The 115343-nt window shown below is 58.6% G+C and carries 100 protein-coding genes and 1 riboswitch (1 of these 101 running past the window's edge); of the genes, 45 read left to right on the forward strand and 55 right to left on the reverse strand.

The genetic code is table 11. The annotated features are described in order from the left end of the window. The 6 genes from ACQZ63_RS19720 to ACQZ63_RS19745 all read left to right on the forward strand — a co-directional run. Positions 1-241 (forward strand): hypothetical protein (locus tag ACQZ63_RS19720; protein WP_448799389.1); only part of this gene is annotated, 241 nt, incomplete at its 5' end. Further along, the gene (locus ACQZ63_RS19725; protein WP_113556184.1) at positions 225-1175 is read left to right on the forward strand and encodes a phosphoribosylaminoimidazolesuccinocarboxamide synthase; all 951 of its coding nucleotides are present in this window, start codon (positions 225-227) and stop codon (positions 1173-1175) included. The genes ACQZ63_RS19720 and ACQZ63_RS19725, both read left to right, overlap by 17 nt. A 2-nt stretch (positions 1176-1177) precedes the next feature. Continuing rightward, entirely contained in the window at positions 1178-1837 is a 660-nt protein-coding gene (locus ACQZ63_RS19730; RefSeq protein ID WP_019566104.1) for a TetR family transcriptional regulator, read from the forward strand. A 198-nt stretch (positions 1838-2035) separates the two neighbouring features. Beyond that, positions 2036-3238, forward strand: coding sequence for an efflux RND transporter periplasmic adaptor subunit (locus ACQZ63_RS19735; protein WP_111796508.1), 1203 nt, complete (start codon positions 2036-2038; stop codon positions 3236-3238). 53 nt (positions 3239-3291) lie between these two features. Next, a complete protein-coding gene (locus tag ACQZ63_RS19740) occupies positions 3292-6381 on the forward strand; it encodes an efflux RND transporter permease subunit (protein ID WP_111782619.1) in 3090 nt (1029 codons plus the stop codon). Between the two features lie 149 nt (positions 6382-6530). After that, positions 6531-7973: an efflux transporter outer membrane subunit gene (locus ACQZ63_RS19745; RefSeq protein ID WP_065703449.1), complete on the forward strand. Its 1443-nt coding sequence runs from the start codon at positions 6531-6533 to the stop codon at positions 7971-7973. Between the two features lie 112 nt (positions 7974-8085). Here the strand turns inward: ACQZ63_RS19745 and efp are convergent, their stop codons facing one another. Further along, complete coding sequence (gene efp, locus ACQZ63_RS19750) at positions 8086-8655, reverse strand: elongation factor P (protein WP_003516849.1); 570 nt, start codon at positions 8653-8655, stop codon at positions 8086-8088. 250 nt (positions 8656-8905) lie between these two features. Here efp and epmA point away from each other — a divergent pair, with 250 nt between their 5' ends. The 3 genes from epmA to ACQZ63_RS19765 all read left to right on the forward strand — a co-directional run bounded on the left by epmA (position 8906) and on the right by ACQZ63_RS19765 (position 11598). After that, positions 8906-9970, forward strand: a complete 1065-nt coding sequence (gene epmA / locus ACQZ63_RS19755; RefSeq protein WP_113291877.1) for an EF-P lysine aminoacylase EpmA — start codon at positions 8906-8908, stop codon at positions 9968-9970. Next, on the forward strand, positions 9967-11031 hold the full coding sequence (locus ACQZ63_RS19760) for a lysine-2,3-aminomutase-like protein (RefSeq protein ID WP_113291876.1): 1065 nt from the start codon (positions 9967-9969) through the stop codon (positions 11029-11031). The genes epmA and ACQZ63_RS19760 overlap by 4 nt, the downstream gene beginning before the upstream one ends. Before the next feature lie 378 nt (positions 11032-11409). Beyond that, positions 11410-11598, forward strand: a complete 189-nt coding sequence (locus ACQZ63_RS19765) for a hypothetical protein (RefSeq protein WP_003516843.1) — start codon at positions 11410-11412, stop codon at positions 11596-11598. 309 nt (positions 11599-11907) lie between these two features. Here ACQZ63_RS19765 and ACQZ63_RS19770 read toward each other — a convergent pair whose 3' ends face one another. Beyond that, complete coding sequence (locus tag ACQZ63_RS19770) at positions 11908-12144, reverse strand: Lrp/AsnC ligand binding domain-containing protein (RefSeq protein ID WP_003516842.1); 237 nt, start codon at positions 12142-12144, stop codon at positions 11908-11910. A 101-nt stretch (positions 12145-12245) separates the two neighbouring features. Then, positions 12246-13163, reverse strand: a complete 918-nt coding sequence (locus ACQZ63_RS19775; protein ID WP_113556183.1) for a LysR family transcriptional regulator — start codon at positions 13161-13163, stop codon at positions 12246-12248. Between the two features lie 130 nt (positions 13164-13293). Between ACQZ63_RS19775 and ACQZ63_RS19780 the strand changes: the two genes are divergently transcribed. The 4 genes from ACQZ63_RS19780 to modC all read left to right on the forward strand — a co-directional run bounded on the left by ACQZ63_RS19780 (position 13294) and on the right by modC (position 17336). Further along, positions 13294-14577 carry an NAD(P)/FAD-dependent oxidoreductase gene (locus tag ACQZ63_RS19780; RefSeq protein WP_113556182.1) on the forward strand — a complete coding sequence of 428 codons (1284 nt, stop codon included), beginning with the start codon at positions 13294-13296 and terminating at the stop codon, positions 14575-14577. 130 nt (positions 14578-14707) lie between these two features. Further along, entirely contained in the window at positions 14708-15499 is a 792-nt protein-coding gene (gene modA / locus ACQZ63_RS19785; RefSeq protein ID WP_113556181.1) for a molybdate ABC transporter substrate-binding protein, read from the forward strand. 56 nt (positions 15500-15555) lie between these two features. After that, positions 15556-16263 (forward strand): molybdate ABC transporter permease subunit, encoded by a 708-nt coding sequence (gene modB, locus ACQZ63_RS19790; RefSeq protein WP_113556180.1) that lies wholly within the window; start codon positions 15556-15558, stop codon positions 16261-16263. After that, positions 16260-17336, forward strand: coding sequence for a molybdenum ABC transporter ATP-binding protein (modC, locus tag ACQZ63_RS19795; RefSeq protein ID WP_113157560.1), 1077 nt, complete (start codon positions 16260-16262; stop codon positions 17334-17336). Before modB ends, modC begins: the two co-directional genes overlap by 4 nt. On the opposite strand, the gene ACQZ63_RS19800 is transcribed toward modC, so the two are convergent. From ACQZ63_RS19800 to thiC, 6 genes are all read right to left on the reverse strand, one after another. Next, on the reverse strand, positions 17305-17703 hold the full coding sequence (locus ACQZ63_RS19800) for a winged helix-turn-helix domain-containing protein (protein WP_013636838.1): 399 nt from the start codon (positions 17701-17703) through the stop codon (positions 17305-17307). The two genes, modC and ACQZ63_RS19800, sit on opposite strands and share 32 nt — an antisense overlap. Before the next feature lie 3 nt (positions 17704-17706). After that, entirely contained in the window at positions 17707-18711 is a 1005-nt protein-coding gene (locus tag ACQZ63_RS19805) for a P1 family peptidase (RefSeq protein ID WP_113556179.1), read from the reverse strand. Positions 18712-18772: 61 nt separating this feature from the next. Next, entirely contained in the window at positions 18773-19546 is a 774-nt protein-coding gene (locus tag ACQZ63_RS19810; protein WP_003516825.1) for a thiazole synthase, read from the reverse strand. 4 nt (positions 19547-19550) lie between these two features. Next, a complete protein-coding gene (gene thiS, locus ACQZ63_RS19815; protein WP_003516823.1) occupies positions 19551-19748 on the reverse strand; it encodes a sulfur carrier protein ThiS in 198 nt (65 codons plus the stop codon). Beyond that, on the reverse strand, positions 19717-20721 hold the full coding sequence (gene thiO / locus ACQZ63_RS19820) for a glycine oxidase ThiO (RefSeq protein ID WP_113556178.1): 1005 nt from the start codon (positions 20719-20721) through the stop codon (positions 19717-19719). Before thiO ends, thiS begins: the two co-directional genes overlap by 32 nt. Before the next feature lies 1 nt (position 20722). Next, entirely contained in the window at positions 20723-22546 is a 1824-nt protein-coding gene (thiC, locus tag ACQZ63_RS19825) for a phosphomethylpyrimidine synthase ThiC (RefSeq protein ID WP_113556193.1), read from the reverse strand. 94 nt (positions 22547-22640) lie between these two features. Next, positions 22641-22752: riboswitch (TPP riboswitch) on the reverse strand. 180 nt (positions 22753-22932) lie between these two features. Here thiC and ACQZ63_RS19830 point away from each other — a divergent pair. The 5 genes from ACQZ63_RS19830 to ACQZ63_RS19850 are packed head-to-tail and all read left to right on the forward strand — an operon-like array spanning position 22933 to position 28721. Next, positions 22933-23184, forward strand: coding sequence for an acyl carrier protein (locus ACQZ63_RS19830; RefSeq protein ID WP_003492279.1), 252 nt, complete (start codon positions 22933-22935; stop codon positions 23182-23184). Next, entirely contained in the window at positions 23184-24365 is a 1182-nt protein-coding gene (locus tag ACQZ63_RS19835; RefSeq protein WP_113556177.1) for an acyl-CoA dehydrogenase family protein, read from the forward strand. The genes ACQZ63_RS19830 and ACQZ63_RS19835 overlap by 1 nt, the downstream gene beginning before the upstream one ends. Before the next feature lie 4 nt (positions 24366-24369). Then, positions 24370-25278 carry an amino acid--[acyl-carrier-protein] ligase gene (locus tag ACQZ63_RS19840; protein WP_013636844.1) on the forward strand — a complete coding sequence of 303 codons (909 nt, stop codon included), beginning with the start codon at positions 24370-24372 and terminating at the stop codon, positions 25276-25278. Positions 25279-25284: 6 nt separating this feature from the next. Continuing rightward, on the forward strand, positions 25285-26268 hold the full coding sequence (locus ACQZ63_RS19845) for a DUF1839 family protein (protein ID WP_113556176.1): 984 nt from the start codon (positions 25285-25287) through the stop codon (positions 26266-26268). Further along, complete coding sequence (locus tag ACQZ63_RS19850) at positions 26265-28721, forward strand: glycoside hydrolase family 2 protein (RefSeq protein ID WP_113556175.1); 2457 nt, start codon at positions 26265-26267, stop codon at positions 28719-28721. The genes ACQZ63_RS19845 and ACQZ63_RS19850 overlap by 4 nt, the downstream gene beginning before the upstream one ends. Here ACQZ63_RS19850 and ACQZ63_RS19855 read toward each other — a convergent pair. Next, positions 28692-30509, reverse strand: coding sequence for a serine aminopeptidase domain-containing protein (locus ACQZ63_RS19855; RefSeq protein ID WP_113556174.1), 1818 nt, complete (start codon positions 30507-30509; stop codon positions 28692-28694). The two genes, ACQZ63_RS19850 and ACQZ63_RS19855, sit on opposite strands and share 30 nt — an antisense overlap. Positions 30510-30855: 346 nt before the next feature. On the opposite strand from ACQZ63_RS19855, the gene ACQZ63_RS19860 reads away from it, so the two are divergent. From ACQZ63_RS19860 to ACQZ63_RS19875, 4 genes are all read left to right on the forward strand, one after another. Next, on the forward strand, positions 30856-33573 hold the full coding sequence (locus tag ACQZ63_RS19860; protein ID WP_003516808.1) for an ABC transporter ATP-binding protein: 2718 nt from the start codon (positions 30856-30858) through the stop codon (positions 33571-33573). A gap of 43 nt (positions 33574-33616) precedes the next feature. Beyond that, the gene (locus ACQZ63_RS19865) at positions 33617-34072 is read left to right on the forward strand and encodes a cyclic nucleotide-binding domain-containing protein (protein ID WP_003516807.1); all 456 of its coding nucleotides are present in this window, start codon (positions 33617-33619) and stop codon (positions 34070-34072) included. Between the two features lie 188 nt (positions 34073-34260). Then, positions 34261-35121: an MBL fold metallo-hydrolase gene (locus tag ACQZ63_RS19870; RefSeq protein WP_019566087.1), complete on the forward strand. Its 861-nt coding sequence runs from the start codon at positions 34261-34263 to the stop codon at positions 35119-35121. Between the two features lie 209 nt (positions 35122-35330). Beyond that, positions 35331-37025 carry an adenylate/guanylate cyclase domain-containing protein gene (locus tag ACQZ63_RS19875; protein WP_003516805.1) on the forward strand — a complete coding sequence of 565 codons (1695 nt, stop codon included), beginning with the start codon at positions 35331-35333 and terminating at the stop codon, positions 37023-37025. A 37-nt stretch (positions 37026-37062) separates the two neighbouring features. Here the strand turns inward: ACQZ63_RS19875 and ACQZ63_RS19880 are convergent, their stop codons facing one another. After that, entirely contained in the window at positions 37063-37545 is a 483-nt protein-coding gene (locus tag ACQZ63_RS19880) for a class I SAM-dependent methyltransferase (protein ID WP_448799390.1), read from the reverse strand. Between the two features lie 79 nt (positions 37546-37624). Continuing rightward, on the reverse strand, positions 37625-38965 hold the full coding sequence (locus ACQZ63_RS19885) for a nucleotide sugar dehydrogenase (RefSeq protein ID WP_162763650.1): 1341 nt from the start codon (positions 38963-38965) through the stop codon (positions 37625-37627). A gap of 127 nt (positions 38966-39092) precedes the next feature. Here ACQZ63_RS19885 and ACQZ63_RS19890 point away from each other — a divergent pair, with 127 nt between their 5' ends. Together ACQZ63_RS19890 and ACQZ63_RS19895 are read left to right on the forward strand one after the other, a co-directional pair. Next, positions 39093-40190 (forward strand): glycosyltransferase family 4 protein, encoded by a 1098-nt coding sequence (locus ACQZ63_RS19890; protein WP_111796525.1) that lies wholly within the window; start codon positions 39093-39095, stop codon positions 40188-40190. Beyond that, entirely contained in the window at positions 40187-40930 is a 744-nt protein-coding gene (locus ACQZ63_RS19895; RefSeq protein WP_113556173.1) for a polysaccharide deacetylase family protein, read from the forward strand. The genes ACQZ63_RS19890 and ACQZ63_RS19895 overlap by 4 nt, the downstream gene beginning before the upstream one ends. Here ACQZ63_RS19895 and ACQZ63_RS19900 read toward each other — a convergent pair. Beyond that, positions 40922-41884, reverse strand: a complete 963-nt coding sequence (locus ACQZ63_RS19900) for a glycosyltransferase (protein WP_162763649.1) — start codon at positions 41882-41884, stop codon at positions 40922-40924. The two genes, ACQZ63_RS19895 and ACQZ63_RS19900, sit on opposite strands and share 9 nt — an antisense overlap. A gap of 213 nt (positions 41885-42097) precedes the next feature. Here ACQZ63_RS19900 and ACQZ63_RS19905 point away from each other — a divergent pair, with 213 nt between their 5' ends. From ACQZ63_RS19905 to ACQZ63_RS19935, 7 genes are all read left to right on the forward strand, one after another. Beyond that, positions 42098-43990 (forward strand): ABC transporter ATP-binding protein, encoded by a 1893-nt coding sequence (locus ACQZ63_RS19905; protein ID WP_065659911.1) that lies wholly within the window; start codon positions 42098-42100, stop codon positions 43988-43990. Continuing rightward, positions 43987-45888 carry an ABC transporter substrate-binding protein gene (locus tag ACQZ63_RS19910; protein ID WP_025594514.1) on the forward strand — a complete coding sequence of 634 codons (1902 nt, stop codon included), beginning with the start codon at positions 43987-43989 and terminating at the stop codon, positions 45886-45888. Before ACQZ63_RS19905 ends, ACQZ63_RS19910 begins: the two co-directional genes overlap by 4 nt. A gap of 1 nt (position 45889) precedes the next feature. Then, on the forward strand, positions 45890-46888 hold the full coding sequence (locus ACQZ63_RS19915) for an ABC transporter permease (RefSeq protein WP_003516797.1): 999 nt from the start codon (positions 45890-45892) through the stop codon (positions 46886-46888). After that, positions 46885-48060 (forward strand): ABC transporter permease, encoded by a 1176-nt coding sequence (locus ACQZ63_RS19920; protein WP_003516796.1) that lies wholly within the window; start codon positions 46885-46887, stop codon positions 48058-48060. The genes ACQZ63_RS19915 and ACQZ63_RS19920 overlap by 4 nt, the downstream gene beginning before the upstream one ends. Before the next feature lie 72 nt (positions 48061-48132). Further along, positions 48133-49341, forward strand: a complete 1209-nt coding sequence (locus ACQZ63_RS19925) for a glycosyltransferase family protein (protein ID WP_003516795.1) — start codon at positions 48133-48135, stop codon at positions 49339-49341. Positions 49342-49384: 43 nt separating this feature from the next. Continuing rightward, on the forward strand, positions 49385-50632 hold the full coding sequence (locus ACQZ63_RS19930; protein ID WP_065663009.1) for a glycosyltransferase family 4 protein: 1248 nt from the start codon (positions 49385-49387) through the stop codon (positions 50630-50632). Next, the gene (locus ACQZ63_RS19935) at positions 50629-51780 is read left to right on the forward strand and encodes a glycosyltransferase family protein (protein WP_113556172.1); all 1152 of its coding nucleotides are present in this window, start codon (positions 50629-50631) and stop codon (positions 51778-51780) included. Before ACQZ63_RS19930 ends, ACQZ63_RS19935 begins: the two co-directional genes overlap by 4 nt. On the opposite strand, the gene ACQZ63_RS19940 is transcribed toward ACQZ63_RS19935, so the two are convergent. The 6 genes from ACQZ63_RS19940 to ACQZ63_RS19965 form a co-directional block, all read right to left on the reverse strand. Then, a complete protein-coding gene (locus ACQZ63_RS19940; protein WP_065663008.1) occupies positions 51746-52486 on the reverse strand; it encodes a copper homeostasis protein CutC in 741 nt (246 codons plus the stop codon). The genes ACQZ63_RS19935 and ACQZ63_RS19940 overlap by 35 nt on opposite strands. A 79-nt stretch (positions 52487-52565) precedes the next feature. After that, positions 52566-53771 (reverse strand): MFS transporter, encoded by a 1206-nt coding sequence (locus ACQZ63_RS19945; protein ID WP_097100908.1) that lies wholly within the window; start codon positions 53769-53771, stop codon positions 52566-52568. A gap of 63 nt (positions 53772-53834) precedes the next feature. Further along, positions 53835-55268, reverse strand: coding sequence for a M81 family metallopeptidase (locus ACQZ63_RS19950; protein WP_113556171.1), 1434 nt, complete (start codon positions 55266-55268; stop codon positions 53835-53837). A gap of 12 nt (positions 55269-55280) precedes the next feature. Continuing rightward, a complete protein-coding gene (locus tag ACQZ63_RS19955; protein WP_111790507.1) occupies positions 55281-57200 on the reverse strand; it encodes a beta-N-acetylhexosaminidase in 1920 nt (639 codons plus the stop codon). 42 nt (positions 57201-57242) lie between these two features. Continuing rightward, a complete protein-coding gene (locus tag ACQZ63_RS19960) occupies positions 57243-58025 on the reverse strand; it encodes an SDR family oxidoreductase (protein WP_113556170.1) in 783 nt (260 codons plus the stop codon). A 115-nt stretch (positions 58026-58140) separates the two neighbouring features. Then, positions 58141-59004, reverse strand: a complete 864-nt coding sequence (locus ACQZ63_RS19965; protein WP_003516783.1) for a MurR/RpiR family transcriptional regulator — start codon at positions 59002-59004, stop codon at positions 58141-58143. Positions 59005-59247: 243 nt separating this feature from the next. On the opposite strand from ACQZ63_RS19965, the gene ACQZ63_RS19970 reads away from it, so the two are divergent. Then, positions 59248-59733, forward strand: a complete 486-nt coding sequence (locus tag ACQZ63_RS19970; RefSeq protein WP_013636865.1) for a hypothetical protein — start codon at positions 59248-59250, stop codon at positions 59731-59733. A gap of 145 nt (positions 59734-59878) precedes the next feature. Here ACQZ63_RS19970 and ACQZ63_RS19975 read toward each other — a convergent pair whose 3' ends face one another. The 5 genes from ACQZ63_RS19975 to ACQZ63_RS19995 form a co-directional block, all read right to left on the reverse strand. Next, entirely contained in the window at positions 59879-60991 is a 1113-nt protein-coding gene (locus ACQZ63_RS19975) for an ABC transporter ATP-binding protein (protein WP_003516776.1), read from the reverse strand. Between the two features lie 185 nt (positions 60992-61176). Next, positions 61177-62409, reverse strand: a complete 1233-nt coding sequence (locus tag ACQZ63_RS19980; protein ID WP_003516773.1) for an extracellular solute-binding protein — start codon at positions 62407-62409, stop codon at positions 61177-61179. A gap of 40 nt (positions 62410-62449) precedes the next feature. Beyond that, complete coding sequence (locus ACQZ63_RS19985) at positions 62450-63307, reverse strand: carbohydrate ABC transporter permease (protein WP_003516772.1); 858 nt, start codon at positions 63305-63307, stop codon at positions 62450-62452. Continuing rightward, positions 63304-64188, reverse strand: a complete 885-nt coding sequence (locus ACQZ63_RS19990) for a carbohydrate ABC transporter permease (protein WP_003516771.1) — start codon at positions 64186-64188, stop codon at positions 63304-63306. The genes ACQZ63_RS19985 and ACQZ63_RS19990 overlap by 4 nt, the downstream gene beginning before the upstream one ends. A 12-nt stretch (positions 64189-64200) precedes the next feature. Beyond that, positions 64201-65382, reverse strand: coding sequence for a Gfo/Idh/MocA family protein (locus tag ACQZ63_RS19995; protein ID WP_003516769.1), 1182 nt, complete (start codon positions 65380-65382; stop codon positions 64201-64203). A 439-nt stretch (positions 65383-65821) separates the two neighbouring features. On the opposite strand from ACQZ63_RS19995, the gene ACQZ63_RS20000 reads away from it, so the two are divergent. The 4 genes from ACQZ63_RS20000 to ACQZ63_RS20015 are packed head-to-tail and all read left to right on the forward strand — an operon-like array spanning position 65822 to position 69719. Beyond that, positions 65822-66577 (forward strand): GntR family transcriptional regulator, encoded by a 756-nt coding sequence (locus tag ACQZ63_RS20000; protein WP_003516768.1) that lies wholly within the window; start codon positions 65822-65824, stop codon positions 66575-66577. 26 nt (positions 66578-66603) lie between these two features. Continuing rightward, positions 66604-67626: an SIS domain-containing protein gene (locus ACQZ63_RS20005; RefSeq protein WP_003516766.1), complete on the forward strand. Its 1023-nt coding sequence runs from the start codon at positions 66604-66606 to the stop codon at positions 67624-67626. Next, positions 67623-68789 carry an N-acetylglucosamine-6-phosphate deacetylase gene (gene nagA / locus ACQZ63_RS20010; protein WP_113556169.1) on the forward strand — a complete coding sequence of 389 codons (1167 nt, stop codon included), beginning with the start codon at positions 67623-67625 and terminating at the stop codon, positions 68787-68789. Before ACQZ63_RS20005 ends, nagA begins: the two co-directional genes overlap by 4 nt. A 3-nt stretch (positions 68790-68792) precedes the next feature. Beyond that, on the forward strand, positions 68793-69719 hold the full coding sequence (locus ACQZ63_RS20015) for an ROK family protein (RefSeq protein WP_113556168.1): 927 nt from the start codon (positions 68793-68795) through the stop codon (positions 69717-69719). A 6-nt stretch (positions 69720-69725) separates the two neighbouring features. Here the strand turns inward: ACQZ63_RS20015 and ACQZ63_RS20020 are convergent, their stop codons facing one another. Further along, positions 69726-70982: an FAD-dependent oxidoreductase gene (locus ACQZ63_RS20020; RefSeq protein WP_113556167.1), complete on the reverse strand. Its 1257-nt coding sequence runs from the start codon at positions 70980-70982 to the stop codon at positions 69726-69728. Between the two features lie 27 nt (positions 70983-71009). Further along, positions 71010-71711: a phosphatase PAP2 family protein gene (locus tag ACQZ63_RS20025; protein ID WP_025594534.1), complete on the reverse strand. Its 702-nt coding sequence runs from the start codon at positions 71709-71711 to the stop codon at positions 71010-71012. Between the two features lie 163 nt (positions 71712-71874). On the opposite strand from ACQZ63_RS20025, the gene dxr reads away from it, so the two are divergent. Continuing rightward, a complete protein-coding gene (gene dxr, locus ACQZ63_RS20030) occupies positions 71875-73068 on the forward strand; it encodes a 1-deoxy-D-xylulose-5-phosphate reductoisomerase (protein WP_065659921.1) in 1194 nt (397 codons plus the stop codon). A gap of 35 nt (positions 73069-73103) precedes the next feature. Here dxr and hemA read toward each other — a convergent pair whose 3' ends face one another. After that, entirely contained in the window at positions 73104-74321 is a 1218-nt protein-coding gene (hemA, locus tag ACQZ63_RS20035; protein ID WP_003516756.1) for a 5-aminolevulinate synthase, read from the reverse strand. Between the two features lie 371 nt (positions 74322-74692). Between hemA and ACQZ63_RS20040 the strand changes: the two genes are divergently transcribed. The 5 genes from ACQZ63_RS20040 to ACQZ63_RS20060 all read left to right on the forward strand — a co-directional run bounded on the left by ACQZ63_RS20040 (position 74693) and on the right by ACQZ63_RS20060 (position 84040). Next, complete coding sequence (locus tag ACQZ63_RS20040; RefSeq protein WP_003492347.1) at positions 74693-74944, forward strand: YMGG-like glycine zipper-containing protein; 252 nt, start codon at positions 74693-74695, stop codon at positions 74942-74944. A gap of 175 nt (positions 74945-75119) precedes the next feature. Then, positions 75120-77045: an autotransporter assembly complex protein TamA gene (locus ACQZ63_RS20045; RefSeq protein ID WP_065662997.1), complete on the forward strand. Its 1926-nt coding sequence runs from the start codon at positions 75120-75122 to the stop codon at positions 77043-77045. Between the two features lie 45 nt (positions 77046-77090). Then, a complete protein-coding gene (locus ACQZ63_RS20050; RefSeq protein ID WP_448799391.1) occupies positions 77091-81251 on the forward strand; it encodes a translocation/assembly module TamB domain-containing protein in 4161 nt (1386 codons plus the stop codon). A 167-nt stretch (positions 81252-81418) separates the two neighbouring features. Further along, the gene (locus tag ACQZ63_RS20055; RefSeq protein ID WP_003504949.1) at positions 81419-81895 is read left to right on the forward strand and encodes a chemotaxis protein CheW; all 477 of its coding nucleotides are present in this window, start codon (positions 81419-81421) and stop codon (positions 81893-81895) included. A gap of 408 nt (positions 81896-82303) precedes the next feature. Further along, positions 82304-84040 carry a methyl-accepting chemotaxis protein gene (locus tag ACQZ63_RS20060; RefSeq protein ID WP_162763648.1) on the forward strand — a complete coding sequence of 579 codons (1737 nt, stop codon included), beginning with the start codon at positions 82304-82306 and terminating at the stop codon, positions 84038-84040. A 43-nt stretch (positions 84041-84083) separates the two neighbouring features. Here the strand turns inward: ACQZ63_RS20060 and fdhD are convergent, their stop codons facing one another. The 8 genes from fdhD to ACQZ63_RS20100 all read right to left on the reverse strand — a co-directional run bounded on the left by fdhD (position 84084) and on the right by ACQZ63_RS20100 (position 93140). Then, positions 84084-84899, reverse strand: a complete 816-nt coding sequence (gene fdhD / locus ACQZ63_RS20065) for a formate dehydrogenase accessory sulfurtransferase FdhD (protein ID WP_113556164.1) — start codon at positions 84897-84899, stop codon at positions 84084-84086. Positions 84900-85175: 276 nt separating this feature from the next. After that, the gene (locus ACQZ63_RS20070; RefSeq protein ID WP_003516751.1) at positions 85176-85586 is read right to left on the reverse strand and encodes a F0F1 ATP synthase subunit epsilon; all 411 of its coding nucleotides are present in this window, start codon (positions 85584-85586) and stop codon (positions 85176-85178) included. A gap of 129 nt (positions 85587-85715) precedes the next feature. Next, positions 85716-87170, reverse strand: a complete 1455-nt coding sequence (atpD, locus tag ACQZ63_RS20075; protein WP_003516750.1) for a F0F1 ATP synthase subunit beta — start codon at positions 87168-87170, stop codon at positions 85716-85718. Between the two features lie 23 nt (positions 87171-87193). Beyond that, positions 87194-88072 carry a F0F1 ATP synthase subunit gamma gene (locus ACQZ63_RS20080; protein WP_003516748.1) on the reverse strand — a complete coding sequence of 293 codons (879 nt, stop codon included), beginning with the start codon at positions 88070-88072 and terminating at the stop codon, positions 87194-87196. Positions 88073-88102: 30 nt separating this feature from the next. After that, positions 88103-89632, reverse strand: coding sequence for a F0F1 ATP synthase subunit alpha (gene atpA, locus ACQZ63_RS20085; protein ID WP_003516747.1), 1530 nt, complete (start codon positions 89630-89632; stop codon positions 88103-88105). Continuing rightward, a complete protein-coding gene (locus ACQZ63_RS20090; RefSeq protein ID WP_025594541.1) occupies positions 89632-90198 on the reverse strand; it encodes a F0F1 ATP synthase subunit delta in 567 nt (188 codons plus the stop codon). Before ACQZ63_RS20090 ends, atpA begins: the two co-directional genes overlap by 1 nt. Before the next feature lie 261 nt (positions 90199-90459). Beyond that, on the reverse strand, positions 90460-90846 hold the full coding sequence (locus ACQZ63_RS20095; RefSeq protein ID WP_019566060.1) for an AGROH133_08824 family phage infection protein: 387 nt from the start codon (positions 90844-90846) through the stop codon (positions 90460-90462). 77 nt (positions 90847-90923) lie between these two features. Beyond that, positions 90924-93140, reverse strand: a complete 2217-nt coding sequence (locus tag ACQZ63_RS20100; RefSeq protein ID WP_113556190.1) for a primosomal protein N' — start codon at positions 93138-93140, stop codon at positions 90924-90926. Between the two features lie 144 nt (positions 93141-93284). On the opposite strand from ACQZ63_RS20100, the gene ACQZ63_RS20105 reads away from it, so the two are divergent. Both ACQZ63_RS20105 and ACQZ63_RS20110 read left to right on the forward strand, forming a co-directional pair. After that, complete coding sequence (locus ACQZ63_RS20105; protein WP_113556163.1) at positions 93285-94232, forward strand: tyrosine recombinase XerC; 948 nt, start codon at positions 93285-93287, stop codon at positions 94230-94232. Between the two features lie 80 nt (positions 94233-94312). Next, positions 94313-95407: a TraB/GumN family protein gene (locus tag ACQZ63_RS20110; protein ID WP_013636881.1), complete on the forward strand. Its 1095-nt coding sequence runs from the start codon at positions 94313-94315 to the stop codon at positions 95405-95407. Here the strand turns inward: ACQZ63_RS20110 and ACQZ63_RS20115 are convergent. The 16 genes from ACQZ63_RS20115 to sdhC form a co-directional block, all read right to left on the reverse strand. Next, complete coding sequence (locus ACQZ63_RS20115) at positions 95391-95879, reverse strand: DUF2867 domain-containing protein (protein ID WP_113556162.1); 489 nt, start codon at positions 95877-95879, stop codon at positions 95391-95393. The genes ACQZ63_RS20110 and ACQZ63_RS20115 overlap by 17 nt on opposite strands. A 167-nt stretch (positions 95880-96046) precedes the next feature. Beyond that, a complete protein-coding gene (locus tag ACQZ63_RS20120; protein ID WP_013636883.1) occupies positions 96047-96547 on the reverse strand; it encodes a cytochrome b in 501 nt (166 codons plus the stop codon). Positions 96548-96659: 112 nt separating this feature from the next. Then, positions 96660-98066 carry a dihydrolipoyl dehydrogenase gene (gene lpdA, locus ACQZ63_RS20125; protein ID WP_019566054.1) on the reverse strand — a complete coding sequence of 469 codons (1407 nt, stop codon included), beginning with the start codon at positions 98064-98066 and terminating at the stop codon, positions 96660-96662. Positions 98067-98130: 64 nt separating this feature from the next. Next, positions 98131-98775 carry a LysE family translocator gene (locus ACQZ63_RS20130; protein ID WP_003516732.1) on the reverse strand — a complete coding sequence of 215 codons (645 nt, stop codon included), beginning with the start codon at positions 98773-98775 and terminating at the stop codon, positions 98131-98133. Between the two features lie 14 nt (positions 98776-98789). Then, positions 98790-99203 (reverse strand): MAPEG family protein, encoded by a 414-nt coding sequence (locus tag ACQZ63_RS20135; RefSeq protein WP_111790497.1) that lies wholly within the window; start codon positions 99201-99203, stop codon positions 98790-98792. A 68-nt stretch (positions 99204-99271) separates the two neighbouring features. Beyond that, positions 99272-100504, reverse strand: coding sequence for a 2-oxoglutarate dehydrogenase complex dihydrolipoyllysine-residue succinyltransferase (gene odhB / locus ACQZ63_RS20140; RefSeq protein ID WP_113157537.1), 1233 nt, complete (start codon positions 100502-100504; stop codon positions 99272-99274). Positions 100505-100557: 53 nt separating this feature from the next. Next, on the reverse strand, positions 100558-103554 hold the full coding sequence (locus ACQZ63_RS20145; protein WP_113556161.1) for a 2-oxoglutarate dehydrogenase E1 component: 2997 nt from the start codon (positions 103552-103554) through the stop codon (positions 100558-100560). Between the two features lie 176 nt (positions 103555-103730). Further along, complete coding sequence (gene sucD, locus ACQZ63_RS20150; protein ID WP_003516727.1) at positions 103731-104633, reverse strand: succinate--CoA ligase subunit alpha; 903 nt, start codon at positions 104631-104633, stop codon at positions 103731-103733. 17 nt (positions 104634-104650) lie between these two features. Continuing rightward, positions 104651-105844 (reverse strand): ADP-forming succinate--CoA ligase subunit beta, encoded by a 1194-nt coding sequence (gene sucC, locus ACQZ63_RS20155; RefSeq protein WP_003516725.1) that lies wholly within the window; start codon positions 105842-105844, stop codon positions 104651-104653. Between the two features lie 131 nt (positions 105845-105975). Further along, the gene (mdh, locus tag ACQZ63_RS20160; protein ID WP_003516723.1) at positions 105976-106938 is read right to left on the reverse strand and encodes a malate dehydrogenase; all 963 of its coding nucleotides are present in this window, start codon (positions 106936-106938) and stop codon (positions 105976-105978) included. Positions 106939-107114: 176 nt separating this feature from the next. Then, the gene (gene zapE / locus ACQZ63_RS20165) at positions 107115-108278 is read right to left on the reverse strand and encodes a cell division protein ZapE (RefSeq protein WP_013636887.1); all 1164 of its coding nucleotides are present in this window, start codon (positions 108276-108278) and stop codon (positions 107115-107117) included. 87 nt (positions 108279-108365) lie between these two features. After that, a complete protein-coding gene (locus ACQZ63_RS20170) occupies positions 108366-108908 on the reverse strand; it encodes a protease inhibitor Inh/omp19 family protein (protein WP_003516719.1) in 543 nt (180 codons plus the stop codon). A 205-nt stretch (positions 108909-109113) separates the two neighbouring features. Then, entirely contained in the window at positions 109114-109893 is a 780-nt protein-coding gene (locus tag ACQZ63_RS20175; RefSeq protein WP_003516718.1) for a succinate dehydrogenase iron-sulfur subunit, read from the reverse strand. A 15-nt stretch (positions 109894-109908) separates the two neighbouring features. Continuing rightward, positions 109909-111750, reverse strand: a complete 1842-nt coding sequence (gene sdhA / locus ACQZ63_RS20180; RefSeq protein ID WP_013636888.1) for a succinate dehydrogenase flavoprotein subunit — start codon at positions 111748-111750, stop codon at positions 109909-109911. 7 nt (positions 111751-111757) lie between these two features. Further along, positions 111758-112138, reverse strand: coding sequence for a succinate dehydrogenase, hydrophobic membrane anchor protein (sdhD, locus tag ACQZ63_RS20185; protein WP_003516716.1), 381 nt, complete (start codon positions 112136-112138; stop codon positions 111758-111760). A 14-nt stretch (positions 112139-112152) separates the two neighbouring features. Next, a complete protein-coding gene (sdhC, locus tag ACQZ63_RS20190; RefSeq protein WP_013636889.1) occupies positions 112153-112545 on the reverse strand; it encodes a succinate dehydrogenase, cytochrome b556 subunit in 393 nt (130 codons plus the stop codon). A gap of 306 nt (positions 112546-112851) precedes the next feature. Here sdhC and ACQZ63_RS20195 point away from each other — a divergent pair, with 306 nt between their 5' ends. After that, a complete protein-coding gene (locus tag ACQZ63_RS20195) occupies positions 112852-113220 on the forward strand; it encodes a hypothetical protein (RefSeq protein WP_113556160.1) in 369 nt (122 codons plus the stop codon). Positions 113221-113225: 5 nt separating this feature from the next. On the opposite strand, the gene ACQZ63_RS20200 is transcribed toward ACQZ63_RS20195, so the two are convergent. The 4 genes from ACQZ63_RS20200 to ACQZ63_RS20215 form a co-directional block, all read right to left on the reverse strand. After that, complete coding sequence (locus ACQZ63_RS20200; RefSeq protein ID WP_113556159.1) at positions 113226-113870, reverse strand: class I SAM-dependent methyltransferase; 645 nt, start codon at positions 113868-113870, stop codon at positions 113226-113228. 7 nt (positions 113871-113877) lie between these two features. Next, positions 113878-114321: an EVE domain-containing protein gene (locus ACQZ63_RS20205; protein ID WP_003516712.1), complete on the reverse strand. Its 444-nt coding sequence runs from the start codon at positions 114319-114321 to the stop codon at positions 113878-113880. 6 nt (positions 114322-114327) lie between these two features. Then, entirely contained in the window at positions 114328-114621 is a 294-nt protein-coding gene (locus ACQZ63_RS20210; RefSeq protein ID WP_003516711.1) for a YciI-like protein, read from the reverse strand. A gap of 86 nt (positions 114622-114707) precedes the next feature. Beyond that, a protein-coding gene (locus ACQZ63_RS20215; protein WP_112153892.1) for an NAD(P)H-dependent glycerol-3-phosphate dehydrogenase crosses the window boundary here: on the reverse strand, positions 114708-115343 show its 3' portion. The gene runs 348 nt beyond the window's last position; only the last 636 of its 984 coding nucleotides appear in the window; its start codon lies off the right edge, out of view; the stop codon is at positions 114708-114710.

A 115343-nucleotide genomic window follows, 5' to 3' on the forward strand; every position in this document is an offset into this window, starting at 1 on the left:
TCACCCTCAAACAAGTCAACACACCTATCGTCAAAAAACTGACATTTTTGCTAACCGTATGAAAGTAAAAGATAGTTTCAAGGCGAACCGCAAGGGAGGGCAAGAGGAGCCTCCTGTATGTGCTGACTGGTTCTGTTTCGGGAAACATGCAATAGGAACGGATAAGAGTTTCAGCCAGACTGGGGCGTCCAACGCCCCTTATAGCCTTAAGAATTGGAGAGCCCGTGCGCATTCTCGATGAAGCCGTCATTCCCGAGCTGCCGAATTACTACCGTGGCAAGGTGCGTGAAAATTACGATCTGCCCGACGGCAACCGCATTATCATATCAACCGATCGCCTCAGCGCATTCGACCGCATCCTCACCTGTGTTCCTTATAAGGGGCAGGTATTGACCCAGACGGCACGCTACTGGTTCGAGCAGGCGAAGGATATCTGCCCCAACCACGTGGTCAGCTATCCCGATCCGAATGTCGTCATCGGCAAGAGGCTTGAAATATTGCCGGTCGAAGTGGTGGTTCGCGGTTATCTGGCCGGCACCACCGGCACATCTATCCTGACCCTTTATAAGAAAGGCCAGAGACAGATGTACGGCATGAGCCTGCCGGACGGGATGAAGGACAACCAGATCTTGCCCGAGCCGGTGATCACGCCGACGAGCAAGGCCTTCGATGGTGGTCACGACGAGCCGTTAACGCCGGCCGAGATCGTGGAGAAGAAACTTCTGACGCAGGAGCAATGGGACACGCTTTCCCGTTACGCGCTCGCACTGTTCAAACGCGGACAGGAGATTGCCGCAAAGCAGGGCCTCATCCTCGTCGATACGAAATACGAATTCGGCACCGATGAAAACGGCACGATCATTCTGGCAGACGAAATCCACACGCCTGACAGCAGCCGCTACTGGATGGCTGAAACCTATGAAGAGAGCTTCCGCAACGGCGCACGGCCGGCAAGCTTCGACAAGGATTTCGTGAGAGCCTGGGTTGCCGAACGCTGCGATCCCTATAAGGACGACGTTCCGGAAATTCCGCAGGAACTCGTATTGCAGACGTCAAGGGTATATATTGATGCATACGAACGCATCACCGGACAAAGCTTCGTTCCCGACGATAGCGGCGAGACGCCGCTGGCAAGAGTACGCCGGAACCTGGAGCAATTTTTCCCCGGAGTCTGACCTTGAGCAAAACGATCGAACAGGCGAGAAAGGGTGACAGGAGGAACGACGTTCCTGTCAAGCGCCGGCCTCGCCGTTCCGCCGAAGAGACGCGGCGGGACATTCTTGCCAAAGCCGAAGAACTTTTTCGCGAGCGCGGGTTCAATGCAGTGGCGATTGCCGATATCGCCGCAGCACTCGGCATGTCGCCCGCGAACGTCTTCAAGAACTTCAATTCGAAGAATGCGCTCGTCGATGCCATCGGGTTTGAGCAGATCGGTGCATTCGAGCGGGAAATCCACCCGCTCGATAAAAGTCATGCACCAGTTTCAAGGCTGCGCCATCTCGCCCGCACCCTGATGGAACAACACCATCAGAACCTCAACGACAATCCCTATATATTCGAAATGATCCTGATGACGGCCAAGCAGGACATGAAGTGCGGTGACTATTACAAATCCGTCATCGCAAACCTGGTGGCCGACATTATTCGCGATGGCGTAGATAAGGGAATTTACGCCCCCGCCGACATCCCGCCTCTGGCGGAAACCGTTCTCCACGCACTCGCGAGCGTCATCCATCCCGTCCTCATCGCACGGGAAGATATCGGCAATTTAGCAACACGTTGCGATCAACTGGTTGATTTAATCGAGGCAGGATTGCGCAATCCGCTTGCTAAGTGACGATTCTCAACTTACGTCACCTTCTCGCAATTGCTTGCGAAGCGTGAAAGCCTGCGCTTCTATGCGAATGGCGGTCCGAGCAGATTGAACGAAGAAGGTCCCCATAGGGCCTTCACCCATCGTTCCTGCACCCGGACCAGCATCCGCCGAGCGACACTGCGCTTATAGTTGAATGCGACCGATACGCAGGGAAGAACAATGAGCCGACGTATTTTACCCCTATTTGCTTCTCTGTGCATGACCGCAGTTCTCGCGGGATGCAGCGATGGCGGCGAAAGCAGCCAGACCGCCGGCCAGGGCGCCGCGCGTCCCCCGTCTCCGGTCAGCATCATTGTGATGAAGACGAGCGAATATCCCCTGACCACCGTTCTTCCCGGCCGCGCAAGCGCGTTCCAGACGGCGGAAATCCGCCCGCGCGTCACCGGCATCATCCGCGACATTCCCTTCAAGGAAGGCAGCGAGGTCAAGCAGGGTGACATTCTCTACCAGATTGAAGACAACACCTATCTGGCAGAAGTGGCACAGGCCAAGGCAAGCGTGGCGAAAGCCGAAGCAAGCGTTCCGAGCGCCCAGGCGAACCTTGCCCGCTACGAGCGGCTGGTCAACAGCGGCGCAACGCAGATCGAATATGAAAACGCCAAGGTGACGCTGCTTCAGGCCGAAGCCGACGTGGCCCAGGCCAAGGCTGCGCTGGAAACGGCTGAGATCAATCTCGATCTCACCAAGGTCCGCGCGCCTTTCGATGGCATCACCAGCGCTACCGCTTTCAGCATCGGCAACGTGGTGACGGCAAACCAGACGACGGCTTTGACGACGCTGCGCCGCATCGATCCGATCTACATCGATCTGATGGAATCCAGCATCAATCTTCTGCGTCTGAAAAAGGCGATCTCTTCGGGCCAGCTCGGCGGCGATACCAAGGAAACCGGCATTCACCTGACGCTGGAAGACGGCACCGAATACAAGCATGACGGCAAGATCGACATGTCGGACATGGCGGTGAGCGAAACCACGGGCACCTTCTCCATCCGTGCTCTCTTCGATAACCCGGACGATCTTCTGCTTCCCGGCACCTATGTTCGCGCAACGCTGACCATCGGTAAGGAAACGGGTTTCCGCATCCCGCAGCGCGCAGCGAGCCGGAACGCCAATGGCGAACTGACCGCAAAATTTGTCACCGCGGAAAACAAGGTGGAAACGCGCACCTTCCCGTCCAGCCAGCAGTCGGGCAATGCCTGGCTGGTGACGGAAAACGTCAAGGATGGCGACAAGCTCATCGTTGACGGCTTCCAGTGGATTGCCGACAGCGCGACGGTCGCGCCCGTGGAAGTGACCATCGACGATCGCGGTATCGTCGTTCTGCCGCAGCAAGCTCCGCCTGCCGCCGCCCCCTCGAAATAAACATGAGCACGAAACCCTCGGTCGAAGCTCGTAAAAGGTAAGGCAGGACTGCCATGGCCCATTTCTTTATCAGGCGCCCCGTTTTTGCATGGGTTATCGCCATCGTCATCATGCTGGGCGGCGCTCTGGCAATTGTGACGCTCTCCATCTCGCAATATCCCGATATTGCCCCAACGACAGTCCGCGTCAGCGCAACCTATAACGGCGCTAGCGCGGAGACGGTCGAAAAATCGGTGACGACCATCATTGAGGACGGCATGACCGGCCTCGACGACCTCACCTATATGACCTCGTCTTCCTCGACCGGCAGCGCCGAAGTGACGCTGACCTTCGGCAACAGCATCCTGCCTGACATCGCGCAGGTTCAGGTGCAGAACAAGCTGCAGCTCGTGCAGTCGCAATTGCCCGACACCGTGCAGCAGCGCGGTATTCAGGTCAGCCGCTCCACATCGAGCATTCTGATGGTGGGTGCGCTGATCTCGACGGACGGCAAGCGCAATTCGGCCGATCTCGGCGACGTGTTCTCTTCGCGCGTTGAAGACCAGATCAAGCGCCTTGAAGGCGTGGGCAGCATCAACGTCTTCGGTTCCGAATATGCGATGCGCATCTGGCTCGACCCGTTCAAGCTCAACAAATACCAGCTGACCACGGCTGACGTCACCGGCGCCATCGAAAGCCAGAACACCCAGGTTTCGGTCGGCTCCCTCGGTGCCGTTCCCGCCGTCCAGGGCCAGCAGCTCAATGTGACGGTGACGGCGCAGAGCCAGCTCACCACCGTCGCCGATTTCGAATCGGTCATCTTGAAGGTTGAGAAGGACGGCGCAACCGTTCGCCTGAGCGACGTGGCCCGCATCGAAATCGGCCAGGAAACCTATGGCGGTGATTCCCGCTCCAACGGCCGTCCTTCCGCCGGTTTCGCGGTCAACCTCGCCACGGGCGCCAACGCGCTCGATACTGCAGCACGTGTCAAGTCCGCACTTACCGCCGTTGAGGGCTCGCTGCCTGCGGGCGTCTCGATCGAATATCCCTACGACACGACACCCTTCGTGAAGCTGTCGATCGAGAAAGTGGTGCATACGCTGATCGAGGCGATCATCCTCGTCTTCGTCGTGCTGCTGGTCTTCCTGCAAAACCTGCGCGCCACCTTCATTCCGATGATCGCCGTGCCCGTCGTGCTCCTCGGCACGTTCGGCATCCTCGCAGTCACCGGATATTCTATCAACACGCTGACCATGTTCGCCATGGTTCTGGCGATCGGCCTTCTCGTGGATGACGCCATCGTCGTTGTTGAAAACGTCGAGCGCATCATGTCGGAAGAGGGCCTGTCGCCGGTCGAGGCGACGGAAAAATCGATGGGCGAGATAACCGGCGCCATCATCGGCATCGCGCTCGTCCTGACCGCCGTGTTTATTCCCATGGCCTTCTTTGGCGGATCGACTGGTATCATCTATCGCCAGTTCTCTATCACGATCGTTTCGGCCATGCTGCTTTCGGCGGTGGTCGCCATCGTTCTGACGCCGGCGCTGTGCGCCACAATGCTGAAGCCCATCGACCATACCAAAAAGCAGCGTGGACCGGGTGCCTGGTTCAACCGCGGCTTCGGCAAGACGACGGACGGCTATGTCTCGTCGATCGGCTATCTGCTGAAACGGCCCCTGCGCGTGACGATTCTTTTCCTGATCGTCGTCGGCGGCTGCGCCTGGTTCTTCACCAAACTGCCAAGCTCCTTCCTCCCACAGGAAGATCAGGGCGTGCTGCTGACGATCATCCAGACACCGACCGGTTCGAACATCGAACGCACCAACGAGGTGGTAAAACAGGTCGAAAGCTACTTCCGTGAAAAAGAAGCAGCCAATGTCGAATCGGTTTTCGGCGTGCTTGGATTCAGCTTCAGCGGTTCGGGTCAGAACAACGCGATCGTCTTCACCAAGCTCAAGGACTTTTCCGAGCGAACCGCACCCGATCAACACGCCGCCGCCATTGTGCAGCGGGCAATGGGTACGTTCTTCGGCTTCCGCGATGCACAGGTATTCCCGCTTTTGCCGCCGGCAATTCAGGGCATGGGCACGTCGAGCGGTTTCTCCATGTATCTCGTGGATAGCGGCCGCAACGGCACCGACGCTCTGACCGCAACCTCCAAGGACCTGATTGCGCTTGCAACAAGCAATCCAAAAATCAGCTCTCTGCGAAGCGACAGCCAGGACAACGAAACACAGATGAAGATCATTCTCGATCAGGAAAAGATGGGGGCCATGGGCGTCGATCTTTCCTCCGTGAACCTGATGCTGTCGACGATCTTTGCCGGCCGGGATGTCAACGACTTCACCCTGAACGGTGAGCTCAAGCCGGTCTATGTTCAGGGCGATGCACCCTATCGCATGCAGCCGGACGACCTGAAGTTCTGGTATGCCCGCAACACCAGCGGCGAAATGGTACCTTTCTCCTCCTTCAGCGAGGTGAAGTGGATCAACGCGCCGCCGTCACTGGCACGCTACAACGGTACGGGCGCGATCTCGCTTGAAGGCACCGCCGGCGCAGGCGTTGCTTCCGGCGAAGCCATGGACGAGATGGAACGTCTGACGGCAAGCTTGCCAGGCGGTTACACCGTGGCATGGCAGGGTATCTCCTATCAGGAACGCCTTTCCGGCTCGCAGGCGCCCATGCTGTACGCGCTGTCGGTTCTCATCGTGTTCCTTTGCCTGGCTGCCCTTTATGAAAGCTGGTCGATCCCGTTCTCGGTCATTCTGGCTGTCCCGGTGGGTGTCCTCGGCGCTTTGACTGCGGCCCATTTCTTCGGCCAGACGAACGACGTCTACTTCAAGGTGGGCCTGCTGACGACCATCGGCCTTGCCGCGAAAAACGCGATCCTGATCGTTGAATTCGCCAAGGAGAGGCAGGAGCACGGGTTAAGTCTGGTGGAGGCGGCACTGGAGGCGGCGAAGCTGCGCCTGCGTCCGATCATCATGACGTCGCTCGCCTTCATCCTCGGCGTCGTGCCTCTCGCGATCGCAACCGGAGCGGGTTCTGCCGCGCAAAATGCAATCGGTATCGGGGTGCTGGGTGGTATGCTTTCTGCAACACTGCTCGGAATTTTCTTCGTTCCGTCCTTTTTCGTCATCATTCGTCGCCTTTCAAGGCGTTAACAAAACAAAAATGGGCTGTGCCAACCGTTAATACGCTGCTAGAAATATGGCCGATTTGGCAAACGCACGTTTCTAGGGCATATCGACCGCGCAGCCCATTTGTCAGCAAGCCGCGCTTGGTAAGCCAACCAGAGAATTGGGAAAATTATATGCTGTCTATTCGCGCTACTATTCCCCTGACAATGCTACTGCTTTCGGGCTGCGTTGTCGGACCCGACCACAAGACGCCGGAAATTCAATTGCCGGGAAAGTTCGCGGAAGCCGGAAAAACCAGTAATGGCGACATCAGCAGCGTTGCATGGTGGACGGCCTTTAACGACAACCGCCTGAACGGTTACGTCTCCACCGGCCTTGCGCAGAACCTCACCGTGATGCAGGCAATCGAGCGCATCAATCAGGCGCAGGCCCAGGTGATCGTGGACGGCGCCGGCGGCCTGCCGAGCCTGACTGGCAGTGGCAGCCACACGACCAGCGAGACCAAGGGCAGCTACCGTGACGTTCCCGTCACCAACGTGTCCAACGGCAGCCTTAGCGTTTCCTGGTTCCTCGACCTTTTCGGTCGCTATCGCCGGGCAACGGAAAGCGCCGATGCTTCGCTCGACGCCGCGTACTCCACCGTCGACGTTCAGCGCCTGACGCTGATTTCCTCAGTCGCCGCGGCCTATATCGACGTGCGCTATTATCAGGAGCGCCTGGCGATTGCCCGCCAGAACCTGAGTTCACGCCGCGAAACGCTCGATCTGACGAAGCTGCAGCTCGAAGCGGGTGCGGCCTCGCGTCTCGATGTCGTCCAGTCCGAAGGTCTGGTCAATTCAACGCTGTCGCAGATACCCGGCCTCGAAACCAGCTTCCGCAAGTCAGCCCACCGCATCGCGACCCTGCTCGGCATGCCGGCCTCGTCGCTCATCGCCGAGCTGCAGAAGGGCGCACGCCAGCCTGTTGCGCGCGCAGTTCCCCGCACCGGCATCCCGGCCGACCTGATCCGCAACCGTCCGGACATCCGCGTCGCTGAACGCAATCTCGCCGCTGCGGTCGCCACGATCGGTGTAACCGAGGCACAGCTTTATCCAAGCATCGAGCTTGGTGGCGCGATCACCCCGAGCTACAATTTCCTGAGTGGCGGCGGCAGGGGAACGGCCAATAGCTGGTCCTTCGGTCCGAGCCTCACTCTCCCGATCCTCGATGGTGGCAGACTGCGCGCCAATGTCGACATCGCGAACTCGCAAGCACGCGAGCAATATCTCGTCTGGAAGGCAACCGTTCTCAACGCGGTTGAAGAAGTCGAAAACGCCCTGGCCGCCATCAATCGCGACCAGCGTACCGTCGACGCGCTGAGAAAGACTGTCTCATCCTACCAGGAAGCGCTGCAGCTCTCGACAGCCAGCTATCGTGACGGTGCGTCGTCTCTGCTCGACGTTCTGGATGCCCAGCGGTCGGTCTCCGATGCGCAGGCAAACCTTGCAACGGCGATCCAGACGACCGCGCAGGATTATGTATCGCTCAACGTGGCTCTCGGCGGCGGTTATGCCGTTGGCCAGCCTGTCCCGAAGAAGTCCGCTGGCCCAACCGTGGTCGCTGCAAAGGGCATGTAAGAAACGCCTCAAGGCAAATGAAAAGCCCGCGTCGAGACGCGGGCTTTTTTTGTATTCCAGACACAAAAAAGCACCGGTCGCCCGGTGCTTTTTGTTTAACCTGCCGTCAGGCTCAGTTCTTGGCGCGCTCGACGTAGGAATTGTCTTCCGTCGCGATGACCACGCGGATACCGGCGTCGATGTGCGGCGGCACCATGGTGCGGATGCCGTTGGAAAGAATTGCCGGCTTGTAGGAAGAAGAAGCCGTCTGGCCCTTCACAACCGGTTCCGTTTCGACGATTTCCAGCGTGACGTGGCGCGGCAGTTCGACAGCCAGCGGATTGCCTTCGTGAATGGAAAGAACGCAGGTCATGCCTTCCTGCAGATAGGCCTTCTGGTCGCCCATCGTCTCGACATCGACAACGACCTGATCGTAGTTTGCCGGGTTCATGAAGTGGAAGCCTTCGCCATCTTCATAAAGGAACTGGAAGTTCAGGTCTTCGACGAAAGCACGCTCAACCTGTTCGGTCGTGCGCCAGCGCTCGGAGACCTTCACGCCGTCAACGATGCGGCGCATGTCAACCTGCGTGACCGGCGTGCCCTTGCCCGGGTGAAAGTTCTGCGCGGTGAGAACAACGTAGAGCTTGCCGTCCACGTCGAGAACATTGCCCTTGCGGACGGATGAGGCGATAACCTTGACCATATGACTTCCTTGTAACTCGATGAAATGCGTCGTAAAGGACTGCGCGATAGCACCGGCCCGGCAGACGTTTTGTCTTTTTTCTGGGGCGCAACTACCTTAAATCCGCGCGAATTGCCAGCCTTCTACAGCAATTCGCGGAAGAGTGCCTAGCGGTTTTCCGCCCGGAATTGCTTTAAATGATGCGATCAGGCGTTTTGCGGGCCGTTTATCCGTAACAAGGCCAGCAGGTAAGACGGAAAAGAAAAAAGAGATGGGCTCAAGCAACGAGACAATGTCGCCCTGGTGGACGCCCGACGTCCATGCCGACCGCCGCGCCTTTCTGCTTGGACGCAACGCGATCCAGTCGGAATTTCGCAGCTATTTCGCGCGCGCGGACTTTCTAGAGGTCGACACCGCCACATTGCAGATTTCTCCTGGCAACGAGGCACATCTGCATGCCTTCGCCACCCAGGGACTGACGCCGGCCGGCGACGCCGCTCCGCTCTATCTCCACACCTCGCCCGAATTCGCCTGCAAGAAATTGCTCGCGGCCGGTGAAGAACGCATTTTCTGTTTCGCCCATGTTTATCGAAACCGGGAAAGAGGCCCCCTGCACCACCCAGAATTCACGATGCTGGAATGGTATAGGGTAGGAGAAACCTACGAGATCCTGATGAAGGACAGCGCCAATCTTCTGGCGCTGGCGGCGGAAACCGCCAAAACAAACAATTTCACCTATCGTGGCCGCAGCGTCGATCCGTTCCTCGAACCGGAACGTCTGAGCGTCGCGGAAGCCTTCGATCGCTATGCGGGAATTGATCTTCTGGCGACGATTGACCGAAACGGCGAGACGGATAGCCAGCACCTTGCCGCGAGCCTCACCAATGCCGGAATTCGTGTGGCTAAGGACGACACCTGGGCGGATATGTTCAGCCGCGTTATCGTGGAGCGGGTGGAACCAGAACTGGGCTTCGGCCGCGCCACCATTCTCGATGAATACCCCACAAGCGAGGCTGCGCTTGCCCGCAAATCGCCTGGGGATGCGCGGGTGGCGGAACGGTTCGAGCTTTATGCGTGTGGCGTGGAACTTGCCAATGCCTTTGGCGAATTGACCGACGCTACTGAGCAGAGACGGCGTTTCGAAATGGAGATGGTTGAGAAGCAGCGGGTTTACGGCGAGACCTATCCTTTGGACGAGGATTTTCTGGCGGCGCTGGCGATCATGCCGCCGGCAAGCGGCATAGCACTCGGTTTCGACCGACTAGTGATGCTGGCAACCGGCGCGCCCCGAATCGATCTGGTCATGTGGGCACCCGTCGCGGAATACGGACGATGACAAGGCTTGAAACCATCAAGACACCCGAAGCACTTGTTGAGGCGGGGTTGATCAAGACCGAGGCGCTCGAGGACGTGCGCGCGGTGACGCAGCGTTACGCGTTAGCCATCACAGCGACAATGGCCGATCTGATGGACAGCGGCGATCCGCAGGACCCCATCGCGCGGCAATTCGTGCCGGACCTAGCCGAACTCGTCCACCTTCCCGAAGAACGGGACGATCCGATCGGCGACGGTGCACATAGTCCCGTCCATGGCATCGTCCACCGTTATCCGGACCGGGTGCTTTTGAAGGCGGTGCATGTCTGCCCCGTCTATTGCCGTTTCTGTTTCCGCCGCGAAATGGTCGGGCCGCAAGGCAACGGCATGATGAGCCCGGAAGAGCTGGACGCCGCATTCGACTATATAAAAGCCAACCCGGCCATCTGGGAGGTCATCCTCACCGGCGGCGATCCGCTGGTGCTCTCGGCGCGGCGATTGTCCGACCTGATGACGCGGCTGAAAGACGTACCGCACGTCAAGATCGTTCGCTTCCACACCCGTGTACCGGTCGTCGATCCCGAACGAATCGACGGGCCGCTGATCGAGGCATTGAAGGCTAGCGGCAAAACCACCTATGTGGCCCTGCACGCCAACCACGCACGCGAACTTGGGCAAGCAGCCAGAAGTGCTTGCGCGCGGCTGATCGATGCCGGCATCGCCATGGTCAGCCAGACCGTGCTTTTGAAGGGCATCAACGATGATTCGGCAATTCTCGCCGAACTGATGCGCGCCTTTGTCGAGAACCGTATCAAGCCCTATTACCTGCACCACCCCGACCTTGCGCCCGGCACCAGCCATTTCCGGCTGACGATAGAAGAAGGTCAGCGAATCGTTTCCGCGTTGCGCGGGCATGTCTCCGGTCTTTGCCAGCCGACCTACGTTCTCGACATTCCGGGCGGTCACGGCAAGGCCACGATCGGCCCGAATGCGGCCGAAAAAACCCGCGATGGCTGCTACTCCGTCTCGGACTTCAACGGAAACGATCATATTTACCCGCCGCCTGCATCCGGCGACGATTAAAAAAAGCATAAAAAGCCCGCCGTGTCGGGCTTTTCAAAGCGGCGTCGAACGAAAACAAAAATTTCACATTTCCGCCCCCCTCCTGTCATCATAAAGAAAAATATTCTACCTATAACAATCAGCATTGATTTTAATGGTGGTCTGGATTATCAGTGTGGGACTGGAGAGCAAGTCTCCTGATTCCGGATCAACACCAATACAGGGAGTGTGTCATGTTAAAATATATTCGCATCAACGCAATCCTTGGTCTTGAGTCCTGGAATGCTGGATTTAAATCCACGTGTTCCCGCTGCTGTCGAATGTGACCTGACGGTCTCAATTTTCTGAAAATCAGTTCGACAACATGCTGTGTTAATGAGCCACAGCGGGAGTATACCTATGCAAAAGCAAGTTATTGAATTCGCTGGCGAACCCGTCGGCATCGTCATACCGGACAACGACCGGCTGAAGTTCATCGCGGTGAAGTTCCACGTCCACGACCTGGACGAACAGAAGTTCGACAGCGCCGACGATGTGCGGATTGCAATTCGCAATCTCGTGCGCAGCCGGAACCTGGCCGCGGCCTGATGCGGGAAACCCATCACCCGCTCACGGACCTTTCAAAACCAAAGTGCGCCCAATATCGGATCCAGAATACCGGGTCGATGGCGCGCTTTTCTATTGCCTGACAATCCGTCCACTGGTCTGTCATAAACCACGACGGGGTGTATCAATACGCCCTGCACTAAGTTGAAATAGCTTTTTCAAATCCGGATTGGAGTGCAAAAGCCACGCGCTCCTAGAACTCCCACCTCTCCTCGTTTCTGTGCTTGTCACAGGAAACCAGCCAGCCCAGATCCTAGTGCTGAAAAGACTCTCTCGCCGCCCAGAGGCGCGTCAGAACGCGGTAAAGGTCAGCGTCGTCAACGAGCGGACGATGCCCGGAATGTTGACGATGTTCTGGTTGATGAACTTGCCGATATCCTCTTCCTGTGGAAGATAGATCTTCAGCATCAGATCATATTCGCCGCTGGTGGAATAAAGCTCGGAAACCAGCTCCGTTTTATAGATGGCATCGGCGACATCATAGGTCTTGCCGGGCTCGCATTGAAGCTGGACAAAAATGGGCTTCACGGACATCTCCCGTATTGGAACTTGTGGTGCGTGGCTCTTCGCCATGCGTCATGGCGCACTATTGGCTTAGCCGCGCCGGTCTTGCAAGACCGCCTGCCGGTTTAGGCAGAAAAGTCTCTACCAGCCCCGATCGCGGCCTGAGAAACGATCCAGCTTCGAAAACTTTCAAGCGGAGCGTAACCGGCGCGATCGGGCATGCAGGCGAGATAATAGGCCTCTTCGCTCTCCACCTCGCCGGTAACCGCCGCGACAAGCCGGCCGCTTCGCAACTCCTCCCCGATCATGAAGGACGGAACGAGCGATGCCCCCACCCCGGCGCTCGCCGCCTCGGCAATCGTCGTGAACTGATCGAAAAGCATGCCATGCACATTGTCGAAAACCACATCATGGCTGCGAAACCATTGTTCCCAGGCGTCCGGCCGGGTCGTCATGTGCAGCAGCGGCACATGCAGCAGATCGCCCGGCTGTGAAAGCCCGTAGCGCTCCCTGAAAGCGGGACTGCACACCGGAATGACTGTTTCATGCATCAGAAAAACGAGTTCGGTACCCGGCCAATGCGGCAAACCGAAATGGATCGCCGCATCGACTGTATCGGTACGGAAATCGAACAGCGATGAACGCGTAAGAAGATTGACCGAAACGCCCGGATGTCGGGCAATGAAATCGGGAAGACGCGGCACCAGCCAGCGCGTACCAAAGCTTGGCAAAACACCGAGATTGAGCGTGCCGCCATCCGGATTGGCGCGCAGATTGAGCGACGCGGTCGATATTCGCCGCAGGGCCTCCCGGATTTCCCGCGCATAACCCTCCCCCGCCCGGGTGAGCCGGATTGTCTGCCGCTCGCGCAGAAACAGCGCCACGCCAAGCTGCTCCTCAAGCGCGAGGATCTGCCGGCTGACCGCGCCTTGAGTAAGCCCGAGTTCTCTCGCAGCCGCGGTCACGCTGCCGGTGCGCGAGGCGGCTTCAAAGGCCGCAAGAAGTGAAAGCGACGGTAAGAAGCGCCGAGGTGGCAGAACCATATTCCCTCACGGAATGAACTCTTGACGATATGTCGATATTCAACAGGTGAGGCCGCTTGTAAAGTCTCATAAACAAGGGCTTGTGACTCATACGGAAAACAAATGAACTCGCCCGGAAAATGGTGGAACGATGTATAATGACCCCCGCTCGCACGGCCTCTGGGAAAAGACCGCGCCGCAGCCGCCCGCAACGCCTGCTCTGCAAGGCGAGGCGGTTGCCGATGTGGTGATTGTCGGTGGCGGCTTCACCGGACAATCCGCCGCCCTTCATCTTGCTGAAAAGGGCATGGATGTCGTTCTTCTCGAAGCCAGGGAAATCGGCTTCGGCGGCGCCGGCCGCAATGTCGGTCTCATCAACGGCGGCATGTGGGTCATGCCGAGGGAGTTGCCCGGCGTGCTGGGCGAAACCTATGGGGAACGGCTTCTCAGCCTTCTGGGTGATGCGCCGTTGCTGGTGCGCGAATTGGTGGAAAAACACGCGATTCCCTGCGAGATCGAAAAGAATGGCACATTGCATTGCGCCGTCGGTGAAAAAGGGCTCGCCGAAATTCGCGAGCGCTGCGAACAATGGGCAGCCAGGGGCGCTCCCGTCCGCCTTCTCGATGCCGATGAAACGGCAAGACACACCGGCAGCACCGCCTATTCCGGCGCACTTTTCGATACGCGCGCCGGCACGCTTCAGCCGCTTGCCTATGTTCGTGGTCTGGCTGCCACCGCGCAAAAGGCAGGAGCACGGCTGCACACCGCCAGCCCCGTCGTGTCGACCGAACGCAGCGGCGGAAAATGGGTGGTAAAAACACCGCAGGGATCGGTGACCGCCAACTGGATCGTCGTCGCCACCGAAGCCTACAGCACCGGGCCGTGGCAGATCGTCCGCGACGAACAGACCTACCTGCCCTACTTCAACTTCGCGACCAGACCGCTTAGCGACAATCTGCAAAAGAGTATCCTGCCGAACCGAGAAGGTTGCTGGGATACAAAGGAAATCCTCTCCTCGTTCCGCATGGACAAAGCGGGTCGGCTGGTCTTCGGCAGCGTCGGCGCCTTGCGCAGCACGGGTGCCGCCATTCACCGGGCATGGGCCAAACGATCGCTGAAGCGGCTTTTCCCGCAACTGGGAGAGACGGAATTCGAATGCGAATGGTACGGCCAGATCGGCATGACGGACAATGCCGTGCCGCGTTTCCATAAATTCGCGGAAAATGTCGTCGGTTTTTCCGGTTATAATGGCCGCGGCATCGCGCCCGGTACTGCCTTCGGCAAGGTGATTGCGCAACATATTCTCGGTGATATCGCCGAAAACGACCTGCCTCTTCCCGTGACCGAACCAAAAGCGCAGGCCTTCCGGGCAGTGAAGGAAGCCTATTACGAGGCGGGCGCACAGATTGCCCATTTCGCCGGTGAACGCTTCTGATCAACAGGCCGAAAGCCGCCGGTCGTGGCGGCTTTTTTAAACGGCATCGATATATTCTTGAAAATATAATGATTGCCCTATAGGCCTATCGATATATTCATCAGGATATCTCGAACCGGGGGAACACACCTTGAGACTCTTACGCCGCACCTTCTTCAAAACCATCGCCGCAGCAACATCCTTCTGGGTGGCGGCATCCTTTGCGGTGGTTCCCGCCCATGCCGGCGAAAAAGTCACGGTGTTTGCTGCCGCGAGCATGAAAAACGCACTTGATGCGATCAATGCCGAATGGGCGAAGGAAAGCGGCAATGAAGCGACCGTGTCCTACGCCGCAAGCTCCGCACTTGCCAAACAGATCGAGCAGGGTGCACCGGCGGATATCTTCATTTCCGCCGACCTCGCCTGGATGGATTATGTTGCCGAAAAGAAGCTGATCAACGTCGAAAGCCGCTCCAATCTTCTTGGCAACCGCATCGTTCTCGTCGCCCCGGCCGATAAGGCCAAGCCGGTCGATATCAAAAAGGACTTCGATCTCGCCGGACTGGTGGGCGATGGCCGACTGGCCATGGGCGCGGTCGATTCCGTTCCGGCGGGTAAATACGGCAAGGCTGCGCTGGAAAAGCTCGGCGTCTGGTCATCCGTGGAAAAGAAAGTCGCCGGCGCGGAAAGCGTGCGCGCAGCGCTGCTGCTCGTGTCGCGCGGCGAAGCGCCCTATGGCATCGTCTACCAGACCGATGCGGCCGCCGATCCGGGCGTGAAGATCGTCGGCACCTTCCCGGAAGACAGCCATCCGCCGATCATCTACCCCGTCGCCATTCTCTCGGAAGCAAAATCTCCGGCGGCAAAATCCTATCTGGATTTCCTGAAGTCCGCCAAGGCTACGCCCTTCTTCGAAAAGCAAGGCTTTACCGTTTTGAAATAAACTGCGTTTCGCGGTCCCATCCCGTATGGGACCGCGAGAGATGACGATTGTAGGATATGGCTTTGCATTGGTGGACACTAAGCCCTGAAGAATGGACGGCGATCAGGCTCAGCCTGTGGGTGTCCTCCATCGCCATGTTCGCCAGCCTGCCCTTCGGCATTGCGGTTGCCGTCGCGCTGGCGCGCGGGCGCTTTTGGGGCAAGTCGCTGCTCAATGGCATTGTCCACCTGCCGCTCATTCTGCCGCCCGTCGTCACCGGCTTTCTGCTGCTCATCCTCTTCGGCCGCAAAGGCGCCATCGGCCAGTTTCTAGACAGCTGGTTCGGCATCGTCTTTTCCTTTCGCTGGACGGGGGCGGCGCTCGCATGCGCCGTCATGGCGTTTCCGCTGATGGTGCGCTCCATCCGCCTCTCCATCGAAGCGGTGGACAGCAAGCTGGAAGAGGCGGCCGGAACCCTGGGTGCAAGCCCCCTATGGGTGTTCCTCACCGTCACGCTTCCCCTGATCCTGCCCGGCATCATCGCGGGCATGATCCTCGCTTTCGCCAAGGCCATGGGCGAATTCGGCGCGACCATCACCTTCGTTTCCAATATTCCCGGCGAAACCCAGACGCTGTCCGCCGCCATCTACACTTTCACGCAGGTTCCGGGCGGCGATGCAGGCGCATTGCGGCTGACCATCGTTTCCGTCGTGATTTCCATGTCGGCCTTGCTCGTCTCGGAGTTTCTGGCCCGCATCATCGGCAAACGGGTGAGCATGGAATGACGCTTTCTGTCTCCACCCGCCACCGCCTCGGCTCCTTCGAACTCAACGCGTCATTCACCTCTGATGGCGGCGTTACAGCGCTTTTCGGACGCTCTGGCTCCGGTAAGACGTCGATGATCCGCATCATCGCAGGTCTGCTGCGGCCAGATAGTGGTCAGGTATCGCTTGATGGCGAAGTGCTGGCCGATAGCGGAAAGCGCCTGTTCCTGCCGGCACACAGGCGACATTTTGGTTATGTTTTTCAGGAAGCGCGGCTGTTTCCTCATCTCAGCGTTGCCCAGAACCTGAACTACGGCAAATGGTTCGCTACGGAAAAATCTGAGCGGGCGAATGAAAACCGCATTATCGACATGCTTGGCATCGGCCATCTTCTCCAGCGTCGTCCGAACAAGCTTTCCGGCGGTGAAAAACAACGGGTCGCCATCGGCCGCGCACTCCTGTCATCGCCCAGACTACTGTTGATGGACGAACCTCTCGCCTCACTGGACGAGGAACGAAAGGCCGAGATCATCCCTTATCTGGAACGGCTGCGCGACGAGACGAAAATCCCGATCGTCTATGTCAGCCACTCCATCCAGGAAGTCGCCCGCCTTGCCGACCGCATAGTTGTTATGAAGGACGGCAAGGTGGAGGCACAGGGAAAAGCGGCCGACGTGCTGTCACGGTCGGATTTCAGCGCACATCTTGAGCGACGAGAAGCGGGCAGCATCCTTTCGGGACACATCGAAAGCTTCGATGAAAGGCACGGGCTTGCTGCCGTAAGGCTCTGCTCGTCGCTCCTGCAGGTTCCAGCAAAAGGAGGAACACCCCGCACCCCGGCACGCGTGCTGATACCGGCGCGTGACGTCATGCTTGCCACGGCAAAGCCCGAAGGCCTGAGCGCCCTTAACATCCTCGAAGGCCATATTGCCGGTATCTCCGCCAGCGAAGATGGCATGGTAACCGTTCAGGTGGATTGCGGCGGCGATATTATCCAGTCGCGTATCACCGATCTGTCGCGCGAACGTCTCCAGCTAGAACCCGGGAAACCGGTACATGCGATCATAAAGTCGGCGGCTCTCGATCCGTATTAGTGATGGCGGCATCAGGATTGCGGTTGGCCTCAAGCCAGTCGATATCCTTGCGCAGGGCCTCATTCATCCGCTTTTCCATGCTGCGATACCGTTCAAGCAATTCGGCACCGAATGCGGTCAGCGCGGCCCCACCCCCCTGCTTGCCGCCCCGCTGGGATTCGATCACCGGCTGCCTGAACATATGGTTCAGCGCATCCACAAGCAGCCATGCACGGCGATAGGACATGTCCATCGCTCGGCCGGCGGCCGAGATCGAGCCGGTCTCGACAATCAGCTCCATCAACTCGATCTTACCGTGGCCGAGACGATCTCCGGGCGGAAAATCGATGCGGAGAACGGGCTTCAGTGGCTGATGTATATTGCTCATCGGCTAGAAACCCCGGCCATGAAGATCGTGATAGGCTTTCTGCGCACCGTGCTGCGGCAGAGCCTTCGCCTCGTAAACACCGCGCGCCACTGCGCGCGCCATAACGATGGTAGCGAGATGGCAGAGTTCCGCGAAATGAGCGCCGCCCTCAAGCGGCTTCTCACCGGTCGCAGCCGAAAACATGGTGTCGCCGTCGCTCGGCAGATGGGCGGGCAGCACGGCGCGCGCCAGCCCGTCATGCGCCATGATGGAAAGGCGGTGCGCCTGCGCTTTGGTAAGGACGGCATCGGTGACCACGGCGCCGATGGTCGTCGCGGTGAGGTTGACGCCCTTGAGACGAAGCGCGGTATGATCCGGTTCGAAACGATCAGGAAAACCGCAGTCGCCGAACTCGCCCTGCTCTTCAAAAGGCGCAGACCAGAAATGGCGGCTGGTGCCAACGGTTGCCGAGCCAAGCGCATTGACGGCGACGATGGCCGCCACCTTGTAACCGCCGGAACTGACAGCGCTTGCCGAACCAAGTCCGCCCTTGAAGATGGCGGTGGTCGCCCCCGTTCCCGCGCCGACTGTTCCAAGCCCGAAGGGCTCCGCACGCGCCGCGCTGAAAGCCGCATAGCCCATCTCGCGATAGGGCGAATGCAGCCCCCACTCCTTGTTGCCACCATTCAGCAGATCCATGAGGATCGCCTGCGGCACAATGGGAACACGGGTGGAACCGACTTGCAGGCCACGGCCGATCTCGCGCAGACCGGCCTGAACACCACCCGCCGCATCCAGCCCGAAGGCCGAACCGCCTGAAAGTACGAAGGCATCCACGGTTTCCACCGTCATCGCCGGGTCCAGCAGGCCGGTATCACGACCACCGGGCGCCCCGCCAAGAACCGAACCGGAGGCGATTACGGGTTTTTCGAAAACGATTGCGGTGACGCCGGAGCCGAGTGCAAGATCGGTGACATTGCCGACCAAAATCCCATTGATATCCGTCAGAAGATTATTGCGTGCCGCCATGCCGTTCCCCTTTTCTCCCGGTATCCCGCCGCCACGGGGCACTGTCAACGCAAAAGGTGAATCAGGAAAATACCGCCGTGCCAATCACCGGTGTCGAGGGAATGGCCATATCTCTCGGCTCCAGCGGCCCCGCCACAAAAGCCTGATGCCCTGCCTCAATGGCGCGGGCGAAAGCTTCCGCCATGCCGACCGGGTCACCCGCCCCCGCGACCGCCGTGTTGAGCAGAACGGCATCGTAACCAAGCTCCATCACCGTCACCGCATGTGACGGCCGGCCGATACCGGCATCGACGATCAGCGGCACATCCGGAAAACGCGCCCGCATGGATTTCAGCGCCATCAGATTAAGCGGCCCCATGGCGCTGCCGATCGGCGCGCACCAGGGCATCAGCACCTTGCAACCCGCATCCAGGAGCTTTTCCGCCACGACAAGATCATCAGTCGTATACGGAAAGACTTCGAAACCATCGTCGCAGAGAATTTTCGCCGCTTCGACGAGCGCAAAGACATCAGGCTGCAAGGTGTCGTGATGGCCGATGACCTCCAGCTTGATCCAGTTGGTGTGAAAAACCTCACGCGCCATCTTCGCCGTTAGCACCGCTTCCTTCACGGTATGGCAGCCAGCCGTATTGGGCAGAATGTAACGATCCAGCTCGCGGATCAGCTCAAAAAACTGGCCACCCTTCTTGCCGCCTGCCGTTTCCCGACGCAGCGAAATCGTCAGAATATCCGTGTTGCTGGCCCGCACTGCATCGGCAAGTACGGCGGGAGACGGATAACGCGCCGTGCCGAGCAGGAGGCGCGACGAGACCTCACGGCCATAAAGCGTCAGCATGGCCTCAACCTCCCTGCATCGGCGAAAGGATTTCGACACGGTCGAACGCCTTCAATCGATAATCGGCGCGCTCTTCCGAATGCACCAGATCGCCATTGACCGCCGTCGCCAGCCACTCGCCTTCATAATCGAGGCTGGTGAGTAACCCGGCCAGCGTCTCGGTGGCGAGATCAAGCTCGTCGCCATTCACTAGAAGTTTCATGATCCTGTTCCTTTCCAGAGATATCTTGGCAGACGATTTCAGCCGCCTGCCGCGCCATCGCCGGCGACAGCAGGAAGCCATGCCGGTGGGCGCCGTTGATGAAGACGGTCCGGCCGTCCTGCGTAACTTTCGGCAGATTGTCGGGATAGGCGGGGCGCACGCCCGTTCCGGTCTCGATGATTTCCGCTTCGCCGAAGGCCGGATGTACGGCATAGGCGGCGTTCAGAAACTCCATCATCGAGCGCGCTGAAATGGCTCCGGCATCCTCTGTCTCGATCATGGTCGCCCCCACCATGAAGCGACCCGGCTCACGCGGCACGATGTAAAGCGGAATGCGCGGATGTAAGAGCCGAACGGCGCGCGACAGGGAAACCTCTGACGTGGCTAGATAGAGCATTTCTCCCCGCACGCCGCGAAGATTGGCAATCTCGCCCACCGCCGCAGCGCCGGTGCAATCCACCACCCGATCGAACGGCTGCTCATCCACCGGAATAACCATATGAAACCGCACGCCCAAGCCGCAAAGCCGCGTATGCAGCGATTTGAGTGCAAGGCGCGGATCGAGATGCCCCTCGCCCGGGAAATAAAGCCCGGAGCGGAAACGCCCGGCAAGGTCAGACTCCAGAGCGGCGATTTCACCCTCATCCACCCATCGGTACCTTGCGGTTCTGGATGCGAAACGCGAAAGCTCGGCTTTGTCGCGGGCGGGCGCGACGACCAGCGTGCCGTGTCTGATGACAAGGCCGGGGGTCGCCTCATCCCACCAGTCGAGAGCCGCCTGGCCGAGTGTCAGTACCGCCTCGTCCGCACTTTCACGCTCGCACCAGGGCGCCAGCATTCCGCCCGCATAAAAGGATGCGCCGCGCGAGGCTTCAGCATTGCGCTCCGAAACCTCCACGGTTGCGCCGCGCCGCGCCAGTTCGAAGGCCGCCGTCAGACCGGCGACCCCCGTTCCCTTAACAAGAACACGCATGCTACTGGCCGTCTGCCGGGGTCGCGAGCGGCATGTAAAGCTCGCCACCTTCCTTGAAGCGCGCGGCCATGGCCTCCAGCCCTTCCTTCTGCGCCTCGGCGCGGATGTCGTGGGAAATCCGCATCGAGCAGAATTTCGGCCCGCACATCGAGCAGAAATGCGCGACCTTGTGCGCCTCCTTCGGCAGGGTCTCGTCATGGAAGGAGCGCGCCGTGTCCGGATCCAGCGACAGGTTGAACTGGTCTTCCCAACGGAACTCGAACCTTGCACGCGACAGCGCATCGTCCCGCACCTGTGCCGCCGGATGCCCCTTGGCGAGATCGGCCGCGTGAGCCGCGATCTTGTAGGTGATGACACCGACCTTCACGTCGTTACGATCAGGCAGACCCAGATGTTCCTTCGGCGTGACATAGCAGAGCATCGCCGTGCCAAACCAGCCGATCATCGCTGCCCCGATGCCGGAAGTGATGTGGTCGTAACCGGGGGCGATATCGGTCGTTAGCGGCCCAAGCGTATAAAAGGGCGCCTCACCGCAGGTCTTCAACTGCTTGTCCATGTTCTCCTTGATCTTGTGCATCGGCACATGGCCGGGGCCCTCAATCATGACCTGGCAATCCTTCGCCCATGCGATCTGTGTCAACTCACCGAGCGTCTCCAGCTCGGCAAATTGCGCGGCGTCGTTGGCGTCGGCAATCGAACCGGGCCGCAACCCGTCACCCAGCGAGAAGGAAACATCATAGGCACGGCAGATGTCGCAGATCTCGTCGAAATGCTCGTAGAGGAAGCTTTCCTTGTGATGATGCAGACACCACTTGGCCATAATCGACCCGCCGCGTGAGACGATACCGGTGACACGGTTGACGGTAAGCGGAATGTAATGCAGCCGAACACCGGCATGGATGGTGAAATAATCCACGCCTTGCTCCGCCTGTTCGATCAACGTATCGCGGAACACTTCCCAGTTCAGGTCCTCGGCAATGCCGTTGACCTTCTCCAGCGCCTGATAAAGCGGCACCGTGCCGATCGGTACCGGCGAATTGCGGATGATCCATTCGCGGATATTGTGGATGTTGCGCCCTGTCGAAAGGTCCATGACGGTATCGGCACCCCAGCGGATCGCCCAGACCATCTTCTCCACCTCTTCGGCCATGGAGGAGGTGACGGCGGAATTGCCGATATTGGCGTTGATCTTGACCAGAAAATTACGGCCGATGATCATCGGCTCAAGCTCGGGGTGATTGATGTTGGCCGGGATGATGGCGCGACCCGATGCGACTTCCTGACGGACGAACTCCGGCGTCACATAATCGGGTATCTGCGCACCGAAACTCTCGCCATCACGAGCCAGCTTCTCCTTCGCCGCTTCGCGCCCCAGATTTTCGCGGATGGCGATGAACTCCATTTCCGGCGTGATGATGCCTGCCCGCGCATAGGCAAGCTGCGTTACGGCTTTTCCTTCCGTGGCCCTCAGCGGCTGGTGGCGCACGGCAAATTCAGGCGTCAGCCGCTCGCCAGTGGCAAAGCCGTTATCCTCCGGTTTGACGTGCCGACCGTCGTAAGCCGCGACATCGCCGCGCGCTAAAACCCAGTCGTGACGCAGGCGCGGCAGACCCTTTTCGATCAGAACGTTATGCAATGGATCGGTATAGGGGCCTGAGGAATCATAGACCGTGACCGGCGGTTCTCCCGCCGTCGGGTGGACGGCGATTTCGCGCATCGGCACGCGAATATGCGGATGCAAAATTCCGGTTTTGTGGATTTTCGTGGAGGCGGGATGCGGCCCGGTTGTGACGACAAGCGGGATATTCTTGGCAACGATATTCATCATGAGGCTCCAAAGTTTGACAGTGGAGACCCAGTTCGAGCCGGAATGATGGAAAATACCGACGCGTCGGCAGCGCAAGTTACACGCAATCCGACCTTCGGTCTTTGCACCGTCCCTACGCCAGTATGAACTGGATCAGGTTCAACGGGTCACTGCGCATAAAAGCAGAATCTCAGCCCCTTGACGGGACACCCCTGGTGAATGGACACAAGAGAAAACACCGCCCGACATTTGTCAAGGGTGCTGCTGATGGCTGGCAAAGGTGGACGAACAACAAAAGCGCCGTTAGTGGTAATTAACCTAACGGTTTAGGCGAATATTATCGTTTTCAAATTAACGATAAGCACAAACCATCCTGATGTTAAATTCATGGGAGATAAGTCGGAATGAATGCGACTATTCGTGAAATACTGGCAAAATTCGGCCAGCTTCCTACCCCCGTCGATACGATTGAAAACGAAGCAGATCTTTATGCGGCAGGTCTTTCTTCCTTTGCATCGGTGCAATTGATGCTGGGTATCGAGGAAGCTTTCGATATCGAATTCCCCGACAACCTCTTGAACCGCAAGTCCTTTGCCAGCATCAAGGCCATTGAAGACACCGTTAAGCTCATTCTGGATGGTAAAGAGGCAGCCTGATGAATGTGACCGTTGCGCCGCAGGATGAAACGCTGTCCGCGCGCGCAAGCCGCGTCGCAGCAATTGCCGCCAAACACGCGGACGAGGTGGACGTCACCGGTCGCTTCCCGGAGGAAGCCGTCAAGGCGCTGAGACAAGAGCGCCTTCTCGGCATTCAGGTCCCGTCCTCTCTTGGTGGCGAAGGCGCATCCATACAGCAAATCGCCGATATCTGCGCCCGGCTTGGCCAGGCCTGTTCGGCAACCGCGATGATTTTCGCCATGCACCACATCAAGGCATCGAGCCTTGTGGAACACGGCGAGACAAGCCCATGGCATGCGGGCTTCATGAGCCGCATTGCAAGCGAACAGCTTCTGCTCGCCTCGGCCACGACGGAAGGCGGAATCGGCGGCAATCTGCGCAATTCCATCTGCGCTATCGAGGTCGAAGGAGACATTTGCCGGCTGGAGAAGGACGCCACCGTCATTTCCTACGGCAGCAATGCGGATGCCATCCTCATCACCTCGCGCGCCCACAAGGATGCCGCCCCGGCCGATCAGGTGATGACCGTCTTCCTGAAAGATCAGTACAGGCTCGAGAAGACCCATGTCTGGGACACACTCGGCATGCGTGGCACCTGTTCGGACGGTTTCCTGTTCCGCGGCGAGGCACCGGCGATGCAGATATTCCCAAAACCCTTTGCGGAAATCGCCGCGCAATCCATGCTTGCAAGCTCGCATCTTCTGTGGAGTGCCGTGTGGTATGGCATCGCGTCGGATGCGGTGCTGCGCGCGCAATCCTTCGTCAGGACGGCTGCACGCAAGTCGCCCGGTGTCACACCGCCAGGCGCTATCCACATTGCCGAAATTTCCACCAAATTGCAGGTGGTCAAATCCAACGTCATTGCGGGCGTAAAGGCTTACGAAGACACCAAGAGCGACCCGGACAAGCTGATGTCCATGGCGTTCGCGGTTGCCATGAACAATGTGAAGATTTGTTCTTCGGAAACCATTCTGGAGATCATCGACCAAGCGATGCTGGTCTGCGGCATCATGGGCTACAAGAACGGCACGCCCTACAGCCTTGGTCGACACCTTCGCGACGCGCATTCCGCGCGCCTGATGATTTCCAACGACCGTATTCTCGGCAATTCCGCCAATCTCCTGCTGGTTCACAAGCAGGACACCAGCCTCTTGGGATAAGACCATGGATATGCAAACATCGTTTCTCGATCGACTGTTCGAAGAAGGCCTGCTGATTGAAACGGGTGTCGATGGTCTTTACGGACGCAGCGGCCAGTTCGAGGATGTCATTGCCGCATTCGAACGCCTGATCGACCGCACCGGCGGCCCGGACAGTGCAGAGGCGATCCGCTTTCCGCCCGGCATCAACCGCGCCTATTTCGAAAAGAGCGGTTACATGAAAAGCTTCCCGCAGCTTGCGGGCACGGTGCATTCCTTCTGCGGTTGCGAACTTGACCATGTCAGCCTTCTCAAATCCATGGATGAGGGCGGCGACTGGACAAAGGACCAGAAAGCAACCGATATCGTGCTGACGCCGGCCGCTTGCTACCCTCTTTATCCGACCATCGCCAAGCGCGGCGCATTGCCTTCCGGCGGCGGTCTCTACGACATCCAGTCCTATTGTTTCCGCCATGAACCCTCGAAGGACCCGGCACGTCAGCAGCTTTTCCGCATGCGGGAATATGTGCGCATGGGCACGGAGAGTGATGTGACCGAATTCCGCCAGACATGGATGGATCGCGGCGTGGCGATGATGGAAGCCGTGGGCCTTGAAGTGACCATCGACGTGGCCAACGATCCCTTCTTCGGCCGCGCCGGCAAAATGCTCGCCAACAACCAGCGCGACCAGAACCTGAAATTCGAACTGTTGATTCCCGTCACATCCGCCACCAACCCGACGGCCTGCATGAGCTTCAATTACCATCAGGACGCCTTTGGCCAGAAATGGGGATTGAACCTCGACAATGGTGATGTGGCTCACACTGCCTGCGTCGGTTTCGGCCTTGAGCGCATTGCGCTGGCACTTTTTGCGCATCACGGACTGGATGTAAAAACATGGCCCGAAAAGGCCTTGAAAACACTCTGGGGCTAACCATTCATGCGGCAGATTTTCCCCGGTCTCGATCCCAAAAATTATGTGCAGCACGCGCTTCATTCTTCGGAAAGAATGTGGCCGGAGACCAATTGCTACATCGATTTGTGGATCGAGGTGCTGGCCTCGAAAGGGTTGCCGCCTGAGGCCATGTTCGGCTTCACACTGACGCAGGATTTCGAAGGCGACCAGTTCACCTTCTTCAAAGTGCCGCTGGAAGATCTGGAAGCACTTTATGGCGTTCGCGCCACCGAACTTGCGATCTTCGACCGGGTGGAAAACCATATCGAAGCGCAACTGGAGCGCGGTCGCATCTGCCTGATCGAGATGGACAGCTTCTATATGCCCGATACCCACGGGGTGGGCTACCGGAAGGAACATGGCAAGACCACCATCGCCATCAACCGGCTGGACCTTGCAAACCGGGAACTCGATTATTTTCATAATGCAGGCTTTTTCCACCTGTCGGGCGAAGATTTCGACGGCCTGTTCCAGCATCATCTGACAGAGAGCGAGCCGCCCTTCCTGCCCTATACGGAATTTGCGAAATTTGCAGACAGCAACCCTTCGCCGGCACATATCCGCAAAACGGCCGAACGGCTGCTGAAGTTTCATTTTTCACGGCGACCATCCGACAATCCGGTCAGGTCTTTTGCAGCCGTGTTTCCGGCTCAGGTCGAGAAGGTGGCAGACCGGCCGTTCGGCTTTTTCCACAAATATGCCTTCAATACGCTGCGCCAGCTCGGCGCCAATTTCGAACTGGCGGCGAGCCACCTCGAATGGCTGGACAAGAGCGAATTTGCTGAAGCGAGAGACCACGCGCTGCGCATATCCGAGGTCGCCAAGACCGTGCAGTTCCAGCTAGCTCGCGCCGTCACGCGCCGTAAATTCGACGCGCTCGCCTCGGTGCTCGATCCGGCTGCGGAAGCATGGGATGGTGTGATGGAAGCCCTTGCGGCAAAATTGTCGAACACCAGCGAGGCCGCGTGAGGACTTATCTTCCGCGCGAAAGCGAAAAATTACTAAGCGAAGGCTGGACGCTGACAATGACGTCCGCCAACGCCTGCGAAACGCCCTCGGAAATTCCCGCAACCCTTGAAAGCTTCCACGTATCCGTTCCCGGAACAGTGGCGCAAGCTCTGGAACTGGCCGGAAAATTTGACCGTTTCAATCCGACACCATTGAACGACAAGGATGCCTGGTACCGTCTGACGATGATTTCCGATGTGCGGGAGCGGGCGATCCTGCGCTTCGACGGCCTGTCGACGATTGCAGAAATCTTCCTCAACGGCGAACTGATCGCCGCCAGTCAGAGCATGTTCGAAAGGCTGGAAGTGCCGGTTGAACTGACAGGCGCGGACGAACTATCGATCTGCTTCCGGGCACTTTCGCCAAGGCTCGAAAAAACCGGTCCCCGCGCCCGCTGGCGTCCGCAGATGATGAACACCCAAGGTCTGCGGCTGATCCGCACCACGGCGCTCGGATATATGCCAGGTTGGTGCCCGGAAATCCATGCCGCCGGCCCATGGCGACCCATCAGCCTTATAAGACAGGCAGACGTGCTTTGCACAGTCCGGTCTTCGCTCGACGAAACCGGGACGGGAACGGTCAACATCGCCCTGGAGGTGAACCACAACATTCCATCCGCACGGCTCACCTGCGCTGGTTACAGCACCGATCTTTCCAGAGGTGAAAACGGCGAATTCTTGGGCGAACTCCGGATACCCGATGTCGAGACTTGGTGGCCGCATACCCACGGCAGACCGGCGCTTCATGAAGTCGTTCTGGAACTGGATGGTAAGCAACACAGGCTCGGGCGCACCGGCTTCAGGCGCGTTGAGGTGGATTACGGCGAAGACGGCAACGGTTTCGGCATCCGGATAAACGGGCACCCCGTTTTCTGCCGGGGCGCAGTCTGGACGACCGCCGACATCGTGCGGCTGCCGGGAACAAGACCGGACTATGAGCCTTGGCTTCGAAAAGCTGCCGAGGCCGGTATGAACATGATCCGCGTCGGCGGCACGATGGCCTATGAAACGCCGGAGTTCTTCGCGCTCTGCGATGAACTCGGCATCATGGTTTGGCAGGACGCCATGCTTGCCAATTTTGATTATCCAGCAAAGGATGAGGCGCTCAGCCAGCACGTCGTTACGGAAATCTCGCAGTTCCTCGAGGCGACCGCCCTTTCCCCTTCGCTGACCGTTTTTTGCGGCGGTAGCGAAATGTACCAGCAGGGCGCGATGCTCGGTCTGCCGGAACAGATATGGAAGGGAACCCTCACCGAGACAATTTTGCCCGAAGTCCTGACCGAAAAACGGCCGGATGCGGCCTATGTGGCGAATTCCCCTTCAGGCGGCGCCTTGCCCTTCTTTCCCAATGCCGGAGTTGGTCATTATTACGGTGTGGGCGCCTATTGCCGTCCGCTGGAAGATGCCCGCCGGGCCAATCTCCGCTTTGCTGCAGAGTGCCTGGCCTTCGCCAATATTCCCGAACAGGAAACGCTGGACAGACATCTTCCCGCTCTGGCGGTGCATGATCCGCGCTGGAAGGCGCGCACGCCACGCGATCGCGGCGCTTCCTGGGATTTCGAGGATATTCGCGACCATTATCTGAAACTGCTTTACGACGTTGAGCCGGACGTGCTGCGTCGGGAGGATGGCGGCCTCTATCTCGACATGTCTCGTGCCGTCACTGCCGAGGTCATGGAAGCAACCTTCGCCGAATGGCGTCGCGACGCGTCCCCTTGCCGGGGCGCCCTGGTCTGGACCTTGCAGGATCTCGTTCCCGGCGCTGGCTGGGGTATCATCGATGCCACCGGCAGACCCAAATCCGTCTGGCATGCGCTGAAAAGAGCGTTTCGTCCCATCCAGGTCAGCCTTTCCGATGAAGGCACCAACGGGCTGGACATTCATGTCATCAACGAAACCGGCGACAACCTTGACGCCATGCTGGAACTGACCTGCCTGCGCGATGGCACGCAACCTGTCGTCCATGCCAAACGGCCGCTCACGCTCTCGCCGCGACAGAGCCAGACCATCGCCGCAACCGATTTGTTCGGCGCCTTTTTCGATACGACCTATGCCTATCGCTTCGGCCCGCCCTCCCATGATGTGACGGTAGCCCGGCTCCGCGATGTCGCGACCGGATCTGTCATCGCCGACGCATTCCATTTTCCTCTCGGTCGGAAAAAAGCACTGCACGCCGCCAACCTTCAGGTGGGGGTGAGCGAGGCGAACGGCATCTGGTCGCTCGAGATCGGCACGGACCGGCTGGCGCAATCCGTCCATATCACGGCGCAAGATTACCGCGCCTCGGAAAGCTGGTTCCATCTCGCACCCGGTGAAACCAGAAAAATCGACCTTATCCCGGAGACAGCAACATCCGAAACGCCCCCTTCCGGCGATGTCGTCTCGCTAGGCTCCAGCCGGCGATTTTCCTTTTAGAGCCATCAGCTTCACCGCATCGATGTAGGCTTTTCTGGCCTCAGGCGTTGAAAGATTATGGTCGGCGTCAGGAATAATCGTCAGCGACACATTCCGATAGGCCGACAGGCCCCTGCCATCGGCGTTGAAATAATACCGGAAATGCTCAAGCCCGTCGTCATTGTCACTGTAAAGCAGGCTGATGGACACATCCCTTGTCTTGAGCTTGTCGAAAGCACCGTAGACGGCACGCCCTTCCTCGCTCCCCCGGCGGGAAAGCCTTGCCGTTTTTATCGAAAGCTTCTTGAGCGTCGCCTTGGCGATATTGCGACCAGCGCTCACCACATCGACATCGCCGCTGACGAGACGCTTGAACGTAGCGCCCTGGCGAAAACGCTGGCTGTATTCCCCAAAGGACCGTGGCGGTTTGTGCAGCGCTTCATCGACCGAGCGGCCTTTCCGCCAGTGGAACACAACCGGATTAACCGCAACCACCCCGCTGATCCGGTCATCGGCAAGCGCGCCATTGAAGGCGAGGTAGGCGCCACTGCAGCGCCCAGCAGCAACGACGGGTCCTTTGCCACGCCGACTGAGAAAATCGAGCGCAGCGGCCACGTCGTCATTCTGCGCCGCATCGTAAAGAACCTGATCGGGCGCGTTTTTGACCGGGGGGCTGTCGGCAATATTGGCCGCGTCGAACCGCAGCGAAGCGATACCCTCCCGTGCGAGCAAACGGGCCGTTTGCACGGAAAGCCTGCCCCAACCCGCATGCCGGTCGTAGGCCGCGCCGAGCAGAAGGACCGAGGAGACCGCCACCCGATCGTCAGGCTCGCAAAAAACACCGAAAAGCCGGCCGGCTTCGCCAAATTGCACCGGCTGTTCCAGAAAACCGCGACCGCGCTGCGGAGCGTTGACGATGAAATCCTCCTGCGGACCTGCCGCATCCGTGGTCTGGGTCTTGGACAGGACCCAATCCCGAAGCCGCTTCACCACATCGCCGGGTATTTTCGAGAGTGTAGGACTGGATACGAGATCGTCATATCCCTCAAATTCCGCCTCCCCCACCTCGGCACCAATCGCGGCGAGTTGTTTGGCAAAATCGCTGTCGCTCGCCCGGCCCGGTCTCGACAGCACCAGAATGCTCCGCGCAGGAGCAGTATCCAGCTTTGCAAGATTGACCTTCTTGATAGCATCAGCAACACCCACCGGCATGGCCATGCCTGCAATTGCCCCCGCCTCCGCCATGCGCTGCCCGGGACGAAGACCAAGGCCATCGTCAATCATGGACGACCACATCGCCAGTTCGCGAAGATAGCTCCGACCGGAGACGACGGGCGCCAGAAGCGCCATGGAATCGACGGCCGCCGCATCGGCGAGCGCCTGTATGGCGATCAGACAGCCGAGACCCTGAGCGATGACGACCACCCTGGAACAGCCGGAAAGACGTTTTAGATAATCGAGCGCCGCTCGCGTGTCCGAAAGCCAATCCGCCGCACGGCCGACATCCTCCGGATCGAGCGCATCCCCAGCGCCATGATAGTCGAACCGCAGGCTGGCGACGCCGGCCGCCGCCAGCCGTTCAGCCACAACCCGCTGAAACTTGCGAGTGCATAGTTCCTCCATGCCCCAGGGGCTGACGAAAAGAACCGCATGGTCCTGTTTGACCTCTTTGCGCGCCGGGTGAAAAATACCCGTGCATCCTTGAAAAGAAACCGGATGCGCGATCGACCCATCGGATGCAATGCCCGAGAGCGACAACATGTCAGGGGACGATTCACCGCTTGCACGCTCTGAAATATCTATCGCCATCGACCTTGCAATCACTACGCCTTTGTCGGCTCAACCATTTGCGGGATAACTATACCGGAGCGTCCTAACGTCCTGTTCTACAGTAAAACCAATAACATTAGGGAAGTCTAAAAATGTAGTCGTCTCAATATCGAATGTGGAATGCACGTTACAAAAACAAATATCGGGGATCGTGGGCCAGCCTCGGCACGGGCGCTATTTTGCTCGAAACCGCTTGAATATACTGATAAATAGCGAGTCACATACCTATTTGCAGGAGGGGATCCCGCCACCCGGCAGCCTGACCGTCTTGACACCGCGCAAACCAACACGCCGGGCCCTGCCCGACAGGTCATAGAAGTTTTATATGGAACAAAGCCTTACGCGTTATATCTGGTCGCATACGAAGCGGCAGCAGCTTTTCATTCTGCTGATCGTCGCCCTGTCCATGATCCCCTATTTCCTCGCCTTCGATCTGCCCAAACAGATCGTCAACGGGCCTATTCAGGGAGACGGCTTCGAAGGGGCAAACGCGACACAGCTTTTCATGCATCTCACGGTCGATATTCCCTATTGGGGCACCGTGACGCTCTTCCCCGGGCTCGAACTCAACCGCATGTCGATGCTGATGGCGCTCAGCCTCACCTTCCTTGCGCTTGTCGTCATCAACGGGCTTTTCAAATATTATATCAACACCTTCAAGGGCCGCCTCGGCGAGCGGCTTCTCAGGCGTATCCGTTTCGAACTTATCGATCGGATCCTGCGGTTCCCGCCCACGCATTTCAAGCGGGTCAAGGGTGCTGAAATCTCCAGCATGGTGAAGGACGAGGTCGAGCCGCTGGGCGGATTTACCGGCGACGCCTTTGTGCAGCCGGCGCTTCTGGGCGGTCAGGCGCTCTCGGCACTCTTCTTCATTCTCGTGCAGAATTTCTGGCTGGGTCTGATTGCGGCTTTCATGGCCGCCATCCAGGTCGGCATCATCCCCAAAATGCGCCGTCGCCTCATCGAACTCGGTCGCCAGCGGCAGCTAAGCGCACGCCAGCTTGCCGGGCGCATCGGCGAAATGGTCGACGGCATCGGCACCATCCACGCCTATGACACCTCAAATTTCGAGCGTGCCGATGCCTCGCACCGGCTCGGCGATATCTTCAGAATCCGCTACGATCTCTACCAGTGGAAGTTTCTGGTCAAATTCATCAATAACTTCCTCGCGCAGCTCACCCCTTTCTTCTTTTATGCACTGGGCGGTTATCTCACGCTCAAGGGCAGCCTCGATGTCGGGCAGCTGGTTGCCGTCATCAACGCTTATAAGGAACTGCCAGGACCGCTGAAGGAGCTGATCGACTGGGATCAGGCGCGTCAAGATGTTCAGGTAAAATACGAGCAGGTCTTCGAGCAGTTCGATGCGTCGAACATGATCGATGACAAGGTGCAAAAACTGTCACCGGGAGCAGTCGCGGCAATTGCCGCACCGATCGTCGTCAGCAATCTCACGCTGGAAGACGATAGCGGCAGCCGGCTTCTGGAACAGGCATCGTTGAAGATCGAGGCAGGCGAGGTGATCGCCATCGTCGGTGGATCGGGAGCAGAGGCGCTCGCGGATGCTATCGGCCGCACGCTCTGGCCGACTTCCGGCAAGGTGAGCATCAACGACGTCGACATATTGGAATTGCCTGAATCGCTGACGGGCCGGCGCATCTCCTATGTGTCCTCGGACAGCTATTTTTTCCACGCCAGCCTGAAGGACAATCTGCTTTACGGTCTCAAGCATGCACCGCTTGTCGAAAAGCAATACGAAGGTGCAGCGCTGGAACACCGCAAATGGGAGATCCGCGAAGCCAAGCTTGCGGGCAATCCGACGATCGACATCAACAGCGAATGGATCGACTACGCTTCAAGCCCGGCCGGTGATGGCAAACCGGAAAACCTCATTCAGGCCGTTCTGGCTGTGCTCGACAGCGTGGAACTTTCACAGGATATTCTGGAATTCGCGTTGCGCTCGACGATCGACCCCTTGACCGACCTGCATCTTGCGGCCCGCATTGTGGAACTGCGACATGTCCTGCGCGCCGAACTGGAAAAGGAGAACCTGAGCGGCCTCATCGCTCCGTTTGAGCTGGAGAGCTACAACAGCGAGGCCACCGTGGGCGAGAACCTGTTGTTCGGTACCATGCGCGACTCATCACAGTCGATCAGGACCGTCATAGAAAGCGAATATTTCCGTTCGCTGATGCGCGAAACCGGCCTCGTCAAAACCCTGTTCGAAATGGGGTATACGATTGCCGAAAACATCGTGGAAATCTTCGCCGACCTGCCGGGTGACCACCCCTTCTTCCAGCAGCTCACATTCATGACGCCCGACGATGTTCCGGTCTATCAGCAAATGCTGCAACGTCTTCAGAGCAGGAGTTTCGACGAGGCCAATGAAAGCGAAAGACGCGCGATGCTGCGGCTGAGCTTCTTCTACATTGAGCCCCGGCAGCGTTTCGGCCTGCTGTCACCGGAAATCATGAACCGGATCGTTGAAGTCCGGCACATGTTCCATGAAAACCTGCCGGACAGCCTGAAGAACGTGATCGAAATCTACGATCCGACGAAATACATGAGTGCCACCAGCCTTCTGGACAATATTCTCTTCGGCAAGGTCAGCCATCGTTATACCGACGCATCACGGCGCATCACCCACATCGTGGCCGAGGTCATGCGCAAGCAGGGCGTCTATGAGCGTGTGCTTGCGGTGGGTCTGGATTTCAACCTCGGCGCCGGCGGCAAGCGGCTCGGGCCACTCCAGCGGCAGAAGCTCAATCTCGCAAGGGCGCTGATCCGCAAGTCCGACTATTACGTCTTCAATCGCCCCCTTCCCGGCCTCGATCCGCGGCAACAGGAGGAAATTGTCGAACGGGTCATCACATTCCTGAAACAGAACAATAATAACCCGGCGATCGTGTGGGTTCTGTCGAATGCGACGCTCTCGCGCATGTTCGACCGGGTCATCGTCGTCCATCAGGGCCTTATCAGCGCTGATGGAAGTTACGAGACTCTTGCGCAGGAAAACGGTACATTCAAGGATATGGTCGCAACATAAATCCAAGAAAGTGACCGAGGTGGAACAAGAACAGGGTAAGGCAATGCTTTTCAAAGACGAAATTCAAATGCTGAAACGCGTCCCGTTTTTTTCGGAAATGGAACCGTCGAAGCTCAAACTTCTCGCATTCGCATCCGACCGCGTGTCCTATCACACCGGCGACATGTTGTTCCGGCAGGGAGATGTCGGCGATGCGGCCTACGTCCTTTTGACCGGCAAAGTGGATGTTCTGGTCGATTCTCCGTCGGGCACGTTAAAAGTGGCCGAAATGACCGGTAATGCGATCGTCGGTGAAATCGCCATTCTCTGCGACAGCGTCAGAACCGCAACCGTGCGCGCCTCCACCAACGTGGAAGCCCTGCGTATCGGCAAGGAACAGTTCTTCAAGCTCATGTCCGATTTCCCTGACATTACCATCAAGGTCATGCGCGTTCTTGCCGAACGTCTAACCCAGACGACGACGGAGCTTAGCAAAGCGCGTGCAAACGCGAGAACATGAGCCGCAATTTCTTGCTACCGTGGATGGCGATGTTGGAAAAATAAATGTCGCACCATTGCAATATAAATGAAATGCTGACTGAATAAGGGTAAGGGCGTCCGCCAAAAGAGAGCGGATATAATAATCTGTAGAGACAACGGGCTTCATGGGAGGAAGCGTGCAAGATTCCGTTGTAATCGGGGTGTGTCATGGCGTTCGATTCCGACATAGTAAGTCGGGAAGGTAATAAAGATTTTCGGGTAAAGATCTGGGGTGCGCGGGGAACGCTTCCTGTTTCAGGTGAAAACTTCCGAAAATATGGCGGGAATACCATCTGCATCGAGGTACGATGCGGAGATCATGTTCTTTTGTTCGACGCGGGTTCGGGGTTACACCCTGCTGGTCTGGCGTTGCGGGCGGAAGGTATTACCGACGTCAACCTGTTCTTCTCTCACTGCCATTACGACCACATCGTCGGCTTTCCCTATTTCAAGCCGTTCTACAATAGCTCCAACGATGTCGCCATCTGGTCGGGTCATCTTGCTGGCACCATGACAACGCGGGAAATGCTCAAGGACTTCATGAGCCCGCCATGGTTCCCCGTACCGCTGGAAGTCTGCTGCGCAAAAATGGCAACCCGTGACTTTATGCCGGGCGACGTCCTGGATGTTCATCCGGGCCTCTCGATCCGAACTGGAATGCTCAATCATCCGGGCAACGCCATCGGGTATCGCCTGGACTGGGCGGGAAAGTCATTCGCCATCATCACCGATACGGAACATGAACCGGGCAATATCGACAAGAACGTGCTTGATCTGATCAAGGACGTCGATCTCTTCCTCTACGACGCCATGTTTACCGATGAGGAGATGGGCCTTTATCGCGGTTATGGCCATTCGTCCTGGCAGGAGGCGATCCGCCTTGCCAAACTGGCAGGCGCAAAAAATGTCGGCTTCATCCACCACGCCCCAAGCCGCAGCGACGATGAGCTGGATGACATCGAAAAACAGGCAAAAGCCCAGTTCAGCGGTGCATTCGCGACAATGGACGGCCAGATCATCGACCTCTGATCGCGGTCACCAATCTCGTGTTACTGGCGTGCGTTTGACGCTTTTCTGAAGCCTGATTTGTATCATGCGGCGAACAGACGTTCGAACACGCACAATTGACCATCGCCGGCCCATTGCTCCACGATATTGCCACGAGATACCCTGCATTAAAGACACCAGAGCACACTTAATGATGATTCTGCGCCAAATGACCGCATGATGGGATTTGCATGATCCGTTTCTTTTCGGAGACCAATTTGAGACGCGCCCGGATCTTGTCCGGCCTCATCATTTTTGCCTTTGTATTTTCCCATCTTTTCAACCATTCGCTCGCTCTCATCTCCATCGATACCGCCGAGCGGGCGCGAAAATGGTTCAGCCTGATCTGGCTCAATCCCGTCAGCAGCCTGCTGTTTTATGGGTCGGTTGTGGTGCACGTCTGTCTTGTCCTGCGCTCGCTTTATCAGCGCCGGACATTGCGCATGCCGCTTCGCGAAGCGCTGCAAGCCATACTTGGCCTGTCGATCCCGTTTTTGATCATCAGCCACGCCGTCAATATTCGCGTGTCGCACATGATCTACAACATCGACGTGGGATATTACTCGGTCGTTCGCCGGCTCTGGATCAACAACCCGATGGCCGGCGCGTGGCAAAGCCTCGCATTGATCGTGATCTGGACCCACGGGTGTATCGGCCTGTTTTTCTGGTTGCGTTACCGGGACTGGTATCCCAAAATTGCCGGGATATTCATGACTGTGGCGGTGATGCTGCCTTTGTTGGCGCTTCTGGGCTTCAGCGATGCCGGCCGCTGGCTGGAGGAGGTGGACAGAAAATACTCGCTTCCTCCCGGGCTTGCAGATACCACCGTTCAAAGAGACGACATACCGTTACAACGGGAGATGGAGACGCGTATCCGTTTCGTTACCGACGCAACGGAAGCGATTTTTGTCGGCGCGGTCATGCTGGTGTTCGTCTTGCGCGGCGTGCGCAGCTGGCGACAGAGATCGACGGCTATCGAGATCCGTTATGAGCATGGCGCGCAAGCGCGCGTCCCTGCCGGGCTCAGCATTCTGGAGGCCAGCAGACTCGCGGGCGTACCGCATTATTCCGTATGCGGCGGCAAAGGACGCTGTTCGACCTGCCGGGTCAGGATTGTCGAAAGCAAAGGTCCGCTTCCGCCTCCCGGAGATATCGAACAAACCACTTTGAGGCGCATCCATGCCGATTCAGATGTGCGGCTCGGCTGCCAGTTGCGGCCCACCCAGGATATTGGAATAGCGCTTCTGGTATCACCGCCCCAACAGAGCGACCTGCCAGCGGATGCGCAACCGGCACGGCCGGGCAAGGAAGAGGAGATCGCCATCCTCTTTTGTGATATCCGCAATTTCACCGCGCTTTCCGAGGCGAAACTGCCATATGACGTCGTGTTTCTTCTAAACCGCTACTTCACCATCGTCGGGCAGGCCGTAGAACAGGCCGGAGGACATCTCGACAAATTCATCGGTGATGGCGCCATGGCTCTTTTCGGACTTGGTGACGATGCAGAAAATGCCTGCCGCAACGCCATGAAGGCCGCCGCTATCATATTGCGGGAGCTTTCAATCCTGAATGAGGGACTGGAAAAACAATTTGCCGTCCGGCTGGAAGTGGTGGTAGGCATCCACGCTGGCCCGACGATAGTCGGCGTCATGGGCTATGGCGCAGCGAAAACCCTGACCGCCATCGGCGACACCGTGAATGTGGCGAGCAGGCTGGAATCCAAGGCCAAGGAATTCGGCGCCGCCATTGTCGTTTCCGAACCCGCCATCATTCAGGCGGGACAGGAGATTGCCGATCTGCGAAGCGAAAAAATCGCCATTCGCGGGAGAAACTCGCAAATGAAAGTTTTCCTGCTCTCGAAAGAAGAGAGCGAGCGTTACCTATAAGGCAACCCCGGCGCTCTCTCTGACGGGCCATCCGGCCTCAAATCTTGCGATAGAGAAAATAACGGTCGGTCGGCACGCTTTCCGGCACCGGCAGAGGCTTCAGCATGGGATGATCCAGAGGCAGACCGCTGACCGCAACGCCGCCTTTTGCCAGCATGCCCGCGGCAAGGTCCGGCAGCCATGTCAGGGTAATGGCATCCTTTTCGGGGTAGCCCGTGCCGATATCGGCATGCACCATGGCCGCCTCCACACCGATGAAGGCGGGAGCGGTTTCCGATATTTCACCGATGACGAGATCTTCCTGCGCCGGAACAGACGAGGCGTGTGCGCCCATGGCCCTGTCGAAGGCAACGATACGGCGTTGCGGAAACAGTTCGCGCAAATGATTGAACGTCCGCCCGTTTCCAAGGCCGATTTCCATGATCGCGCCTTCGTCAGGCAGATCAAGATCGGCCTTGACGTGGTTGAGGATATCGCACTGCGCGGTCAACCGGCGAATGAAACTGTCCAATCTGCTCATAGTCCGTCCGTTCATGAATTCCGGGCATTTTCAGTAAAAGCGTATGGCGATGTTGCCGGAAATGCCCGGGAGAAGGCGATCAGGCCTTGATGATGTGTTTTGCGGCGATATCCCGACGTGCGAAGACGTTTCGCGTATCGATGATCAGCGGCGACCATTCGCAAAGAGCGGCATAGTCCACATTGTCGTGATCGGTCGCGACCAGAACAGCGTCAAAGGCGCTGACGGTCTGCTTGTCCCAAGCCACGGATTTCATGCCCATCAGGTGGCTATGTTCCCGGGTTTTCGGGATTTCTGCCACGTGCGGATCATAATAGGCCGCTTCGCCGCCGCGCTCCTGAATAAGTTCTATGAGTTTCAGCGAAGGACTTTCACGAATATCGGGCACATTCTTCTTGTAGGCGAGACCGACCACCAGCACCTTGGAGCGGCTGAGCGCCTTGCCGGAACGGATGTCGAGGGCTTCCGCAACCCGTCCGATGACATGACGCGGCATGCCGGTGTTGATTTCGCCGGCGAGCTCAATGAACCTCGTCGGCAACTCGTACTCTCGCGATTTCCAGGTGAGATAGAAAGGATCGATCGGTATGCAGTGGCCACCAAGACCCGGGCCGGGATAAAACGGCATGAAACCGAACGGCTTGGTTTTCGCCGCGTCGATCACTTCCCAGATGTCGATGCCCATGGCCTCATAGACGACCTTGAGTTCATTGACGAGCGCGATATTGACAGCGCGGAAGACGTTTTCGGTGATTTTCACCGCCTCGGCCGTGGCGTTTGTCGAGACCGGAACGATCTTCTTGACCACTGAGCCGTAGAATGCCGCCATCAGTTTTCCGGCAGCCTCGCCATCGCCTGCAACGACCTTTGGAATGGTCGAGGTCTCGAAGTCGCGATTACCGGGATCTTCCCGCTCGGGCGAAAAACCGATGAAGAAGTCGACGCCGGAGACAAGTCCGGTAGCTTCCAGAATGGTCTTCACAACTCCGTCGGTCGTGCCGGGATAGGTGGTCGATTCCAGCACCACAAGCTGCCCCTTGCGCAGATGCGCGGCAATGTCCCGGCAGGTCTTTTCGACATAGGAGAGGTCCGGCTCGCGATATTTCGTCAGGGGCGTCGGCACGCAAATGGCAATCACATCGCATTCAGCCAGTCTGGAAAAATCAGACGTTGCGATGAAGCCATCATCGCGCCTGACGCTTGCCAGCACCTCGTCCGAAACCGCCTCGATATAGCTGCGGCCGGCATCGATCGCGACCATTTTACCGGGATCGATATCGAAACCGACGACCTTGAAACCGGCCTTGGCGATCGTGATGGCTAGCGGCAGACCGACATAGCCAAGGCCGATCACCGCCGCTTTGGCGCTCTTGTTTTCGATGCTGGAAAGCAGGTTCTGGGAAACGACTGGGGAAGTCAAAGCGTGTCACGCTCCGCGCATGTGCAAAAGATGCTTTTCAGTTGGGCAAGAATGGTCAGGCTGTCAAGGCTCTGCCCTCTCAAATTCCGGTTGACGCCAGAGCCATGGGCGACGCACAACCATCCGGATGAGGATCGCTTTTTATTCACCGCTCAAATCGCCCAACCATCCCGTTCCCTCCGGAGACCGGCTGATGGCCCGCCTGCTGATGCAGGCGATGGCGATGGGCGGCCACGATGTTTCCGTCGCTTCCGAGCTGCGCAGCTTTCTCAAACAGGCTGACGATCCGGCGCGGTCCTTGCTTGCCGATGCGGCGACGCACGAAATCGAGACCATCACGGAGCGCTGGCAGCGGGAAGGCGCGCCGGATCTGTGGTTTTGTTATCACCCCTATTACAAGGCCCCGGACTTGCTCGGGCCGGAAATAAGCAGACGTTTCGGTATTGCCTACGTCACCGCCGAGGCCTCCTATTCCCCCAAGCGCAATGGCATGGGCTGGCAGGCGGTTCAGGACGAGTTACTGGCCGCATTGAACGCTGCCGCCATCAATATCTGCTTCACCGCGCGTGATCGCGACGGGCTTGTCCGCGCCTCTCCCGCACTCCGCTCGGCGATGTTGGCGCCCTTTATCGATGCCAGTAATTTTCTTGAAATTGCTCCGCGCCCCACACCGGGAAAACTCATCACCGTCGCCATGATGCGGGCGGGCGACAAGTTCGACAGCTATCGCGCGCTTCGCGAAGCGCTTGCGCTGTTGCCTCAGGACTTGAAGTGGACATTGGATATCATCGGCGACGGGCCGGAACGCGCTGCCGTACAAGCCATGTTTAGCTCTTTCCCCGATCGCCGTCTTGTCTGGCACGGAGAAAAAAACGCAAACGAAATCGCAGAACTTCTTTCAAAAGCATCGGTTTACGTCTGGCCGGGGCATGGCGAAGCCTACGGTCTCGCATATCTCGAGGCACAGGCTGCGGGCCTGCCGGTTATCGCCGAAGCGGTGGCCGGCGTCCCCGAAGTGGTAAAATCCGGAACCACCGGATTACTGACACCGGAAAATGATACAGCCGTCTATGCTGGAGCAATCGAAACTCTGCTCGGCGATGACAAGCGGCGGGAGGACTTGGCAAGGGCAGCCCGCCAATTCGTAAAAAATGAACGATCTCTGGAAAACGCCGCAAGAGAACTGAACGATATCCTGTTGCGAGCAAAGGCACGAACATCATGAGTCTGGAAACACTCGTAGCGGCACTGGATGAATGTGGACGACGCGGCATAACCGCCGATCTCTGGCTCAGGGACGACGATGCGGTGGAACCGACACCGGCGCTCGACACGCTGCTCGATCTTTGCAGCAGCTTTTCCGCGCCGGTCACGCTTGCGGTTATCCCCGAGATGACGACGGACAAGCTCGCGCAGCACCTGGATACGACTGACATTGCCCATGTCGCCGTGCATGGCTGGTCCCATACGAACTATGCCACAGAGAAAGAAAAGAAACAGGAACTCGGATCACACCGTTACCTGTCCATCGTTCTCGACGAATTGCAATCCGGGCTGGAAAAACTGCACGATCTGCATGGCAGGCGTTTCGTGCCTATGCTCGTTCCGCCGTGGAACCGCATAGATGCCAATGTGGTGCAGGGACTGGCAGACCTCGGATATCGAGCGCTTTCGGTTTTCGGCCCGGAGAAAGACGCCGTGCCACCTTGCCTGAACACCCATGTCGACGTGATTGACTGGCACGGCAGCCGCGGTGGGCGCGAAGACGACATCCTTTTCGCCGAGACCGCCGCCCGCATCCTGCAGACTGCGGAGCACGGCGGCACGACCGGCATCCTCACCCATCATCTCGTGCATGATGACAACGTCTGGCGTTTTCTGAAACGGCTGTTCGAAATTACCGGCAAACATCCTGCCGCGCGCTGGCGTTCCTCGGCGGAACTCATCAACCAGATATCACCATGACTTCCAGGCAATCAGCAAACCACCCGTCTTGGTGGCAAGTTCGCGCCTGACAGCTTCGACCTCCTGCAACGCGGCGCGATCGGCAAGAGAAGCGGCAACAAACCCCGCTGGCGCAAGGCTGATGCTCCCAGCCCGAGCGATAACGGTAAAGATCAGCGGACCCGTCGACCACCAGGCTGGCGCACGCGGCATTTCCTCAAGAATCCTCGGAAACGCCTCCAGCATCCTGCGGAAGACCGGATGGCCAGCAGGTGTCGCAATGAAAGAGTTGGCAAGAAGCATGCTGCCCTGCCCGGTATCGCGCGGTGTTTCTTCATCAAACGCCGTCAGCCCTACCATTGGCAGGAAAGCATCGAAACTCGCATCATCCCGCGCCGGATACCAGTCGCAATCAAGATAGATGCCACCAAAACGCTCCAGCACGACATAGCGGGCCACATCGACAGCGCCGGGATAATCGCCATCTTCCAGCATCGTCCTGAAGACGTCATTCGAAAACACGCCTTCCCGCTCAAGATCGGCCTCCCGCCAGAGGTGATATTCGTAACCATGCGAGGCGGCATGGGCGGCCCAGGCCTTGACCGATACGGGCGGGGCCTTGTCTCCGATCCAAATCTGGTGGATGCGCCTGGGCACGTCCTCCCTGCTTTTCAGATTGATAGCGCGGTGCTCCTCCGGGGAAAAATGCGCATATTTTGCAAGCACCTGCGGCGGCGGAACCAGCGTGTATTGATAGCCGATCCTCGCGACCACATCGCCTTCAGCCTTGGCAAGACGCAGCCGTGCCGCATGCAGCCTGCGCGGCAGACCGAGCACTGTCCGCTCACCCATCAGGTGCCCGTCCTTTACTGCAACCAGCGATAAGAGAAGCGCATGCGCTTCCGCATATTGTCCTTGGTTTTGCAACTGCCGGGCTCTATCCAGCTGGGCATCGTAATATTTCTTGTCGGACATGGATCCTCACCCGGGAACGTTCGTTAACATATCGCCAAACACAAGCCATCAGGCAAGCCATTGCAATTTGGAAGCCGGCTTTGAATTTGCTAAACAATTCGATGTTTCAGAGGCATAGACAGACAACAAACCCTACGATAACGTGCCTTTAAGCCCTCCTGAGCAAATTGTCACAAGACAACGATAAAGAGAGACGGCAAGGAACCCTTTAGCATGAGCGCAGGCGCAGATTTGCTCCGTATTGAAAATCTGCGGGTCTCGTTTTCTCTTATGGGTGGCACGATTGACGCCGTGAGGGGTGCCAGCCTTCGCATTCTTCCGGGAAAAGTGACCGCGCTTGTCGGAGAATCCGGCTCCGGAAAATCCGTCATCGGCCAGACCATCATGGGCATCCACCCCAAGACGGCGCGCGTGAACGGCCGCGTGCTGTTTACCGATCCCGCAAATGCCGCAGCCGGCCCCGTCGATCTGCTGCAACTGCCGAAGGACGGCCGGGACATCCGTGCTATACGCGGAAATCGCATCGGGCTGATTTTTCAGGAACCCATGACGTCTTTTTCGCCGTTGCATACGATCGGCAACCAGATTGACGAAGCGCTGAGAATCCACAGCATCCTGTCGCCGGCCGAGCGAGCGGAAAAAATGTATGAGACGCTCGACCTTGTAGGGTTTTCCAACCCGAAGAAGGTCGTGAACATGTATCCCTTCGAATTGTCGGGCGGCATGCGCCAGCGCGCCATGATCGCCATGGCACTGATCTGTCGCCCCGCGCTTCTGATCGCCGACGAACCGACGACGGCTCTTGATGTAACCATACAGGCGCAAATCCTCAAACTCCTGCGCGATCTCCAGAGCCGGCTGAACATGAGCATGCTGCTCATCACCCACGATCTCGGCGTGGTGGCAAACATCGCCGACGAGGTTGCCGTGATCTATCAGGGCGAGATCATGGAAGCCGGAACGGTCGACGATATTTTCAAGGCACCGAGCCACCCCTATCTCAAGGGCCTGATGGCCGCCGTGCCGCATTTCGACATGAAGCCGGGTGAGAGGCTGAAGGCGCTTCGTGAGATCACCGTCGACCACGAAAGCCTTGTCGGCAAGAAGACCGCCGCAGTGAACAAGACACCCGGCCCGCTCTTGACCGTGGAGAATATCAGCAAGACCTTCACGACCCGGAAGTCAAGCTGGTTCAGCCGCCGCGATGCCAATGCCACCAAGGCGGTCAACAGCGTCAGTTTTGAAATCCGCCGGGGAGAATGCCTTGGCCTCGTCGGCGAAAGCGGCAGCGGCAAGACAACCGTCAGCAAAATCCTCATGCGCGCCGTTCGCCCGGATGAAGGCTCCGTGACATTTCACCGGCCGCAGGGCGATATCGACGTCCTCAATGCTAGGGACGGCGATCTAAAGGAACTGCGGTCGAAGATACAGATGGTCTTCCAGGACCCGATCTCATCGCTTTCACCGCGCATGACCGTGCGCAATATTTTGAGCGAGCCGCTTGAAATCCATGGACGGGGCGATGCGAAATACCGCGCGGAAAAAGTCCGTAATCTCGTCAAGGCAATCGGCCTTGGAGAAAGCGCGCTGAACCGTTATCCGCACAGTTTCTCAGGCGGCCAGAGGCAGCGTATCGGCATTGCCAGAGCCCTAGCGTTGGGTCCCGAACTGCTGATCTGCGACGAACCCGTTTCTGCCCTAGATGTCTCGGTGCAGGCGCAAATCCTCAACCTGCTCAAGGATTTGCAGAAGGACCTCGGACTTACCTACCTCTTCATCTCGCACAATCTGGCAGTGGTGGATTACATGGCGGACCGCGTGGCGGTGATGTGCGAGGGCCGCATCGTCGAGCTGGCGCCGCGGGAAATCATGATGCGCTCTCCGGTTCACCCCTATACAAAATCGTTGCTGGCGGCCGTGCCTTTTCCCGATCTCGACCGTCCGCTCGATTTCCGCACCATCGGCAAGATCAGCGCGACGGGCAAGTTCGACTGGGGCAAGCAATTCCGCGACGAGGGTGACGGCGAAATGATCTCTGCCGATCTTGGCGATGGCCATTTCGTTCTCGCAAATGGCAATGCCGACATCAGGGAGCTTCGCTCGTGATTACGCGCCGCACCACCCTTGCCTTGATGGCCTCCGTCTTTTTGCCGACCTATGCGCGCGCTGCCTATACCGACCCCGCCTACTTCAAGGAAAAGCGGGAAAAAGGTGAGCTGCCTGATATTGCCGAGCGCTTGCCGAAAAACCCGCGCGTCATCGATATGAAGGCGCTTGGCCGGGAGCCCGGAAAACACGGCGGTTCCGTACGCATGCTGATCGGCGGCCAGCGCGATATCCGGCTTATGCCCATCAGCAACTATGCCCGCCTGGTTGGTTACGACGAAAAATTCGAGCTTCATCCCGACATTCTGGAAAGCTACGACGTTCAGGACGAACGCATCTTCACCTTCAAGCTGCGAGAAGGCCACAAATGGTCCGACGGCAGCGATTTAACCTCCGAGGATTTCCGCTATTTCTGGGAGGATGTCGCTCTCAACAAGGAAATTCACAAAGGCGGCCCGCCAATCGAACTGCTGGTCAACAACAATCCTCCCCAGATCGAAGTCATCGACCGGCTGACGGTGCGCTATACCTGGGAAGGTCCGAACCCCGATTTTCTGGCAAAGCTCGCAGCAGCATCGCCCGCGCGGCTTTTCCTGCCCGCCGCCTATATGAAGCAGTTCCACATCAAATATCAGACCGCGGAAAACCTCGCCAAGCTCATCAAGAAGAACAAGGCGGATGACTGGAGCGGGCTGCATATCAAGATGTCGCGGCAGGTCCGTCCGGAAAATCCCGCTCTGCCGACGCTGGACGCCTGGCGCAATACGACTTCGCCACCGGCCGAACAGTTCGTTTTCGAACGCAATCCCTATTATCACCGTGTCGACGAAAACGGCCTGCAACTGCCCTATCTCGACCGGTTCCTGCTGAATGTCACCTCCTCCGACATCATCTCGGCCAAGACGGCGTCCGGTGACAGCGATCTGCAATATTTCGGCCTCGATTTCGCCGACTACACCTTCCTGAAGGATGCCGAAAAACGCTTTCCTCTGAAGGTGAACCTCTACAAGCGCTCTCAAGGGTCGCGCATTGCGCTTCTGCCCAATCTGAACTGCGCCGATCCGGTATGGCGGAGCTGCTTCCAGGACGTGCGCGTGCGCCGCGCAATGTCGCTCGCTATAAACCGGCACGAAATCAACATGGTCTGCTTTTACGGGCTGGCCAAGGAAAGCGCCGACACCGTCTTGCCGGAAAGCCCGCTTTACCGACCGGAATTTGCCGAGGCCTGGAGTGCCTTCGACCGGGCGATGGCCAACAGGCTGCTTGACGAAGCGGGTCTCGATAAGCGCGATAGCGCCGGTAACCGGCTTCTGCCGGACGGCCGTCCAGCCTATATCATCGTCGAGACCACAGGCGAAAGCACGCTCGAAACCGACGTGATGGAACTGGTCACGGACCACTGGCGGCATATCGGCATTGCGGTTTCGGTCCGCCCGACCCAGCGCGATGTCTTCCGCAAGCGCGCCATGGGCGGCGAGGTGCTGATGTCGGTGTGGATGGGCATGGACAATGGCGTGCCGACCCCCGACATGCTGCCTTCGGGCCTTGCGCCCACCGGCGACGACCAGTTGCAATGGCCGGTCTGGGGCATCCACTATCTGTCCGGCGGGCGCGAGGGCAAGGAGCCTGACCTGCCGGAAGCAGCGCATCTGCTCGATCTCCTGAAAAAATGGCGCCGAAGCGTCACCGAGGAAGAGCGCGAGGCAATCTGGCTGGAAATGCTTGGTATCTACACGCAGCAGGTATTTTCCATCGGCATCGTCAACGGCGCGCTGCAACCCGTCGTCCATGTCAAACGCATGCGAAACGTGCCGGAAAAGGCGCTTTTCGGCTTTGAACCCACATCGTATCTCGGCATCTACATGCCGGATGCCTTCTGGTATGACGGAGACGCCTGATATGCTGCGGTATATTCTCAAGCGCATCCTCGTCATGATCCCCACGCTGATCCTGATCTCGATGCTGGTCTTCACCATCATCGAATTGCCGCCGGGCGATTATTTCGAAAGCTACGTCGCCGAACTGCGCGCCATGGGCGAGACCGCAAACCTTGCCGAAATCGAGGAGTTGCGCGTCCGCTATGGCTTCGACCAGCCGGCGCCGATCCGTTACTTCCGCTGGGCAACCGGCATGCTGGTCGGCGATTTCGGTTATTCTTTCGAATATCAGCTGCCGGTAAACGAGGTTGTGGGAGACCGTCTGTGGTTGACGGTTCTGGTGTCCTTCGTCACCATCATCGTCACCTGGATTCTTGCCTTCCCGATCGGCATCTACTCCGCCACGCACAAATATAGCTGGGGCGACTACGGCCTGACATTCCTCGGTCTGCTTGGCATCGCCATCCCCAACTTCATGCTGGCGCTGATCCTGATGTATTTCGCCAATATCTGGTTCGGCATCTCCATCGGCCATCTGATGGATCGGGAATATCTGAACCAGGCGATGAGCTGGCCAAAGTTCAAATCGATTCTCGAACATATCTGGATACCCGTCCTCATCATCGGAACGGCGGGCACGGCCGGCATGATCCGCCGCCTGCGCGCCAACCTCTTGGACGAGTTGCAGAAACAATATGTCGTAACCGCCCGCGCCAAGGGGCTTCACCCTTTCAAAGTGCTGATCAAATACCCGCTGCGCATGGCGCTGAACTTCTTCATCTCGGACATCGGCTCGATCCTGCCCGCCATCATATCAGGCGCGGAAATCACTGCAGTCGTGCTGTCACTCGAAACAACCGGTCCGATGCTCATCCGGGCGCTGCAAAGCCAGGACATGTACCTGGCCGGCTCCTTCCTGATGTTCCTTGCTTTCCTCACGGTGATCGGCGTTCTTGTGTCGGATATCGCCCTTGCCATACTTGACCCGAGAATCCGCTTCGGAGGTGGTAACGTCAAATGACTTCATCCATCCCGACATCCGGCGAAGCACTGCCCCACTACGTTTCGACGGCGCCGTTCGACCCGTCGCTCATCGAACCCAATACGTCCGGAATGGCGGCCTTCAGCAAGGCGTCGCAGCTGCGGCTCATGTGGTGGCAGTTCCGCCAGCACAAGATCGCCGTCTGGTCCGGCGCCTTTCTGGTGGTGCTTTATCTTTCGATCCTGATCAGCGAGTTCCTCGCGCCTTACAATCTTCACACCCGCAATATCGAGCATATCTACGCCCCACCCCAGGCCATTCACCTTTTCAATGACGGAAAATTTGTCGGGCCTTTCGTCTATGGTCGGGAAATGACGCTCGACATGGACAATCTGCGGCGCGTCTACCGGGATGTGCCGACGGATATCCAGCCGCTGCGATTCTTCTGCAAGGGCGATACCTATCATTTCTGGGGCATGATCGAGGCTAGAACCCACCTCGTATGTCCGGCCGAAGGTGGTGAAATGTTCCTGCTCGGCACCGACCGGCTTGGACGAGACGTGCTGTCGCGAATCATCTACGGCGCGCGCATCTCTCTGACGATCGGCCTTCTCGGTGTCGCCATGAGCTTCGTTCTCGGCATTGTGATCGGCGGACTTGCAGGTTATCGCGGCGGCACTTTCGATCTCATCGTCCAGCGTATCATCGAAGTCCTGCAATCCATTCCGAGCATTCCGCTGTGGCTCGCACTCGCAGCAATCATGCCGGTGACCTGGAGTCCGATCCTCGTCTATCTTGGCATCACAATCATTCTAGGCATGCTAGACTGGACGGGACTGGCGCGCGCCGTGCGCTCCAAATTGCTGGCATTGCGCGAGGAAGACTATGTTTTGGCTGCACAACTGATGGGCGCCGGCACACCGCGCATCATCGGCAGGCACCTTATCCCCGGCTTCATGTCACATCTGATCGCCTCGGCGACGCTGACGATACCGGGCATGATTCTCGGCGAAACCGCGCTGAGCTTCCTTGGTCTCGGCCTCAGGCCGCCGATCACAAGTTGGGGAATTCTGCTCACGGAGGCGCGCAGCGTCAGCGTCATTGCGCTATATCCGTGGCTTCTCATCCCGACGATTCCGGTTGTTCTCGTCATTCTGGCCTTTAATTTCTTCGGTGACGGACTACGTGATGCTGCGGATCCCTTCAGATAAAATGGAACACGCCTTGATAAACTGCTCTTCCGCCATCGCCTTTTTTGGGAAAGGCAAAAAGAGGTGTGGCCGATGACCTCCCGTCTGAACGACGCACGCATCCTCATGTACAGCCACGATTCCTTCGGCCTCGGACATCTGCGGCGCTGTCGCACGATCGCTCACGCGCTGGTGGAGGATTATCGCGGCCTCAACGTGCTTATCATTTCGGGTGCGACTATCGCCGGCGCCTTTGATTATCGCGCTCGTGTCGATTTCGTGAAAATCCCGAGCGTCATCAAGCTGCGCAACGGCGAATACACCTCCATGGACCGGCATATCGATCTTCAGGAAACACTGAAGATGCGCCGCTCCATCATCTATCACACTGCCGAAAGCTTCCAGCCGGATATCTTCATCGTCGACAAGGAGCCCATGGGTCTTCGTGGCGAGGTGGAGGAAACGCTTGCGTATCTCAAGGGACAGGGAACCAAGCTTGTCATCGGCCTCCGTGACGTCATGGATGCACCGCAACTGCTTGAGGCGGAGTGGAAGCGCAATGACGTGATGACCAAGATCGGCAAGTTCTATGACCACGTCTGGATTTATGGCCCGCCGGATTTCCACGACCCCTTGACGGGGCTCGACGTTCCCCAGACCGTTCGCGACAAGATGGATTTCGTCGGCTTCCTGCAACGCTCCAAAACGCAGGCGGAAACCGTGGCGCACCGGCCGGAGGGCGACTATCTTCTCATCACCACTGGCGGCGGCGGTGACGGCAGCGAATTGATCGATGACGTCATCAATGCCTACCGTCATGATAGCGAACTGACGCACAAGGCGCTCGTGGTGCTCGGCCCTTACATGCCGGCAGACCAGCGCCAGCGATTCATGAGCAGTGTTGCCGATATTCCGTACATCGAGATCATCGAATTCGACAACCGCATGGAAGACCTCGTTGCCGGCGCTCAGGCCGTCGTGTCGATGGGCGGCTACAACACCGTCTGCGAGATATTGTCGTTCGACAAGCCTGCCCTCGTCGTGCCGCGCACGGTGCCGAGGGAGGAGCAGCTTATCCGCGCAAGCCGCGCGTCGGAGCTCGGCCTTTTCGACATGCTTTTACCTGAGGATGCCGAGAATCCGGCAAAAATGGCGGCAGCTCTTAAAGCGCTGCCGAATCGCGCGCCGCCTTCCGTCAATTCGCAGGACCTGAAGCTCGATGGTCTGGAAAACATTTCGAAACGGATAGCCGAATGGCTGCCGCCCGAGGGCGACAAGGTGCCAATAACGCTGACGGCGTGACCGGCTCCCCGACAACCACCGCTTCAAAAGAGACACGCGCAACGTGACCGACACAAAAAAAATCGTGGTGCTCCTCAAGGGCTATCCGCGCCTGTCCGAGACTTTCATTGCCCAGGAACTTCTGGGGCTTGAAAAGGCTGGCCTTACGCTGGAACTCATGTCCATGCGCCGCCCGACGGATAAAAAACGCCACCCCGTTCACGATGAAATCCGCGCACCCGTGACCTACCTGCCGGAATATCTGCATGACGAGCCCATCCGCGTGCTGAAGGCCCTGTGGGCATGCCGCAAAAAGCCAGGCTTCACCAAGGCGCTGCGTCGGTTTTTCAGCGATCTGCCGCATGATCTCAGCCGCAACCGCTTCCGCCGTTTCGGGCAGGCGGCCGTGCTGGCGCACGAATGGCCTGTAGATGCCGGGTGGCTGCATGTCCACTTCATCCACACACCCGCCTCGGTCGCCGCCTATACACATCTTATCACCGGCACGCCTTGGACGATTTCGGCCCACGCCAAGGATATCTGGACCTCCAGCGACCGGGACCTTGCCGCAAAGCTGGAAAGTGCCCGCTGGGCCGTGACCTGCACCGCAAGCGGCTTTCAGCATCTTCGCACCCTTTCCGGCGTCAAGCAGAATGTGCATTTGAGCTATCACGGTCTCGATCTCACCCGCTTCCCGCATTTCGACACGCCGCGTCCGCAAAGAGATGGATCGGACGCTCATGATCCGGTCAGGATTTTGAGTGTTGGACGGGCCGTCAAGAAAAAGGGCATCGATATTCTGTTGCAGGCTTTGGCCTCGCTTCCACAGGACATCCATTGGCGTTTCACCCATATCGGTGGCGGCGACGAACTTGCCGGGTTGAAAAAACTCGCCGACGAGCTTGGCATCGCCGACAGGATCGTCTGGACCGGCGCCATGGACCAGAAACAGGTGCTGGAGAATTACCGCGAGGCCGACCTCTTCGCCCTTGCCTGCCGCATCACCAGCGATGGTGACCGAGACGGTCTTCCCAATGTGCTGGTCGAGGCCGCCAGCCAGGCACTGACCTGCATTTCCACCAATATATCAGGCATTCCGGAATTCTTCGTGGACGGTGAAAACGGCCTGCTGACGGAGCCCGAAAATCCGGTTGCCTTCGCCGAGGCTCTGCGCACGGCGATTACCGATCCACAATTGCGTGAGCGTCTGGGTAGTGCGGCGGAAAACCGTGTGCGAACCGCCTTCGACAACCGCACCAGCATTGCCGAGTTGAAGACGCTGTTCGAAACCGAGTGGGAAAAAACGCCATGACCGATACGGAAAAGCGCCCTTCCGTTTTCTTCTACGTCCAGCACCTTCTGGGCATCGGCCATATCGCCCGCGCCAGCCGCGTTGCCAATGCCCTTCAGGCAGATGGTTTCGATGTCGTTCTGGTGACAGGTGGCACCCCGGTTCCCGGCTTTCCGGGCGAAGGCATCCGCCATGTCGAATTGCCGCCGATCGCCGTCAGCGACGGCAGCTTTTCCGGCCTTGTCGATAGTTCCGGCAAACCGGTCGATGACGACTTCAAGAAGCTTCGAACGGATATGCTGATCGGCGCCTATCACGGCGCAAAGCCGGATATCGTCATCATAGAGGCCTTCCCCTTCGGCCGCAGGCAGGTGCGTTTCGAATTGCTGCCGCTTCTGCACGAGATCGAGGACAGTGAACCACGCCCGCTCGTCATGACGTCGCTGCGCGATATTCTGCAGGAAAAAACCAAACCCGGCCGGGACGAAGAAACCGTGTCGCTGGTGAAGAAACATTTCGACGCGGTGCTGGTCCACGGAGATCCGGATTTCGTCCGGCTGGAGGAGACCTTTCCCCTTGCCGGCGAAATCAGCCAGCGCGTTGTCTATACCGGCCTCGTCGCGCCGCTGCCACCGCCGGAACCGGCGGAAAAATTCGATATCGTCGTTTCCGCTGGCGGAGGTGCCGTTGGTGCAGCCCTTATCCGGGCCGCACTTGAGGCATCGCCTCTGCTGGAAGAGATCAAAAGCTGGTGCCTCATAACCGGCCCCAACATGCCGCAGGCAGATTTCGATGCGATCTCGGCGCAGGCGCCCGAAAATGTGTCCATCTTCCGCTTCCGCAAGGATTTCGCAAGCCTGCTTGCCGGCGCGCGGCTTTCGGTTTCGCAGGCCGGTTACAACACCGTCTGCGATATTCTACAGGCAAAATGCCGCTCGCTTCTGATCCCGTTTGCGGCCGATGGCGAAACGGAACAGAGCGCCCGCGCCGAACGGCTGGCGCGGCTGGGGCTGGCACAGGTTCTGGAAGAGAAGGATATCTCTGCGCAATCCATGGCCGATGCCATCAGGGCGGCATTGGCCCTGCCGGGACCGGACGTGATCCACCTCGATCTCGATGGCGCCGCAGGAACGGCTAGAGCTTTGCGCCGCCTTTTTGATGAGCGGTGAGGATCGCCTTTAACTCTCGAACGGCCTCTTCATCCGTGCCCTTGCGCCCCGCGCCGGTGAAACCGAGTTTCGCCACCCGGCTTTCCGGATCGTAAAACGGAATGGCGGAACAGGATGCGTGGATCTCCGTAATGGGAAAGCGGTCCAGCAATGTCTGCACGACTGGTGGACGCACCCCGGCCCCCGGCATGATGACAATCCGCCCGGCGGCAAGCTCGGATAATCGCGCCAAGGTCTCGATGCCCTCAAGCGCCGAACGCGCCCCCCCGGAGGTCAGAATTCTCGGGAAACCCAGCGCGATAGCGGCCTCCAAAGCTTCATCCATGTCGGGAACGACGTCGATCGCCCGGTGCAGCGTCATATCGAGCCCGTCGGCGTGGCGGCACAGCTCTTCGAGCAGGGGAATATCGAGCGAGCCATCGCCAAGCGAGGCACCGAGCACCACGCCGGAAAGCCCCGCCGCGCGCGCCGCATCGATATCGCGTTTCATCACATCGGCTTCGTCGCGCGTGAACACAAAATCCCCGGCGCGCGGCCTGATCATCACGCTCACCGGCAGGGCGTAGGCCGCCGCCCGGTGCATGAAACCCGCAGATGGCGTCACACCGCCACCGGACAATGCCGCGCAAAGTTCTATTCGGTCGGCACCACCCCTGACCGCCGCTTCCAGACCGGCCACGTCGTCCACGCAAATCTCGAGAATCATCGTAACCTCTTTCTTTTGAATGTGCCGTGTTTTCGCGCCAGCTTATCCGAAAACCGCCCACACTTTTCGGTCCGACGCTCTACCTGCGGCGGCCCTTCCCATCAAGCGCGTAGAGCATGTAAACGCCGCCGAGACCCACAACCGCTCCCAGGATTGAAGTGCCTGAATAGCTCGTGACGAGCGTGCCGACGGCAAAAATCAGCGCACCCAAACCCGCGCCGAGGAAGATGTTGACGGCAATCAGCGAGCTTCCAAGCCCCGGCCGATCCGCAATCAGTTCCTGCAGATAGGTGATCGGGATACTAATGATGGCGGCTGCGCCGAGCGCGCTGATCAAGGTCTGCGCGTAGATATGCCAAGGTGCCGTCGCGAGCCCCTGCAGGATGAGGTAGATGGCATAAAGCCCCGCTCCCGCCGCAAGGGTCAGCGTTTGCGGCACCTTCTTTTCGATCCAGCCCCACAGCAGAATGAAGACGATTTCCAGCGCGGCAACGATGCCAGCGACGATACCGATATCCGCGACCGTTCCCTTTGCCTGACCCGTTATGATGAGCGAGCGGATGGAATCATTGAGATGCAGCATCGAGCAGATGAGCGCAATGGCGATGATCCGCAGCAGCACCCGTCGCTCCCCGATTTCCGCAAGTGAAGCGCGGACACCGAAGCGTGCCTGCGTGTTCACCGATGCCGGCGTCGCCGTGCGCGGCAGGCAGAAAGCGACAAGCAGAAAGCAGATAAGCGCGCAAATGCCTGAGAACAGGAAAGCCATCAGCATATTGCCGGAGTTTACCAGAAAAATACCGACGATGCCCGGCACCAGCACCCATGAAAGCGAAATCGTGGCCCGCATGATCGAATTCACGGCGATCATGTCGCCCGTCGAAAGATTGCGGGCATCGGCGCGCACATGCGCGAAAATCAGAGAGTTCATTGCCCCGAAAATCGGCAGGAGCAGCAGCTTCGCGGTCACGAAGGCGGTGGCATTACCAACGAGATAAACCAGCAGATAGCCGCTGACGCCGAAAAGCGCGATCAGCAACATGGGTTTGCGATATTCGCCGAGCCGGTCTGCAACGATGCCCATCAGCACGCTGGCGCTGACATTGATGATGGCGGCAAACAGCATCAGCAGGGAATAGACGGTGTTGCTGAGCCCGATTTCGCGAATGCCGATCACCGCCTGATAGGGGGCGGTGGCGGCATTCGAAAATCCGAAGAACAGGATGGCGAGCGCCCCGATGCGGATCGACGGATTGTTGAAAACGATGGAAAGAGCCGACGGCATGAAGGTTCGCCTGAGATGATCCGGCACGGCCGGATCGCTGAATGAAATGCTATCGAACCGCTGTCATCGCCAGCGGGCCGAAAGGATGGGTTTCGGGATATAGTTGAAATGCGATTTCCATGGGTAAAAATCGCCATCCCGGCGGCGATTGGGGAGGTTTTCGATATCCTGATTGATAACCCCCTCCGTCAACGCCATGAGATTGGGATTGGCGATGGGCGCAAGCTCCGGCGAAAGATAACCTGACTTGACGACCAGCAGCCTTACCGCCTTCGGATCGAAGCCCAGACGGGTGAAATCCGCGATCATGTGATAGGGCCTGCGCCTTGCAGCCAGAATGACGGTAATGCCATCGATGACGACGACCGCCTGCCGCTGATCGGAAGCACCTGGATCGTCCAGTTTCAGGACCTTGGCTTCGACGGTGATGGAAGGGCTTTCGGGATCGAGACTGCCGCCGATCTTCAGGGAAAGCGCCGCGCCCTCGCCCGCCGCAAAACAGGCCTCGACCGCCGGCCTGTCGGTGATGCCGCCGATCAACGCGCCCTGCCAATTGCGCGCAATCAACGCCGCCAGAACATCGGCGCGATCGCCCACCCCGCCACCGGTCGGATTGTCGCCGGAATCCGCAAGAATGATCGGCCCGGTTGTTGTTTTTTCCGCAATATCCATGATGACCTCGAGCGGTTCGGTCACGGGACCGAAACGGAAATCCTGTCGGGCATTCCAGTAGGATTGCGCAATCTCCGAGGCGACCGCCTGCGCGGCATCTTTGTCCGTCCCGGTCACGACAGCGCAGGCCGTCGCCCTTGGTTCATCGGCCCAGACGTAGCCGATCATGAAATTCGCATCCCAAATGCCGGGCCGCGCGTCGTAGTCCGGCAAGACGGCATAGAGGCTTTTGGCCGGTTCATCTTCCGTGGAGGTTTTTTCACCCGGCAGTAGAACGGGGATTTTCGCCCATGCCACACCGGGCTTCTCGCCCGTTTTCAGAGCCTTGATGAGCATAGTCCACGCCCGCACCATCGTCTCGCGCACATCGATATGCGGCGCAGTTCGGTAGCCGGCGAAAATATCCAATTGGTCGATGATCGACTGGCTGACATTGCCGTGCAGGTCGTAGCTGGCGGAAATGATCACATCCGGTCCAACTACGGCGCGGGCGCTGGAAATCCAGTCCCCTTCCGCATCGTCCATTCCCTCGACATTCATCGCGCCATGCATGGCGAGATAAAGCCCGTCGAGCGGCAGGCAAGCCTTGAGACGCTCCAAGAATTCCTGCTTGAACACATCATAGGCCGCGCGCGACACGGGACCACCCGGCACCGCCCGCGCATGCAGAAGCGGCAACACCTCCGCCCCGCCTTCACCGAGGAAATTGAAATATTCGGCTTCCAGCAACTCCGCCCCGCGAAAGACGCGAAAATCTTCCTGACGCATCAGCACCGGCGAATAGGTGCTGCATTCGGTATGAATTCCACCAACGGCAATACGCATCTCGCCTTCCTCTCAATAGACCGGGCTCAAGCGGACGATGGCGGAGAAACGCAGCCAGTCCTTCTGCGCTTTCGGCGTCCACGCCGCCTCGGCAATGGCGGGCAGTCTCGGGAAAACCAGATGGTTGAAATAGGCGCGATTGAGGAAATGTTCGGACCAGATGCAGGCCTGAACGCCTTTCATTCGCTCCTTCAATTCCTCGGGGAACTCACCGACTGCCTCGTAAGCATATGTATGCGACGGCGGAACGGTGCCGGCCCAGCTTGCGCCCGGCTCCTGCCAGGCTTCATCCTGCACCATGTCAAGATAATAGGCCTGTCCCGGCGTCATCACGACGTCATAGCCCTGCTTTGCAAGCTCCAGGCCAACTTCCGGCTTCTGCCAGGCCATCAGCAATGTTCCCGAGGGATCGACGCCGCCGCCGTGCGAAACTTCGTCCCAGCCGGCAAGCTGGCGGCCGCGCTCATGCAGCATCCCCTGAATACGTTTCATGAAATAGGACTGAATGCCGAAGGTGCCGTCGAGGCCTTCCTTTTCCATCAACGACTTGGCAAGCGGCGAGGCAAGCCAGGAGCCATCTGCTACCTCGTCGCCGCCGATATGGATCAGCCGCGAGGGGAAAAGCTCCACCATCTCGTCGAATATCTTGCCAAGGAATTCATAGGTCGGCTCGATGGCGGGATTGAGCGCATTGTTGGGATAGCCCTGTACGGAGCGATAGCTGTCCGGCGCTTCCTGCCCATCCGTCAGCTCCGGATAGGCAACGAGAGCCGCCGTGCTGTGGCCGGGAATATCGACCTCCGGCACGATTTCGATGTTCAGTGCCGCCGCATGCGCGACGACCATGCGAACATCATCCTGCGTGTAATAACCGGAAACCGGCTCAGCCCCATTGCCGAGCTGCGGCAGAAGCGGCGCATCCGGGCCGCGCGTCGCGCCGACTGTCGTCAGCAGCGGGTAAGCCTTGATTTCGAGACGCCAAGCTTCGTCATCCGTCAGGTGCCAATGGAACCGGTTCATGCGCAGCCATGCAAGAATGTCGATCAGCCGCACGACATCACCGGTCGGATAGAATTGTCGCGAGACATCCAGATGGCAACCGCGCCAGCTGTAACGCGGCGCATCGGCGATGGTGCCGGAAACCGGGAAACGGAATTTGGTATCGGTGCGCGCGCCGTGCAGCAATTGCGCGAGCACAGTCAGGCCGTATTGCAGACCTGCAGCGGCCGAATATTCCACGACGACGGCGTCATCAGAGAAAGACAGGCGATAACCTTCAGCTTCCAGACCGCTATGTTGCTTGAAACGAAGCGGTTTGCCCTCATGAACAGGCGCGAGGCTGAAAGGCACGTGACCAACGGCAAAAAGCCTGCGGAACAGCGACGAAACAGTTTCCACCGCAAGCACTTCTTCCTTGCCTGCCTCTTCCGTCGGGAAGAGTGCGACGGGAAAGTCTTCGCCCGGCGCGGCATCGATTTCCGCAGGCCAGGGCTGGATGGCGAAGGGCAGATCGAGCTTTCCTTCAGGAAGCAGGGCTGGCGCCGGCTCGCTATGGCGCCCGTCAAGCATCAGGTCAGCGACATCAACCGCGCGATGTGTGCCGTCGGCAAGGCTGATATAGGCGGATTTCGCACCGTCTGTGCGATGGCGGGCAGGCCTGAGCAGGCCGTCAACGGTGAAACGCCACGATTTCCCGGCTTCGAGCACGAAACCCGTTGGCGGCGCAAATTCATGGAAATTGGCATTGCGGCGCAGATAGACGGCATTGCCGCAAACGGGCTTGTCGATGGTCCGCGTCAGCGACGTATAGACGATCCGGAAATCCTTCACCGGCTCGCTGGAAAGATTGAACAGGGTGAAGGTGAAGCCACCCGATGCGGAATCTTCGAGCGGATGCCATGAGTTTTCGAGACGAAATTGTGCGAGCGCCATGATTCTCCCCTTTATTGTGCTTCAAGCCCGAGAGGACTTCGGTCAGTAGTGTTCGGATTGTGAGAAAGTGCGGGCGAGCGGCGCCTGCCCTGCCGTCAGGCCGCAATCCACCGGCAGGCACACGCCGCTGATGGCCGCTGCCTGTGGCCCGGCTAGAAAAGCGACGGCGTTGGCGACATCCTCAGGCCTCACGATGCGCTGCAACGGATACCAGTGCTTCGCTTCCTCGAAGACCTGAGGATTGACTGCCGCCCGCGCTTCCCAAGCCTGCGTGCGCACGGTTCCTGGAGCAACAGCATTGGAACGAACGCCGAATTTTCCGTATTCGACAGCGATCAGCTTCGTCAGATGGATCAAGCCTGCCTTTGCCGCGCTATAGGCGGGATGGCCGAACACAGCCATGCCGTTGACGGAGGTGATATTGATGACAGACCCTTGCGTGCGCTTAAGCGCGTCCTCGAAAGCCCTGAAGCAGAGAAACGGTGCTTCCAAGTTAAGGGCATTGTCCTTGCGCCATATCTCTGCGGTCGTGTCGTGCAGGCTGACGGCCCTTGCAGCACCAGCATTGTTGACGAGGGTCGCGACATCACCCAGCTCCGCAACCTCCAAGGCCAGCCTTGCAAGATCCTGCGGATCGGTGACGTCGCAGGTTCTCGAAACGAAGGCGGAACCGGAAAGCAGGGAAATCGCATTGGAAAGGGCGTCGGGATCGATATCCACCAACACCACCTTCGCGTGGCTTTCAGAAAGCGCCGCGGCAATTGCCCGGCCGATGTCGCCCGCCGCGCCCGTTACGACGGCGACCTGGTCTTTCCTGTCCTGCATGTCATGCTACTCCTTCGAGGCTTTCCAGAGCGGGTTTTGAGGTCAAGCCGCTCTACATCTTTGTTTTTATGCATTTTCCGGGCGTGAAACCGCTACGCGGCTCACTGGAAATGCTCTAGTCACCCAGCAATTGCCGGTCGTCCGGATCACGATGCTCCACAAGCTGCTGCTTGATGTGCCGCAGGGTCACCATCGACCGCTGCCGGTGGTGATAGGCAGCTAGCGTCGCCAGAACATCAACCGCCGCCAGATAGGCATAACGCGATGATGTTGGGCGGAAGATATTGTTTCCCTCAGGCACGTTGACGGCCACCACCATATCGGCGGCCAAGGCGACGGGCGTATCGCTCTGGGTCAGCGCGATGGTGGTGACCCCCATTTCCCGCGCCAGCCTGAAGCACTTCACCAATTCCATGTTGCGGCCGGAAAAGGAGGATCCGATGATGACGTCTTCCTTCCGCGCAGCGGCAGTCATCATCAATTGCATGCTGTGATCGGCGCTGGTCGAAACGCGCAGGCCAAGGCGAAACAGCCGGTTCTGGATTTCCGATGCGATCATCGAGGAATTACCACCGGCTCCAAACGCGTAGATCATGCCGCTATTGGCAATCCGGACGGCCGCTTCGTCGGCGAGGGCGGGATCGAGCGTCTTGTGCAGCAGGAAAAGCGCCTCCTGCGCCTTGGCAAGCACTTCTTCGGCGACGTCCGACGGGCCCGTGCTGGTCGGTTCCGAGGTGAGGTAGCGGATGCCGACATAAGCGGTCTTGGCAAGGCTGACCTTGAAATCCGAAAAGCTCTGGCAACCCAGACGGCGGCAGAACCGCGTCACAGTTGGCGGGGAAACCTCGGCGCGGGCGGCAAGCTCGATGATCGATGCATTGACCGCAAACTCGAAGTCCGAAACCAGGATATCGGCGATCCGCCGCTCCGATTGCGAGAACTGTCCCCTGTCGTCTTGAATCTTTGCGAAAATATCCATGCTCACCGGTCTCCGTTCCGCCAAAACTTAAGGCTTGGCCCCGTTTCCGATGCACCCTAATCCGAGACGCCCGTCAACCGTACACACCCATGAATCGACCATGTTTCGCCCCGTTGACGACACGCCGGACACCTTTGATTTGAAAATTATTTTCTCTGTTGATTGCGAGATGAGCATATGCCAACAATATTCGCCAGAGAAATATCCAAATCTTGAAAATAATTTCAACAACGGACCTGAATCATGCGCGACCCATTCAAAAACCCTTTTCCCGAAACAGACGTCGCCCGCCACTCCATCTGGGACATGCTGGTAACGCGGGATATCGACGCCTTCCTCACTGCCGACTGGTCGAAAGTCGCGGATGATTTCGTAAAGGACGGCTTTCTCGGCATCAACGCCAACCGGGATGCAAACCCGGACAACTGGCGCCTGTCCTTCCCCTCGCTTGACGCCTATCGCGACGAATGGCTGCGACAGGCGCAGGATTTCCAGACCCAGCAATTCGCTGAAGACCCGCGCAATGCGATCTTCACCACCACCACGCTGGAAGAAATCGAAGTGGAAGGTGAGACCGCGCTGGTTCGCAAGAAGTTCGACGGCGGGCTTCGCAAGGCCGACGGCAGCTTCGACGTCATGAAATGGCAGACGCTCTATTATTGCCGACTGCATGAGGGCCGCTGGAAAATCAGCGGTTTCACCGGATACATGCCCAATCCCATGCCGTGATCCAGCGGACCTGCCAGACCGTTTTGAACGCCGGGCCGAAAGCCCGGCGTTGCTTTTTCGTCTGGAAGACGAAGACCGCTGAAAACCGATAGCGTCGCAGAAAACCGGGCATGGCGAGACAGATTTCATGGCCCGGTTCCCGCCTTTATTGTATCAGTTTGAGGACAGAAAGATCGACACGCCGTTCGAGCGATGTGCCGCTTTCATCAAACAGATGGCAATCCGACGCCTTGATACCGGTGACGATGGTTTCATCGACGACAACAGGCGCAGAACCGGAAAGAAGCGCGCAATAATTTTCACCCGTGGGCGCGACGCCATAAGCGATCGTATTCACACCCAGCCGCTCGATAACGCTGGGCGCGACCTTGATATTCAGGTCGGCCGTTTCGAGACCGGTGTGTTCCGGGCGAATGCCGAGCGTCAGTTGCGTGCCTTCAAGACCGGCGCGCGGCTCCACCGGCACGGTGATTGTCTGGCCCTCATACTCCACGGTCACACCATCGGCGCTGACGGATTTGCAGGTGACCTTCAGGAAATTCATTTTCGGATTGCCGATGAAACCGGCGACGAACAGGTTTGCGGGCTTGTGGTAAAGTTCCAGCGGCGCCCCGACCTGGGAGATTTCGCCCGCATTCAGCACCACGATGCGGTCGGCCATGGTCATGGCTTCCACCTGGTCATGCGTCACGTAGATCATCGTCGCCTTCAGCGTCCGATGCAGATTGGTGAGCTCGATACGCATGTCGGCGCGAAGTGCGGCGTCAAGGTTGGAAAGCGGCTCGTCGAACAGGAAGATCTTCGGCTCGCGAACGATGGCGCGGCCGATCGCTACACGCTGGCGCTGGCCGCCGGACAACATGCCGGGACGCTGCTGCAGGCGCTGGTCGAGTTGCAGGATCTTGGCGACGGCCTCGACCTTTTCCTTGATCTTGCCCTCTTCCATCTTTTCGACGCGGAGGGGAAAAGCGATGTTTTCAAAAACCGTCATATGCGGATAGAGCGCATAGGACTGGAACACCATGGCGATGCCGCGTCTAACCGGCGGCAAGTCATTGACCTTCACGCCGTTGATAACGATGTCGCCGGCGGAAATATCCTCAAGGCCGGCGATCATGCGCAGCAATGTGGATTTACCGCATCCCGAGGGGCCGACAAAAACGACGAACTCGCCATCCCTGATGTCGAGCTGAACGCCCTTGATGACTTCGAAATGTCCATAGTTCTTGCGGACGTTGTTGAGATAAAGCTGACCCAAAACTTGCCTCTCCCGTCACCAGCCGACATCAGGCTGCGTTCAGAGACGTTCCGCGACACGGGAAAATCGCGCCTTATCGGAACCGTTAAAACACACGAGAAGCTCCTGCCGTCATAGCGGCGGGTATTCTCGCAACGAATTATGAGGTTGCGGGCGACCTGCGCCCGCAACCGTATAAATGTGGATTACTTGTACTGCTCGAGAGCGGCAGATGCCTTCTTTGCGGCATCTTCCGGTGTCGCCTTGCCGGTAACGACAGACTGCACCATCTCAATCATCGTGTCCTGGAAGCCCTTGTAGTCAGTGAAGAGCGGCTCGGGACCGCCATAGGCGATACCGTCGATCAGGGGCTTCCAGAAGGGGTCCTTGGCGATGAACTCATCAACCTTCGGCGACGGACGAAGCGGGGTCAGGCCAGCGCCGCCCTGCAGTTCGTATTCGCCCTGCGGGCCGGGAGAAGTGATGAACTTGGCGAATTCGGTCGCCTTTTCTTCGACACCGGTTCCCTTGAAGATCGCGAGGCTGTCGGTGATGAGCAGCGTGCCGGGACCCTTGGCTTCAGGGCCGAGCGGCAGGGTTGCGATACCCCAGTTGATCTTGGTTTCCTGCAGGCGGGTTGCAGCACCCGATCCCGCCTGGATCATGCCAACCTTGCCATCGAGGAAGATGGCGCGGATTTCGTTCTGCTCGTAGGCCGTCGGACCTTCGACGGAGTAAGGCGTGATGTCCTTGTAGGCCTTCAGAGCTGCAAGAACCTGCGGGCTGTCGACGGTGATCTTGTCGCCGTCGATGACCTTGCCGTTATTGGTGTAAACCCAGTGCATGAACTGGTGCATGGTGTTGTCGAAGGTCTTTGCGGGCAGGCCATAACCGGCGACGCCGGTCTTTTCCTTGATCTGCTTGGCAAAGGCGATCTCTTCAGCCCAGGTCTTCGGCGGCACTTCCGGATCGAGACCGGCCTGCTTGAAGAGGTCCTTGTTCCAATAGAGCGCCTTGGTCGAGAAGGCGACGGGCACGCCCCACTGCGTATCCTCGAAGGTAACCGTGTCGACGATGTTAGGATAATAGGTCTTCTTTTCGTCTTCGGTCATCGGCACCGGAACGATGAGGTCGTTCTGTGCGAACTGCTTCAGCGTGCGCGAACCGACATAGGCCATGGCGACCGGAGTGCCGGCGGCTGCGAGAGTCGTTGCCTTGTCCTGGCACTGCGCCCAGCCGACGACTTCCGGAACGACCTTCCAGCCGGCATTCTTGCCTTCCCATTCCTTGATGTATTTTTCATGGATGGGGTCCATCTTGTCGCCGCAATAGATCCAGCTGATCTCCTTGTCGGCGGCGTGTGCCGCCACCGTGCCAAGGGCAGTGGAACCGGCAAATGCGAAGGCGCAAAGCGCCAATCCGTAATGTTTCAGTGCCATAGATAGTCTCCCGTTTTCTGGTGGTCGTTCCTATTGTTGATTATTTCACCGCGCCTGCGGTAAGCCCGCTGACGAGATAGCGTTGCATGAAGAAGATGACGACCATGGCCGGCGCAATGCCGACGAAGCTGGCCGCCATCAACTCATTCCAGACGACTTCCTGACGACCGAAATAGGCAAACAGGCCGATGGGCAGCGGCATATATTCGGTCTTGGAATTGAAGGTGAGCGCGAAGATGAACTGCTGCGCATAAGCACCGATGAAGGTGGTGATGGAGACGACGGCGATGCCAGGCATAGCAAGCGGCAGGATCACCCGGCGGAAGGTATAGAAATAGCTCGCGCCGTCCACATAGGCCGCCTCTTCCAGTTCGCGCGGAATACGCAGCATGTAGGTTCGTAAAAGCCAGATGGCAGTGGGGATCAAAAAGGCGGCGCCGGGAATGATCATCGCCAGATAGGTGTTCAGCACGCCCATATTGCGCATCAGCCGGTAAAGCGGGATCAGAAGCACCGCACCGGAGAACATGTTGATCGCCAGAAACGCGCCGAGCAATTGTCCGCGACCGCGAAACTGGAACCGCGCGAAAGCATAGGACGCCGGCACCACCAGAAGCAGAACGATGATCGTCGATATCGTCGAGATAAAGAAGGAGTTGAAGACGTAGCGGGCAAAGCCGGGAACGCTGACCCACATGGTCCGATAAGCTTCGAAGGAGCCGTTTTCTGGCCAAAACTTATACGGTGACGAAAAAAGCAGGCTGAGCGGTTTCAGCGAAACCAGAAACCCTTCGACAAACGGCGCCAGCACGAAGGTCAGGAATACGGCGATGCCGCAATAAATCCCGACGATCTCATACCATCTGTAACGGTTGATCATCGCATTTTTGTCGGTCATCGGCTGGTCTCCTGCGAGATACGGCTGGTGATGCGGAAGTAGAAGTAGGTGAATATGGACAGGAAGATGCAGATCAGCACTGCACGCGCTGCGCCCTCACCGTATTTGTAGGAACCGATTGCCGTCTTGTAGGTGTCGATGATCATGGTCGTCGTCTGGCCCGTCGGTCCGCCCTGTGTCAGGATCCAGATGATGTCGAAGGAATTGAAGGTCGAAATCAGCGAGATCATCGACATGGTAATCATGGCCGGCAGCATCAGCGGCAACGTGATGCGGCGGAAGCGGTAGGTGCGGCTGGCGCCGTCGGTCCAGGCTGCCTCGTAAAGATCCTGCGGAATGGCCTGAATTGCCGCCAGCAGATAAAGCGTCACCATCGGCACGCCGATCCATACGTCGGTGATGATGGTCGCCCAGAAAGCCGTGCTGCCATAGGCGAGGAAGGCGACTGGACCGTCCACCAGGCCAAGGTTCTGGAGAACACCGGAAATCATGCCGAACTGGCCGTTATACATCCAGCCCCACATGAAGATGCCGATAGCCATCGGCACGATCCATGGCGGCATCGTCAGGATGCGAAACAGGGCCCGACCGGGAACGGCCGAATTCAGCAACACCGCACCGAAGGTGCCGATGATCATCTTTATCGAGACGGAAAAGAACGTCCAGATAAAGGTCCGCGTGATGACCCCGGCGAAAGTCTCGTTGAAGATCTTCTCGTAATTGATGAAACCCACCCAGTTCGTCGTCTTTTTCAACGACGCGTCCGTGAAGGACAGGATGAAGGTATCGACGAGCGGATAAGCAACAATAACAGTGATGTATAAAAGCGCCGGCAAAAGAAGAAGCCAGGCAAAGATGACCGCGCTGCGTTTCGCATCCATCGCAGCGCCCCCTTAAGCCGATTTCACGGCGGGCGACTTCAACTGCCCGTGGAGTGCCAGATCATATTCCTCCCACACCGGCTTGAGATCGACCACCTTGCGGCCATGGCGCGCCTCGTCCATGGCGAGCGCCAGAATACCGGCCTCGATCGCATCGAGCGCGGAAACCGGCAGGGGCGTCCCCTTGACGACATGGTTGATCACGTCCTCGGCCATCTGCTCATCAGCGCCATAATGCTGGGAGAGCACGGTTGCCGCCGAATAGGTCTTGGCAACGGTCTTTTCGTTGGTGCGGGCATTGTGCACGTTCAGGAAGCCGCGCACGAAATCGCCCTCGGCCATGCCCTTGGCGCCGATGACGCAGAAACGGCGGAAATCGTCGGGAACGTTCAGATTGGTATGGAAGGCGAGCGATGCGCCATTTTCATATTCGACGATCGCGGTCTGGTAGTCGATGATATCGCCGTCGCTGTCGAAAACCTTGTCGGAACCCATCCAGCCGCTCGGCTTGCGATGGTAGACTTCCATGTCGTTGATGCCGTCATTTTGCGGAGCATTTGCAGGCGTGAAGCTCTTGCGCCCGCCAAAGCTCGACACGAAACGCGGCCGGGCACCCACCACGCCATTATAGAGATCGAGGTCGTGGCAGCATTTTTCCAGCATGAAGGAGCCGGAATAGTTCTCGTAACGCCGCCAGTCGCGCATGAAGAACGCGCCATGATAGGGCGGGATATGTTCCGAAGCCTCGATGGAGACGACGTCACCCAGCTTGCCTTCGGCCTGCGCGGCGCGCAGATCGCGGTAAAGCGGCGAGTAACGCAGGACCAGACCGACCAGCAGCCGCTCATGTCCATGCTTGTTGAGCAACCGGGCGAGTTCGAGGCTTTCCTCGATGCTGACGACGATGGGTTTTTCCGAGAAGATGGTGCAACCGGCTTCAAGCCCGATGCGGATATGCTCCAGATGCATATGGTTCGGTGAGCCGATCATCAAAAGGTCGAATGTCTCGCCGGCAATCAGCGCCTCGGGGCTGTCATAGGCCTTGCCAGCCGAAATGCCCTTTTCCTCAAGACCCGGCAGACCGGCCGGGGCAGGATCGACATAACCGACGATCTCGAAATCCTTGTCGATCTCGTGAAAAACGTAGCCCAGATAACCGAGACGGAATCCGAGTCCGATAATTCCCACCTTCATGAACTTTGTTCCCTGTTCATTCGTAATTCATTTTCGCAGAGGCAACCATTTCTGTGCTGGTTATCCTGATATCTGCGATAATTTTCCGCCACGATGAAATTAATTTTCATAACGGTCAAGTTAAATTCGATCTCGCAAATCCTAGTGAGGACCGGAGACCGATTTCCCCAGCGGAGACAGGCGCAAGATAGAGCGCCGTCAGCCACTGATACAAAAACAATACCAAAAAAATGCCAATCGTCTATAGCAATTCCAATTGCCGGAAATTTTTTTTGGTTAATGCAGAAATTTCAAGCAAGAGGCCTTATTATTCGGCAAATGATCGAAAAAACCACCGATTAATCGTACAAATCCACTAATGGTTCTATTTTGGTATTGCCGATTGTGACGCATATGGTATAGCCGGAATTCGCCACATCGATTGTGACAGAGGTTATGGATGAACGGGGCAGCGCTTAATCTGGACGACCTGCAATCGGGAGGCGGCGGCCCGCTTTACCTGAAACTGCGTCAGACGATTGAAGACGCCATCAATGGCGGCCGCCTCAAACATGGCGATGCCCTGCCGCCCGAGCGCGACATTGCCGAAAGCGCCTGCGTCAGCCGCGTCACGGTGCGCAAGGCTGTGGACGATCTCGTTCGCGACGGACTTCTCGTGCGCAGGCATGGGTCGGGCACCTTTGTCGTCAAACCGATCACCCGTATGCAGCAGCCGTTGACCAAGCTTACCTCGTTTACAGAGGATATGCGCCGCCGGGGAATGGTGGCGAGCACGCGCTGGCTTGAAAGAGGCCTGTTTTACCCGACCGGTGACGAGATGATGGCTCTCGGCCTTTCCCAATCCGCCATGGTTGCCCGGTTGACGCGACTGCGCCTTGCCAACGACCAGCCGATCGCACTCGAAGTCACGAGCCTGCCGGGCGATATTCTGCCGGACCCACAGCTGGTGGAAAACTCGCTTTATCAGGAGCTTGCGAAAAGCGATATTCGCCCCGTCCGCGCCATCCAGCGCATCTCTGCGCGCAACCTTACGGATGAGGAAACGATGCTGCTTGGGGTTCCCCCCGGGTCTGCTGCACTTTCCGTCCAGCGCATGGCCTATCTCGAAAGCGGCCGCCTCATGGAAATATCGCGCGCCCTTTATCGCAGCGACGCCTACGACCTCGTCGCCGAACTGACGATGACCTCCGACTGAAACACATCGACCAAGGACAGAAAACGATGACAACCCTGATGCGCCAGGAAATCAACGAGATTCCCGATGCCGTCGCCCGTCTGCTGGACAATACTAGTGCCGACTTCCGGCAGGCCGGAGACAAGCTGAAAGCCCGTGACCCGGCCGTTATCGTCACCATTGCGCGCGGATCGTCCGATCACGCCGCGCATTTCCTGAAATATGCGATCGAGTTACAGACGGGGCTTCCGGTCGCCTCGCTCGGCCCTTCGCTCGCCTCGATCTACCAGACGAAACTGCGGCTGGAACGGGCTGCGGCCTTCGCCGTATCGCAATCGGGCAAAAGCCCTGACATCGTCGCTTTGGCGGAAAGTGCCCGCAAGGGCGGAGCGCTTACCTTCTCCCTCGTGAACACCCTGCCCTCCCCCCTTGGAGACGCAGCCAATCACGCCATCGACATCCAGGCGGGACCGGAAAAGGCAGTTGCCGCAACCAAGTCCTTCGTCAACTCCATTGTCGCCGGTTTGGCCATCCTTGCCGAATGGACGGAAGACAGCCTGCTCGCGAAGGCCGTCAGCACCCTGCCGCAGAATTTCGCCAAGGCGATCGCACTTGACTGGAGCCATATTGGCGAGGCTGTGAAGGGTGAGGATTCACTTTATATGCTGGGCCGCGGCCCCGCCCTTGCGATTGCCGCGGAAGCCGCGCTGAAATGCAAGGAAACCTGCGAGCTGCACGCGGAAGCCTATTCGTCGGCAGAAGTCATGCACGGCCCGGTTTCGCTGGTCGCACCGAAATTTCCGGTAATCGCCTTTGCCGCGCGCGACCGCGCCGAGACCTCCGTTACGGATATTGCCGCAAGCCTTGCCCACAAAGGCGCCAATGTTTTCGTCACATCTGCCAAGGGTAGCCCGGCCAAGCCCTTGCCCTTCGTGGAAACCAACCATCCCCTGACCGATGCATTGCTGCTTATCGCACCGTTTTACGGCTTCATCGAGCAATTGTCGCGCGCAAGAGGCTTCAACCCGGATGCTCCCGTGGCATTGAAGAAGGTGACTGAAACCCAATGAGCGGCATAAAGGCATTTGTCGGCGCCCGCATTTTCGATGGCGCCGAATGGCATGATGACAAGGTGCTCCTGATCCGCGAAGGGCGCGTTGCCGCTGTCCTGGACAGCGTGCCTGCCGACGCCGAAGTGATCGATACAGATGGGCTGTTGATCGCGCCGGGCTTCATCGACCTTCAGATCAATGGCGGTGGCGGCGTCATGTTCAACAACCAGCCGGATGTGGCTGGCATTGCCCGCATCTGCTCCGCCCACGCCCAGTTCGGCACGACGGCTTTGATGGTGACGCTCATCACCGACCGGTCGGACGTGACGTTCAGGGCGGCGCAGGCGGGGATTGCCGCGGGCAAGGAGCATGTGCCCGGTTTCCTCGGCCTGCATTTCGAGGGGCCGCATCTTTCTGTCGCGCGCAAGGGCACGCATGATCCGGCGTTGATCCGCAAGATGGAGACGGACGACCTCGCGGTCCTGACCGGCTGCAAGGCGGAACTCCCCTTCGTGCTGACAACTATTGCCCCGGAAAATGTTACTGTCGAGCAGGTTGCAGCACTCAGCGACGCCGGCATCGTCGTCAGCCTCGGCCATACCGACACCGGTCTCGATGTTGCGACGGCCTATGCTGATGCAGGCGCATCCATGGTAACGCATCTCTTCAATGCCATGAGCCCGCTTGGCCACCGCGAGCCGGGGCTGGTCGGGGCCGCACTTTCGAACGGCAAGTTGCATTGCGGGCTTATAGCCGACGGATTCCATGTCGATCCGGCCGCAATCGGCATTGCGCTGCGCGCCAAGAATGGCCCGGCCCGCATCTTCCTTGTCACCGACGCCATGTCCACCATCGGCACGGATGATGACGGTTTCGAACTGAACGGCCGGCGCGTCTATCGCAACGGTGGACGGCTAACATTGGCCGACGGCACGCTGGCGGGAGCGGATATAGACATGCTCTCCTGCATCCGCTTCATGCGTGAGAAGATGGAAATGCCGCTGGAAGAAGCTTTGCGAATGGCATCCGCCTATCCGGCGCAGGCAATCGGCGCCTCCGGCAAGGGAAAACTCCTGCCCGGTTTCGATGCTGATTTCGTGATGCTGACACCAGACCTCCAGATGCATTCAACATGGATTAGCGGAGAAAAAATCTACGATGCCACACATTCCGGAGTCTAAACCATGATCGTTTGTTTCGATATCGGCGGAACGACCATCAAGGGCGCGATTGCCCATGCCCCGGACGATATTCGCCCCGTACCGCGTATACCAACGCCCAAAACCAGCTTCGAAGACTTCGCTGCCGGCTTGAAATCCGTCATCGACAACAGCGGCGGCACACCCGACTGCGTATCACTGTCGATCGCGGGCGTCATCGATCTTGATACGGGAAAGGCGACAGTCGCCAATATTCCCAGCATTCACCGCAGAACGTTAAAAGACGATCTGGAAAAAGCCCTGGACCTTCCCGTTATCGTTTCGAACGATGCGGATTGTTTCGTGATCGCCGAATCGGAAATCGGCTCCGGACAAGGACATCGCGTCGTCTTCGGCGTTATCCTTGGAACAGGTGTCGGCGGCGGGCTGGTGATTGACGGCAAGCTCATCAACAGCGACGGCGGCTTTGCCGGCGAATGGGGACATGGGCCAGTGGCCGCGACATTGGCCGGCAATCCACCGGTATCGCTGCCGCGATTCGAATGCGGTTGCGGCCTCACCGGCTGTGTCGACGCGATCGGCAGCGCGCGCGGCATGGAAAAGCTGCATCTGCATCTTCACGGGCAGGATATGACCAGTGAGGATATTATTGCCGCCTGGCAGGCAGGCGATGCGCAAGCCGCAAGAACCATCGATGTACTCATCGATATTCTCGCCTCGCCGCTGGCGATGGTGATCAATGTCACCGGCGCAACCATCGTGCCCGTCGGCGGCGGGCTTTCGAATTCAAGGGAACTCGTGACAGCTCTGGACGAAGCCGTCAGGGGCCGCATTCTCAGGCGCTTCGACAGGCCGCTCGTCGTGCCCGCCATTTGCCGGATCGAGCCGGGGCTGATTGGTTCCGCCGTTATCGGGCTGAAATATGCGAAGGAAATCGTGAACGCGGCTTAAGCCGCGTCACACCGTCTCGATCTTTTCCCGACGAAAGCCCAACCCCACCAGCCTGCCGGTCAGATGGGCAAAAAGTGGAAACCGCATGATCGCCCTAACGATGGCGGGTGGGCCTTTCGGCTTTTCCGCCGTTTCCGTCTGCTCTTTCTTGCGACCGACACGCATCATCCGCTGCAAGAATTGCGTGGCCTTGGTTGGAAAGGATCGCCGTTTCTCTATGGCGGCGAGGTCATCATCGGCAATGGTCCGGCCGGATGTGAATACCGGCACCAGAACATTGGCCGCAGCAACCGCATCCTGAATGGCAAGATTGATGCCGACACCGCCGACGGGCGACATGGCATGGGCCGCATCGCCGATGCAGATCAGGCCGGGCTTCCACCAGCGCTTCAACCGATCGATACGGACGGTGAGCAGATGCACGTCATCCCAGCTCGTAATTTCGTCGAGCCTCTCACGCGGGAAAGGGCAGATTTCCGCAACCCGGTTCCTGAAGGCTTCAAGTCCCTCAATTTTCATGTCAGCGAAAAAGCCCTTGCGCACCACGTACCCGCATTGCCAGTAGTCACCGCGGTTGATCATCACGAAACCCTGCCGCGAACCCGCATGGCCCATGGTGTCGGCCGGATCACCCGGCTGTCTCGAAAGGCGCATCCAAAGCACCTCGGTCGGGATGCCGAAGCGCTGTACTTCAAGCCCCGCCGCCTCGCGGACGATGGAGTTGCGGCCATCCGCGCCCACCACCAGATCAGCGGCGATCTCGATTGCGCCTTCCGGCGTATTGACCATGAGGCCACCAACACGCCCGTCGCGCTCGATCAGGCCGGTTACCGGCGCATTCATCAGCAGCCGGAAATTCTCATATTGCCCGGCCTTGCCGACGATGAAATTGAGAAAATCCCATTGCGGCATGAAGGCAATGAAACGATGATGGACCGGCAGCCGCGAAAAATCCGCGATCGTGATACGCTCGCCGCCGATGACTGCGTTCAGCCGAGGCGCACGCGTATGCGGGAGGCTCAGGAACTCCTCGGCGAAACCCAGCTGCTCCATCAGTTCAAGCGTGGAGGGGTGAATGGTGTCGCCGCGAAAATCGCGCAGAAAATCCCCATGTTTCTCGACAACCGTTACGTCTATACCGCTGCGGGCAAGCAAAAGGCCGAGCATCAGGCCGGCCGGCCCGCCACCGGCCACGACAACGGACGTGCGGATGTGCTGAACGGCCCTGCCGTCATTCTTCGGCACGACTTTCGCTTCTTCCATCACCGCCCCCCTGTCCGTTAAACGTCTCTACCGTGCATCCGCCGCCGGCAGGTTTGCATTTTTCGGCTGTGGCCAACCATGTGCATCGAAACGGAAAAGCATTTCGGACCGGGCAAAGATAAAGGCGAAGGCCATGGCCGTCCACATGCCAAGCAACAGCCCGGCGGCCACATCGCTTGGATAATGCGCGCCGACGATGACGCGTGAAACACCAATGACAAGCGCAAGTAGCAGGAACGCCCAGCGGAAGCGCGGCATCAGCATGGCGAAAACACCGAAAAACGCTCCGGCAGCCGTCGAATGGCCTGACGGGAAGCTCTCATAAAGGTTGTCACCGGTAAAAGGCGTGAGGCTATAGGCACCCATTTCCAGAAAAAGCTCCGGCCGCGCCCGCCCGATCAGGAATTTCAGCGTGTGGACCAATATGCTCGCCGTTCCGATCGTCAGGAAGAAGTAAGCGAGAAGCCGCCATGCCGTCCTCAGCCGGCCGGCATAGGTCCGCGCCTGCAGGACACGCGCGCCGACATAGGCGAGGATGGCAAGAGCGCCGGTGGAATAAAGCATCCAGCTGAACGTACCAAAATCGGTAATGGAGCGATTGAAGGAAACAATCCTTCCCGGCAGGGCTTGAGCATGTTCCGAAAGGCGTGGGTCGAAAGGAATAAAGACCAGAACCAGCACAAGGCTTGCCGCAAAAATCCAACCGCTGGAAACCAGAAAACGTCGCATCAATATTCTCTCATCGTTTTTCTTGCATATGGCTTTGCCATCCGCAAAAACAATAGCCCGGCTGTGTCCTTGTTATGACGGGTTTTCACGAGTAGAGGCTAGTGCATGTCGCCAGAAACTATGCATCGGTTTCGGGCAACCGGAAACGACCGACGGACGGAAGATGACAGATACCAGTGAAATGCCACGCAGGCTGACGATATTGGGTTCGACGGGTTCGATCGGTACGAACACACTGGATGTCGTCCGTCAGCTGGGTGGTCGCAGACAATTCGAGGTTTTGGCGCTCACCGGCGCCGGAAACATCGATCTTCTGGCGCAACAGGCGCGTGAATTCGGCGCGCAGCTTGCGGTAACCGCCGAGGACGGCAAATACGAAGCGCTGAAAGCGGCCCTTGCCGGCACCGGCATTGAGGTTGCGGCGGGCAAATCCGGCCTCGAAGAAGCGGCCTCGATGGAGGCCGGCTGGGTAATGGCAGCGATTGCCGGAACACCTGGTCTTGCCCCGACATTGACAGCCGCACGGCGCGGCGCAGACATAGCGCTTGCCAACAAGGAATGCCTCGTTTCCGCAGGCGATGTTTTCCTGCGCACGGTCAAACAGGGCGGCGGCAGGTTGATCCCGGTCGACAGCGAACATAGCGCGATCTTCCAGTGCCTGACGGGCGATCACAAACAGGCCGTGGAGCGCATCGTACTCACTGCATCCGGGGGACCCTTTCGCACCTGGTCGCGTGAGCAGATGGCCAATGTCACGGCAGATATCGCCCGTGCCCATCCCAACTGGTCTATGGGGTTGAAGGTATCGATCGGCAGCGCCTCCATGTTCAATAAGGGACTGGAAATGATCGAAGCGAAATATCTCTTCGATCTCAAGCCCGAGCAGGTGGAGGTGATCGTCCATCCGCAGTCGATCATACATTCGATGGTGGGTTACACGGATGGCTCCTATATCGCCCAGCTCGGCTCGCCCGATATGCGCACCGCCATCTCTTATGCCCTCACCTATCCTGAGCGCGGCAATCTCAATGTCGAGCGCCTGGATTTTGCCAAGCTGGCGCGGCTCGATTTCGAAGCGCCTGATGAGGCCAGGTTTCCGGCGCTTCGACTGGCGCGCACGGCGCTGGAGCGCGGAGGCTTGCAGGGCGCGGCCCTGAATGCCGCCGAAGAAACCGCCTTTCACGCCTTCGTCGAAGGCGGCATCGGTTTTCTCGATATGGCCGAAATCGTCGAAACGGTCATGGACCGCATGCATGACGGCCGATCAGCCAACAGCATTGAAGACGTATTTTCGGCGGACGGGGAAGCCCGCAATCACGCGCGGGAACTGATTGCCAGCAAAGAAAAGGCCGCGTAAACGCGGCCAGATTTTCTCTTGTTTGAACTGCGGCCTTAAGCCACCGCACGCGCCAGCGCACAATGTGACCAGAGCTGGTGCAACGCGCCCACCAACTGTTCGATGTCGGCATCGGTGTGCAGCGGTGTCGGCGTGATGCGCAGACGCTCGGTCTTGCGCGGCACGGTTGGATAATTGATCGGCTGCACATAGACGCCGTGATTGTCGAGCAGGATATCCGAAATCCATTTGCACTTGGCGGCATCGCCCACCATGACCGGTACGATATGGCTGGGATTGTCCATGTGCGGAATGCCGCGTGCATCCAGAAGCCCCCGCAGCTTGCGCACCCGGTCCTGATGGCGGGCGCGCTCAAAGGGGCTTGCCTTCAGATGCTGGATCGAGGCGATTGCGCCGGCAGCGAGCGACGGCGGCAGGGCCGTCGTGAAGATGAAACCGGAGGCGAAAGAACGGATAAAATCACAGACCGCCGTGGACCCGGCAATATAACCGCCCATCACGCCGAAAGCCTTGCCGAGCGTTCCTTCGATGATCGTCAGGCGATCCATCAGGCCTTCGCGCTCGGCAATGCCGCCGCCGCGCGGTCCGTACATGCCAACGGCATGGACTTCGTCGAGATAGGTCATGGCGCCATAACGATCGGCAAGATCGCAGATTTCCTTGATAGGGGCGATATCGCCATCCATCGAATAGACGGATTCAAAGGCGATGAGCTTCGGCGCGCTTGGATCGGCTGCCTTGAGCTTCGCCTCGAGATCTTCGAGATCATTGTGTTTCCAGATCACCCGCTCGCAACGGCCGTAACGGATGCCTTCGATCATCGAGGCATGGTTGAGCGCATCGGAGAAAATGATGAGGCCCGGAATTTTCTGGCCAAGTGTGCCGAGTGTCGCCCAGTTGGAAACGTAACCCGACGTGAAGATCAGCGCCGATTCCTTGCCGTGCAGATCGGCAAGTTCCTGTTCCAGCAGGACGTGATGATGGTTGGTCCCAGAAATGTTCCGGGTGCCTCCCGCACCCGCGCCACAGTGATCGATGGCGGCTTTCATGGCTTCGATGACTTTGGGGTTCTGGCCCATGCCCAGATAATCGTTGGAACACCAGACGGTTACGTCCTTGCGCTCGCCATTGGCGTTGTACCGTGTCGCGCGGGGAAAATTGCCCTGCTGGCGTTCGATATCCGCAAAAACGCGATAGCGTCCCTCAGAATGCAGGCTCTGCAGTTCCGTCGTAAAAAATGCCTCGAAGTCCATGCCATGCTCCAGAATTGACCAGATCGTTTTCTGCCTCGACACCGGGACCGTCAACCCTTGCGAGCTGCTTTAACCACGTCTGCGTCAATTCGCCGTTGTTTTGAACCATTCCAATAAACCGTTTATAGACGCCGATGAAAAGTACAAAATTGATTCACATCAAAAAACCCGGAAATTTGGAACCTTTTTCAAACGGCGCCGTTGTTTGGGACGCAATCGATTTACGCGCGGAAGAACGCCTGAAAGAGGAGGCTTCCCTAAACGGTATCGAATTGTTAGTTATCTGTGGCGGTCGGAGGTAGCAGTCGCCGCAGATAAATATGGGACGCCTACCGAGCCGAAGAGCTCATTGTAACGTTGGAGAGAGTTTCATGAAAAAGGCAATCATATTTGCGCTGGTCGGCCTGTCGCTTGCAAGCTGCACGCAGACTGAAAAGGGTGCTTCGATCGGTGCCGTTTCCGGTGCGGTCCTGGGCGGCGCTATCACGGGCAACGTTCGTGGCGCGGCAGTAGGCGCGGCGATCGGTGGCGTTGGCGGCGCGTTGATCGGCAATGCATCCGAACCTGGCTATTGCTATTATCGCGACCAGTACGGTCAGCGTTACACGGCGCGTTGCCGTTAATAGCTGCACGAGATACCGTTGCACAGAAGCCCCGGTCATCCGGGGCTTTTTGCGTTAAGGCGGGCAAAACACAGTCCGAAGGGTCCTCAACGCCGTTTATTTATGATTAAACTGCACTGTTAACGGACAGGAAACGGGTCAGAGCCATAATAAATGCTCAACCATAAAGCAGCTTATGCGAAGAACACGGACTAACCCGAAGACAGGTATTGCGTATCGGAAAGCTGGCACCGCTCTTGCGGTTGCCGTCACGTTCGCCCTGTACCCGGCGTTTACTCGCGATGCTTTTGCTTTCAAGCTGTTCGGCGTGCGTCTCTGGGGTTCGGAAGAACCGGAGATCGAAGTTATAAATCCGGTCAAATATGCCGTGACGCTGAATGCTGCCGATGCAGACAAATCTCTCAAAGGCAGCCTGGAAAACAGCTCGCTTCTTCTGGCCGACAAGGACAAACCGGCCTCCGGCGATCTCGGCCTTCTGATCAAGGCGCGTGATGACAGGGACAGGCTGATCGCAGCGCTTTACGAAAACGCCCGATATGGCGGCATCGTCAAGGTCACGGTCGCCGGCAAGGATGTGGACGATCTGCCGCCCAATCCGGTGTTCGATCACTCCGCTCCGGTGCCCGTGGTCATAACCGTCACCCCCGGCCCGGTCTTCACGCTCGGCAATATCAGGCTCGAGGGCGATGTGACGGGCCGCAACCTTGAAGAATACGGTCTCGTCACCGGCGGCGAGGCCGGATCCCTGGCAATCATCCGCGCCGGCAACAAGCTGATCGATGATCTGAAAGCCGAAGGCCGCCCGCTTGCGAAGCTGACGAAACGCGAGGCCGTTGCAAACCACGCGACGAACACGGTCGACATTACCATGGCTGCCGAAGGTGGCCCCGTGGCACCCCTCGGCGCGGTCACCGTGACCGGCGAAAAAACCGTCGACGGCGACTTCATCCGCCGTTATTCGCGCCTCAATGGCGGCGAACCCTACTCCCCGGAAAAACTGCGCAAGGCCGCAGACCGGCTACGCCAGCTCGGGGTCTTTTCCAGCCTGACAATCAAGGAAGCAGGAACACTGTCACGCGATGGCTCCATTCCGCTCACCATCGAGGTGTCAGAGGGCAAGCATCGTTATTTCGGCGTCGGCGCACAATATTCCACCACGGAAGGCATTGGCCTCCAGGGGTATTGGGGCCACAGGAACCTGTTCGGGCAGGCGGAATCGCTGCGGATCGAGGGTTCGGTTTCACGCATCGCCGAAGCATCGAGCGTTGAAGGCATGGACTATTCGGCGGGCATCACCTTCACAAAGCCCGGCATGTTCAATCCGCGCACCACATTCAAGACCAGCCTGATCGCCAAGACCGAACATCCCGATACCTATGAGGCCAAGACCATAACTGGAGCCGCCGGTTTCAGTTATGAGCTGAACGACACCGATACCGCAGCAGCCGGTCTCGAGGTGCAGTGGGCAGATACCGAAGACGCATTCGGCAAGAACAAATATCTGACCACCTCCATACCGCTGGAATTCGTTCGCGATACGCGCGACGACAAGCTCAACCCCACTGAAGGCTTTCGTGCATCGGTGGCCGCCAAGCCCAGCTATGAAGCGCTGAACGGCACCTTCTTTTCCTCCTTTGAAGGCTCTATTTCGGGTTATAAGGGACTCGGCGCCGAAGATCGCTTGATCATGGCCGGAAAGCTTTCCGGCGGCGTGCTCGTCGGCGGCAGCAATCTGCAGGACATACCGACCACAAGGCGCTTTTATGCCGGCGGCGGCGGATCCGTCCGCGGCTATAGCTACCAGGAAATATCGCCCTATAATGCAGCCGGTGATGCAACTGGCGGCCGCTCTTACGTGGTTGGCTCCATCGAAGCCCGTATCAAGGTCACCGATACGATCGGAATCGTGCCCTTTATCGATGCGGGTGTGGTATCCGACAGCGTAACCCCTGATTTCTCCGATATCCGGGCTGGCGCCGGTATTGGTTTGCGTTACGCAACGCCCTTTGGGCCTTTGCGTCTTGATGTCGCCATGCCGCTTGAAAAATATGATGGTGGCAACAATTTCGGCATTTATGCTGGCATCGGCCAGTCTTTTTAAACGCCGCCATCGAACACCCTAGCAACAGAGTGTAGATTACGCTTGATGAGAACGTTGATTCGATTGCTGAAATGGCTGGGCTACGCTGCTCTTTGCGGCGTGGTGCTGGTGTTGCTTGCGGTTCTGTTCGTCGGTCTCACCCCGATGGGTGCAAGAATTGCCGCAAAGCAGATTTCATCGCTCGTTTCCACGCCCGACCAGACAATCGAAATCTCTCCACCCAGCGGTCTTTTGACCGGTCGCCTGCGGCTCGACAATGTCACCCTTTCGGATCGGCAGGGACCTTACGCCCGTGTGAACCAGATCGCCGTTGACTGGTCGCCGCTCTCGCTTCTTGCCGGAACCTTCCACGCCGACCGGGTGTCGGCCGGATCGATTGATGTCGATCGCAAACCGCTTCCCGCTGAGCAAACATCGACCAAAAGCTCCGGCAGTTCGTCCCTGCCGATTGAAATCGACATCGACAGTTTCGATTTCTCCGATATTAGCCTCGGACAATCCCTTCTTGGCCGCGACTTCGAGCTGACCGCCGAGGGCAATCTCAAGGCCGCGCAGGACGATATCAGGTTATCGCTCACCGCCCACCGGCAGAGCACGCCGGACGCTGCGGTCAATGCAGACATCGCGTTTCTGCCGAATGAAAATGTCTTGAAGTTGAAAGCGGAGATGAAGGAGCCCGAGGGCGGGCTTCTGGCCACGCTGCTCTCGCTTCCGGGCACACCCGCCGTGGCGATCGATGTGAACGGTGAAGGTCCGCTTTCTGACTGGACCGGCACTCTGCGCGGCAACGTCGCCGGCAACCCCGTGCTCAACGTCACCGGCCACCATCTACTTGGAGACGACGGCACGCGGCGTATCGAGGTCGCAGGCGGCGGCCAGCCCGATCTGCTTCTGCCCCCCGCTTTCCGACAGCTTTTCGCCGGCGAGACGAAACTTGATGCAAACGCCACGCTCTCACCGCAGGGGCGCATCGAAATCGGCAGCAGCACGCTGGAAACCGGCACATTGCTGCTGACGGCCTCGGGCACCGTGGATCCGAACGGCCAGAACGATCTTAGTGCCAACCTCATCGGCACCGCCGGGCCAGTGGATTTCCGCTGGCCGCTGAACAATGGCGAGATCCAGGCCCTCATCAATGGCATTGATCTTTCCCTGAAGGGCAACGCTGATGCCGCTCATCTCAACACCACGGCATCGTTGCGCAGCCTTTCCCTGCCACAGGGTAGGCTTAATGATGTCAAGCTGACGGCCAGGAGCGGCAATCTCAACATTGCCGATCGCAGCGGCACCATCGACACCATTCTCTCCGTGGCACAATCGTCCTTCGTCAGCCCGGATATTGACCGGCTGGTGCGTGCGCCGGTCACCATCAAGGCGCCGGTCAGCCTCACCTCGTCGACCATCGGCTTTGACGGCGCGACGCTGGAGAGCGCCAGTGTCGGCGGAACGCTGAACGGCAGTTTCGACCTCGCCAACAATCGCCTGACATCCAGCGTGCAGCTCTTCGCGTTGCCCGCCACCCTGCCGCCAGCGCTGGCGGAAAAATTCGATACCACCATCGCTTTGCAGGGCGATATCGACCTGGTCATTGGCGGGCGCACAAGCGTTCAGAACCTCGTGGTCAAATCCGGAACAATTGAAGCGACAGGTGATGTCAGTCTCGAAGACGACGCGTTGAGCGCCAATCTGACGGGCAAGTTTCCCGCTCTCGAAAAACTGACGCCACAGGCAAAGGGCGTTGCCGATTTTGCAATTGAAGCCAGCGGCGCGCTTGCCGCGCCCGACTTCAATGTCACCTTAAGCTCCGAAAGTGCCACTCTTGCCGGACGGAAGCTTGAAGCGCTGAAGGTCAATGCCTCAGGCAAGGCCGATCCGGCCGCACCGCAGGCAAAACTGACCGCCAGCGGCAGCCTCGACCGGCAGAAGATCGACGCCAACGCCAATGTGGTGCAGACAGAAAACGGCACGGCAATACCCGAGCTTCATGTGGCAGTGGGTCGCAACATCTTGAACGGGAAGCTGCAATTCTCGCAACAATTCCTGCCATCTGGCGATCTTTCGTTCAATTTCCCGGACTTGGCCCTGCTGGCGGCACTTGCCGCGCAACAGGCAGATGGCGATATTGCCGGCGACATCGTACTCAGTAACGATAACGGCCGGATTGCCGCGACGATAAAGGCGAATGGCGGCAGCATCCGCCAGGGCACAACGGTTATTTCGAAGCTCGCTGCCGATATCTCCATTGACGACCTTCGGGCGCTCGCCATCAACGGCAAGGTCAGCGCCGACAGCGTCAATGCTGGCACCGCGGCGATTTCGGCGCTGAATGCGACCATTGGCCATTCCGGCACGACCACCAACTTCGATGTCAACGGACGCTACGACAATGCGCCGCTCGTGGTAAAGGGCAGTGCCAATACCGCAGGATCGCCGATGACCGTGCGGCTCGATGCCTTCTCGGCCGCCCCCAAGGGCATTGCCGTACGGCTCGAAAAGCCGAGTACAATGGCGATCGAAAACGGCACGGCCCGCATCTCCGGTCTGACTATCATCACCGGCGACGGGCGCGTCGAGGTAAACGGCACGGCGGGTTCGACACTCGACATCAACGCCAATATCCGCTCGCTTCCCGCGAACCTCGCAAATGCCTTCGCCACCGGGCTGGATGCGGCGGGGAGTATATCCGGGACAGTCAGCGCCAAGGGCACGGCTTCAGACCCGGCGGTCGATTATAATCTGAACTGGACGAATGCCGAGGTTGCCCAGACGCGTGCGGCAGGGCTTGCAGCGCTCGGCATCAAGGCAAACGGTCGTTTCGCCGGCGGCACCCTGCAGATCGATACGAATGTAACCGGTCAGGGCGGCATGTCGCTTTCGGGCGGCGGCTCCCTCGGCATTGCCGGTAACCGTCCGCTTTCCATGGCCTTTTCCGGGAGGTTGCCCTTCTCCGCCGTTGCCGCACAAACCGCAGCACAGGGCCTCGATGTGGACGGCACCGCCGCCATCGATGTGAAGATTTCCGGCAGCGCTTCCGCGCCTGTCGTTACCGGCAGCATCACCACCGATGGTACGCGCCTGACCGATGTGCGCCGTAACCTCACGGTCAACGGGCTGGCAGCAACGGTCACCTTCGATCGTGATCGCGCCGTCATATCCCGGCTGACGGGAAAGCTTGCTGGCGGTGGAACGATCTCGGGAACGGGTAGCGTCGGTATAACGGGCGGTTCGGGCTTTCCAGCCGACATCACGATCACGTTGGACCGCGCCGGTTACAATGATGGCACGCTGGTGACGACCATCGTAAGCGGCACGCTGACGCTGAAGGGCCCGCTTCTGAATTCGCCCGTGCTTGGCGGCAAGCTGACGCTGGACAGAAGCGCCATCACCATCCCGGAGAAACTTCCAGCCTCGCTGACGGAAATCGACGTCAAGCACAAGAACGCCCCGCCGCAGGTGCGGGCGCAGGTAAAGGCACTCGGTAACGATCAGGGTGGCAGTGGCAGTTCATCCACTATCAATCTTGATCTTCAGGTAAACGCACCAAGCGGCATCTTCGTGCGCGGACGCGGCATCGACGCAGAACTGACCGGCAATCTGACCATTCGCGGTACGGCAGCTGTTCCCGTCATCTCCGGCGGTTTTGAAATGCGCCGTGGACGGCTCGAAATTCTCACCCGCCGTCTCGATTTCAATACGGGCAAGATAACCTTCGGCGGCGGCCTCGTGCCGGTTCTGGATATGGAGGCGCAGTCCACCGCTGGTTCCGCCACCATCACCGTTGCGGTTTCCGGCAATGCCAACGACCCGACATTCGCCTTCTCCTCAACCCCGGCTCTGCCGCAGGATGAGGTTATGGCACAGCTGATCTTCGGCCAATCCATGTCCAAGCTCTCGGCCTTGCAGATCGCGCGGCTGGCGGATGCGGCAGCCCAGCTTGCCGGCGGGCGCTCCACCTCGTTGTTCGACAAGCTCCGAAGCAATCTCGGTGTCGACGATCTCGACATCTCGACGGATTCCGAAGGCCAGGCCCGCGTTTCCGCAGGCAAATATCTCAACGAGCGAACCTATCTCGAGCTGCAGCAAAGCGGCGATTCCGGCGCAAAGGCCATCATCAACCTCGATGTCGGGCGCGGCGTGAAGCTGCGCGGTGAAGCGGGCGGTAATGGCGAAGGTGCAGCCGGTATATTTTACGAGAAAGAATATTGAAGTCTTCGCATTTAGGTTTGCGAAACCATCTCATGCTACGAATCTTCCATTGAAGGCGGAAAATATTGTTTCCGGCTGTTCAGGCACCAGGCAGAACGCCAAATTCGCATATGCAAGTGTCGGTGCACTTGCGCTGGCCTCCACAGCGAGCATTGGGAAGAATTCTGATGGCAATGATAAACTCTACCAACTTTGGCGGCGAGACGCTCGAAATCATCGCATTCCGCCTGCATGATCAGGAATTCTGCGTGAAGACGACGACTATCCGCGAAATTCGCGGCTGGGCGCCTTCAACGCCCATTCCCCACGCGCCGAAAGACGTCATCGGCGTCATGAACCTTCGCGGTTCGGTTATTCCGATCATCGATCTCGCACACAAACTCGGAATGAAAAGCACCGTCGCAAATGAAAGAAGCGCCATTGTGGTGGCCGAAGTGCACAACATGGTCATCGGCATGCTCGTCGATCGCGTTTCGGACATTCTGACGATCCCGGCAAATCAGGTCCAGCCGGTTCCGGAAATCTCGGCCTCCTTCGACAAGTCCTACTCCGAAGGCATCATTGCCAACGAACATGGCATGATCTGCTTCCTGAACCTTGCAAAGATGTTCAAGGGAACCGAAGCGGAAGATCTCGCCGCCTGATCGTTGCAATTCCTTTGCATGACGGCCGGTTCGCGTTCTTAGGCAACGTAAGAACAAAGGCTCAAATACGAGACTATTGACCATTGAACCAAACCGCCGGAGCACCTGCCCGGCGGTTTTTGTTTTCATGACCGTCTCTTTTATTAAATAAGAACATTTTAATATTATAGATATCTAATATTAAGAGCCGACGAACAGTACCGCGCCTGCATCACATCACGCGGGGTCCGATACCTGACCGAGGCTGACAAGTCGCAAGTGCCTGCATTGCTGCCTTTGGCGGCAGAACCTGTTCGTTGTTCAACATGATACGGCGCCGACCACACCTCCTGTGCGGCAGCGCGCGCCGAGGCCGCAATTTGGGGGACGTTAATGCTGGGGTTAGGGAAAAGCGCAGACAATCGAAATATGCTCGATGCGATATCCAGATCGCAGGCAGTCATAGAATTCGATCTTAAAGGCAATATTCTTACGGCAAACAGCAATTTCTGTGTGACGCTGGGCTATGATCTCGCAGAGATCGTCGGCAAGCATCATCGTATCTTCTGCGACCGGGAATTTGTCGCATCGCACGCATACCAGGAATTCTGGGAATCTCTTGCGCGCGGCGAATTTCAGGGCAAGGAATATCGCCGCATACGCAAGGATGGATCGACCATATGGATCGAGGCCTCCTACAACCCCGTCTTCAGGTCAGGCAAACCCTATAAGGTTGTCAAGATAGCGACCGACATCACAGCCAAGAAGATCAAGGCTGTAGAAGATGCTGGCAAACTCGAAGCGCTTTCACGCTCCCAGGCCACCATCGAATTTTTGCCGGATGGTACGATCATTACCGCCAATCCGAATTTCTGCGCCACTGTCAACTACGACCTCAAGGAAATCGAAGGCCGGCACCACCGTATGTTCTGCGATCCGGCCTATGCAGCATCGCCAGCCTATGCCAATTTCTGGCCGCGGCTGGCATCCGGAGAATTCATCTCAGACGAATTTGTTCGTTATGGAAAGAACGGCAAGGAGATATGGATCCAGGCCGCTTACAACCCGGTATTGGATGAGACAGGCAAGGTGGTGAAGGTTGTGAAATTCGCAACCGACGTGACACCGCGTATGAGCGCCATCACCCTTCTCGCCGATGCCTTGCGGGCACTGGCCGAGGGTGACCTGGTGCAGCGCCTCGATAGCAGCTTCGTGCCCAGCATGGAGAAATTGCGCCAGGACTTCAACGACGTGGTCGGCAAACTTCAGTCCACCATGCAGACGATCGCTCACAATGCCTCGACAATCGCATCCGGCTCGGGTGAAATCCGCATAGCCGCCGATCAACTCTCGCAGCGAACCGAACAGCAGGCGGCCTCGCTGGAAGAAACCGCAGCGGCGCTGGAGCAAATCACCACCACCGTGACCGATGCCAGCCAGCGCGCCGGCGAGGCCGGGAAACTGGTGTTGCGCACGAGAGAACATGCCGAACATTCCGGTGAAGTCGTTCAGCAGGCAATTTCCGCCATGGACGCGATTTCGCGCTCCTCCGGTGAAATCACCAACATCATAGGCGTCATTGACGACATCGCATTCCAGACCAATCTTCTGGCGCTGAATGCGGGCGTGGAAGCTGCTCGTGCCGGTGAAGCGGGCAAGGGTTTCGCGGTGGTTGCCCAAGAGGTGCGGGAACTCGCGCAACGATCCGCAGTTGCTGCCAAGGAAATTAAGTCCCTCATCAACACCTCCCGCGAACAGGTCGCCAATGGCGTCGATCTGGTTGGCAAAACCGGCGGTGCACTGCGGGATATTCAATCGCAAATGGGCGAAATCGATGCCAACGTCTCGGCCATCGTCGAGGCCTCGCGCGAACAGGCCAACGGTCTGAGAGAAATCAACCAGGCTGTCAACGTTATGGATCAGGCGACCCAGAAAAACGCCGCTATGGTGGAAGAAACCACTGCCGCCAGCCACGGCCTCGCCAATGAAGCGGACAACCTGCACGAATTGCTACGGCAGTTCAGAATATCGCGCGAAGGACAGATATCATCTGCCCAGCCGATCAATAAAAGAGCCGCTGCAATAACGAGGCTGACAGCACCACAGCCGCGATACGCAACGGCGACGTCTCACGGAAATGCTGCGCCCGAATGGGCGGAGTTTTAGTATGCTTCGAAGCCCGGATGCCAATGCCGGTCGGCAACTGGCATTATAAAATGACGCGGTCCACACGGGTGAAGATTTCGAAGTCTTCACCCCGCACCAGCGCAACAAGCGTGATGCCCGCACTCTCGGCGGTTTCGATGGCAAGCGCGGTAGGAGCCGAAATTGCTGCCATAACCGGACTACCAAGGATCGCTGTCTTCTGAACCATCTCCACCGACAGGCGACTGGTGACGGCAACAATGCCTGTCTTGGCGGAAATACCGGCATTCACGACAGCACCGGCCAACTTGTCGAGCGCATTGTGGCGACCGACATCTTCGCGCACCGCAAGCAAACCATCTTGAGGACTGTAAAAACCCGCACCGTGAACGGCCCTGGTTTCGCGGTTGAGGCTTTGTGCGTCGCTCAGTGCTTTCACCGCGGCAACGATATCATCACCGTGGATCGACATTCTCGCGCCGCTGAGATCGGGGACCACGCGAACCGCCTGTTCTATGGATTCGATCCCGCACAGACCGCAACCAACCGGACCCGCCATATGCCGCCGTCTCGCCCGCAGGGCATCAGCCTCGGCGTCCATCAGATCCACCTGGACATCATAGCCCTGCCCGGCTTCAATGACCTCTATCGCCCGGATTTCGCTGCGTGCCGATATGATGCCCTCTGTCAGGCTGAAGCCGACGGCGAAATCGACAAGATCAGCGGGACTAGCCATCATCACGGCATGGGTGCTGCCGCCGTAAGAAAAGGCAACCGGCACCTCCTCCGGCACGGCGCGCTCACCCGTGCTAAGGACGCCCTGTCGCAGCGCGGATCTTGCGACCCTTCGATAACTGGCTTCTATCGACACGGCGATCATCCCTCCATGACAAGAAACACGCCTTCTCGCCTACTCCCGACCGGCAGCAGCACGTTACTTTTCACCATCATGTCTAGCCTATCGCCCTGAAAATCGGAATCGATTTCCGCAAACGTAATGAGCGGACCGAGGCGCTTTTACTGGAACGAGAACTCAGATTTTTCTGCCTGCTCAAGAAAACAGGCAGTGGCCGAAAACAAAAAAGCGACCGAAACGGCCGCTTTTTTGTTTTGGATATTGTGTGGACAGTCATTCTTTCGAACCCGCCCGGTGCTTTCAAGCGGCGACGAGAACCTCATGCAGGTTCGTCAGTTCGTAGAGATGCTTTTCAAGCTTGGTCAGATGCTCGTGGTGATGATTGCCTTCCTGAATTTCGGCCTTGGCCAAATCGATGCGCTTCTGCAGCGTGTCAGGGGACATATCGTCAGCCGAAACAGCGGATTCGGCGAGAAGCGTGCAACCTGTCGGAAGAATATCGGCAAAACCACCGAAAACGACGTATTTATGGGTTTCGCCAGAGGCGAATTTCACCGTCACCAGGCCCGGCTTGATCGTCGTCATGGTAGGCGCGTGATTGGCCAGAACCGTCATCTCACCCAGCGTAGCCGGAATGACGACTTCCGTAACCGTTTCGGAAACGAGCAGACGTTCCGGGGAAACGAGATCGAATTTGAAACTGTCAGCCATGGCTATTCACTTCTTTTCAATTACGCGGGCGTCACGGACTTGTTTATTAAAACGCCGGCAAAGCCGTTCCGGTTTCACCGTCATCGTGTGCAAGGCGCGTGGTCGAACCACGCGCCCGCCAATTCATAATCAGGCAGCTTCAGCAGTCAGCTTCTTTGCCTTTTCGATGGCTTCTTCCATCGAACCGACCATGTAGAAAGCTGCTTCCGGCAGGCTGTCGTATTCGCCGTTGACCAGGCCCTTGAAGCCCTTGATCGTGTCTTCGAGTGCGACGAGCTTGCCCGGAGAACCGGTGAAGACTTCGGCAACGAAGAACGGCTGCGACAGGAAGCGCTCGATCTTACGGGCGCGGGCAACCGTCAGCTTGTCTTCTTCCGACAGTTCGTCCATGCCGAGGATGGCGATGATGTCCTGAAGGGACTTGTAGCGCTGCAGGGTCGACTGAACCTTACGGGCAACCTCGTAGTGTTCTTCACCGACGATCATCGGGTCGAGCATGCGCGAGGTGGAGTCGAGCGGGTCAACAGCCGGGTAAATACCCTTTTCTGCGATCGAACGCGACAGAACCGTCGTTGCGTCAAGGTGCGCGAACGAAGTGGCCGGCGCAGGGTCGGTCAAGTCGTCGGCGGGAACGTAAATCGCCTGAACCGAGGTGATCGAACCCTTGTTCGTGGTGGTGATGCGTTCCTGCATCTGGCCCATGTCGGTTGCGAGCGTTGGCTGATAGCCCACAGCCGAAGGAATACGGCCGAGAAGAGCCGAAACTTCCGAACCAGCCTGCGTGAAGCGGAAGATGTTGTCCACGAAGAACAGAACGTCCTGGCCTTCGTCGCGGAAGTTTTCAGCGATCGTCAGACCGGTCAGAGCGACGCGAGCGCGGGCGCCCGGTGGTTCATTCATCTGGCCGTAAACGAGAGCAGCCTTGGAACCTTCGCCGCCGCCAAGCTTGTTGACGTTCGACTCGATCATTTCGTGATAGAGGTCGTTACCTTCGCGGGTACGCTCACCCACGCCGGCGAATACCGAGTAACCACCGTGCGCCTTGGCGACGTTGTTGATCAGTTCCATGATGAGAACCGTCTTGCCAACGCCAGCGCCGCCGAACAGGCCGATCTTGCCGCCCTTGGCGTAAGGAGCCAGAAGGTCAACGACCTTGATGCCGGTAACGAGGATCTGGCCTTCAGTCGACTGCTCGACGTAAGACGGTGCGTCCTGGTGGATGGCGCGCTTCTTGGCCGTTACGATCGGACCTGCTTCGTCAACCGGCTCACCGATGACGTTCATGATGCGGCCGAGCGTTTCCAGACCGACCGGAACCTCGATCGGAGCGCCCGTATCAGCGACGACCTGACCGCGGACGAGACCTTCGGTCGAGTCCATGGCGATCGTGCGTACGACGTTTTCGCCGAGATGCTGAGCGACTTCCAGAACGAGGCGGTTGCCGTTGTTATCGGTTTCGAGCGCGTTGAGGATCGGAGGCAGTTCGCCTTCGAACGCCACGTCGACAACAGCGCCGATAACCTGGGTAACCTTGCCCGCGCCGTTCACCGCTGCGGTTTTCTTGGGGGTAGCTGCCTTAGCCATTATCCTTACCCTCTTTCCTTACCTCAGAGCGCTTCCGCGCCCGAAATGATTTCAATGAGTTCCTTGGTGATCTGAGCCTGACGCTGACGGTTGTAGGAAAGCGTCAGCTTGTTGATCATATCACCGGCATTGCGCGTTGCGTTGTCCATCGCGCTCATCTTGGCGCCCATTTCACCGGCAACGTTTTCGAGCAGAGCCCGGAAAACCTGAACCGAAATGTTGCGCGGAATAAGGTCTTCCAGAATAGAAGCCGCATCAGGCTCATATTCGTAGACGGCGCTCTGCGTTGCCTCAACCTCTTCCACAACAGGGACTGCGGCAGGAATAAGCTGCAGACCGGTCGGGATCTGGCTGATGACGGACTTGAATTCCGAGTAGATCAGCGTGCAGACGTCAAATTCACCCGCATTGAACAGGGAGATCACCTTCTTGGCGATCTGGTCGGCGTTTTCGAAACCGACCTTCTTCACTTCGCGCAGTTCGATGCGCTCGATGATATTAGCTGCGAATTCGCGACGAAGGCTGTCGTAACCCTTCTTGCCGACCGTGATGATCTTGACCGTTTTGCCTTCGGAAATCAGCTTGCGGGCTTGATCGCGGGCAAAACGGGAAATCTGCGAGTTGAAACCGCCGCAAAGACCACGTTCAGCCGTGCAGACAACGAGCAGATGCACGTTGTCCTTGCCGGTGCCGGTCATCAACGCCGGAGCGACGTCCGCCTCTACCGCCTTGGCGATGTTGGCAAGAACGGCGCCCATGCGCTGAGAATAAGGCCGGGCGGCCTCCGCAGCTTCCTGGGCGCGCCGAAGCTTCGCCGCGGCGACCATTTTCATCGCCTTGGTAATCTTCTGCGTCGCCTTTACGGAGGCAATGCGGTTTTTCAGATCCTTTAGTGAAGGCATCCGTTATCCGTCCGAGTAAAAGAGCCCTAATTACGAGAAAGACTTCGCGAAGCTATCAAGAGCGCCCTTGAGCTTGCTCTTGGTATCGTCGCTGATTGCCTTTTCCGTGCGGATGGTGTCGAGGATCGCCTTGCCTTCCGATCGGAGGTAGGAGAGCAGACCCTGCTCGAACTTGCCGACCTGCGCGACCGGGATCTTGTCGAGATAACCGTTGACACCGGCGAAGATCACCGCGACCTGCTCTTCCGTCTTGAGCGGAGAGAACTGCGGCTGCTTCAGAAGCTCGGTCAGGCGGGCACCGCGGTTAAGCAGGCGCTGCGTAGAAGCGTCAAGGTCCGAGCCGAACTGGGCGAAGGCGGCCATTTCGCGATACTGGGCAAGTTCACCCTTGATCGAACCGGCGACCTGCTTCATCGCCTTGATCTGGGCGGCAGAGCCAACGCGCGAAACCGACAGACCGACGTTAACGGCCGGACGGATACCCTGGTAGAACAGGTCGGTTTCGAGGAAGATCTGGCCGTCGGTGATCGAGATCACGTTGGTCGGAATGAAGGCCGAAACGTCGTTGCCCTGGGTTTCGATGACAGGCAGAGCCGTCAGAGAGCCAGCACCCATTTCGTCGGAGAGCTTTGCAGCGCGCTCCAGAAGACGGGAGTGAAGGTAGAAGACGTCGCCCGGATAAGCTTCGCGGCCCGGAGGACGGCGCAGCAGAAGCGACATCTGACGGTAAGCAACGGCCTGCTTGGAAAGGTCGTCATAACCGATGAGGGCGTGCTTGCCGTTATCACGGAAGTATTCGCCCATGGCGCAACCGGCAAACGGTGCAAGGTACTGCATCGGAGCCGGGTCGGAAGCCGTGGCAGCAATGATGATCGAATACTGCAGGGCGCCGCGCTCTTCCAGAACCTTTACGAACTGGGCAACGGTCGAACGCTTCTGGCCGATAGCAACGTAGACGCAATAAAGCTTGTCGCCTTCCGGACCATTGTCGTGAATGGCCTTCTGGTTCAGGATCGCGTCGAGAATGATCGCGGTCTTGCCGGTCTGGCGGTCGCCGATGACGAGCTCGCGCTGGCCGCGGCCAACCGGGATGAGGGCGTCGATAGCCTTGAGGCCGGTCGACATCGGCTCATGAACCGACTTACGCGGAATGATGCCGGGAGCCTTGACGTCAACGCGCGAACGCTTGGCGGCGTTGATCGGGCCTTTACCGTCGATCGGGTTGCCGAGGGCGTCAACGACGCGGCCGAGCAGTTCCGGACCGACCGGAACGTCAACGATAGCGCCAGTCCGCTTTACGGTGTCGCCTTCCTTGATGGCACGGTCGGAACCGAAGATAACCACACCGACGTTGTCGGCTTCGAGGTTGAGCGCCATGCCGCGAACGCCACCAGGAAACTCGACCATTTCGCCGGCCTGAACATTGTCGAGACCATAGACGCGGGCGATACCGTCACCGACGGAAAGCACCTGACCGACTTCCGAGACTTCCGCCTCGTTGCCGAAATTTTTGATTTGATCTTTCAGAATTGCGGAAATTTCCGCGGCGCGGATATCCATCAGCCAACCTCTTTCAGTGCAAGCTTAAGGGTGGAAAGTTTGGTGCGAAGAGACGTATCGATCTGGCGAGAACCAACCTTGACGATCAGGCCACCGAGGATCGAAGGATCAACGGTAACGGAAACCGTCACATCCTTGCCGGTAACGCTCTTCAGCGCCGCCTTCAGTTCAGTTTCTTGCGCTTCGTCGAGCGCATGTGCCGAGGTGACCTCGGCGGTAATTTCGCCGCGATGGGCAGCAGCAATGGAGCGATAGGCGCGGATCATGCCGGGAACGGCAAACAGACGGCGGTTATTCGCAACGACCTTGAGGAAATTGACAGCAAGACCGGCAATACCGGCCTTCTCGCAGATTGCGGTGATTGCCTTGAACTGATCCTCGGCGGAAAACACCGGGCTCGCAACCAGACGCTTCAAATCGTCACTTCCATCGAGAAGTGCGCCGAACCTGTCCAGATCGGCTCCAACTGCCTCGACCGCACCCGCTTCCAAAGCAAGCTCGAAAAGCGACGATGCATACCTTTCGGCTACACCGGATGTTCCATGGGAGGTATCTGCCACGGGCACTTTTTCCCTGCTAATCGTCCAAGAACATCAGCGAGGGGGATCCTCCGCATCAAATTCTTGAAATCGTTTCAATTTCCCCGAAAAAGACCGGAATTCCCCCCTGCCTTTTCCCAATTTCGCGGTCCGTCTAGCATAGGACGCCGGGACTCGCAACACGCGTAATAGCGGAAAGCGCCGTTTGGGCAAGGGGGAATGCGTTTAAATTTTCCGATTCCGCCCAGGATGCGCCGCAGGTGCGGCACAAAAGCCAAAAAGCCCGTATCAGACCAGTCCGAACACGTAGCTCAACGACAGTGCAGACAACAGAAGGTGTACAACCAGAAGTATGAAATTCCGCACTGTTGCGCCTCCATCCGAGAGAATGGAGAGAATGCCGCCGAACACGCTGAGACCGAAAGCCGCACCGAAGGCGAGATAGACCATGGGCTGCGCCAGAAGCAGGGCGGAAGCACCGAGGCCGAGATAAAAACCGGCAAGCGACGAGCGCACAAGCGCGTAACCATCCCGGCGCTCGCCGATCGCCTGCAGACCGAAGGCACGCAGAGTAACGCCTGGTGCAAACATGAAAAAGAGGCCGATCACGACCGACACCACCGCAGCGCCGAAGGCCAGCTGCTCGCCGAATTCGGCGGGAAAATAAAACTCCATCTCGTTCCCCAAATCATTTTTGCCTGCTGCGTTATGACACGGTCATGACAGCGGGAAAACGTCCCCATTGATAAAGTTCAAAGGAAACTTTGCGGATCGATATCGAGCTGCACATGCACGCTGCCCCGTTCCTTCGGGCCATTGGCCAGAAGCGTTCGAAGGAAGGATTGCATGTCGGAATTGCGCCGCCCATGCACCAGCAGGCGAAAACGGTGCCGGCCACGGATAAGCGCCAGCGGCGCTTCCGCCGGGCCGAGCAGCATGATGCCCGTAACCTGCGGTGCTGCCGCCCTTAAACCCCGCGCATGGGTTTCGGCCTCCGCACGCGTATCGGCGGAAACGATGATTGAGGCAAGCCGTCCGAAAGGCGGAAGAACGGCTTTTTCCCGCTCCACGATCTCCCTTTCGTAAAAGGCAGATGCATCACCGGACACGATTGCCTGCATGACAGGGTGTTGCGGCTGGTAGGTTTGCAACAGGCCGTGGCTTTTCAGCCCGGTTCGCCCGGCGCGACCGGTCACCTGCGAGAGCAGCTGGAACGTTCGCTCCGCTGCGCGCGGATCGCCATTGGCAAGCCCGAGATCGGCGTCGACAATACCGACAAGCGTCATAAGGGGGAAGTTGTGCCCCTTGGCAACCAGCTGCGTGCCGATGACGATGTCCGCCTCTCCCTTGACGATCGCCTCCAACTCCAGACGCAGCCGCTTGACGCCCATCAGGTCAGAGGAGAGCACGATGGTGCGGGCCTCGGGAAAGTGTTTCTCCACCTCCTCGGCGATCCGCTCTACCCCCGGCCCGCAGGCCACCAGATGATCGAAGGTGCCGCATTCCGGGCAATGGTCCGGCGTCGGCTCGTTGTGACCGCACTGGTGGCATTGCAGTTGATTGCGGAACCGGTGCTCCACCAGCCAGCTCGAACATTGCGGGCACTGGAAACGGTGACCGCAGACCCGGCAGAGCGTCAGCGGCGCGTAACCGCGACGATTGAGAAAGAGCAGGGACTGCTCGCCCTTTTCGATGGTTTTGCCGATGCCGCGCAGGAGAACCGGCGAAAGAAACCCTCCCCTTTCCGGCGGATGGCGACGCATATCGATCAGATGCAGATCGGGCATCGCCGCATCGCCGAAGCGCGTATGCAGATGGATGGTGTTATAGCGGCCAGAACTGCCGTTGACCTGGCTTTCCACTGACGGCGTGGCGGAGACCAGCACCACCGGGAAATCCCCGATCCGGGCTCTGACGACCGCCATGTCGCGGGCGTTGTAAAAGACGCGGTCTTCCTGCTTGTAGGCCGGGTCATGCTCCTCATCGACGATGATGAGGCCGAGATTGTCGAAGGGAAGGAACAGCGCCGAGCGCGCGCCGGCCACCACCTTCACCTCACCCGTCACCGCCTGTCGCCAGACCTTTTCGCGCATGCGCGGCGACAGGTCAGAATGCCATTCAGCTGGCTTGGCGCCGAAGCGGTCGTGAAAGCGATCCAGGAAGGCCGCCGTCAGCGCGATTTCCGGCAACAGGATGAGGACCTGCTTGCCTTGTCGCAGCGTTTCCGCCACCGCCTCGAAATAGACCTCGGTTTTGCCGGAGCCGGTCACACCATCAATCAGTGAAACATGGAAACCACCCTTGCGCACATCCTCGAGAATTTCCGATGCCGCCTGTTTCTGCGGGCCTTCCAGTCGCGGCTCGGCATAGTCAGGATCAGGCTCGGCCACAACAGGCGGCGCGGGCAGAAAAACCGTCTCGAATACGCCCTGCTTGACCAGACCATCGACAACGCTGGTAGAAACGCCGGCGGCATGGGCAAGGCCGCTCTTCGTCCAGCCATGGCCCTGGGCCGCCAGTTCCATCACTCTCTCGCGGGCGGGAGTAAGCCGCTCCGGCCTGCCTTCGGTCAGCCGCAGCCCCTCGATCATAGGCTCGGGATCGAAGGCGGCGGGCGCGCGTAGGGCCATGCGCGCCACAAGGCCGGGCGGAGAAAGCGTGTAGGCAGCAACCCAGTCGATGAAGCGCCGCATTTCCGCTTTCAGCGGCGGGCACTCGAAACTCTTGGTGATGGGCCGCAGCTTTTTCGGATCGACGCTCTTCTCTCCTGCATCGTCCCACACCACGCCGAAGACCTGCCGTGGTCCAAGCGGCACCTGAACGATGGAGCCGGTCTCCACCACCATATCGTCAGGCACGGCATAACTGTAGGGTCCAGGCGCCGGCATCGGCACGAGAACGGGCACCGTGCGCGTGAGCGACGGCGGGTCGAACAGAGCCCCAAACAGATCGGACGAATCTTTTGCCATGATGTGGCGAACATGCCCCGGCGGAATGAAAAAGGAAACCGCCCGGATGTAATGGCTGACCCCGGTAAAGTCCACGCCAGATGCAAAGCCCAGGCGCAAGCCTTAACCAAATACTGACCATAAGGGCATAGCGTTGGGAGAGGAATGGAGCGCCCCGTGACCGAAATTCTGACTTTTGCCACACCCGATCTCTTGAACGAGCGCCAATCCTGGCTTGCCGCGATTGCCGGTGAACGCCGCCTTGCGGACAATACCGTCGAGGCCTACGAGCGCGACACTCGCCAGTTTTTGACATTCCTCACCGGTTACATCGGCAAGTCAGCTTCAATCGCCGATATCGCCGATCTGCGCCCGGTCGATCTTCGCGCCTTTCTGGCCAGTCGTCGCAGGGAAGGCGCCGGCGCACGCTCGCTGGGGCGGCATCTGGCGGGCCTGCGTTCCTTTCTCCACTATCTGCAAAAGAAACGTCTGGTGAATGCGGCCGGGGCCACCGCCATGCGCTCGCCGAAACAGCCGAAATCTCTGCCGAAACCGCTGACGGACCGGCAGGCGCTGAAAATAACCACCACCGAGGCACAATTGAATGAAGAGCCGTGGATTGCCGCCCGTAACGCTGCGGTTCTCTCGCTTCTTTATGGCTGCGGTCTTCGCATCTCCGAGGCGCTCGGGCTGGCTCCGGCCGATTTCACGCCCGACGCCCGCAGCCTTCGCATCACCGGCAAAGGCAACAAGACCCGGATGGTGCCTTTGCTGGCGGTGGTAACGGAAGCGGTTGAGGCCTACAAAAAGCTCTGCCCCTATCATCTGGCTGCCGACCAGCCGCTATTCCTAGGCGCGCGCGGCGGCAAGCTGCAACCTGCCATCATCCAGCGCGAGATGCAGAAGTTGCGTGGCGCTTTCGGCCTGCCGGAAAACGCCACACCGCATGCGCTGCGCCACTCCTTCGCCACCCATCTACTGGCCGGCGGCGGCGACCTGCGCACCATTCAGGAACTGCTCGGCCATGCCAGCCTCTCCACCACGCAGATCTATACCGGCGTCGATACCGCAAGATTGCTGGAAATCTACGATAATGCCCACCCGCGCGCATGAAGCAGGAAATGCTTAACCATAGTCATTAATCAGACGTCCAAGCCGCCGTTCTATAAGTGGACTAGAACCGGATAGTACCTATGCAAAGCCTGATAAAGCCACAAAATCTCACCGCCACCCTGATGGGCAAGACCGGCGACACCCTGCTCTGGTTGCTCGCCGCGCTGCACGTCACTGCTGTCGCAATCCTCTTCGCGACGTTGCTATCGTTGGGTGAGGCGCAAGCCGCCGAACAGGAGATAAGCTGCACGGGCAGCGATATTCTCGTGGAGATGCGCAAGAGCGACCCGCAGGGCTTCGCGAAGATCGAACAGGAAGCGGCAGCTATCCCGAACGGCAAGGGCAACTTCTGGCGCATCGAAAAAGCTGGGACGGCACCGTCCTTTCTTCTCGGCACCATGCATGTCACCGATCCACGTGTTCTTGGCATGCCAGCCGCCGCAACACCCGCGTTTGAAAAAGCCGCGACGGTCATCGTGGAATCGGACGAAATCGTCGATGACAAGAAAATTGCGGCATCGCTGCTGACAAGACCCGACCTCACCATGTTTCTGGACGGCAAGTCGATCACCGACATCCTGTCACCCGAAAATGTCGCACGCCTTGAAAAGGGTCTTAAGGAGCGCGGCATTCCGCTGAGTGCCGTTTCGCGCATGAAGCCATGGATGCTGTCGAGTTTCGTCGCCCTTCCCGCCTGCGAATTTGCCCGCAAGGCCACTGGCCTGTCTTTCCTGGATAAGAAGCTCGCTGAAGATGCGGTCGCGGACGGAAAGCATCTTGTCGGGCTGGAGACCATGGTGGAGCAGCTTGCGGCCATGTCTGAGCTGCCAATGGAATTTCATCTGCAGGCGCTGATCGAAACGCTCGAATTGGGCGACCGCATGGATGACATCATGACGACAATGACCGATCTTTATGTCAGCGGTGATATCGGCATGACCATGCCCATGCTGAAGAGCATCGATCCCAAGAAAGCGTCTGAAAATGACCAGGGCTACGCCGCCTTCGAGCAACGCATCATCACCGATCGCAACCACGTCATGGCGGAGCGATCGGCCCCTGAGCTTGCCAAAGGCAATGTCTTCATGGCCGTCGGCGCTTTGCACCTGCCGGGCGAAGAAGGCGTAATTGAACTCCTGCGTGCGCAGGGCTTTACCCTCACACGGGTCGACTGATCCACTCGTCTCCGGTCTTGACGGGGCGGACATTGGCGCAAAACGGCCGCATCGTCGCCGGCACGATGCGACGATGAAACGGCCCGACGACGAAAAGATAGAGACGCCCGAACAGGTTATTGCGCCGGACGATAGTCGTGACCTTCACGATCTGCCGACCAGGCTCCTGTTCCACATCGACGACGATACGGAAATCGAGATGGTTGTCGTCGAAGCCGAGCACGGTCCGGTCCGCAGTAGACGACAGCACTGGAAATCCGCCCGCCGAAGTACCCGCCGCCAGCTCGACCGTTCTGAGACCAAAAAGCGATACGAGACGGTTTCGAAGCGCCATAAGGCCGCTGATCCATGCCGGAGGATGATCGAGGAGTAGTCTGCTCACATCGAGTGAACTCGATACGGCCGTCACCATCTCTCCTTCAAAGCAATCCCGCCAGTCCGCGCCCGGCAATATGTCTTCGCTATCCCGCATCCCATAACCTCATTGCCGCCTTGTGTGGCGAGGCTCATCATCACTATTTCCGATCATCCAGGAACGTGACAAACCGCCGCTAATGGCAATTCGAGCGGGTTTAGCTTCAGAAAATACGAAGAGACAGAGAGATAGAGCGTTCTCGCTTTTGGAAAAGCGGGAGTGCTTTAGCCGTGCGTCATACGCTTCAGAACATTGGTGCGCCAGTAGAACTGGTGAACCAGAACTGCGGCGACGTGGCCGGCGATCAACACCCACATCAGCCCCTTGAACGGCCCGGAATGCAATTCTCCTGCTACTCGCGCGCCGAAATAATAGGCCGCAATGCCCGACAATGGCAGGGCAAAAAACAGCGCGTAAAAGGTGAAATGCGCGACCTTCGCGGCGATTTGAGAAGCGCGCGGTTCATTGGCGGGATGCGGCGGCACCCCCTGGAAAAACCGCAGACAGAGGCGCAGAACCGCAAGGGACAGGACGGCAAAGCCGACATACGCGTGAATATTGGCCGAGGAGATCTGGTCCGGCGTCAGCGTTTCACCCCGCCGCATCAACCGATACGCATGGGCCATGCCGTCCGGAAACAACAGGTTGAAGAAGATCAGAAGCGCCATCGTCCAGTGAAGGATACGCTGCGGAACGGAGAAGGAAACTTGAGTGGAGGACGCCATTTTATTGCCTTTTATCAAAAGGTTAGACAGGCTATGGCGCAAATATGCTGAACCCCGGCCTGCATTGCAAGCCGGGGTTCGCTTTATGGCTGAAATTTAATATTGGCTACAATCACATATGGATCGGCTTGAAGAAAGTTGCCAGCGCCGCTTCCTTCACCGCTTCCGACATGGTCGGATGCGCATGGCAGGTACGGCCGAGATCTTCCGAGGAACCACCGAATTCCATAAGCACGGTGATCTCGTGGATCATTTCGCCAGCGCCGAAACCAACGATATGGCCGCCGAGAACCCGGTCGGTTTCCTTGTCAGCGAGGATCTTCACGAACCCATCAGTCACCTGCATGGCGCGGGCGCGACCATTGGCGGTGAAGGGGAACTTGCCGACCTTGTAGGCGACACCAGCGGCCTTCAGTTCTTCTTCCGTCTTGCCGACGGAAGCGACTTCCGGCTGCGTATAGACCACGGCCGGAATGACATCGTAGTTCACATGGCCGCGCTGGCCGGCGAGAATTTCCGCAAGAGCGACGCCCTCGTCTTCCGCCTTATGTGCCAACATCGGGCCCTTCACCACGTCGCCGATGGCGTAGATGCCATCCACATTGGTCTTGAAGTGGCCGTCGATTTCGACACGGCCGCGGCTGTCGAGCACGACACCGGCTTCCGCAAGACCGAGACCCTCGGTATAGGGCTTGCGACCGGTGGAGATCAGCACAACGTTGGCTTCCAGCGTTTCAGCCGCGCCACCCTTGACCGGCTCGAACACCACCTTTGCGCCGGTTCCCGTCTTTTCAACGCCCGTCACCTTGGCACCGAGCTTGAAATCGAGACCCTGCTTGGCGAGCAGACGCTGAGCCTGCTTGGAGACTTCGCTATCCATGCCGCCGAGAATGGTGTCGAGATATTCGACGACGGTGACCTTCGCGCCAAGACGCGACCAGACCGAACCAAGCTCGAGGCCGATGACACCGCCGCCCACCACGATGAGCTTTTCCGGAACCTTGGAAAGCGCAATCGCGCCGGTGGAGGAAACGATGACGCTTTCATCGATATCCACCTGGACGCCGGGAATACCAGCAACATCAGAACCGGTGGCGATGACGATGTTCTTGGCTTCGATTTCCTGGCTCTCGCCCTTGTCGTTGGTGACGGAGACCTTGCCGGCGGATACAACCTTGCCCGTGCCCTGGAAAGCATCGATCTTGTTCTTCTTGAACAGGAAGGCAACGCCGTCGACATTGGCTTTCACCACGCTGTCCTTGTGCCCCATCATCTTCTCGAGGTTCAGCTTCGGAGCGGCGACTTCGATACCAAGCGTATCAACGCCATGGGCCACATGCGCGAAGGTTTCGGAAGCGTGCAGCAATGCCTTGGAAGGAATGCAGCCGACATTGAGGCAGGTGCCGCCATAGGTCGCGCGCTTTTCGATCACTGCGACCTTCAAGCCAAGCTGTGCCGCCTTGACCGCGCAAACATAACCGCCGGGACCCGTACCGATTACCACTACATCATATGCCATGTTTCTGTTCCTGATTGATTGCGGGCAGGATTTTGAACCGCCCTGCTTCCGTTTGACCTGAAACTCAGGCCGCTTTTTCCGTTGCGAGTTTTATACCGAGAGCGATGAAGACCACGCCACTGGTGCGGTCGATCCATTGGCTGGCGCGCTGAAAAGCTGCGCGCATGCGAGGCGTCGTCATGAACAGGCTGACGCCGACGAACCACAGGATAAGGCAGCTTGCCATGACGAGCCCATATCCGAACTTGATGCCAACAGGCGTATGCGCGTGAACCACCGTCGAAAAGATCGACAGGAAGAAAAACACCGGTTTGGGGTTAAGCGCGTTGGCGGCAAAACCGAGCGTGAAGGCCTTCAATGCAGTCTGGCCGCTTCTGGCCCGAACGCCATCTTCGCCTTCCGCAGCCGGCAATTCGGTCTTGCCTGCGCGCAGCGCCTTGATGCCGATATAGATCAGGTAGGCGACACCCAACCACTTGACGATGTTGAAGAGATAGATCGACTGGGAAATGATGAGACCAAGTCCAAGGATCGTATAGGTGACGTGGAACATCAGGGATGTGCCAACACCGAAGCTGGTGATGATGGCCTGCTTGCGCCCATGCACCATGGCCTGACGCATGACCATCGCCAGATCGGCGCCGGGAGAAACGATCGCGAAAAAGAAAATCGCCATCAGGGATGCAAGTTCGATCAGATACTGATGCATGGGAAAATCAACCTCTAAAACATCAACACGAAAAGCATCAGCCCAAGACCGAGCATCGAACCGAGCCAGACCAGCGAGCGGATATAGGGCACACCAGCGAGATAAAGTGGAATATAGACCACCCGGCAGATCAGCCAGAGCAAAGCGCCAGTGAAGGCCAGCCCGGACGGATCGCCGGCCATGATGACACCGAAGGCGAGCGCAATGAAAGCGGGATAGGTCTCGCGAAAATTCGCCGAGGCACGCGCGGCGCGTCCGGCAACCCTGCCCTGCGGCTTCTTTTCAGCATCCCGCGGACCGGCATTCCAGTCCAGCCCGAATTCACGCGTTGCCGTCATTCCCTGCAGCGCAATGTGGGCGGCCAGCAGCAGAACGCTGAGCCCGATCAGCGGCAAAAAGGGTGACGCGGCAAGAAATGTCGGCTGCACTTTCGCTCTCCTGATGGCATTTCAGCGGGATCGACTTGAAACCCCGCTGAAACGAAAAGCAAGACCGATCAGAGATCGAGAACCAGACGTTCCGGATCTTCGAGGCTTTCCTTGACGCGAACGAGGAAGGTCACGGCTTCCTTGCCGTCAACGATACGGTGATCGTAGGAGAGCGCAAGATACATCATCGGACGGATGACGACCTGACCACCGATGGCGACCGGACGCTCCTGGATCTTGTGCATGCCGAGGATGCCGGACTGGGGCGCGTTGAGGATCGGCGAGGACATCAGCGAACCGTAGACGCCGCCATTGGTGATGGTGAAGGTGCCGCCCTGCATGTCGGCCATGCCGAGCGAACCATCGCGCGCTGCCTTGGCGAGACGGCCGAGTTCCTTTTCGACACCAGCGATGGAGAGCTGGTCGGCATCGCGAATGACCGGAACGACGAGACCCTTGTCGGTGCCGACAGCCATGCCGACGTGACAATAGTTCTTGTAGATGATGTCCGTGCCGTCGATTTCAGCGTTGACGGCGGGCAGTTCCTTCAGCGCGTGGGTCACGGCCTTGGTGAAGAAGCCCATAAAGCCGAGTTTGACGCCGTGCTTCTTCTCGAAAACGTCCTTGTAGCGGTTGCGCAGATCCATGACGGCGCTCATGTCCACCTCGTTATAGGTGGTCAGCATGGCGGCCGTGTTCTGTGCATCCTTAAGGCGACGTGCGATCGTCTGGCGCAGACGGGTCATCTTGACGCGCTCTTCGCGAACCTGATCCTGCTCGGCCGAAACCGGACGGGGAGCAGCAGCAGCGACCGGAGCGGCGGCAGGTGCCGAAACACCCTTGGCAACAGCGGCGAGAACGTCGCCCTTCAGAACCTGGCCACGCTTGCCCGAACCGTCGACCTGATCGGCGGAAAGGTTGTTTTCAGCAAGCAGCTTGCCGGCGGCCGGTGCCGGCGGCATGACGCTTCCAGCCGGAGCGGCGGCAACGGCTGCGGCGGGTGCCGGTGCAGCAGCAGGCGCAGCAGGCTTTGCCGCGGGTGCAGAAGTTGCAGCGCCGGCAGCACCTTCGGCGATCTGGCCGAGAAGGGCGTCGAGACCGACCGTTTCGCCGTTCTGCACGACGATTTCGGTCAGCACGCCGGAGGCGGGCGCCGGAACTTCGACGGTAACCTTGTCGGTTTCGAGTTCAACGAGAGGTTCGTCGGCCTTGACGGTATCGCCGACCTTCTTGAACCAGGTGCCGACGGTCGCTTCGCTGACGGATTCGCCGAGGGTTGGTACGCGGATTTCAGTGGCCATGATCTAGTTCCGTTATTCGGGTGTCTTTTTTGCGGGGCGATGCGGGAGAGTTATCACTCTCCCAGCGCGTCTTCCAGGAACGCAGCAAGCTGCGCCAGATGCTTGGACATCAGGCCGGTCGCCGGAGAGGCGGCAGCCGGACGGCCCGTGTAACGGACCTTCTGGTACTTGGCGTCGATATGCGCCAGAACCCATTCAAGGTAGGGATCGATGAACGACCACGCACCCATGTTCTTCGGCTCTTCCTGGCACCAGACCATTTCCGCGTTACGGAAACGGGAAAGCTCGTTGATGAGCGCTTTGGCCGGGAACGGATAGAGCTGTTCGACACGCAGCAGGTAGATGTCGTCGATACCGCGCTTTTCACGCTCCTCGAGCAGATCGTAATAGACCTTGCCCGTGCACATGACGACGCGGCGGATCTTCGAATCCTTCTGCAGCTTGATCGGACCATCCTTGATGACCTCCGCATCGTCCCACAGGAGACGGTGGAAGGAGGACTCGCCTGCAAGCTCCGCAAGCGACGAGGTGGCGCGCTTGTGACGCAGCAGGGACTTCGGCGTCATCAGGATGAGCGGCTTGCGGAAGTCACGCTTCATCTGGCGGCGCAGGATATGGAAGTAGTTAGCCGGCGTCGTAACGTTGGCAACCTGCATGTTGTCCTCGGCGCACATCTGCAACCAGCGTTCCAGACGGGCGGACGAATGTTCCGGACCCTGACCTTCATAACCATGCGGCAGGAGGCAGACGAGACCGGACATGCGCAGCCACTTGCGTTCACCCGAAGAGATGAACTGGTCGAACACAACCTGGGCGCCGTTGGCGAAGTCGCCGAACTGGGCTTCCCAGAGCGTCAGTGCATTCGGGCGGGCAAGCGAATAGCCATATTCGAAACCAAGAACCGCTTCTTCCGAAAGCATCGAGTTGATGACTTCGTAGCGGGCCTGCGTCGGCGAAAGATTGGCAAGCGGGATGTAACGCTCTTCAGTCTCCTGATCATAGAGAACCGAGTGGCGCTGCGAGAAGGTGCCGCGTTCGCAGTCCTGACCGGACAGGCGGATCTTGTGGCCGTCTACGACCAGCGAACCGAAGGCCAGAGCCTCAGCCATCGCCCAGTCCAGCCCCTCACCGGTCTCGACCATCTGAGCACGGTTTTCCATGAAGCGCTGGATCGTGCGGTGTGCGCTGAAGCCTTCCGGAATGGTCGACAGCTTCTTGCCGATTTCCTTCAGCTGCTTCATCGGCACGCCGGTCTTGCCACGACGCTGCTCATCGGCATTGTCGGCGGCGCGCAGACCGGACCACTGACCATCCAGCCAGTCGGCCTTGTTCGGCTTGTAGGACTGGCCTGCCTCGAACTCCTGCTCGAGATGGGCGCGCCAATCGGCCTTGATCTTCTCGAAATCGCCTTCGGTGATCAGGCCTTCTGCAATCAGGCGGTCAGCATAGATGCGGGCGACAGTCTTGTGGCCACGGATGACCTTGTACATCTTCGGCTGCGTGAACGCAGGCTCGTCGCCTTCGTTATGGCCGAAGCGACGGTAACAGAACATGTCGATGACGACAGGCTTGTGGAACTTCATGCGGTATTCGGTTGCAACCTTTGCCGCATAAACCACCGCTTCCGGATCATCGCCGTTAACGTGGAAGATCGGCGCCTCGATCATCTTGGCAACGTCGGACGGATAGGGCGACGAGCGCGAGAAGGCCGGGTTCGTCGTGAAGCCGATCTGGTTGTTGATGATGAAGTGCATGGTACCGGCAACGCGGTGACCGCGCAGGCCGGAGAGGCCAAGAATTTCGGCTACCACGCCCTGACCCGCAAAAGCGGCATCGCCGTGCAACAGGAGCGGCAGCACCTTGGCGCGTTCCGACAGCGGAATGATGTCACCGTCCCATGTCTTGGCAAGCTGGTCCTGCTTGGCGCGGGCCTTGCCCATGACGACAGGGTTGACGATTTCAAGGTGCGACGGGTTGGCCGTCAGCGAGAGGTGAACCTTGTTGCCGTCGAATTCGCGGTCTGAGGAGGCACCGAGATGGTACTTCACGTCACCGGAACCTTCGACGTCATCAGGCTTGAACGAACCGCCCTTGAACTCGTGGAACACGGCGCGGTGCGGCTTGCCCATCACGTTGGTCAGAACGTTCAGGCGGCCGCGGTGAGCCATGCCGAGCACGACTTCTTCCAGACCGTCCTGGCCGCCGCGCTTGATGATCTGCTCAAGTGCCGGGATCAGCGATTCACCACCATCGAGGCCGAAACGCTTCGTACCCTTGAAACGCACGTCGAGGAACTGCTCGTAGCCTTCGGCTTCGACGAGCTTGGACAGAATCGCCTTCTTGCCTTCCGGCGTGAAGTCCACACCCTTGTCCGGACCTTCGATGCGTCCCTGGATCCAGCCCTTTTCTTCCGGGTTGGACATATGCATGAATTCGACGCCGAGCGTCGAGCAATAGGTGCGCTCGAGAATGTCGACCATTTCGCGCACGGTCGCGTATTCGAGACCGAGGACGTTATCGATGAAAATCTTGCGGTCGTAGTCGCTTTCCTCGAATCCATAGGACTTCGGCGAAAGCTCGTTATAGTCCTCAACGGCGCTGGCGATGCCGAGCGGGTCGAGCTTGGCGTGCAGATGGCCACGCATGCGGTAGGCGCGGATCATCATGATTGCGCGGACGCTGTCACGGGTCGCCTGAAGCACTTCGGCCGGGCTGACGGCCTTGCCGGTATCGGCGCTCTTGGCCTCGGCTTTCGCCTGAACCTTCTTCTCGATGGCCTTCTCGACCGTAGCCCAGTTGCCATCAAGCGCGGATACCAGGTCGCCGTTTGCCGGGATCGGCCAGTTGGCGCGCTTCCAGGAGGCGCCCTTGGCTGCCTTCTTCACGTCTTCCGGATTATCGGACAACGCCTTGAAGAAGCTCTGCCACTCCGGCGACACGGAAGAGGGATCCTCTTCGTACCGGGCATAGAGCTGCTCGATATAGGCTGCATTCGCGCCGTCCAGAAACGACGTGATCTGAAACTGCTCGTTCGCTTCTTGCCTTGCCATTGTGTTCTTGCGGACTTGTCCGTCCGCCTCCTCGATGCCGTTAGGGCCGTTTATCGGCCTGCCGCTTGATTATTGCTGTCTGCCGCCGGAGCGGTATGCCGTCTGTCTGTCGTTCTTTGCGGCTTCGGGCAGCGTGGCGTTAGAGCCGCACCGCCCGTTACCGGTCTCATGTGGTCTCAGCCCTTGAGGACTTCAACCAGCGTCTTGCCGAGGCGCGCCGGGGAAGGCGATACCTTGATGCCTGCAGCTTCCATTGCCGCGATCTTCGATTCCGCATCGCCCTTGCCGCCGGAAACGACAGCGCCGGCGTGGCCCATGGTGCGGCCCTTCGGAGCCGTACGGCCCGCGATAAAGCCAGCCATCGGCTTCTTGCGGCCCTTCTTGGCTTCGTCGATCAGGAACTGTGCCGCATCTTCTTCAGCCGAACCGCCGATTTCGCCGATCATGATGATCGACTGCGTGGCTTCGTCGGCCAGGAACATTTCCAGCACGTCGATGAACTCGGTGCCCTTGACCGGGTCGCCGCCGATGCCGACAGCCGTCGTCTGGCCGAGGCCTTCGTTGGATGTCTGGAATACGGCTTCATAGGTCAGCGTGCCGGAGCGCGAAACGATACCGACCGAACCCTTGCGGAAGATCGAGCCCGGCATGATGCCGATCTTGCATTCTTCAGGCGTCATGATGCCCGGGCAGTTGGGGCCGAGCAGGCGCGAGTTCGAACGGTCGAGGCGAGCCTTGACGCGCACCATGTCCATCACCGGAATACCTTCGGTGATGCAGGTGATGAAGGGGATCTCAGCCTCGATGGCTTCGATGATGGCGTCGGCTGCACCTGCCGGCGGAACATAGATCACGGATGCGTCTGCACCGGTCTTTTCCTTGGCTTCGGCAACCGTTGCGAAGATCGGCAGGCTTTCGCCCTTGGAGCCGGTCCAGGTTTCGCCACCCTTCTTCGGGTGAATACCACCGACCATCTGCGTGCCGTAATAAGCAAGCGCCTGTTCGGTGTGGAAGGTACCGGTCTTGCCGGTCAGACCCTGAACGAGGATCTTGGTGTCTTTATTAACAAGAATAGACATTATTTCCGGTCCCTCAATTAGCCGTTGATCGCCGCGACGATCTTCTTGGCTGCGTCGTCCAGGTCGTCAGCAGCCGTAATCGCAAGGCCCGATTCGTTCAGGAGCTTCTTGCCAAGTTCGACGTTGGTGCCTTCGAGGCGAACAACGAGCGGAACCTGCAAACCGACTTCCTTCACCGCGGCGATAACACCTTCGGCGATGACGTCGCACTTCATGATACCGCCGAAGATGTTGACGAGGATACCCTCGACCTTCGGGTCAGCAGTGATGATCTTGAAAGCTGCAGCAACCTTCTCCTTGCCGGCGCCGCCGCCGACGTCACAGAAGTTTGCCGGCTCCTTGCCGTAAAGCTTGATGATGTCCATCGTCGCCATAGCGAGACCGGCACCATTGACCATGCAGCCGATGTTGCCATCGAGCGCAACGTAAGCGAGGTCCCACTTGGAGGCTTCGATTTCCTTGGCGTCTTCTTCGGTCTCGTCGCGCAGCGCCTTGACGTCGTCATGGCGGAACAGCGCGTTGCCGTCGAAGGACATCTTGGCGTCGAGAACGCGCAGATGACCGTTTTCCATGACGATCAACGGGTTAACCTCGAGGAGAGCCATGTCCTTCTCGTTGAAGGCCTTGTAGAGGATCGGGAACAGCGCCTTGGCGTCTTCCGCAGCAACACCCTCAAGCTCGAGCGCCTTGGAGATCGCAGCAACGTCAGCGTCGCTCACACCCTTTTCCGGGTCGATGGCGATGGTGTGGATCTTCTCGGGCGTGTCGTGGGCAACAGCTTCGATATCCATGCCGCCTTCGGTGGAAACCACGAAAGCAACGCGACCGACCGAGCGATCGACCAGCAGCGAGCAGTAAAGCTCGCGAGCGATATCCGCGCCGTCTTCGATGTAAAGGCGGTTGACCTGCTTGCCGGCATCGCCCGTCTGCGCCGTTACCAGCGTGTTGCCGAGCATATCCTTGGAGTGGGAAACGACTTCTTCGATCGTCTTTGCGAGACGAACGCCACCCTTGGCGTCGGGGCCGAGTTCCTTGAACTTGCCCTTGCCGCGGCCGCCGGCGTGAATCTGGCTCTTGACGACGTAGAGCGGGCCGGGAAGCTGCTTTGCGGCGGCTTCGGCTTCTTCGACCTTGAGGATGGCGACGCCTTCAGCGACCGGCGCACCATAGCCCTTCAGAAGAGCCTTGGCCTGATATTCGTGAATATTCATGGAATAATCCCTGTTTGGAGCCGCTTGAAGCGCCCTGCATCCTTATCTGACGCAGGGCGCTTCAAGCTGTTGAATCTACGCATCGTGCCTTGCAAAAATCCAATCCGGTTTTGCGCCGATGCGTCAGGCTATTACTTCAGCGACGGAGCGATGTTGATGCAGGCTTCGCAAAGACCGGCAACAGCGCCGACGGACTTCTGGAAGGCGGCTTCTTCATCCTTGTTCAGCTCGATCTCGATGATGCGCTCGATACCACCGGCGCCGATGATGGTGGGCACGCCGACATACATATCGTCCACGCCGTACTGGCCCGACAGATGGGCAGCCGCAGGCAGAACGCGCTTCTTGTCCTTGAGGTAGGATTCAGCCATTTCGATCGCCGAAGCGGCGGGCGCGTAATAGGCCGAGCCGGTCTTCAGCAGGCCGACGATTTCCGCACCGCCGTCGCGGGTGCGCTGGATGATCTCTTCGAGACGCTCGGCGGTGAGCCAGCCCATCTTGACGAGATCGGTCAGCGGAATGCCGCCAACGGTGGAGTAACGCGCCAAAGGCACCATCGTATCGCCGTGGCCGCCGAGAACGAATGCCGTTACGTCCTGAACCGAAACGTTGAACTCTTCGGCGAGGAACAGGCGGAAGCGAGCGCTGTCGAGAACGCCGGCCATGCCGACGACCTTGTTCTTCGGAAGACCGGAGAACTTCTGCAGCGCCCAGACCATGGCGTCCAGCGGGTTGGTGATGCAGATGACGAAAGCGTTCGGGGCATATTTCTTGATGCCGGCGCCGACCTGCTCCATGACCTTGAGATTGATGCCGAGAAGATCGTCGCGGCTCATGCCGGGCTTGCGGGCGACGCCTGCGGTGACGATGCAGACATCAGCGCCTTCGATGGCAGCGTAGTCGGACGCGCCAGTGAGCTTGGCATTGAAACCTTCAACCGGTCCGGACTGGGCAATATCCAGACCTTTGCCCTGCGGGATGCCGTCGGCAATATCGAAGAGGACGATATCGCCCAGTTCCTTCAGGCTGGCGAGATGCGCCAGCGTGCCGCCGATCATGCCAGAACCAATAAGTGCAATCTTTTTGCGAGCCATCGAATGCTTCCTCTAGAGCTTCAATTCAATTTCACCACGCCACCGGCAGCCAAATTGTCGCACTTCGATTAGCCCCATTGACCAAAATTGGCAACAGATTCTTTTGGCATGAATATTTTCAATCGTTTAGATCATTATTTTCTTACGTAAACGTAAGAGAATGCGTCACGAAAGTGTCAAACTTTCTGCCGTTTTTCATGGTGGAGCACCAGATAATCTGCACTGCGCATCTCAAACAGGCGCGAGGCGGTGCGATCGAACTCGAAACCTTCGGTGCCCTTGCGCTTGCCGAGCAGGTCTTCGGGCATGGCCGCAGCGGAGGCGAAGAGGCGGACGCTGTGATCGTACAGCGCGTCTATGAGAATGATAAAACGCTTGGTTTCGTTCCGTTTGTCGGCATTGAGAAACGGGATGTGGTCAATGAAGACTGTATCGAAACGATTGGCTATCGCGAGAAAATCAGAAGCGCCGAGCGGCTTTTCGCAAAGGTCGGAGAAGGAAAAGCGGGCCACACGGCCGCTGGCGCGCGGCACCAGAATGGAGCGGCCCTTCATCGGTATTTCAGTCGGCGCGACAAGATGGCCGCCGGTCATGTGCCGCCATGCCATATCCATCGCCTGATCCGCCGCACCGTCGAGTGGCGTGACATAGACCGGCAGGCTTTCCAGCTTTTCCATGCGGTAATCGGTGGGGCTGTCCAGCGTCACCACTTCCACATGCTTCTTCAGCAAATCGACAAACGGCAGAAACAGGCCGCGATTAAGCCCGTCCTTGTAAAGATTGTCGGGCACAACATTGGACGTTGTTACCAATGTGCAGCCATTGGCAAAAAGCTCGCTGAACAGCCGGGCGAGGATCATCGCATCGGCAATATCCGTGACGGTGAACTCATCGAAGCAAAGAAGCTCCGCTTCCGCCAGAAGCTGGGCTGCCACTGGCGGAATGGGATCGGCCTGCTTGGTTTCGCCATTCTTGAGCTTCTGCCGATGCGCGTGCACGCGATTATGGACATCAGCCATGAATTCGTGAAAATGGCAGCGCCGTTTGGAAGAGACGGGCGCCATCTCGTAGAACATGTCCATCAGCATCGTCTTGCCGCGGCCAACGCTGCCATGGACATACAGTCCCTTGACGAAGGCGGCCGGGCCAGCCTTGCGAGCGAACATCCAGCCGAGTGCGCTTTTTTTCCTGGCGGGTTTGCGCGCTTTCAAATCGGCAAGGATACGGTCGAGGTGGGCCGCAACGCCGCGTTGCGCGGCATCCGCCTGCAAGGTGCCAGCTGCCGTCAATGCGTTGAGCTGTTCAACGACACTATGGTTGTAGTCAGGCAATGGCTTCATGGAAAAGCGCCCCGGTCGCGGACGGACGCCCGCGACGAATGGAATGGCTTGAAACAGGCGAGGCGATCCGGCTGCACCGGAGATGCTCTATCGGCTGAGGCTCAGCGGCTGGCCGCTATTCGTCGTGCCGTCAAAACGCGCATCGGCGCTCTTGTAGACGCGGCCGATCGTATCGCCGGAACGGTTCTTGAAGAGGACCATCTTGCCGGACACTTCCCAGGACCCCATCGCCGTGAGTTCGCCGGAGCAGCCACGCGTGCCGCCACGAGAACCGCTGCCGAGATTGGTAAGCGTCAGGAACATGTCGCAATTGGCGCCGCCATTGGAAACGCGCCAGTTGCCAACCATGGATTCCTTGGTGACATCAAGCGCCGTTGTCGGCGGAGCGGCCGATGCCATATCAGTGCCGCCAGGCGTCGCAGAAGCGGGTGCCGACGGGAACTGACTGCCGGAAGCACCACCGGGTGGCGGCAGGGCGCCAGACTGAACGGAGGGAACCGGCTGTGCCTGCAACGGCGGCGTATAACCGGGATTGTTGCTGGTGTTGTTGTTGTAATCGTAGGAGGTACGTTGGCAACCGGCCAGGCTCATTACAACCGCAAGACCCGTCACCACATATCTGAATTGCATATCAAGCTCCCGATTCTCTCGCTTCCGGAAAGACCATGATCAAACAAGAAGGCTGAATTATTACCAAAGCCTTATCTTGCGCAAGCGATGGCTGGGATAATTACCATTTCGGTCGATTTTTACCGAAATTTCCCGCGCCCGGTTGTAAAAAAGGGCCGCGGTCCAAACCGCGGCCCGATAGATTTTCTGTCCAAACGAATCGTCTTCAGACGCGACGCTCGACCATCATCTTCTTGATTTCCGCGATCGCCTTGGCCGGGTTGAGACCCTTCGGGCAAGCCTGCGCGCAGTTCATGATGGTGTGGCAGCGATAAAGACGGAACGGATCTTCGAGATCATCAAGACGTTCTCCGGTCGCTTCGTCGCGGCTGTCGATCAGCCAGCGATAGGCCTGCAGCAGAACGGCGGGGCCGAGGTAACGGTCGCCGTTCCACCAGTAGCTGGGACAGGAAGTGGAGCAGCAGGCGCACAGAATGCACTCGTAGAGACCGTCTAGCTTCAGGCGGTCCTCATGGCTCTGCTTCCATTCCTTGGCAGGCGTCGGCGAAACCGTCTTCAGCCACGGCTCGATGGAGCGGTGCTGCGCGTAGAAGTTCGACAGGTCCGGAACGAGGTCCTTCACCACTGGCATATGCGGCAGCGGATAGACCTTCACCGTTCCCTTGATCTCTTCCATGCCCTTGGTGCAGGCGAGCGTGTTGGTGCCGTCGATGTTCATAGCGCAGGAACCGCAAATGCCTTCACGGCAGGAGCGGCGCAGCGTCAGCGTCGGGTCGATATTGTTCTTGATGTACAGCAGCGCATCGAGAACCATCGGCCCGCAATCGTCGATATCGATATAATAGGTATCGATGCGCGGGTTCTGGCCATCATCCGGGTTCCAGCGATAGATCCGGTATTCGCGAACGTTCTTGGCACCATCCGGCTTCGGCCAGACTTTGCCTTCGCTGATCTGGGAATTCTTGGGGAGAGCGAGTTCAACCATATCCAGTTCCTCAAATCAGTAGACGCGAGCCTTCGGCTCGATCTTTTTCGGATCGATGCCGTCGGCGATCAGGTCGGTGTGAACAGGGCGGTAGTCGAGCTTGACATCACCTTCAGGGCTGACCCAGGCAAGCGTGTGCTTGCGCCAGTTCACATCGTCGCGACCGCCGAACGGACCATCGACGAAATCCTCGCGGGCATGCGAACCGCGGCTTTCCTTGCGCGCTTCCGCGCCGTAGACCGTGGTGATCGCGTTGGCCATCAGATTGTGCAGCTCGAGCGTTTCCACCAGATCGGAGTTCCAGACCATCGACCGGTCGGTAACCTTGACGTCAGGCAGTTCCTTCCAGATGGCGGAAATGCGCTGGCAACCGCTTTCCAGCGATTCCTGTGTGCGGAATACGGCGGCATCGTCCTGCATGGCGCGCTGCATCTTGTCACGCAGCACCGCCGTCGGCGTCGAGCCGTTGGCATAACGCAGGCTGTCGAAGCGATCCATGATCTTGTCGCAGGCAGCCGTGTCGAGAGCCGGAACCGGCGCATCGCGGTCGATGACCTGGGCTGCACGGATGGCGGCAGCGCGGCCGAAGACCACAAGGTCGATCAGCGAGTTGGAGCCGAGGCGGTTCGCGCCGTGAACCGAGGCGCAACCGGCTTCGCCAACGGCCATCAGGCCGGGAGCGATGCGTTCCGGGTTCTCGGCGTTGGCGTTCAGCACTTCGCCCCAATAGTTGGTCGGAATGCCGCCCATATTGTAGTGAACGGTCGGCAAGACCGGGATCGGCTCGCGCGTCACGTCAACGCCGGCGAAAATCTTGGCACTTTCGGAAATGCCCGGAAGACGCTCGTGCAGGATCGCCGGATCAAGGTGATCGAGATGCAGGAAGATGTGGTCCTTGTTCTTGCCGACGCCACGACCCTCGCGGATTTCCATGGTCATGCAGCGAGACACCACGTCACGCGAAGCAAGGTCCTTCGCCGAAGGAGCATAACGCTCCATGAAGCGCTCGCCTTCGGAGTTGACGAGATAACCGCCCTCGCCGCGCGCGCCTTCGGTGATGAGGCAGCCAGCGCCGTAAATGCCGGTCGGGTGGAACTGAACGAATTCCATATCCTGAAGCGGCAGGCCGGCACGTGCGATCATACCGCCGCCGTCGCCGGTGCAGGTATGAGCCGAGGTCGCCGAGAAATAGGCGCGGCCGTAACCACCGGTCGCCAGCACCACCATCTTGGCGGAGAAGCGGTGGATCGTGCCGTCATCGAGGTTCCACGCCACGACGCCGGTGCAGCGGCCATCGGGCGCCATAATGAGGTCGAGCGCGAAATATTCGATGAAGAATTCCGCATTGTTGCGCAGCGACTGGCCGTAAAGCGTGTGCAGAATGGCGTGGCCGGTACGGTCGGCGGCGGCGCAGGTGCGCTGCACCGGCGGGCCTTCGCCGTAGTTCTGCATATGGCCGCCAAACGGGCGCTGGTAGATCTTGCCTTCGGCATTACGCGAGAAGGGCACGCCGTAATGCTCCAGCTCATAGACCGCCTTTGGCGCTTCCATGGCGAGATATTGCATCGCGTCGACGTCGCCCAGCCAGTCGGAGCCCTTTACGGTGTCGTAAAGGTGCCACTGCCAACAGTCGGGCGTCATGTTGGTGAGAGAAGCGGCGATGCCGCCCTGCGCCGCGACCGTGTGGGAGCGCGTCGGGAAAACCTTGGTGATGCAGGCCGTGCGGAACCCCTGTTCCGCCATGCCGAGCGTTGCGCGCAGACCCGCGCCGCCGGCGCCCACCACGATCACGTCATAGGAGTGATCGACGTAGGTGTAAGCCTTGCCATTCTGGGAAGGTGAACTGATCGATGCCATGGCCGATTTATCCTGCGAATGCGATTTTCAGAATGGCGAAGATGCAAAGACCGCCAATGAGAACCGCGAAAAACGTATTGAGCATCAGAAGAACGAGCTTCGAAACCTCGCCGTGCACGTAGTCTTCGATGATGACCTGCATGCCGAGCTTCATGTGAATGAGGCCGGAAACCAGCACCAGACCCATGATGACCGCAACGAGAGGGTTGGAAAGCGCCGCCGCAACTTCCGGATAGGGAGCGCCGGCATATTTGATGAGAAAGACCACGAAGAAGATCAGCAAGGGCACGTTGGCGACGGCCGTAAGGCGCTGGCGCCAGAAATGGTCGGTGCCTTCCTTGGCGGAGCCGAGGCCACGAACCTTTCCGAGAGGTGTACGCATATCCATGACAGGCTATCTCCTTAGCGCACGATCAGGGCGATGACCCAGATCAGCGCGGTCAGACAGATCGACGCTACAAAGGTCGCCTTGGCGAGTTTCGTGTTGAAGTTCTTCTCGAAGCCATGGCCGAGATCCCACATGAAGTGGCGAAGGCCGCCCAGCATGTGGTGAACGAGAGCCCAGGTATATCCGATCAGGATAAGCTTGCCGATGATCGTACCCATTGCCCAGCTGACCCAGTCGTAATAGGCAGGGCCGGAAGCAAGTGCGATAAGCCACCAGGCGACAAGAAGCGTTCCGAAATAAAGCGCCGCACCCGTGATGCGGTGCACGATGGATGCAACCATCGTCGGAATCGGCTTGTAAATTTGAAGATGCGGCGACAGAGGCCGGTTATTTGTCACGTTCGCCATCAGAACCTCGCGGCGTTTTCCCGTGCACCCGTCAGATCGGGCGCCCCCAAGCAACAGCACATGACGAAAGAATGTGCATTGCACCAACCGCGACGTTTAATCACATGGGAGCATCACGACAAGCACATTTCATGACCGATTCCAATTTAATCGATTGGTTCACGAATTTTTTTTGGAATTTTTTTGCTCGAAAATAAAAAAACGAGCATTTCCAAGATTTACGCCTTCAAAATATTTACCTTTACGTAATTTCGAAATCATGTAATTTACTATTCGTTAACCGAAAAAATCCGGAGAATGAGGCTCATGTTACAGCGTCGAATCGCAGCTCTGGCGGTGATGACTGCAGGCATTATTTTCACGGCACTGCCTCCTGCTGTGGCAGGTGATTTTTATAGTCGCCACCATTATCAGCATCGTCAGTCACAGTTGAGCTTCTCCACGGACGGACTGCCCTCCACCCTTTCCGGCGGCACTTATGTGGGTGGAATATCCGCCCTGAGAGTCCGCGGGAACGGCAATTATTTCGCGATCAATGGTGGGCTTTCGCGACAAGGCGCAACCGTCAATATGGGCGCGCAGCTGGCACCGAAGGCGAAAATCATCAACGTCCTCGCCGAAACGACAGGCGACGCCTGCGATTACCAGCACGGCGTCTGCATCATCAGGCCCTGATATAATCAGACAAAACGCCAGACTGTGGTCTTTTTGACTTCACTGTCTTCCAGAGCCCGCGTCACCGGCACCTGATAGGTTGCCTCGGCGTAAAGGCGCTGTTTGGGCAGGTAGGCCCGCCCTGGATCGCCGACGAGTACGGTCACGCCTCTATCCGCCAGTTCCAGAAACCAAGGCAGGAGGAGATCGGCAAAGGCGCGATCATAAAACACGTCGCCCGCCAGCAGAACATCCGCCTCAACCGGCGTCCCAACCAGATTGCGGCCGGTAAAATCGATGGCAACACCATTGAGAGCCGCATTCAGCCGAATGGCCGTTTCCGTCCACGGATCGATATCGGCGGCGACAACAGCCGCGGCGCCCGCCTTTACGGCGGCAATGGCGACCAGTCCGGAACCGCTGGCGAAATCCAGCACACGTTTGCCGGAGACACTTTCGGGATGATCGAGAACGTAGCGGGCAAGTCCCTGTCCACCAGCCCAGGCGAAAGCCCAGAATGGCGGCGGCAGGCCGATCTTTTCCAGCTCCTCCTCCGTCTTCAGCCACAGCTCATGGGCTTCGGTCGCAAGATGGAGGCGCAATTCCGGCACATGTGGTGGATGCATGATGCCGGTATTGTCGAGAATGAAGCGTTCGGGATCGGTCCTCACCGAAAGCTCAGTCCGGAGATTTCGGTGGATTGGAAAGGCCACCCATGCGGCAGACTTCGAGATATTCCTCTTCCGTCACCGGCTGCACCGAAAGCCGCATGGAGGTGACCAGCGACATCTTTTCGAGTTTCGGATTGGCCTTCACATCCTTCAGCGAAACCGGTTTCGGCATGTCGCAAACGGCGCGGATATCCACGCAATCCCACTTCAGATCGCCCTCTGCGGTCGAATCCGGGTGCGAAAGGGCGCAGACCTCCACGATGCCGACGACATCAAGCCCTTCATTCGAGTGGTAGAAAAAACCCTTGTCGCCGATTTTCATGGCGCGCATGTTGTTGCGGGCCTGATAATTGCGCACGCCGGTCCATTCTTCGCCAGCCTCGCCCTTGGCCTTCTGCATTTCCCAGGACCATTTGAACGGCTCAGACTTGTAAAGCCAGTAATTCGCCATGGCCGGTCACGCCCCCGGATTGTTGAAGACCCAGTTATAGGGCTTCACATCCACGCTTTCGAACAGGCCGGCCTTTGCATAGGGATCGGCATCGGCAAGGGCCTTAGCCGCATCGATGTCGGCAGCTTCCACGATGACAAGGCTGCCATTCGGCTTGCCTTCGGCATCCAGAAACGGTCCGGCAATCTTCAGCGTGCCTTCGGCGTTCAATTTGTTCAGGTGCTCCAGATGAGCCGGGCGCGTGTCCATGCGCACGTTCAGATGGCCGGGCTTGTCTTTGCAGATAAAGGCAAACAGCATTTTCGTCTCCTCGCTGGCGCATGCCTCCCAAAAGTGTAAGCGGTTTTGGGACCAGGACATGCGTAAAAACTATTCGAAGGCCACACTCATTCAGTGGTGATGGGCCTTGTCATCAATTGTTGCATGGCGCTCGCCACGTCCAGATTGCCGTCGATGATGGCCGCAACCGCCTCGGTCACCGGCATGTCGACAGCGTGATGTTCGCCGAGCCGGGCGGCAACGGCTGCCGCAAAGGCGCCCTCCACTAGCCCGCCGGACATGTCCTTGCCTTCGCCCCGGCCAAGCGCGATGCCGAAACGCAGGTTTCGCGACTGGTGGCTTGTGGCGGTCAGCACGAGATCGCCAAGGCCGGAAAGACCGCGCACGGTATCGGCCTTGCCGCCCATGGCAACGACCAGACGCGACATCTCGGCAAGCCCCCGCGAGATCAACGCCGCCCGTGCGGAATCGCCGAGGCCCGCACCTTCAACGATGCCGGCGGCAATGGCGAGCACATTCTTTAGCGCGCCGCCAAGCTGCACGCCCGTGCGGTCGGTCGAGGCATAAAGCCTGAAGGTTCTGCCGGAAATCGTGGTCGCCAGCCGCTCGGCGATGACAGCGTCTTCCGCCGCTATCGCCATCGCCGTCGGCAGTCCGCGCGCGATATCGGCCGCAAACCCCGGACCGGAGAGAACGGCGATTGGATGATGCGGCAGTTCCGCCTCCAGAAGTTCCGTCAGCAG

The organism is Agrobacterium sp. CG160-95, assembly GCF_053521725.1.

Coding starts and splice junctions, on each gene's coding strand:
- ACQZ63_RS20100 (WP_113556190.1), bottom strand. CDS start 93,140: ATGGCAAAAGATTCGTCCGATCTGTTTGGGGCTCTGTTCGACCCGCCG.
- ACQZ63_RS19920 (WP_003516796.1), top strand. CDS start 46,885: ATGACTTCATCCATCCCGACATCCGGCGAAGCACTGCCCCACTACGTT.
- ACQZ63_RS19945 (WP_097100908.1), bottom strand. CDS start 53,771: ATGCCGTCGGCTCTTTCCATCGTTTTCAACAATCCGTCGATCCGCATC.
- ACQZ63_RS20070 (WP_003516751.1), bottom strand. CDS start 85,586: ATGGCTGACAGTTTCAAATTCGATCTCGTTTCCCCGGAACGTCTGCTC.
- ACQZ63_RS19985 (WP_003516772.1), bottom strand. CDS start 63,307: ATGACCGACAAAAATGCGATGATCAACCGTTACAGATGGTATGAGATC.
- ACQZ63_RS19775 (WP_113556183.1), bottom strand. CDS start 13,163: ATGGTTCTGCCACCTCGGCGCTTCTTACCGTCGCTTTCACTTCTTGCG.
- sdhD (WP_003516716.1), bottom strand. CDS start 112,138: ATGGATATGCGTACACCTCTCGGAAAGGTTCGTGGCCTCGGCTCCGCC.
- ACQZ63_RS20080 (WP_003516748.1), bottom strand. CDS start 88,072: ATGCCTTCACTAAAGGATCTGAAAAACCGCATTGCCTCCGTAAAGGCG.
- ACQZ63_RS20195 (WP_113556160.1), top strand. CDS start 112,852: ATGTTACAGCGTCGAATCGCAGCTCTGGCGGTGATGACTGCAGGCATT.
- ACQZ63_RS19940 (WP_065663008.1), bottom strand. CDS start 52,486: ATGATTCTCGAGATTTGCGTGGACGACGTGGCCGGTCTGGAAGCGGCG.
- ACQZ63_RS20170 (WP_003516719.1), bottom strand. CDS start 108,908: ATGCAATTCAGATATGTGGTGACGGGTCTTGCGGTTGTAATGAGCCTG.
- ACQZ63_RS20040 (WP_003492347.1), top strand. CDS start 74,693: ATGAAAAAGGCAATCATATTTGCGCTGGTCGGCCTGTCGCTTGCAAGC.
- lpdA (WP_019566054.1), bottom strand. CDS start 98,066: ATGGCATATGATGTAGTGGTAATCGGTACGGGTCCCGGCGGTTATGTT.
- odhB (WP_113157537.1), bottom strand. CDS start 100,504: ATGGCCACTGAAATCCGCGTACCAACCCTCGGCGAATCCGTCAGCGAA.
- ACQZ63_RS20145 (WP_113556161.1), bottom strand. CDS start 103,554: ATGGCAAGGCAAGAAGCGAACGAGCAGTTTCAGATCACGTCGTTTCTG.
- thiS (WP_003516823.1), bottom strand. CDS start 19,748: ATGAAACTTCTAGTGAATGGCGACGAGCTTGATCTCGCCACCGAGACG.
- ACQZ63_RS19855 (WP_113556174.1), bottom strand. CDS start 30,509: ATGGCGATAGATATTTCAGAGCGTGCAAGCGGTGAATCGTCCCCTGAC.
- ACQZ63_RS20050 (WP_448799391.1), top strand. CDS start 77,091: ATGAGAACGTTGATTCGATTGCTGAAATGGCTGGGCTACGCTGCTCTT.
- ACQZ63_RS19875 (WP_003516805.1), top strand. CDS start 35,331: ATGATCCGTTTCTTTTCGGAGACCAATTTGAGACGCGCCCGGATCTTG.
- ACQZ63_RS20055 (WP_003504949.1), top strand. CDS start 81,419: ATGGCAATGATAAACTCTACCAACTTTGGCGGCGAGACGCTCGAAATC.
- sdhC (WP_013636889.1), bottom strand. CDS start 112,545: ATGGCGAACGTGACAAATAACCGGCCTCTGTCGCCGCATCTTCAAATT.
- efp (WP_003516849.1), bottom strand. CDS start 8,655: ATGGTCAAGGTTATCGCCTCATCCGTCCGCAAGGGCAATGTTCTCGAC.
- nagA (WP_113556169.1), top strand. CDS start 67,623: ATGAGCGGCATAAAGGCATTTGTCGGCGCCCGCATTTTCGATGGCGCC.
- fdhD (WP_113556164.1), bottom strand. CDS start 84,899: ATGATCGCCGTGTCGATAGAAGCCAGTTATCGAAGGGTCGCAAGATCC.
- ACQZ63_RS19955 (WP_111790507.1), bottom strand. CDS start 57,200: ATGGCGCTCGCACAATTTCGTCTCGAAAACTCATGGCATCCGCTCGAA.
- ACQZ63_RS19805 (WP_113556179.1), bottom strand. CDS start 18,711: ATGGCGGCACGCAATAATCTTCTGACGGATATCAATGGGATTTTGGTC.
- ACQZ63_RS19870 (WP_019566087.1), top strand. CDS start 34,261: ATGGCGTTCGATTCCGACATAGTAAGTCGGGAAGGTAATAAAGATTTT.
- ACQZ63_RS19990 (WP_003516771.1), bottom strand. CDS start 64,188: ATGGATGCGAAACGCAGCGCGGTCATCTTTGCCTGGCTTCTTCTTTTG.
- ACQZ63_RS20025 (WP_025594534.1), bottom strand. CDS start 71,711: ATGCGACGTTTTCTGGTTTCCAGCGGTTGGATTTTTGCGGCAAGCCTT.
- ACQZ63_RS20015 (WP_113556168.1), top strand. CDS start 68,793: ATGATCGTTTGTTTCGATATCGGCGGAACGACCATCAAGGGCGCGATT.
- ACQZ63_RS19900 (WP_162763649.1), bottom strand. CDS start 41,884: ATGTCCGACAAGAAATATTACGATGCCCAGCTGGATAGAGCCCGGCAG.
- ACQZ63_RS20205 (WP_003516712.1), bottom strand. CDS start 114,321: ATGGCGAATTACTGGCTTTACAAGTCTGAGCCGTTCAAATGGTCCTGG.
- atpD (WP_003516750.1), bottom strand. CDS start 87,170: ATGGCTAAGGCAGCTACCCCCAAGAAAACCGCAGCGGTGAACGGCGCG.
- ACQZ63_RS19960 (WP_113556170.1), bottom strand. CDS start 58,025: ATGCAGGACAGGAAAGACCAGGTCGCCGTCGTAACGGGCGCGGCGGGC.
- sucC (WP_003516725.1), bottom strand. CDS start 105,844: ATGAATATTCACGAATATCAGGCCAAGGCTCTTCTGAAGGGCTATGGT.
- sdhA (WP_013636888.1), bottom strand. CDS start 111,750: ATGGCATCGATCAGTTCACCTTCCCAGAATGGCAAGGCTTACACCTAC.
- ACQZ63_RS19735 (WP_111796508.1), top strand. CDS start 2,036: ATGAGCCGACGTATTTTACCCCTATTTGCTTCTCTGTGCATGACCGCA.
- zapE (WP_013636887.1), bottom strand. CDS start 108,278: ATGAAGCCATTGCCTGACTACAACCATAGTGTCGTTGAACAGCTCAAC.
- ACQZ63_RS20095 (WP_019566060.1), bottom strand. CDS start 90,846: ATGGAGTTTTATTTTCCCGCCGAATTCGGCGAGCAGCTGGCCTTCGGC.
- ACQZ63_RS20000 (WP_003516768.1), top strand. CDS start 65,822: ATGAACGGGGCAGCGCTTAATCTGGACGACCTGCAATCGGGAGGCGGC.
- ACQZ63_RS19760 (WP_113291876.1), top strand. CDS start 9,967: ATGACAAGGCTTGAAACCATCAAGACACCCGAAGCACTTGTTGAGGCG.
- ACQZ63_RS20020 (WP_113556167.1), bottom strand. CDS start 70,982: ATGGAAGAAGCGAAAGTCGTGCCGAAGAATGACGGCAGGGCCGTTCAG.
- ACQZ63_RS19740 (WP_111782619.1), top strand. CDS start 3,292: ATGGCCCATTTCTTTATCAGGCGCCCCGTTTTTGCATGGGTTATCGCC.
- mdh (WP_003516723.1), bottom strand. CDS start 106,938: ATGGCTCGCAAAAAGATTGCACTTATTGGTTCTGGCATGATCGGCGGC.
- ACQZ63_RS19865 (WP_003516807.1), top strand. CDS start 33,617: ATGCTTTTCAAAGACGAAATTCAAATGCTGAAACGCGTCCCGTTTTTT.
- dxr (WP_065659921.1), top strand. CDS start 71,875: ATGACAGATACCAGTGAAATGCCACGCAGGCTGACGATATTGGGTTCG.
- ACQZ63_RS20045 (WP_065662997.1), top strand. CDS start 75,120: ATGCGAAGAACACGGACTAACCCGAAGACAGGTATTGCGTATCGGAAA.
- ACQZ63_RS19830 (WP_003492279.1), top strand. CDS start 22,933: ATGAATGCGACTATTCGTGAAATACTGGCAAAATTCGGCCAGCTTCCT.
- ACQZ63_RS19765 (WP_003516843.1), top strand. CDS start 11,410: ATGCAAAAGCAAGTTATTGAATTCGCTGGCGAACCCGTCGGCATCGTC.
- ACQZ63_RS19950 (WP_113556171.1), bottom strand. CDS start 55,268: ATGCGTATTGCCGTTGGTGGAATTCATACCGAATGCAGCACCTATTCG.
- ACQZ63_RS19845 (WP_113556176.1), top strand. CDS start 25,285: ATGCGGCAGATTTTCCCCGGTCTCGATCCCAAAAATTATGTGCAGCAC.
- ACQZ63_RS20105 (WP_113556163.1), top strand. CDS start 93,285: ATGGAGCGCCCCGTGACCGAAATTCTGACTTTTGCCACACCCGATCTC.
- ACQZ63_RS19840 (WP_013636844.1), top strand. CDS start 24,370: ATGGATATGCAAACATCGTTTCTCGATCGACTGTTCGAAGAAGGCCTG.
- sucD (WP_003516727.1), bottom strand. CDS start 104,633: ATGTCTATTCTTGTTAATAAAGACACCAAGATCCTCGTTCAGGGTCTG.
- ACQZ63_RS20120 (WP_013636883.1), bottom strand. CDS start 96,547: ATGGCGTCCTCCACTCAAGTTTCCTTCTCCGTTCCGCAGCGTATCCTT.
- ACQZ63_RS19905 (WP_065659911.1), top strand. CDS start 42,098: ATGAGCGCAGGCGCAGATTTGCTCCGTATTGAAAATCTGCGGGTCTCG.
- ACQZ63_RS19890 (WP_111796525.1), top strand. CDS start 39,093: ATGAGGATCGCTTTTTATTCACCGCTCAAATCGCCCAACCATCCCGTT.
- epmA (WP_113291877.1), top strand. CDS start 8,906: ATGGGCTCAAGCAACGAGACAATGTCGCCCTGGTGGACGCCCGACGTC.
- ACQZ63_RS19970 (WP_013636865.1), top strand. CDS start 59,248: ATGCGCGACCCATTCAAAAACCCTTTTCCCGAAACAGACGTCGCCCGC.
- ACQZ63_RS19995 (WP_003516769.1), bottom strand. CDS start 65,382: ATGAAGGTGGGAATTATCGGACTCGGATTCCGTCTCGGTTATCTGGGC.
- ACQZ63_RS19965 (WP_003516783.1), bottom strand. CDS start 59,004: ATGGATATTTTCGCAAAGATTCAAGACGACAGGGGACAGTTCTCGCAA.
- ACQZ63_RS20175 (WP_003516718.1), bottom strand. CDS start 109,893: ATGGTTGAACTCGCTCTCCCCAAGAATTCCCAGATCAGCGAAGGCAAA.
- ACQZ63_RS20115 (WP_113556162.1), bottom strand. CDS start 95,879: ATGCGGGATAGCGAAGACATATTGCCGGGCGCGGACTGGCGGGATTGC.
- ACQZ63_RS19935 (WP_113556172.1), top strand. CDS start 50,629: ATGACCGATACGGAAAAGCGCCCTTCCGTTTTCTTCTACGTCCAGCAC.
- ACQZ63_RS19780 (WP_113556182.1), top strand. CDS start 13,294: ATGTATAATGACCCCCGCTCGCACGGCCTCTGGGAAAAGACCGCGCCG.
- thiC (WP_113556193.1), bottom strand. CDS start 22,546: ATGAATATCGTTGCCAAGAATATCCCGCTTGTCGTCACAACCGGGCCG.
- ACQZ63_RS19835 (WP_113556177.1), top strand. CDS start 23,184: ATGAATGTGACCGTTGCGCCGCAGGATGAAACGCTGTCCGCGCGCGCA.
- thiO (WP_113556178.1), bottom strand. CDS start 20,721: ATGCGTGTTCTTGTTAAGGGAACGGGGGTCGCCGGTCTGACGGCGGCC.
- ACQZ63_RS20110 (WP_013636881.1), top strand. CDS start 94,313: ATGCAAAGCCTGATAAAGCCACAAAATCTCACCGCCACCCTGATGGGC.
- ACQZ63_RS19895 (WP_113556173.1), top strand. CDS start 40,187: ATGAGTCTGGAAACACTCGTAGCGGCACTGGATGAATGTGGACGACGC.
- ACQZ63_RS20210 (WP_003516711.1), bottom strand. CDS start 114,621: ATGCTGTTTGCCTTTATCTGCAAAGACAAGCCCGGCCATCTGAACGTG.
- ACQZ63_RS19980 (WP_003516773.1), bottom strand. CDS start 62,409: ATGGCACTGAAACATTACGGATTGGCGCTTTGCGCCTTCGCATTTGCC.
- modC (WP_113157560.1), top strand. CDS start 16,260: ATGACGCTTTCTGTCTCCACCCGCCACCGCCTCGGCTCCTTCGAACTC.
- modB (WP_113556180.1), top strand. CDS start 15,556: ATGGCTTTGCATTGGTGGACACTAAGCCCTGAAGAATGGACGGCGATC.
- ACQZ63_RS19915 (WP_003516797.1), top strand. CDS start 45,890: ATGCTGCGGTATATTCTCAAGCGCATCCTCGTCATGATCCCCACGCTG.
- ACQZ63_RS19745 (WP_065703449.1), top strand. CDS start 6,531: ATGCTGTCTATTCGCGCTACTATTCCCCTGACAATGCTACTGCTTTCG.
- ACQZ63_RS19860 (WP_003516808.1), top strand. CDS start 30,856: ATGGAACAAAGCCTTACGCGTTATATCTGGTCGCATACGAAGCGGCAG.
- hemA (WP_003516756.1), bottom strand. CDS start 74,321: ATGGACTTCGAGGCATTTTTTACGACGGAACTGCAGAGCCTGCATTCT.
- ACQZ63_RS19800 (WP_013636838.1), bottom strand. CDS start 17,703: ATGAGCAATATACATCAGCCACTGAAGCCCGTTCTCCGCATCGATTTT.
- ACQZ63_RS20060 (WP_162763648.1), top strand. CDS start 82,304: ATGCTCGATGCGATATCCAGATCGCAGGCAGTCATAGAATTCGATCTT.
- ACQZ63_RS20130 (WP_003516732.1), bottom strand. CDS start 98,775: ATGCATCAGTATCTGATCGAACTTGCATCCCTGATGGCGATTTTCTTT.
- ACQZ63_RS19810 (WP_003516825.1), bottom strand. CDS start 19,546: ATGCTGACGCTTTATGGCCGTGAGGTCTCGTCGCGCCTCCTGCTCGGC.
- ACQZ63_RS19925 (WP_003516795.1), top strand. CDS start 48,133: ATGACCTCCCGTCTGAACGACGCACGCATCCTCATGTACAGCCACGAT.
- ACQZ63_RS20005 (WP_003516766.1), top strand. CDS start 66,604: ATGACAACCCTGATGCGCCAGGAAATCAACGAGATTCCCGATGCCGTC.
- atpA (WP_003516747.1), bottom strand. CDS start 89,632: ATGGATATCCGCGCCGCGGAAATTTCCGCAATTCTGAAAGATCAAATC.
- ACQZ63_RS19880 (WP_448799390.1), bottom strand. CDS start 37,545: ATGAGCAGATTGGACAGTTTCATTCGCCGGTTGACCGCGCAGTGCGAT.